Below are 115,343 nucleotides of genomic sequence, written 5' to 3'. Positions count from 1 at the left end.
CGCACGGTCCACCCGACCGACCTCGAGGTTTCGAGCGGGTGAAGCGACTGTGACAGCGAACGTCCGGGCGCGGTAGTTTGATGTGACTCTGAGAACTACTCACCAGTAGGGGTCCGATATGCCTGCTCCGAACGCTGCGACCTTCACGAGGCTCGCAGGACTCATCGCAATCGACGACGCCTCCTCGCGGCCCACGCGACCGGTCGTCGAGGCCTTCACCGGCCGCGAGATCGCGACCGTGCCCGTCGGCACCGCCGACGACGCGAAAGCCGCGATCGACCGCGCACGCACGGCTCAGGTTGCGTGGGCGCAGACGCCGGTCCAGGAGCGCGCCGAAATCTTCCACCGCTATCGCGACCTGCTGATCTCGAAGCGCGAGTCGCTCATGGACATGGCGCAGGCCGAGACCGGCAAGTCGAGGGCGTCGGCGCAGGAAGAAGTGCTCGACATCGCGATGACCGCGCGCTACTACGCGCGTACCGCCGCGAAACTACTGCGCCCACGCAGCGCCACGGGAATGCTTCCGGTCTTGACGAAGACCACGGTGCGGCACCACCCCAAGGGCGTCGTCGGTGTGATCGCGCCGTGGAACTATCCGATGACCCTCGCGATCTCCGACGCGATACCCGCGCTGCTTGCGGGTAACGCGGTGGTGCTCAAGCCCGACAGCCAGACCCCGTATTGCGCGCTTGCAGTCGTCGATCTGCTCTACGAGGCGGGATTGTCGCGGGATCTGTTGGCCGTTGTGCCCGGCCCCGGTTCGGTAGTGGGCACCGCGCTCGTCGAGAACTCCGACTATCTGATGTTCACGGGATCCTCACAGACGGGTCGTCTCCTCGCCGAGCAGGCCGGGCGACGTCTCATCGGGTTCTCCGCCGAGCTCGGCGGCAAGAACCCCATGATCGTGACTGAGGGCGCGAACCTGCGTGAAGTCACCGAGGCCGCGATGCGCGCGTGCTTCTCGAACTCCGGCCAGCTGTGTATTTCCATCGAGCGGATCTACGTCGAGAAATCGATCGCGCCCGAGTTCCTGCGAATGTTCGGTGATCGGGTGCGCAAGGTTGCGCTGGGAGCGAGCTACGACTTCGGTACCGAAATGGGATCGCTCATCAACGAAGACCAGGTCGAGACCGTGTCGGGGCACGTGAACGACGCCGTCGCCAAAGGTGCGACCGTCGTCGCAGGAGGTAAGCCGCGCCCCGATCTGGGTCCGCTGTTCTACGAACCGACGGTGCTGACCGATGTTCCCGACGACGCCGCGTGCTACGCCGACGAGACGTTCGGGCCGGTCGTGTCGGTGTATCCGGTAGACGACGTCGACGAAGCGATTCGTCGCGCGAACGACACCGAGTACGGACTCAATGCGTCGGTGTGGGCGCGCACCAAAGCCGAGGGTGAGGCGATCGCCGCGCGAATCCACGCCGGCACAGTCAACGTCGACGAAGGGTATGCGCCCGCGTGGGGCAGCACCGACGCCCCGATGGGCGGCATGGGGATCTCCGGTGTCGGCCGACGGCACGGGCCCGACGGTCTGCTCAAGTACACCGAGTCGCAGACCGTCGCGACCACGCGGGTTCTCAACCTCGACGGCCCCCGCGGGTTGCCGAAGAAGGTGTGGGCGAAGGTGCTGGCGCCGTTCGTGGCGGCGATGAAGTGGTTGCCGGGTCGGTGAGGCATCAGGGCTCCGCCACTGTCTTCCGTTCGATGGTGGTCGCGAGTGGTTTTTCGACGACGAAGAACAGGCACACCGCAGCGACGAGCGCGAGGGGCGCGATCGCGAGATAGATCGGTGTGAGTGCCTCGTTGTAGGACTCGATCACCGCCTGGTGCAGTGCGTCAGGCAGTGCGTGCACTATCCCGGGAGTGAGCGACTCCGCGTGGATCCCGGCGTCCGCTGCGTCCGGGATTCGTTCGGTGATCAGGGTGGCGACCCGGGTCGTGAACACGCTGCCGACGACCCCGACGCCGAGTGTCGCGCCGATCTGACGGAAGTAGTTGTTGCTCGCTGTCGCGGTCCCGACCTCTTCGATGGGAAAGGAGTTCTGCACGACGAGGACGAGCAACTGCATCGAGGTACCCAACCCCAAGCCGAGGACCGCGAGGAAGCAGCCGAGGAGCCAGAGCGGGCTGTCGACGGTGAGCAGCGACAGCAGGATCATTGCGACCGCAACGAGCACCGCACCGAGAATCGGCCAGTTCTTGTAGCGCCCGGTACGGGTCACGTAGCGGCCGATGAGCGTGGACGTGACGAACAGCGTGCCCATCATCGGAAGCATCATCAGACCTGCGGCGGTCGCACCCATGCCCGCGACCATCTGCAGGTAGGTGGGCATGTAAGCCGCCACGCCGAACAGCGAGACGCTGATGAGGAGCGCTGCGAGAGTGCACAGATTGAAGTTGCGATCGCGGAACAGGTGCAGGGGGATGACCGGTTCCGGGGATCGGGTCTCGATGAACACGAACAGCACCGCAGCGACGACGGTTCCCGCGATCATCGCGAGAATCGCCGGTGACGACCACGCGAACTGCGCGCCACCCAGGGTTGCGACGAGCACGAGAAGTGTGGTCGCAATGGACAACACAGCCATGCCTGCGACGTCGATCCGGGGGCGCTGCCGCGGTCGCTGGGGTAGCCGCAGGAAGAAGGCTGCGGCCAGAAGCGCGAGTACGCCGATCGGGATGTTGAGCCAGAACACCCATCGCCAACCGGGACCTTCGGTGAAGAACCCGCCCAGTAGCGGACCGCTGACCGACGACAGCGCGAAGACACTGCTCATGATGCCCATGTACTTGCCGCGTTCACGGGCGGGGATGACGTCGGCGATGGTTGCCTGCGAGAGGATCATCAACCCGCCACCGCCGATGCCCTGGATGGCGCGACCGCTGATGAGCCAGGTGATGTCGGGGGCCAGTGCGCTGACCACCGATCCGCCGATGAAGATCGAAATGGCGGTCATCAGAATCGGTTTGCGACCGAGGAGGTCGCCGAGTTTGCCGTAGATCGGCATCATGATCGTCGACGCGAGGATGTAGGCGGTGATCACCCACAGCATCAGGTCGGCGCCGTGGAGTTCGCCCACGATGGTGGGAAGAGCGGGATTGAGGACCGTCTGGCTCAGCGACGCCGAGAGCATCGCCAGCAGCAGACCTGCGAAGATGAACCCGACGCGGAGTTGGGGTGCAGCCGAGTCGGGTTCGGACTTCTCGGTGTCTGTCGTCACGGTCGTGTCACGCTTCGGAACTGCAAGCACTTTCGATGCAGTGTCGCGTCCGCGTCGCTTTCCTGCAGGTCTGCTCGCGTGAGGATCGGGCGCATGGCCGCGCGCATCACGGCTCCCGCGACAGTGACGATCATCTGTGCCGCCTCTTCGGCGGATTCGTCGGGGTGGGCCGTGCTCCATTCCTCCGACGCGACGAGTCGTTCGGTGACGAACTCGGCGACCAGTGCCTGCACATCGTCGATGTAGCGGAAGCGCCGGCGGGAGAGTTCGGGATGGCGCTCCATCAGATCCGCATATTCGGTCTGACTGATCTGTTTGTGGTTGGTCGTGCGGAAAACGGTGAGCAACAGAAATGCGACTTTCTCGATGAGGTCGTCGCCGGGTTCGATCACGAAGTCGTCGGCGACCGTGTCGTGGATGAAGGCGCCCCGCAGTCCGAGAACGGCATCTTCTTTCGATTTGAAGTAGTTGAAGAAGGTGCGTGGCGAGACGTAGGCGGCGTCGGCGATCGTTTCGATGGTGATGTCCGACAGGTGCTCGTGCTGGGCTGCCGCGTGTGCGGCAGCGAGGTGGATCGCCGTCCACGTGCGGGCGCGCTTGCGCTCGCGATGCGATACCTGGTCGGTTGCAGTCATGAATATTTACATTATGGCAATTACTTGGGGATGCAAACTGGACTCTCGAATTTCGGTAGTCATGAGGTTGTGGTGCCAGCAGTTCGGAAGTTCGCCGCGGTCGACGAGTGGCTGCGCACGCCGTTCCCCGCCACGAAGTGGGTGAGGCCGTCGGTCGCGACCGTGTCGATGTGATCGGGGAGTCGTCTCGCGAGCCGGCGGGCCAGCTTGCCCGGCCGGCTTCCGCGCATCCCGATGACGACGGTCGCTGCGTCGTAGCGATCGGCGATACCTGCCAAGACATGTACCGGATCGCCGTGGCATTCGACCGTGGCCCGCACCGGCATTCCCGCTGCGGACGCGGCATCCCGGCTGCATTCGAGGATCTCGTGGACTTCGTCGGCGTCGATGTCGGCGAGGAGGTACGCGGCTTCGTGGAGATCGTCGTATGCGCGCTGCGGTGCCCGCGACGGGGGAGGTATTCGTGATGCACAGGCCAGGACGAGGCCCGAGCGCACCTCGGCGAACTCGGACGCCGCGGCGATGGCCCGCAGCGATGCCGCTGACCCGTTGCATCCGACCAGGACAGGTCCACAATGCAGGGCCGTCCCGGGGTCGAACAGACGCCAGGTGACGCTGGAGAAGAACGTGTGGTGATGGTGGTTCATGGCGGTTGCCTCGTTTCGATGTGCCGTACCTGTCCGGTCGGCTCGGGCGTTGTCCGCGGTGTGGTCCCCGATTCCAGTGTCACATAAATTTTAGAAGTGTAGAAGTAATAAATTGAAGTCTGCTCTTCGGTAACTTCTGGCGCGCTAGCCTGGGCATGTGGCACGACGTAGCTATGACCAATTCTGCGGGCTGTCCCGCGCGCTCGATGTCGTGGGTGAGCGGTGGACTCTGCTGATCGTGCGAGAGCTCCTGTCGGGGCCCAAGCGCTACTCCGATCTTGCCGATGCGCTCACCGGTATCGGCACGAGTCTGCTGGCAACCCGGCTCAAACAACTCGAAGCCGATGGGGTCGTCCTGCGCCGGACACTCCCGCCGCCGGCTGCCTCCACGGTGTATCAACTCACCGCCGCCGGGGGAGAACTGGGCGAAGCGATGGCACCTCTTGCTCTGTGGGGGATGCGGCACTACATCGGCGAGGGACGTGCGCCCGAGGATTCCTTCCAAGCGGAGTGGATGGTGTTGCTGCTGACCCTGCTGATCGACAGATCGCGCTCGGCTGCGACCACGGCGACATACGAATTCCACCTGGACGACAGCGTCGCCCGGATGTCCATCCGTGACGGGGCGATCGCGGTGCACCCCGGCCCGGGCGACGAGCCGGCGGATGTCGTTGTCACTGCCGCCGCCTCGGCGATGGCCGACATCGCGAGCGGACACATCGGTGTGCTCGAGGCCGTCGGGAACGGTTCGGTCGCGGCCGACGGTGACGTGGCAGCGGTGCACGAGTTGTGGGCGTTGCTGCCGGCTCGATCGGGAGACCGGAGAGTGTGAGGTGCCCTGGCGCCGCGCGAGCGAATGTACGGCAAACTGACCAGACGGGGAAGGGGAGTCACGCCGACACGGACAGATCGACCGCGTCGGCGTAGAAACACACGTGCCCGGCGATGAGCTCCATCCCCGCCAGCGGCTCTTCGTACGACCACGCCACATTCTCGGCGGGCTGCTTCCCCGAGAACGACTCGCCGGTGAACGACCAGTACCGGGCCGTGCCCTTGTACGGACATCCCGTGCGCAGCACCGATTCGTCGAGCTGGGAGAAATCTACATCGGCAGGGGGGATGTAATAGCGCGTCGGCAAGCCTGTCTCGAACACCAGCACCGGCGTCCGGGTCTCGGCGACGACCGCGTCGCCCACCGTGACCCGGACGTGGCGTGAACTGGGGAGCGCATCGACGCGGTGATACGGGTTGCGCGGGTGGCTGAACACCTCGGCCTCCTCTTCGTACCAATGCTCGTTCTCATCGACGTAGACGGTGTCGCCCGGTTCCGGCTCGCCCTGCCGGAACCACGCGAACGCCAAGTGGTCGTCGAGGCCGTCGACATCGAGTTGGAACACCGGCGAATACGCACGTCGATCGTCGACGACGATGTCGTACCACTGCCACACATCCGGACGGCTGCGGCTCGGCGACAGCGACGCGGAAAGCAGATCGAAGCGCACGTCGTCGCGCGGGAACGCATAGAACGGCACGGGCTTCTTCGGCGCCCACACCAGCACGGCGCGCGTGCTGTCCACGACGGTTCGCCCGAACCACATCCCCCGGATCCTGCGCTCGCACGGTTCGTACAGATAATCGTCGGTTTCGAGGGTGGGCCGCGGCACTGCGACCTTGCGCGCTGACATACTCCGACCGTATCGCGCGTGAAACACGAACCGGACAGACCCTGCGACCCGGGTTGCAGAGGTGATCAGCGGGATACGCTGCGGGGCGATGATCGACGACCCGCTCGAACTCGTCCGGACCCTGGTGGGAGTCACCGTGCTCGCCGCCGTGGCCACCGCCTTCCTGTGGGCATTCGTCGGCGCGATCTTCGGCGGCCTGTCGCCCGTCGAGGCGGGCCGGTTCCAGGTGGTGGTGCTCGCGGCGATCATGGCGGCGGGAGCGGTCACCGCGGTGGTTCTCGCGATCGGCCTCGGACGCCTGCGGGTGCGCCCAGTGCCGCAGGCATGACATTGGTTACGTATCCCGGGGCTCAGGGCTACCTTCCCGACACCCTCGACATTCTCTCGCTCGAGACAGCAGCCCGGAGGTGCCGCGGGTGCGACCTGTTCAAGGCTGCCGAGCGGACGGTTTTCGGAGCCGGACCCATCGACGCGCGTCTGATGCTCGTCGGCGAGCAACCCGGCAACGAAGAGGATCTGCAGGGGGAGCCGTTCGTCGGACCCGCAGGCCGGTTGCTGGACAAGGCACTCGACGCCGCCGGTATCGATCGCGAAACCGTGTACGTCACCAATGCCGTCAAGCATTTCCGGTTCGATCGTGCCGCGGGCGGGAAGCGGCGTATCCACAAGAAACCGTCAGGGGGGCAGATCACGGCGTGCCGGCCGTGGCTGGTCGCAGAACTCGATGTGGTGCGGCCCGACGTTGTGGTGTGCCTCGGCGCGACAGCAGCCCACGCGCTGATCGGGAGACATTTCAAGCTCACCGAGCATCGCGGTGCGGTGTCGCGGCTCGACGACGAAGTGCGGGGCACCCTCGATCCGAGAGTGGTCGCCACGATCCATCCGTCGGCGGCGCTGCGCGCTCACGTGAACCGGGGTGATGCGTTCGCATCACTCGTGCGTGATCTGCAGCGTGCCGCCGGGTTGCTCTGACCCACATCCGTGGTTCGCCGTGGAGCCCAGCTGAGTGTTCCCGCGATCATCCTTGCTTCCCGCCCCCGCAATTGCGGCCGCGGGAAGCTGGAACGATCGCCGGAAGCTCACACACCACCCGCATTCCACGCTCGGCGTTGCCCGTCGAATATCACGGATTCAGATCTGCGCGTTGCTGCACTGAGTGTTTCCTACGCGGTCGTGGCGAGCGCCGCTGCCAACCCGAACGCCACCGACATCACCGCGACCTCGATCACAGCATTGCGCAGCGAGACATCGGCGGGGGCCCGGTGTGCCGCCGCGGCGGGCACCCAGATCCGCCGCCACAGCCACGCGAGCGCAAGCAACACCACGAGTACCAGCGACTTCGCGAGCACGAGGCGTCCGTAGCCGGTGTCGACGAAGGCCGCTACAGAGCCGAGTCGCACAGCCGCGTCGATCACACCGGTCACCCCGAGAACCACGACGCACTTCGTCGCGAGCGACGAATACCGTGGAAGCAGGCGGGCCCAGGCCCCACGTCCACGGGCCAGCAGAGCGAGCGCGGTGAGCACCCCCAGCCAGACTGCGGCCGCGAGGACGTGCGCGGCGTCCAGCAACGACCCGAACGGCTGTTGCGACATGTGCCCGGTGACGGGTCGTGCGACGAGGGCGAGGGCCGCCGCAACGAGCACCGGAGCCGTCGGCACCGGCGCCCCGCGGCGGGAGGCAAACGCTGCCACGGCGGTGAGTGCGGCGACACAGACCCATGCGGCTCCCGCGACCCGGCCCGCCCCGGCGGTACTCAGATACTCGGCGAAGTGCCCGGAGCCGAGCTGGGCCACGGGCACGTCGACGGTCGCGGCGGCTTCGAGCACCAGTTGAACGGTTTCGAGCAGCAGCCACGCCGCGCCGAGGACGGTGATCGCGCGCCATACGTCATCGGCGGACACATCGGGGCGTCGCTGATCGTGCGTCATCGCGGCGAGCACAGCGAGGCCGAGCACCGTCGACCCCACCCCCAGCGACAGCGCGCGTACCCATGCCGACAACTCCGGCGTGGCCAGCAGCATGCCCACCCCGACACCCGCGACGGCGCCGGCGGCGGCTCCGAGGAGCCACCGCCGGCGCCCGATCTGCACGACTGTCAGGCCTTCGGTTTGCGCAATGCGAACCACAACGCGGCGACGACGACGATCACACCGGCCACGACGAACCACCAGATGGCGGGGCCCCCGTCGTTGTCGACATCGGATGCCGGTGCGGCGTCGCCCGCCGCGGCCTCACCGGGGGTGCCGGTGCCCTCCTGGGTGAGGGTGAACGTGCGGGTCCCGCTGACGGGATGCCCGTCGGCCGAGGTCACGCGGTAGGCGATCGTGTAATCGCCGACCGGGCCGAGTCCGTCGATCTCGACGCTGATCGTCGGTCCGTCGACGATCGGGTCGCTCTTGGACCACAGATTGCCGTCGGGCCCGACGACGGTGAGCGCCGCGAACTGTGGTTGCAGTGCTTCGTTGAACGTCACGCTGACCTGCTCGGGGGCCTGCGCTATCTGTTCGCCCTCCTCGGGGTTGCTTCCGAGCGCGACCGAGTGCGCCGAGGCCGGGCCCGCGGCGAGTATCAGTGCGCCGAAGAGCGCGACGACGACGGTGCCGAGACGCTTCATGATGTGTTCCCCATTCATGCGCGCCGCCCCCGGATCACGGCGCCGAGGCCGAGCGCAGCGCCGAGCGCGCCGAGGACCAGGCCGATGCCGCCGAGCCACCGCGCCGTGTTGTCGGTGGTGCTGCCGGACTCGGCCGCCGTGTTGTCGGTGACGGTCTCGGTGCTCGCGCCGTGCCCGTGTGCGTCACCGCTGCTCGCGGCGAGTGTGAGGGTGGGCGCCGGCTTCTCCGGTTCCTCGTCGCCGGTCATGGCCTGATCCCATGCGACGACCTCACCGTCGCTGTAGATCTGCGTGGCCGGGAACGCGACGTCCGCTTCCTCCGGGAGCGGCCCGGCGGACAGCACGAACTGCTGGAACTGGCCGGGACCCACTTCGACGCCCGGGTCGGCGGTCCAGGTGACAGAGGTGGCGAGCTGAGTGTCGGGATTCTTCTCGACGGTCGATGTCCATCCGGGCACCGGTTCGGTGCGCGCAGACCGCAGGTCGGGCAATTCGACAGTGAGCGCCGTGGTGCCGGCGGTCTCGGATTCAGTGGGGACGCGGAACGTCAGGACGGAATATCCGCCCTGTTCGGCGCCCGGTGCGACGACGGTGACGTGCGCAGCGGCAAGGCCGGAACCGGCCAGGAGCAGCGCCGCGGCGGCACCGGAGCCGACGAGGGCCCGGGTGATGTTCTTCATGAAGATGTAGATGCTTTCTCGAAAGAGGGTCAGGAAACGGCGAACCGTACGGCCGGTGGACCTCGTCGAGAGATGCAGGAGGGGAAGGGGCGGAAAATGTACGGATCGGTGTCGATCCGCGGTAGGAGAACCGGGGGTGCGGCGATCGTGGGACGCCACGGCCGCACACACTGAATCACCGATGTACACGCTGCGTAGAGACGGTCGGCGATGCCGATGAGCAGTGCGCACCCGGCGACGGCGACACCATGCGCAGCCAACATCGTCGCAGAGAAATGCAGATGCCCGTCCGTCAGCAAGGACAGGACGAGATGTGTTCCGAGTTGCCCTGCGGCGAGCAGCACGGCGGGCGACAGGGTCGGCCGCTGCGCTCCCATGATTCCGACCCCGACGGCAACCGCCGTCAGCAACGCCACGGCCGGGTTCGTCGGTACCGAACCTCCTGCCGCGCCGTGCGCTGCAACGGCGAGCACCGCGGTCGAAACGCCCGCGGTGCCACCGAGCAGGGCCGGGCTCGTGGTCACCGGTGGGTCAGCGCACACCGAGGCGGGCCAGCAGGTCCGCCTCGATTCCGTCGAGTTCGTTGCTGATGGAGGTGTGCGCGGCTTTGCGGCGCGCAGCCGGCATCTGCTCGGCGGCGGACACCGCAGCGGTCAGGTCGGTGAGGCGACTGCGGATGGCGTCGACGAATCTCTTCGTCTCCGCGTCCTTCGGGTGCAGCTCCTCGGTCTTCGCGACCGACTGCTCGGCCGCGGCGATGCGAGCGCTGAGCCGCGCACCGTGACCGGTGAACTCGCCGAGCTGCTCGACACCGACACCGAGTTTCTGGGCGCGGCGGACGTCGAGCTGCCCGCGGAGAGCCGTCGCGGCCTGGTAGACCAGGGGTGCGAGCACGGGCACGAGCAGGCGCGCGACCCCGAGGTAACGCCGGACCTTCGCTGCGGTCAGCCCCTGGTTCTCAGCGGCCTTCTTCTGCGCCTTGAGTGTGGCGATCTGCTCTTTCTCGACCTTGGCCTGCGACTTCACGAGCTCCTTGTCGAGCTTGGCCTGCGACTTGGCAAGTTTCTTCGCGAGCTTGTCCTGGGACTTCGCTGTGCGCCGATCACTCTTGAACTGGTTCTTCGCGCCGAGCTTGGCCTCGAGCTTCGCCTTGTGCTTGAGAGCTCTTGCCTCTGCCTTGCGGGTGGCACGCCGCTTCCGCCGTGTGAACAACCCCATCGAACAGCACCCTCCATTCGGTACGACCGCAGCGCGCCCGCGCTCGTGGTCAGCCTAACGTGACGGTGCTGCTTCGAGGCGCCGCCCGTCGAGCGAATACCCTGGACTGTTGTGGAGAAGACCGGTGAGCAGCGACGCAGGCCCGTCTCGATCGAGGCGAGCGCGCTGACGCGGTGCCGTCACCGGGTATTTCTCGACGCCACGTTCCCCGAGGAGCTGTCCGCGGCGCCTAAGAACTCGGGCGCCACCCAACGCCAGGAAGCCGCCGCAGCGCACCGCGAGGCGATCCGGCAGCGGATGCTCGACGCCGACCCGCAGGGGTGGGTGCACATCACGGCGGAAGGCACCATGGCGCAGCGGGCCGACCGGACCCTCGACGCGTGCCGATCCGGCGCCGACCGCATCTGGGGCGCGGTCCTGCCCGTCGAACCCGACACCGGCCGCCGGGGCCGATCCGAAATCCTGCTCCGCGACACGCAGCGCGGCGGCTACATCCCGGTGATCGTCGTCAACCACAAGGTCACCGACCCGGGGCGGGGTGCCATCACCTCCGACCTGTTCGAGTGGGCACCGGCCGTCGACGAGAACCGCAAGGTGCGGGCGCACTCGGCCGACCAGATGCGCGTCGCCCATCTGTACCGGATGCTCGAACGACACGGGCTGGCCAGCCCTGCGCAGGTGGCCGGAGCGATCGGATACAACGCCGACTGCGTCCTCGTCCACGACTTGAGCGCTGTCCTCGACGACTATGACACGCGGCTCGCCGACCGCCTCGACATCGCGCGCGGGAATGTGCCGACCGTGCCGTCACAGATCGGAGAGTGCCGTACCTGCCCGTGGTGGGAACGCTGCCGTTCCGAGTTGACCGAACGGCGCGACGTGTCGCTGGTCGCGCCGGGGCAGCGCGCCGACGTGCTGCGCGAAGTCGGCGTCGCCACCATCGACGGGCTCGCCGGCTGGAGCGGTGGACAACCCGAGGCGTGGCCGCAGGGGCCGTTCGAGGACGCGATCGTAGTCGCGAAGGCATGGCTCGCCGGCGCGCCGCTGGTGCGCCGCTACCGGCAGGTCCATGTTGCGCGCGCCGATGTCGAGATCGATGTGGACATGGAGAGTTACCACGAGCACGGCGCCTACCTGTGGGGGACGCTGCTCAATACCGATGTGCAGTCGGTGTACCGGCCGTTCTCGACGTGGCAGCCGGTGCCCTCGACAGACGAGGCGCGCTCGTTCGGGGAGTTCTGGACGTGGTTGTCGGCGGAGCGTCGCGCGGCGGAGCGTCGTGGAAAGACCTTTGCTGCCTACTGCTATTCACGGGCGGCGGAGGACAAATGGTTGTTGTCGTCGGCCCGGCGCTTCCACGGCTATCCTGGAGTGCCGTCCGAGGCGGAGGTCAAGGAGTTCATCTCGTCGCCGCAGTGGGTGGACATCTATCAGGCGGTGACCGATCAGTTCGTGTGCCCGAACGGGAAGGGCCTCAAGAAGATCGCACCGCTGGCAGGGCATCGTTGGCGCGACGACGAGGCCGGCGGCGAGGCGTCGATGGCGTGGTATCGCGAGGCTGTCGGTTACGACGGCGGTGAGCCCGATCTGTCGCAGCGCACGCGACTGCTGGAGTACAACGAGGACGATGTGATAGCGACCAAGGCTCTTCGCGAATGGATGAGCAACAGTGCGGTTCAGGATATTCCGTACATCGCTGATCTCTGACTCCGGCGAGCCCGCGATTCCGGTACGGATCTCATTGGGTGATCAGTGCCTGCCGAATCGGAGAGTGGGTGTGACGCAGCCAGAGCGCCTGCAGCGGCACGACCGGATCCCCGTCCACTGCAAGAACGGTCGTCTGACCGTGGTGGTAGCGGCCGGGTTCGGCGGTGACGAATGCGAAACAGTCGGTGCCGATCACCGCGGTGGTGGGGGCGGTGCCCTGGATGTGGTTGATCACCACCTGCGGTTCGAATCCGGCACGACGGCACACGGACATGAGGAAGTCGGCGTAGAACGATGTGCCCGGCGGACCCCACAACATCAGTGGGTCCGAGGCGAGTTCGTCGAGTTCCACCCGTTCCCGGTCCGCGTACCGGTGGCTCGACGACACTGCCACGTACAGCGGCGTATAGGAGACCACCGCGGCGTCGACGTCGTCGGGTGTCGTCGCCCCGCGACGTAGCGCGATGTCGGCGGTGCCTGCGCGTAGAGCGGGAACGATTTCGTCGGGGAAGATGTGTCGCGCGGTCACCGGCGCATCGGGATACCGTCGTCGTACCGGCGCGATCAGATCGAACACCTCGTCCGACGAGATCGCGGGGGTGTGCGCGATGGTCAGATGATCGCGCGCACTGCGACCGGCGTCGCGGGTGGCGTGCACCAGCGAGTTGCTCGCGTTGAGCAGGGGGCGGGCACCGCCGATCAGTGCAGTGCCCGCCGCGGTCAAACTGATGCGTCTGCCGGATCGCTCGAACAGGGTCACACACAGATCTCGTTCGAGCGTTCGAATTGTGCTGCTCACTGCCTGCTGAGTGAGATGTAGCTCGGCTGCTGCCCGAGTGACGTTCTCGAAGGCAAGACCGCGATCGTCACGGGTGGAGCCAAGAACCTCGGCGGCCTCGTCAGCGAAACCCTTGCTGAGCAGGGCGCGAACGTCGTTGTGCACCATCACGGCGAGTCGTCGGCTCCCGACGCGATACGCACCTCGCGCGCCGTTGAGGCGGCCGGTGCGCGCGCACTCACCTTCTCCGGTGACCTGACGCGACTCGATACCGTGCGGTCGCTGTTCGATACAGCGATCGAGACGTTCGGTGGCGTGGATATCGCTGTCAACACAGTCGGGAAGGTGCTGCGCAAGCCGATCGTCGAGACCACCGAGGACGAGTACGACGCGATGTTCGACATCAACGCGAAGTTGGCGTTCTTCTTCATCCAGGAATCAGGGAAGCGGCTGCGTGATGGTGGCCGGATCATCACTGTGGTGACGTCGCTGCTCGCCGCGTTCACCGACGGTTACTCGACGTATGCGGGCGGTAAGAGCCCGGTCGAGCACTTCACCCGCGCCGGCGCCAAGGAATTCGCGGATCGGGGGATCTCGGTGAATGCAGTCGGACCCGGGCCGATGGACACGCCGTTCTTCTACCCGCAGGAATCGGACGAGCGGGTCGCCTTCCACAAATCGCAGGCACAGGGAAACAGGCTCACCTGCATCGAGGACATTGCACCGTTGATCGGTTTCCTCGCCGGCGCCGGTGGATGGGTCACCGGTCAGACGATCTTCGCGAACGGTGGGTACACCACACGGTGATTCACGCCGCAACCCCGAGTAGTCAGCGACCGTGAGCAGTAAGGGGGCATGAAGACTCTTCCCATGTGGCCGAAGGTCCTCGATACTCTCATCGAAAGTCCTTCTTCTGCCCTCGTCGGGGCGAGCCTTCTACCTGGCCCCAAGCGGTTTTTCCTGCACCAACTCGGCCTTCACCAGCACAAATTGGACTTTCGGCCGGGTGGCATCCGCTATCGCCGTGATGTAGAACGTATTTCGAGGCGCGTATTCGGCTGTGGCCGTTCACATATGCAACCGGATTCGAGAGGCTCCGCGCTGGTGCCGCACTCGCAGTTGTCAGGGGGATCGGACCACGTGGCCCGCTGGGCTTCGGAACGCCGCGCTCATCGTCGTCGGTATGGAGGTCGCGGTATGACGCAGGGCATCGTGAAGTGGTACAACAGCGCAAAGGGTTTCGGATTCATCACCCCGGACGACGGTACCGCCGAGATATTCGTGCACTATGCGGAGATCGCGGGCGACGGTTTCAAAACGCTGGAGGACAACCAGCGTGTCGAATACGAGATCGGCTTCGCGGTGTCGGGGCGACAAGCCCAGAATGTGCGGACAGTCTGACCGATTCGCTAACGGAAGCGCCGCGCAGCATCGGTCAATCGTGACAACGCCTCCACGACCGGCGTGCCGAACATCGGCGGATCGTTGTGTTCCAGACCGGGCAGTTCGACGAGTTCGACGAGGTTCCGCGCACTGTCTGCCACCGTGATGCTCTGCTGGGCCGGCACTATGCTGTCGGCGGTGCCGTAGACGACGGTGATGGGAACATCGAGGTGCGCGACGATGTCGGCCACCGGGAATCTGTCCTTCAGAACGACATTCGGCACGATCCGGTAGTGGTGACGCGCGATGCTTCCAAGGTCCGTGAACGGCGAGCGCAGAAGCATTCCGGATGGTGGCGCCTCGGCGGCCAGTGCAGTCACCACGGCGCAGCCCAGACTCTCTCCGAAGTACAGCACTCGATTCGGGTCTACATCCTCCCGGTCTCGCAGATACTGCAGTGCCGCGCGGGCGTCGCGGACTACACCGTCTTCGGAGGGACTACCCGGGTTGCCGCCGTATCCGCGGTAGTCGAACAACAGCGTCGAGAATCCTGCGGCGGCGAGATCGGCCGCGGTCTGCGCGCGCCCGAGCCGGTTGCCACCGTTACCTTGAGCGAGGAGAACCGTGAAGTCGGCGCCGGGCCCGGTCGGATTGCGGCCGGGGACGAACCAGGCTCCGAGTTCGAGACCGTCCGATGTCGTCAGGACGACGTCCTCGGCGCCCGGCAGTACCGTCGCGGCGGCGGGCGGGGTCGAGGTGTCGGGGAGGAAGATCAACCGTCGTTGCAGTGCCCACGCCGCGACTCCGGCGATCACGGCTATCAGTACGACGACGAGAGTGATCCGCACAGTCCTTGTGTATCCGATCGTGCGCGGTTTTGGTAGGGCCCACTACCGAAACCGCGCACGGGCAGCGAAGCTGCCTATCGCGGTGCCATGCGCAGCGCACCGTCCATCCTGATCGTTTCGCCGTTGAGGTAGTCGTGCTCGACGATCATCTGCGCGAGCTGCGCGTACTCGGCGGGGTGTGCGAGCCGCGACGGAAACGGCACGCCTGCTTCGAGGCCCTTGCGGTAGTCCTCGGTGACACCGGCGAGCATCGGTGTGTCGACGATGCCGGGGGCGATCGTGTTGACGCGGATGCCGAACTGCGCGAGATCGCGTGCCGCGGGCACCGTCATGCCGTGCACGCCACCCTTCGATGCCGAGTACGCGATCTGCCCGATCTGGCCTTCGAACGCGGCGACGGACGCGGTATTGATGATGACGCCACGCTGACCGGAGTCGTCGACGGTGTCGGTCTTGGCGATCGCATCGGCGGCCAGGCGCATCACGTTGAACGTGCCGAGCAGGTTCACCGTGATGACCGTGCGGAACAGTTCGAGATCATGTGGGCCGTTCTTCGACAGGATTCGCCCGGCCCAGCCCACGCCGGCGCAGTTGACGACGATGCGCAGCGGAACACCGGATTCGACGATGCGGGCGACGGCGGCCTGAACTTCGTCCCCGCTGGTCACATCAGTGGGAAGAAGGGTGACTCCTGCGGGCGCGTTGTCGGCGACGCGTTCGATGGACTGCTCTAGATCGAGCCCGAACACCGTGGCTCCAGCGTCGACGAGTCGCTGTGCGGTGGCGGCACCGAGACCCGATGCGGCACCGGTGACCAGCGCGGCAGATCCTTGAATTTCCACAGTCGTTCTCCTGTCTCAGGGGACACCCATGCACGTCGATCATGCCCCCGGCACGACGCCGACGCCACGGAGAGCGCCGGCCATGCCTACCCGGAGACCAAACGGAGCCGGCGAGCCAGGTCGGAGACGAATACCCGGTCGGGGTCGATGCGATCCCGCGCGGCCCGCCATTCCTCGAGCCGCGGATACATCCGGGCGATGCGCTCGGGGGTGGTACGTGAGTCCTTGGCGAAGTAGAGCCTGCCACCGAGATCGAGGACCCGCTCGTCGAGTTCGTCGCAGAACCTGCCGAGACCTGCCTTCATCGGGAAGTCGAGGCTGAGCATCAGGCCCGGATGCGGCCACGACAACGGCGCCGGATTGCCCTCACCCATGCGTTTGAACACGTTCAGGAACGATCTGTGACCGGACTCGGCAATCAATCGGACGATATCCGCGAGCTGCTGCTCGGCACCGAACGGTACCGAGAACTGGTACTGCATGAACCCATTCGAACCATAGGCCCGATTCCATTCTCCGAGCAGATCCAGCGGATGATAGAACTGCGTCAGATTCTGGATCGTTTCCCGGCCGCGGCGCGGGTACATACGATAGGCGGCCTCCGCGGCGACCCTCGTCGTGAACCGGTTGACCATGCCGCTCGGGAAGATGTCCGGGACGGTGAACAACTGCGGGGCGTTGAACCGCAGTGGGTCGCGGCGAAGTTTCGGTGGAAGCTGATCCAGGGTGGCCAGCGACCCGCGGGTGAATCCCGCTCGGCCCAGCTTCGCGCCGGTTGAGATCGTGTCGGGCACCGACATTGAGTAGTCGTAGCCGTCGTCGGAACCGCCGGTCAGCAGTTCCATCGTTTCGTCGAGGTCAGCCGTGCGGTCGTGATCGGCAATGAAATAAGCGGTCTCGGTGTGCTTCATCCGTACGCGTGCCCGCACGACGATGCCGGTCAGGCCCATTCCACCGACCGTGGCCCAGAACAGATCCCGGTCGGCACCTGAGGGCGACAGACTTCGAACGCTTCCGTCGGCGGTCATCAGGTCGAGGGATACGACGTGGTTGCCGAAACTGCCGTGTGAGTGATGGTTCTTGCCGTGAATGTCGGCACCGATCGCGCCGCCGATAGTGACCTGCCGGGTCCCTGGGAGCACCGGAACCCACAGCCCGTACGGAAGGACGGCGCGCATCAACGCGTCGAGGCTCACACCTGCGTCGAGATCGACAATCCCCGAGCCGGGGTCGATGTGGTGGATCCGGTGTAGCGCAGCCATGTCGACGACGAGGCCACCCGCATTCTGCGCGGGGTCGCCGTAGCTGCGTCCGAGTCCGCGTGCGATGACGCCGCGAGGACCGGCGTGTCGCACGGCCCGTGCAATTACCTCGAGATCGGGAGTGGAGAGCACGTCTGCTGGCGTCGCTGCACGCCTACCCCACCCGCTCAGCGAACGCCGTTCGGTCTTGAACTCGGTCGTCACAGTCACCTTGACACGATATCTGCGCGAGCCCACTGTGTCGGCACGGTCGGATGCCGTGCGGTGGGCGCTGGCTACACGGTTCGTGATCGATCGAGCAACTCGACGACATCGAGCGGTACCGGCGGGGTCATCGTCTGTGCCGGAAGGGCGTGCAGACCCTCGCCCGTGACCCACACGGTGCCGCCGCCGTCGACGGTGACGTCCGGTTGGGGACTGCGGATCGGTGTACTCGCGATCGGTTCCCGGGTCGAGACATCGAGACGGGTGAACAGCCAGTACTGATGATCGGCGGTGTACGTCGGCGGCCCCGGCAGCGGCCACCACCCTCGCCGGCCGGTCCCGTCCGGGGAATGATCGACGACCCACAGCACCGCGCCGATCTGTCCGCCGTACAGCACTCCGTCGGGCAGGGGGGCCGCGTCGACGATGGTGAGGTCGTCGAGCACGCGATAGGTAGTGGCGCCGTCGAAGAGCGTCGGCGGGGTGCCGGCCAGAAACGGCCGGTAGGACGTCACGGCGGTGCTCAGTGGCGGACCCGGGGTCGGGGTGCCGTGCAGATCGACCTGAACCAGGCGGGTCGCCCCCAGTGCGCCGGTGTTCGGATCGCGCTGGCGGAACAGCAACAGAAACCCGTCGTCGATGGTGCACATCGACTCGAGATCACCCCACTGCTCGGGGCTGTGCGACACCGGGTCCTGGCCCGGCCGGGCCGATACCAGTTCGGCCGCACCGCGGCTCGGTACCGCCACGGCGAGCAGGATCTCGCCGTGAGCGGCAGCGTCTCGTATCGACGTGTCGCTGATCTTGTCTACGGTGCCGTCCGGGTTGCAGTGGTAGATCCCGTCCCCGCCACTCACCCAGCACCCGTGCGCGTGTGCCTGGACGGACCGGGTGCGCTCGGCCGGTGGGTCGTCGAAGATCTTCCCGGGCAGCGTGTACTCGGTGACGTGCCGGTGAGAGTCGATGCGAACGACGAGCGGAAGCTCGCGGTCTGCCACCCACAGGTCGGCGCCGTGTGCAGACACCGCGGCGGGAACGAGACTCGGCCGCAGCGGAGGCGGCGGTACGTCGGCAAGATCCAGATCGACCAACACGCCCACCTCGTGAGTGCCTTCGAGCGTCGTGCCGGGCGCGGTGGTGCGTGCGGCATGGGCGAAGAACCTCGGTGCGGCGGTGACGTCACGGTAGTGGCGGGTACCGGGCACGGGCCGCCACGGCGAGCCCGGGATGTCCGGGGCTCGTCGGTACAGGTCGGAGGCCACCTGCACGCGGGTGACGCGACCACGGACCCTGCCTGTGGTCGCGTACGCGAGGTGGCCGGTCAGGACGCCGGTGACTTCGACCTGGCCGAGTACCGGACGGCGGGTGTACCAGGTGGCCGTCCACCCAGCGCCGCGTAACAGCACGGTCCACTCCCACCACTGCTCGTCGGTGCCGGGCCGCTGAAGGGACGGCGTGCCCGAGTGTCGAGGTTCGGCCACGGCTCGCAGCGTGACGATCGACGGATCGGTCGGATCTGCGGGGAGCTCACGGAATAGCAGCGGAAACTCGGCGACGGCCCCGATTTCCGGTGGCGGTGTCTCCCCGTCCTCGATCGACAGTACGGTCACCAACACCGGTAGGTGAGTGGGGAGCCGTGCTTTCTCGTGCTCGGTCACCGTGCCAGCATGCACGATGCCGTGCCGGTGGCACCGGTATTCCGAGCGACACGAAAGGCGAGCCGCCGCAGGGGTTCCTCCGGCGACCGAACAGGTGATCTAGGTTGAGTGCATGCCGACGACATGGCCTCAGGTGCGGGGACTGAGTTACAGCACGATGGGCCGGGCTGTGCGGGCCGATATCTACAACGGTGACGAGTATGTGGGGCGGGTCCGGTATCTGCCACCCGCTTCGTGGCGTATCGAGAACGCCGATGGCGAACCCACCTACATCGAGAACGACACCGACGAGTACCGCCGGTCCGAGGACGCGGTGATGGTGCACGTCGCCAAGTCTCCGAACCGGATGGTGATGAGAGCCGGAGCATTCCCATCGCTTCTGTTGCAGGCGTACACCCAATGGTTGCCGTCCGCCTCCCCAAGCAGACAGCCGCGGTTGGTGCCGTCGAGCGAACCTCGACGGGTCGAGGTCCACGACCGCGCCGGGTGGCAGGTCCAGTGCACGGACACCGAGTTCGGCGTGGACGTCACCTATGTGATCGACGCCGAACTCGGTGTTGCCCTGTCGTGGACGCAGGGCTCGCAATCGATGTACCTGACCGACCCGGTCCTCGACGAAGATTTCGATCCGGCGCTGTTCACCTGGACCGGCCCGGTGCGCGAGCTGGAAGACCAGACCGTGTCGCCGGCGCAACGCGAGCACGAGGCGAAAATGCGGGCACTCGAGCAGATGCCACGGCCTACGGTGGGTTGGCTGCCCCGCACCGTCGATGTTCGGCCGGTCGACGGTGATCCGCGTACCGGCGCGCTGGATCTGCAGGTCGCCGCCTCATTCAACTCGATTCTGTTGCGTCAATGGGTCACCGACGTCGGCGAACCCGAACTCGACTGGATGCGTGAACATTCTCGATCTGTCTACCGCCTGGAGGTCGGCTCGTGGACGTACGAGATCTGCAGTCACACCGACATCGATCCGGGCGACTGCGCACGCATCATCGACTCGATCACCCCGGTCGATCCGCCGGTGGCCACACCGGCGCAGATCCGCGACACCGTGGCCCGAGACGCGGCCGCGCAGGCCGACGCCGAACTCACCGAACTCCTGGGAACCGGTCGGCGTCTCGACGACTACCTCGACGACCAGTACGGGGTCTCCCTGCTGATCCGCACCGACTTCACCGACGCCGAGGCGTGGCGCGAGACCGTGAAGGCCGCCACCGCGCCGGGGGAGGGTGACGAATCGGATTTCGCGGCCGTACTGACCTGCATCGACAATTCCCAGTACGACGGCCTGACCATCGCGGCACTGCTCGATGCGATCGGGGAGCGGCCCGTGTACTACGTCTTCATCGCCGACACCATCACCGTCACCGATCCCGAGCATCCGATCCTTGCCGTCGACACCGGCCCCGAAGAGACCGGCCACGCGCGGGGCGATACGTTCCGCGTGATTCCCACGCGCATGTGGGAGGTCGAGTACAACCTGTCGATCTCCAATGTCGACTTCGAGGACTTCGCGCGCGATGTCGGTCCCGATGGGATCTACCGCGGATACTCCTGATCATCACAGGGGACCGATGCGAGTGCGACTCCGATCGCGGGACGGGGTACTCTTCCGCCGTTGCAGCACCGCTGCGCCGATCAGTGCCGCGACGACGCATGCGCCGGCACCGAGCAGCAGTCCGGCCCGACCACCCCACTGTTCGACGACCCACCCGGCGACGGGTCCGCCGATCGCGGTGGATCCGAGGAACGCAACCGCCCACAGCGCCATCACTCGTCCGCGCATCTGCGGTGCGGCGGCGAGTTGCAGTGAACTGTTCGCGCTCGAGGTGAACGTGACGCTCAGGGCACCCACGACCACCATGAGCGCGATCAGGATCGGCAGGGATGGTGCGGCAGCAGCGACGGCCATGGCCACACCGAATGCGAGGGCGGCAAACACGAGTGGCTTGATGCCGGTCCGGCCCCACGTGGCGACGACGAGACCGCCCACCACGGAACCGGCCCCCATCGCGGCGGTGAGGAAGCCGTATGCGCCGGCTCCGGCCTCGAAGGTGTGGTCGGCCAGTACCGGGAGCACCACCTGGAATTCGTAGGCGAGGCAGCCGATGAGCGCCATCATGGTCAGCGGTACCGCCAGATCGGGTGTGCTCCGTACGTAGGCGAAACCCTCGCGCAACTGGCCTCTGGCCCGCGCAGTCGGGCGAGACGGACGCAGCTTCGATACGTCGAGAGTGAGTAGTGAGGTCACGACCGCGACGAAACTTGCGGCGTTGAGCAGGAAGCAGATCCCGATACCGCCGGCGGCGATGACGAGGCCGGCGACCGCGGGGCCGATCATGCGTGACACGGACGCCAGGGTCGACTGTAGGCTCACGGCGTTGCGCAGGTCCTCGGGTCCGACCATCTCGAGCATGAACGACTGCCGCGCCGGATTCTCGAAACACTGGTTGAGTCCGAGCGCGAGTGCGAGGACGTACACGTGCCACAGTTGCACGAAATCGGTGATGACGAGCACCCCGAGGATCAGGGCAAGCAGGCCCATCGTGGACTGCAGCCCGATCATGAGTCTGCGTTTGTCGGAGCGGTCGGCGATGACCCCGCCGTACGGGCCGAGAAGCAACATCGGGACGGTCTGCAGGGCCAGCACGATCCCGATGGCGGTGGCGGATCCGGTCAGCTGGAGGACGAGCCACGACTGCGCGACGATCTGCATCCAGGTGCCGATGAGGGAGGTCGCCTGGCCTGCGATGTAGCGTCGGAAGTTGGGGCCGCGCAGGGCGGCGAATGTGTTTCCACGGATATCGGCGAGGACGGTCACCTGCGCGCCTCGCTTCTGCCGCAGCCCATGCTGTCGGCGAGGGCCTCGAGTGCCGGGAGTGCGTCGTGCAGTGCGTCGACGTGGTGTTCGCTCAGTTCGGTGAGGTGTTCGGTGAACAGTGCAGTGCGCCGGGTCCGGAGTTCTTCGGCGAGCGCCGCGCCGTCGCTGGTGATGTAGGCGACGACGACGCGTTTGTCGTCGGTGTCGGACGAACGCGACACGAGCCCCGCGTCGTCGAGTTTGCCGAGCATGCGCGAGCACATCGTGGGGTTCAGGCCTTCGAGATCGGCCAGTTCGCGTACTCCGACGGTTTTCCGCCGCGCGACCGTGCCGAGCAGGGATGCCTGCGACGGTGTCAGGCTGCCGTCTCCTGCCGGGCGGGAGGCGCGGCGTGCGATGCGGCCGAGTGCGATGCGGAGGCGATTCACCTCGTCGGGATCGAATGATTCTGTGCTCACCGGTTCCGCACCTCCCAAGTATTTGCCTATCGGCAAGCATATACCTGTCGGGGGGTGCAGGGTGTGTGCCCCGCGGGAGAAGTCACACGGACGCGTTGTGAACGGGTTCGGCGGTGCCCGCCTTGCGGGTGCGACGCGTGAACAGGAGCATCGCCAGCGCCGCCACCACGAGGGTGACACCCCCGGCGACGGGGCCGACCGCGGGCGCGTCGGGGGCGATGCCGGCTCCGAGCATCCACGCGCCGAATCCGAAGAACAGCGCCGAGGCCCCGAAGCGGATCGCGTTCTCCGGCAGGTGCCGTCCGAGGACGACGCCGGCGACGATGGCGAGGGCGTCGGCAGCGACCATGCCGACCGTCGACCCGATCCAGACGCCGATCCAGTCGTTGTCGGTCGCGAGGGTGATGGTCGCGAGCATCGTCTTGTCGCCGAGCTCTGCGAGGAAGAACGCGGAGGTGACGGCCAGAAACGCCGACCGCGTGACGCGGCCTGCCTTGGACTGCTCGTCGTCGTCGAGCGAATCGCCGCGCAGCGTCCACGCACCGAACAGCAGGAAAGCGACTCCACCGATGAGCGAGATGGCGACGGTGGGGATCGCGACACCGAGATAGTGGCCCACTGCGACCGAGACGAGGTGCACGGCGGTGGTGGCGAACAGGATGCCCGACAACACTACCCACCAGCGGTAGCGCAATGCGAACGTCATCGCCATCAACTGGGATTTGTCGCCGAGTTCGGCGATGAAGATGACTGCGAAACTCAGTACGACTGCAGACCACATGAGCGGCGTTTCCTCCTTCGTCTGTGGAGGAAACGGGCTTCCTCCGGACGCCGGACGCGTGGTGCGTCGGCGACCGAAGGTCTCGCCCACCGGAGGTCGTCCGGTTCGCCGTGCCGGGCCGATTGCGGCCAGTGTGTCGACAGGGCGATTGGGGGCTACTCCCCTTCGCTTTCCCGACACTAGCGTGCGAAAGCAGGCGATGTAAAGGTAATGCTAAGTTTAGTAGAACCGAACTCTCATTTACGGCATAGCGTCATGCGGCGAGCAGCATGGCCAGAACTGCGGTGTCGGGATCGCTACCGGGGTCGACGTTCACCTTACTGACCAGCGACGTCACAGTTCCATCCGCTTCGGCCTCCACCCATGCGGCGCGATGGTCGAGTCCGAGATACGGCAACCCGGGCAGGAGCAGGCACCCCGAGGCCGCGCCCGCATTCTCGGGCAGCGACGTCGTCGTCTCCGACGGCGGATGCAGCACGATCAGTGCCGGAGGCAGATGCTGCGCGAAGCATCCCGGCTCCACCGCTGTCTCGCCGAGCACCGGTCCGGCGGCGAGGACCAAGCCGACGGTGCCGGGTTGCGGATCGTCCGGCAGTTCCTCACGGACCCCGAACACCGTCGAGGTCGGCAGCAGACCCGGCAACGATGCCACCCGCACGGTCAGCGCGAGCAGGTGCGCCCACTCGCGGGTGGTCGACGGCCACCGTCCCGTCACCACGAACCCGCGCAGCGATCCACCGGAATGGAACGCGGCAATCCCCACTGGTTCCATCAAGGCGTCCCTCCGATTGTTCACAGGGCGATGAGGGAAGAATGCCCGCTTTTCCTGCTGGCACACAAGAGGAGTCGAGTGCCAGACACCTCTTCATGCAGCCGGCACAGCTACCCGCAGCCGAACGAGTGCACCGGTGCGTTCACGTGCCGCGATCTCGGGCTGCCAGTTCTCGGCGGTGCAGACGAACAGGTCGCGCCCGTCGTCACCGCCGAGCGTCACCGCGTACGGATTCGCGACGGGCACCCGTTCCGTGATCGATCCGGACTGCGTCACCCGGATCACCTCGTTGCCGAACGGCGACGCGACCCAGACCGCATCGTCACGGTCGATGGCGAGCCCGTCCGGGAAGACCGATCGATCGAACTCGATCAGCGTGCGACGGTCGGTGAGTGAGCCGTCGTCGCACACCGTGAAAGCGGTGAGACGACCCGGCATCGCGCGAGTCTCGGCGACGACGAGTGTGCGACCGTCCGCCGTCGCGACCATTCCGTTGGCGAACAGCAGGTCGTCGGCAACGGGACGTACGGTTCCGTCCGGCTCGACGAGCGTCAGCACCGCCGGGCGGACCGGGTCGGGTGGGGCGCTGCCGTCGCCGTAGTTGCCCACGTAGGCCCGACCGGCACCGTCGACGTACATGTCGTTGAGATGCCAGGTCGCGAGGCCCGACAGGTCTGCGTGTGGGGTGAGCGTGCCGTCGGGTTCGCGCCGCATCACCATGCGGGTGTGTCCGACGGCGATGAGCAGCCGCCCGTCGGGAAGGAACCCGAGCCCCGCCGGATGGCCATCGATGTGGGCGACGACCTCGGACGATCCGGTAGACGGATCGAGGCGATGCACGTCGTTCGCGTACACGTCGGAGAACCAGAGCCGCCCGTCGTGCCAGCGTGGGCATTCGGGAAAGGCCAGGCCGGTAGATACGGTGTCGAGCGGGGGAGGTGTCATGGGCGCTCACGCTAACGCCGAAGAGGGTCACCCTGCAGGGTGACCCTCCTACCGCACGGTGCCGGTGACTAGACGATCAGGCCGGCGGTCTGGGTGCGTGCGCGCTCGAAGCGAGCCTGCACGTCGGCCCAGTTGACGATGTTCCAGAACGCCTTGACGTAGTCGGCCTTCACGTTCTGGTACTGCAGGTAGAACGCGTGCTCCCACATGTCGAGCATGAGCAGCGGGGTCAGGCCGATGGAGATGTTGCCCTGCTGGTCGTAGAGCTGGACGATGATCAGGCGCTGGCCGATCGAATCCCACGCCAGGATCGACCAGCCGGAGCCCTGAATGGAGTTCGCGTTCGCGGAGAAATGCTCGCGGAACTTGTCGAACGAGCCGAACGCATCGTCGATCGCTGACCCGAGCTCACCCGTCGGCTTGTCGCCGCCCTCGGGAGAAAGGTTCTGCCAGAACACCGAGTGGTTGGTGTGGCCACCGAGGTGGAATGCGAGGTCCTTCTCGAGCTTGGTGGCCTGAGCCGCCATGGTGCCGTTCTCGCGGGCCTCGGCCAGCTTCTCGAGAGCGGTGTTGGCACCGGCGACGTAGGTCGCATGATGCTTGTCGTGGTGCAGCTCCATGATCTTCGCCGAGATGTGCGGCTCGAGCGCTGCGTAGTCGTAGGGCAGTTCCGGAAGCGTGTACTCAGCCACGAAGGGTCCCTTCTTTGCGGGCCTGGTGAGCCCGTTCGATTGTGTCCGTGCCTATATGGGTATCCACCCAAACCCATAACTACACGCTCCGCAACATTCGGGCTCGGGCGGGACGTCCTGCCCTACCGGCGACCCGCCGACGCCGGTATGCGCACGAACCCGAACGGCGGCGCCTCTACCTGCACCGACTCGCCCGATCGGGTGCGCGATTGGAATACCTGGTGAACGGGACTCTAACATTGGGAGGTGTCTCGGCCGCTGCTCGACGTTCCGACACGAGGAGCCGAGGCGCCCCGTGTCCAGCTGCCTGGGCTCGACCTGCTGAGGTTTCTCGCCGCGATCGCGGTTGTGTACTCGCACATCTGCTTCTATCTGATCGACGATCTGGGTACCGGGTGGTGGTTCATCGACGTCGTTCACGCGGTGCTGACCGAAGGCGCCGGCCTCAACATGCACCTGTCGTTCGTCGGTGTCTCGGCCTTCATGATGCTCACGGGGCTGCTCATCACCCGCTCCGCGATCCGACAGCCACGAGGACAGTTCCTGATCGCTCGCGCGGCGCGCCTCGTCCCGGCGTTCTGGGTGTGCATCCTCGCGGCGATCCTGCTGGTCCGCTTCGGTATCAACGGCATGTTCAGCGGCCACACCACCGTCACCGACGGCGAGGCAGCACTCAGCTTCTTCCTCGGTGCGTTCTTCCTGAAACCGCAGGTTGCAGTGCTCGGTGTGGCGTGGACGCTCGCCGTGCAGATCATGTTCTATCTGTTCTGCGTGAGCGGGCGGTCGCTGTTGCGTACCAAGCCCATCGTCATGCCGCTGCTGGGGGCAGCCCTGTGCATGCTCGTGATCATCTACAACCTGTACATACCGGAGCCGTACACCGTGCCGTTCCTGTCGAAGATCGCCGCGACGCTGCCCACCGTGTTTCTCGGGCAGCTCGCCTATCTTGCATGGGCCGGATTGATCTCCGTCCGCGGTCTGCTGGTGGCTCTGCTCGCCCAGGTCCAGGTGATCGTGCTCGCCACCGACATGCAGGTGTACTGGGCCGGCAGTCATTACCTGTGGACGATCACTGTGGTGTTCGCGGTCGTGGTGCTGCTGTCCCGGTACGACGGCAGGATCGGTCGCCTGCGGGTCGTGCACTGGGTCTCGACCCGCAGCTACGCGATCTACCTCGTGCACACTCTCGTCATGTACCGGATCTACGAGAACACCGTCGGATTCGTCGGCATGACAGGCGCCGTGATCTGCCTGCTCATCGGTGTCGCGCTGGCATCCGAGCTGGTGTATCGCGGTGTCGAAGTACCTGCGGCCCGTTGGATCAGCAACCGATGGCTCCACCCGAAGCGGCCCGAGGCTCCCGACGCTGTGGAAAAGGTCACGACGCGGACACGCGCGTAGCATCGGGTCATGTCCTGGTTCGACGACATCCTCGCCCACGCCGGCTCGAAGTCCCAGATGGTTGCAGCCGAAGAATCGCTGCCCGGACGGTCGGCGGCCATGCCGGTTCCCGAGACACACCACGTCAACGGTCATCGCATCGTCCCTCCCTTTCCTGAAGGCCTCGCGACCGCCGTGGTGGGCATGGGGTGCTTCTGGGGTGCCGAGAAGGAGTTCTGGCAGCTCGACGGCGTGTATTCGACCGCTGTCGGATACGCCGGCGGGTACACCCCCAACCCCACCTACGAGGAGGTGTGTTCCGGCCGCACCGGGCACACCGAGGCCGTGCTCGTCGTCTTCGATCCCGAGGTGATCGACTTCGAGGGGATCATGAAGCAGTTCTGGGAGAACCACGATCCCACCCAGGGCATGCGACAGGGCAACGACCACGGAACGCAGTACCGATCCGCCATCTACACGTTCGACGAATCGCAGATCGAGGTCGCCGAGGCCACCGCGGAATCCTTCGCGACGCGCCTCGCGGAGGCGGGATTCGGCAAGATCACCACAGAAATTGCGCCGCTCACCCAGTTCTACTATGCCGAGGACTATCACCAGCAGTATCTCGCGAAGAACCCCAACGGCTACTGTCCCGTGCACGCCACCGGTGTGAGCTGCCCCGCCGGGCTCGGCGCGTGAGTTGTACTGTGTGGCACCGCACAATGTGAGATGAAGTGGCGTTCCTTGAATCTCACCCGGTCGACGAGCACTCTGGAAAGTAGGAGTGTCGACCGGGGGAAGGGATCAGGGTGCCGAGATGACGTCCACAGCGGGGTACCTACGGCGAGTCCGTCGGAGTCTGCGCGGGTGTAGCCCCCTCGTCCGCCGCACCGATCGCGTCGAAGCTCGCCTCTTTTCGTTGCTCGTCGCCGCGATGCTCATCATGATCCCTGTCGCAGGGATCGTCATCGCGAACGTCCAGAGCACTCAGGTCGCCATGGCGCAGCAACAACTCGCCGAGCGCACGATGGTCACCGCCACCCTCGACGCCGATCCGGTGATGACCGACGCGGGCTGGGGTGAATTCTCCTACCTCGCACCGTCCACTGCTCCTGCCACCTGGGAGTTCCGCGGTATCGAACACCACGACGATGTGCAGATCACCGGTCCCGAGGTAGCAGGCGACGAAGTGCAGGTGTGGGTCGATCGCGCAGGTGCTCTCACGCTGAAGCCGATGAGCGTGTCTTCCGCCGAGTTCACCTCAGTGCTGGCTGGCGTCGGGATCTACATGTTTGCACTGGTGACCGCGTGCGGGCTGTTTGCTCTGGCGCATTGGGGTATCGAGCGTGCCCGCAGCCGCGAGTGGAGCAGGGAGATCGAAGCGTTCCTCGGCTCCACCAGCAGCCACTGACAGCGCTCCCGAAATCTACAGGGCCGCAACCGCCGGCATGACCTCCTGCGCGACGAGTTCCAGGTGCTCGAGGTCCGCCAGATCGAGCACCTGCAGGTAAATCCGCTGTGTTCCGATCTTCGCGTAGGCGCGGATCTTCTCCACGACCTCCTCGGGTGTTCCCGCCAGTCCGTTCTCACGAAGCTCGTCGACCTCGCGGCCGATGCGCGCGGCACGACGAGCGATCTCCGCGTCGTCTCGCCCGCAGCACAGCACGAGCGCATTCGACAGCGTCAGTTCGGCGGGATCGCGGTCCGCGTCGCGACATGCCTGACGCACCCGCTCGAAAAGGGTCGTCGATGCCTCCACTGAATTGAACGGAACGTTGAACTCGCTCGCATAGCGCGCCGCCAATGCCGGCGTCCGCTTCTTTCCGGCACCACCGATCACCACGGGGATCTTCCGCTGGTGCGGTTTCGGCAGGGCCGGTGAATCCACAATCCGGGTGTGGGTGCCTTCATACGAGAATTTCTCACCGACCGGGGTCTCCCACAGGCCGGTGATGATGGCGAGGGCATCCTCGAGGCGGTCGAATCGCTCGTTGAGCGGTGGGAACGGGATGCCGTAGGCGGAGTGCTCCTCCTCGAACCACCCGGCGCCGAGCCCGAACTCGACGCGACCGGAGCTCATTGCGTCGACCTGGGCGACCGAGATCGCGAGCGAGCCGGGATAGCGGAAAGTCGCCGATGTCACGAGGGTGCCGAGCCTGATCGTGGAAGTGTCGCGGGCAAGTCCGGCGAGCGTGATCCATGCGTCGGTAGGACCGGGGAGCCCGTCCGAATTCATCGCGAGATAGTGATCGGAGCGGAAGAATGCGCCGTAGCCGAGCCGCTCGGCAGTCTGCGCGACCGCGAGCAGATCGTCGTAGGTCGCTCCCTGCTGTGGTTCGGTGAAGATCCTGAGTTCCATTCCCCGATTGTTTCAGGAACCCGGTTGCGGCGAATTGTGAGCGGTCTCGAGCGAGGAATTCGACTGTCGGGGATACCTGGGGATGAACCTGTGGAAACTGTGGATAACTGCTGCGCGTGGGTGTTGTGGATTTTCAGCATGGTGAGTCGCGCGGCTGCATCGCATATCGACGCGTGCCACTATTGGAATCGTGAGTTCTTCCGATGTGCCCACCGTGTCGGTGGACGAGGTTCCCGAACCGGGCGCCGACTCGGTGCTCCTCGACGTACGAGAGGCCGACGAGTGGGCACTCGGGCATGCGCCCGGCGCACTGCACATAGCGTTGGCCGATCTTCCGTCGAACGTCGAGGAGATCGATCTCGACGCGGAGGTGTACGTGGTGTGCCGCCAGGGCGGTCGTTCGCTCGGCGCCGTCCAGTACCTCAACCGGATCGGATACGACGCCTACCAGGTCACCGGAGGAATGGTGGCGTGGCAGAAGGCAGACCGGCCGCTGGTCGGTGAGGGCGACGACCCGGCGAAGATCTACTGATGGCCGCATACCAGATCTGCGTTCGCTGCGAGACTCGCTGGCCGGTGACATACCAGGCGCGGCAGTGGTGCCCGTCGTGCCGCGGACTGCTGCTCTCACCCGTCGATACCCACGTTGCGGTCCCGCCGGATCGGCGGAACTTTCGCTGGGTCGTCCGGCCTCTGCAGCGCGACCCCGCGAAAGACACGCCGCCTCGTACCTCGCAGCCCGCGGCGACACCCGCGTACGACGAGATTCCACAGTGGGGACTGCTCGACCGGCCGCGACCGCACGAGGAAGAGCCGACCCGAGCCGAGACACTCGCAGGTCTGGCACCCACGTTGCTGGTCGGAACGGCGGCGGTGTTCGGGCTCGCGTCGGTTGCTGAACTGGCCCGATACCTGCTGCTGTTGGTCAACCGCACGCGGCTGATCGAACCGATCGTCCTGGCCCTGTCGGACTCGGCTGTGTGGGCCACCCAGATCGTCGGTCCGCTCGTCGCACTTGCAGCCGCGGTCGCGTCGGGGCTGCGCCTGATCGAGGTTCGGCGACGCGTGTTCGCCGAGCACGGCACCTCGGATCCCCGCTCGCCTGGTTCGGTGTTGTTCGGTGTGGTGGTGCCCGGCGTCAACCTTGTGCTGCCCGGTGTGTTCCTCACCGAGATCGCCCACGACAAACCGAGGATCCTGCTCGCCGTCCGGACGTGGTGGGTGCTGATCGTGTCGAACGCAGCGCTGTTCGTGTTCGTTCTGCTCTGGCGTCAGCGCGACACGCTCCAGGCCCGGGCCGACGCGGTGCTGTCGACCGCCGTCGTCGCTGCCCTCGCCGCGGTGGTCGCACTGGCGGCGCTGCGCGTCCTCCGCTTGTTCGACGGCGCCGACCTGCGGGGCAGGCCCCTCGAAATGCGTAGGTTCACCGCGGCAACCGGGCCGGCGTATGCGCCGATCGCCGAGATCGTGCCGGGGCACGCTGTGCAGGAGACCGTGCCGGGGCACGCTGTGCAGGAGGACGAGCAACGAGCTCGGGCGGTGACGCCATGACCGAGTTCGCCGTGCCGCGCGTCGTTGCGCACCGCGGGTCGTCCGCGGCCAAGGCGGAACATACCCTCGCTGCGTACGAACTCGCGCTCGAAGAAGGTGCAGACGGGCTCGAATGCGACGTACGGCTGACCCGCGACGGGCACCTCGTGTGCGTCCACGACCGCACGATCGACCGGACGTCGACGGGGACCGGTGTCGTGAGTGAGATGACGCTCGCCGAACTGTCCGAGTTCGACTACGGGCGACCGGGGGAACCCGCCGGTCTGCTCACCTTGCGCCAGCTCCTCGAACTGATGATGGACTTCACGAGTGTGCCGGTGAAGCTGTTCGTCGAAACCAAGCATCCGGTGCGATACGGCGCCCTCGTCGAGGCGAAGGTGCTCGCCGAACTGTCGCGGTTCGGGCTGGCGACGCCCCCGTCGGCGGATTTCTCCCGAGTTGTGGTGATGTCGTTCGCCGCGAGCGCCGTCTGGCGGATCCGGAGGCAGGCGCCGCTGCTGCCGACCGTATTGCTGGGGGAGACGTCGCGCTACCTCGGCGGCAGTGCAGCCACGACGGTCGGCGCCACCGCGATCGGCCCGTCCGTCGCGACGTTGCGCGAGCATCGTGATCTCGTCGACAAGGCCGCTCTTGCGGGCCGGGCCACGTACTGTTGGACCGTCGACGAGCCTGAAGACGTGGAGTTGTGCCGCGCTCTCGGCGTCGGCTGGGTGGCGACCAACCATCCCGGACGCACCAAGGCACAACTCGAGGTGGTGCCCGGCGTGTAGTTTTGCGCCGTGGCGAAGAAGAGCAAGAGAAACAGCGGACCCAAGCCCGGCAGCAATCGCGCCGCCAAGCTCGAGCAGCGCAGGCTCGAACGGGAAGCGGCGTCCGGCGCGTCGTCCCGACCGTTCGAGGGCCTCGCTCTCGAACTCGATCTCGTGGCATTGCGGGAGTTCGTGCCGTCTGCACTCGTCGACCTTCCGGTCGCGGGTGACGGACGCCGGGTGGTCGGCGCGACCATCCTCCCGGGCGGTGTCGCGGCACTGGCGCGGGAGGAAGGCGACGAGGTCGTCGGGTACGTCGGATTGCAGCTGGCGACGTTCGGCCCCGATCCGGCCGGTGAGCTCGGTGCGGCGGTCGAGTGGGCCCGCACCGCGGAGCCCGGGACGTCGTTGAAGGTGGCGGAGCCGACACCGGAGTCGGCGCGACTGCAGGATCTGCTCGTCGCCGACGAGCTTCCGCCGATCATCGTCCATCAGGATTTCCAGTGGTGGATCCCGGAAGGTGTCGAGGCCGCTCCCGATGTCGCGCAGACGCTGCAGCAGGCCAACGCTGCCGTGATGCCTTCGGCGCGTCTCGACGGTGCAGATCTCGTCGCGGCGTGGTGGGTCGACACCGGAGAGAAGGCGCACCTGCGCTGGATCCGGCCCGAAGACGAGGATGCGCTGATGACGGCACTGTCGCGCGTGCACGCTGCCGGTGGATTACACCTCGGTGAAGGGTCGCGATTCGCGGGTTCGTTCCGCACGCACGGTCTGCTGGTGCCCGTGTTCGACCTCGATCGTGAGAAGCATCCCGACGAATGGGTCGCTGCGACGCGCGAGTTCGGTGCTCGGCTCGATGCGGCGCTCGCCGACGAGTCGCCGCTCACCGTCGCGGAGCGCGGCTCACGCGACGGCCTGCGCAGCCGTCAGGTGACGTTGCGTTGATTCGGCTCCCCCGATGAGCGAATGGCGCACCCGATCGGTTCAACCGACAGAGTGCGCCATTCGCGCAGGAGACAGCGGGGCTGACTAGATGCTGCCGCCCGCAGCAAGCGGAGCGTTGTCGCTCGAACGCTCGCTCGAGTTGAGTTCTCGTGCGACGAAGTCCTCGAGATTGAACAGGTTCTCACCCGCACGATCGGCGACGGTCAGCAGCGTGGTCACCGTGGCGACCTCCTCGACCTGCTCCTGCAGGAACCACTGCATGAACTGCTCGCCGAGGTAGTCGCCTTCCTCGCGCGCAGTGCGGGCGAGTTCGACGATCTGCTCGGTGACGGCCTTCTCCTGCTCGAGGGCCAGAGCGATGGGCTCCCGGGCGCTCTCGAACAGCGACTGCACGGCGTCGACCCCGGTGAGGTCGACGGCGATGTCGCGGTCCAGGAAGTACTGGACGATCATCATGGCGTGATTGCGTTCTTCGACGGCCTGCGCGTAGAAATGCTTGGCAAGCTGCGGGAGATCCGCATTGTCGTAGAAGATTGCGGTGGCAATGTACTGGTGCGACGCATTGAATTCGTTGCGAATCTGATCGTGCAGCAGCGAATGGAATTTCGTTTTGCGAGTGTCGCCCATTGTTGTCATGTCGATGACGTTAGTGCAGGTCAGGGATTATTTCATCCAAGCTTTGGCTAGACTGATTTGTCGGAGCATTGGCTAAGCTGGGTCATTTCAGGATTGGCTTACACAAGATCATCAGGAAATTTCGGCGTGCTGGCGACGGAATTCTGTTCGCACCCGTCGTGGGAAGCCGGACCATATTCTTTGTCCGTCAGTCGAAATGGGTGTCCGGAAAATGGTCAGGGTGCGGGCGCGAGAAGATCTGCCGGGATCTGCTGGTCCTGTTCGAGTGCTCCGAAGAACTCGATCGCGCGCTCGCGATCCCACAGAAGTACATTGCCGACCCCGTAGACATCCTCGAATCCGCCGATGGGCACGGTGGCCGTCACTGTCTCGCCGCGCATTGCCCACGCGAGCCGGCCGAGGTCCCACAGGTGATCGCCTTCGTCGACCCGCACCGAGCCGGCCGCACCCGAGACGAGCGGCCACAGCCGGAACGGATTGAGGAAAGTGGTGGGGCTGGTCGCCTTGCTCAGCAGCGCCGACATGAACAGCCGCTGGTTGTTCATCCGGTCGAGGTCGGCGAGCGGGGTGGCGCGGGTACGCACGAATCCGAGCGACTGCGCGCCGTTCAGTTCTTGGCAGCCGGCCTCGAGCTGCAGGCCCGCAAGCGGATCGTCGATCGGATACGGGACGCAGATGTCGACACCGCCGACCGCATCGACGATCGACGCGAATCCGCTGAAGCCGATCTCGGTGTAGTGATCGATGTGGATTCCCGTCGCGCCCTCGACCGTCTGGACGAGCAGTTGTGGCCCACCGAGGGCGAACGAGGCGTTCAGCTTTTCCTGTCCGAAGCCGGGAACGGGGACATACGAGTCGCGAGGCAGGCTCACCATCGTGGTCGCGCCACCCCCGCTGGGGACGTGGACGAGCAGGATCGTGTCGGTGCGGTCGGGACCGACGTCGCCGCCGGTTGCGAGTTCCTGTTCCTGTTCGGGTGTCAGCCCGATCCTGCTGTCGGAGCCCACCAGCAGGAAATTGGTTCCGGGGGTGTCGCCGATGCGGCCCTCGTAGTCGGCGAGTGCATCGATCCGGTCGAGTTTGCCGTCGAAGTAGACGACACCGGCGACCGCAGCGACGAGAAGGACGGCGAGTAGCGCACCCACGCGGCGCAGAGTGCGCCGAGCGCCGCCGGGCCGTCTGCGACGCGGTTCGGGTTCGGCGACCGGAGGGGGCCGACGCCGCGGAGGAGCCGGCGGTGGTGCCGCCCTCGCGCGTCTCTTGTCGACGAACGGCTCGGGTTGCTGCCGCGGCTGGTGCTGCTGTTGCGGTGGTGGCTGCCGACGAGGTGGTTGCTGTGGCGGTGGCTGCCTGCGAGGCGGTGGCTGCCGGCGGGGAGGCGCGGGTGCGGCGCGCTGCTCGGACCCAGGTGCCTGCGACCACGCTCGTGGCGGCGCAGCCGGGTTGCGCCGGAGCACCTGATTGCCTTCCGGCGGGGGAGGCGCGGCGTGAGGCGGAACGGGCCGGCGCATCGGCGGTTGCCGGCGCGGCGGCGCCCCCTGAGGTGGGCGCGGCCGGTTCCGGGGATCGGGTTGGTCGCCGTTCACCCGGACAACTGTACGTTCACGACAACCAGGAGACGTGCCCCCGCAAGGCTTGGTACCCGATGAACGCGACGCAGTCGATCAACGCGTGGGCGATCACGAGGGGCCACAGTTTCGAGGTGCGCTGCCAGTACCGACCGAAAACCAGGCCCATGACGACGTTGCCGAATCCGCCGCCGAGCCCCTGGTAGAGGTGGTAGCTGCCGCGAAGTAGGGCCGACGCGAGCAACGATCCGTTCTCGGACCACCCGAGCTGCCGTAGCCGGGTGATCAGATATGCGACCACCAGTATTTCTTCGGCACCCGAGTTGGCGATGGCCCACAACACCTCGGTGGGCAGGCGCCACCAGTAGTCGGCGAGGATGCTCGGCGCCACGTTGAGATTGAGTCCGACGGCACGTGCCACGAGGTACAGCCCGAGACCGGGCAACCCGATGAGCGCGGCGAGCCCGGCACCGGGAAGCCAGTCGCGGCGCAGCAGTGGACGCGCGAAGCCGATGATCTTCGGTCCGTGGCCGCTGCGCCACAGGAGGTAGAGACCGAGTGCGGCCCACGCGAGCAGACGGACGACGCCGAGGAGTTGTCGCGCGAGGTCGATGAACTCCTGCGACGACCTCGGCGCATTCAGCGCGACGGTCTGATCGGACAGCGGTTCCGGTGCGAGGGCGGCTTCGAGCAGCGAGAGGATCGACGACAGGCCGCTGAGCCCGAAAGTGACGAGCAGGACGATCGCAATTTCGATCCAAAGCGCTCGGCGCTCGGAAGCGTCGAGCGGTGTGGCGGGATTCTGGCGCGGGGGAGTGAGCCAGGCACGGATCGTCGTCACGGGAGCGATTGTGCCCGAATGCCGGCGACAGGCGCGCGGCCCGATCAGTGGCCGGCGCGCATTCCGTTCATGAACGGGCATCCGACGAGCAGACGCAGTGCCTTGCCCAGGCCGTTCGGCTCGTCGACAGGTTCCTGGAAGGGTATGCGGACGTCGTGGTCGCCGTCGCCGGATTCGATGCGCAGGCGCAGTCCGTATCGGTCGAGGCCGAGGGGACGGATCCGGCCGGTGCGTGCAGACGGCGGGATCCGCCGTGAGATGCGGGCGAGGATGTCTGCGTGGTCCTGCTCGAGGTGCTCGAGCCATGCGGCCTCGTAGGTGGCGAAGGGGTCGGGGGCGGCGTCGAAGACGTCCGGGAGGTCGACGGATTCGGCTCCGGTGGTGTCGGCTGCAACCACGGAGGTGAGTCGGAGGACGAGTAGTTCGGAGTTGTGGCCGACATCGAGGAGTTCGGGGTGCGGAAGGATCTCGGCGACCTCGGCGGCGACCTGTCGCGGTTCGTCGACGGGGAACAGGTTCCCGCTGAGCCAGATCAGCGACCGGACAGGGTTGCGAAGGTTCAGGGGTGAGTGATCGGTCAGCTCGAGCATCGCGGGCAGGCCGGTGGCCCCGGACTGCCAGGTGAGTGCGACGGCTGCGGTCCCGGCCGGTACGACGATCGCAATGGTTCCGTCGTCCTGCAGGAAGTGGACGGTGGTCGGGAGTGGGTCGCAGCCGTCGATCGCGAGGAAGGTGGTGTCCGCGCGGATGAGGGCGGTGCGCACGCGTTCTGCCGTCGTCGGCGCCGGAATGTCGGTCGTGGTGGTCTGCATGCGGACCCTCCTTGTCATGTAGGTGAGGCAAACCTAAGTCATTGTGACGCTGGTCGCAAGGCGCACGAGAGTTAGCCTGGATGGCGTGTCGATCCCCCTGCCCCTCGGAATGCCGCCCTCGCGGGACGAACGTGGTCTGCTCGACGCGCTGATCACCCGTCGTCACAGCACGCTCGGGTCTGCGCTCACAGTGTCCGGGCCGGAATCGGCAGCACCGATCGTTCCCGCGCACGAGGTCACGGAGGCGCCCGGTCGCGACGTCGTCGTCGAACTCGATGCTTCCGCTGAAGCGCCGTCACCCGCAGGCTGGCGACCTGTTCGCTACCAGCTCGACTGCGCGCTCGCCGACCTCGACGACGTGCTCGCGTTCACCGCTCCGGCGCCGCTGGCCGTCTACGTGCATGTCGACGACCCGGCCCGCGCGGACGCAACCCTCGCCGACACGGCCCGCGCACTCACCGAAGCCGGGCACATCCCCGGGTTGCCGATCGGCCACGGGCCGGACGCCGTCGCGGATTTCCTCGCCGTGCTCGCGCACGCCGACACCGGCTTCGTTGCCCGCGGGGAAACAGCCTCCGACGTGCTTGCACTGCTCTCCGGCACGGCGGCAGCGCTGAGCGGATTCGACGTCCGCGACGCCCTCACGGCACCCGATGTCGATCGCCTGAGCCGATTGATCCCCGAGGCCGCCGATGCGTTGCGCCAAATCCTTCTCGCCGTCGAGGTCGATGACGTCGACGGAGTGATCGGCGGCCTCCGCTATGCGGTAGCGTCGTGAATTCGCTTGGGAGCCGTGCGCCAACGACAGGAGAATGCCCATGCGTACCTTTGTCCATCTGGTCTTGTTCGCTTGCGCCATCGCAGTTGCGGTCGGCGCGTTCTTCCCCGTTGTCGGCGAGATCGCGCCGGGCAATGTCGCGCTCGTCGACCTGCGCGACGGATTCCCGGCCGGATTCACCTTCGAGCAGGTGGAGAACCAGGCCGTTCAGTTCTCTGTGGCGATGACCGTCCTGCTTCTGGCGGCGGCGGTACTGCTGCTGGTCGCCGCGCTGGTGGGTACGCGCATCGTGGGGTGGCTGGGGGTGATCGTGGGGCTCGGCACCATCGCGGTGTTCGGGTGGCGGCTCAACGACAGCTTCGGCAGTATCGTGCGCGAGAGCTACGACAGTCTGCTCGCCGGTCGCTGGGGCTTGTATCTCGTGGCAGGTGGCCTGGTGCTTGCGCTGCTCGCGCTGCTGGTTCCGAAGGAGCGATCGGTTCAGGCGTCTTCACCGGCGTAACTTCGTGGTCGACCGCCAGATCCACGATGTGACCGTCGGCAGCGCTATCGGTCGGCTTCGGTAGTTACTTGCTCAGCCGACGGGCGATAGGTGAGGCGTCGCAGCAGAGCCTCGGCCGGGCCCGGGCTGCGTCGCTTTTCCAGGACGACGGCATAGCCGACGGTGACAAGCCACACCACTACAGCGAACCCTGCCATGCCCGCACTGCCGAATACGGCGCCCAGCCCCAGTCCCCACGCCGCGAGCAGGGGCGCACACAGCACCGACTGCGCCAGGTAGCAGGTCATCGACCGTTTGCCCACGGCGCTGACGGAAGACGCAACCGGCCCGAGCGGGCGGTCTGCCAGGCGCCCTCCGATCAGCCCGAACGCCGCGACGTATCCGAGCCCGCAGGCCAGACCGGTGAACATCTGCGGAGCGGCGAACGACGCCATTGCCGTCTCCAGCCCGCTGATCACCCCGGCATGAGCCAATGCGTGCACGAGCCCACCGCCCCAACCGAGTGTGATGCCTCCGATGGCAGTAGCCCACAGCAATCGTCGGTGGTCTTTCGGCCGCTCGAGGATCTGGCGGCGCGCGGCCCAGAACCCGAGCAGGATCGAGACGGGGACGACCATCCCGAGCAGTCCTTGGACGACCGTCACCTGCAATGGCCACATCGTCATCCGCGCCACGGCCGCGTCCCAGACGCTCTCGGTGGAGACACTGGTGTAGGCCAGTGCGACGTATCCCGGATCGAAACCGCTCGCAGTGGCCTTACCCGCAAGGACGGCGACGGCCTCGAGTGCCGACAAGGCCGCCAGGACGAAGACGATCGCCGTGCCGATTCCGGCCCAGGTCAGCAGGGTGCGGTCGGAGCGGCGCATGAATAGCCACACGAGGGCGAGGCCCGTCAGTCCGTAGGCGCCGAGGACGTCGCCGCCCCACAGCAATAGTGCATGTACCGCGCCGAACGCGATCAGCCACAGGTTGCGCCGCTGCACCAGGGACCGCGCTCGAGTTTCGGACAGTCCACGCTGGGATTGGCGTCGGAGAATCATCACCAGGCCGTACCCGAACAGGAACGCGAACATCGGATACACCCGCAGGTCGACGGTGGTGATCAACAGTCCCTGGACGAGGGTGTCGAGCGTCGTGCCGTCGGTGGGATGTGCGCCGAAGTCCGAACGCGCGTGGCCGAACAGGTAGTACGGGGTGTTCGCGAGGACGATCAACAGCAGCATGAAGCCTCGGGCCAAGTCCGGTCCGGGGATTCGCTCGGAAGCGGCGAGCGGTGTGGCTCCGGGCGGAGTGGTCTCGTGGACGGTCATGGCTTCTCCTCGGGCCGGTCGTAGGTCGATGTGGGAGCCGCGCTGATGGCGTGGGCGAACAGGTCCGCCAGTTCGGCAGCGTGAGCGTCGAGATCGTGATCGGGGTAGGTGCTCGAGTACGCGATCATCGCGTCGATCGCGGCCTGCACGGTGACGGCCATGACGCGGGGGTCGAAGGGGCGAAGTTCACCGGATGCCTGTCCGGTTCGGAACTCGGCCTCCAGGCCCTGGTAGAGGGGCTCGTTGAAGCTGTCCCCGTACTGCAGGTGTCCGCTCTCGTCTCGGAGGTTGTTGAGTACTTCGGCGAGTGCGCGAAGTTCGGCGGGGTGGGTGCGTACGTACTCGGCGACGGATCGGATGCGGGTGCCGATCCGTTCGACAGTCGTGCGACCGGGGATGACCCGCGGAGCGACGAATTCGGTGATCTGCTCGTAGACGTGTTCCACGAGTTGCTCCATCAGCTCCTGCTTGCCGGCGAAGTGATATGAGATGACTCCCTTGCTGATGCCGGCCCGCTCGGCGATGCGCGCGAGGGAGGTCTGCGCATAGCCGAACTCGGCGAACACTTCGACGGCACTGTCGATGATCTGCGCGCGTCGGATGCCTTCGATCAGGGAAGGGCGTTTCTGTCCGCTCGCACCACTTTCTGACCGCATGGCCAAATAATAGACGAATGGTCAGCAGGGGCAACCCTGAAATCACGGATTCGCGCATGCACCCGTCGACGCGATTCACTTCTCCGACGCATCCCGGCCACCGGCGGTGCGTAATCTGGAACCCGTGCCCCGTATCGCGTATTTCGGCCCGACCGGAACCTTCACCGAAATGGCCCTCGCTCGATTCGAGGACCTCGGTGTCTTCGACGAACCCGTCGAGCGTGTCGCTGCAGCCAGCCCCCCGGCCACGTTGCAGCTGCTCCGCGATGGCGAGGTGGACGCTGCGGTCGTTCCCATCGAGAGTTCCGTCGAAGGATCGGTGCCCCCGACGATGGACGCGCTCTCGATGGGGCCGCGCTTGCAGATCGTCGCGGAGATCGAGCTCGACATCGCGTTCACCGTTCTGGTGCGCTCGGGGATGACACGCGACAGAATCGCGACCATCGGCGCCTACCCCGTGGCGGCAGCCCAGGTTCGGCAATGGATCAGCGACACGTTGCCGGGCGCCACGGTCGTGACCGCATCCTCCAACGCGGGTGCCGCCGAGGACGTGGAGGCCGGCAAGGTCGACGCGGGTGTGTCGACCGCGCTCGCCGGTGACCGACTGGGCCTCGAGGTCTTGGCGGATGGTGTTGCGGACTTCGCCGGTGCCCGAACACGGTTCGTTCTCGTCACTCGTCCGGCACCGGTGCCGAAGCGGACCGGCCGCGACCGCACGTCGGTGATCCTGCAGCTCCCCAACGAGCCGGGATCGCTGGTGCGTGCGATGACGGAGTTCGCGACCCGCGGTATCGACCTGACCCGTATCGAGTCGCGACCGACGCGAAAGGAATACGGTACCTACTTCTTCCACCTGGACTGTGTGGGGCATATCGACGACGCACTCGTCGCGGAAGCACTCAAGGCACTTCACCGTTTCGCCCAGGTGCGGTTCCTCGGTTCGTGGGCGGCAGTGTCCGAACCAGGCGTCGCCCCGGTGTCGGACGAGGACGATGCACAGTGGCTGGAGCAGTTGCGGCGCGGAGAGGAAAACAGTTGAACGGGAGATTGATCCTGGCCCGGCACGGCCAGACGGTAGCGAATGTCGAGAAGCGGCTCGACACGAAGCTGCCCGGTGCGGAGTTGACGGAACTCGGTGTCACGCAGGCGAAGACGCTCGGAAAGAACCTCATCGAGCGGGTGCCGACGCTGCTCGTGTCCTCCGAGGCGATTCGTGCACGGCAGACCGCGCAGCATGCGCAGGACCCAGTGGGTCTGCAGGCGTCGGCGCGCGCGGGGCTGCACGAAGTGCAGGTCGGTGAACTCGAGGACCGCACCGACGAAGAGTCACACGCGATGTTCGTGAAGGTCTACCAGGCGTGGCATGACGGAGACCTGCGTGCGAGGGTCCCCGGCGGCGAGACCGCATTCGACGTACTCGACCGATTCGTGCCTGTGCTCGACGAGTTGCGCGCCGACTACCTCGAGGCGGGATCAGGCGACATCGTCGTGGTCAGCCACGGCGCCGCCATCCGTCTGGTCGCGTCGTACCTCGGAAAGGTGCCCGGCGGTTTCGCCAGTGGCAACCATCTGGCCAACACCGAGACCGTCGAACTCGAGCCGGTGCCCGGTGGCGGATGGGAGTGCGTGCGGTGGGCGGCTGTCCACGCACCCTTCCGCGACACCGCGCGCGCCGGGGCCGACGACCCGATGGGGTGACACCTTCCCGCGACCATTTCAGTCTCCCGCGGCCGCGATTGCGCGCGCGGGAAGCTGGCGGGCGCGCGGGAACACAGGCCGACGCGGCCTCAGGCCAGTAGCTCGGCGAAGAGTGCTCGTGCAGCTGCCGTCGCGGCGGCCTCGTCGCCCTCGATCACTGCGGTCACCAGTGCGGTGTGCTCGTGGTGGAATCCTCGTCCGGTCGTGTGGACGTGCCGATCGACAGTCTGCCGGATCGCCGGCAGCAGCGAATCGTAGAACTCGAGATACACGGCGTTGTGGCTGGCGGCGACGATCGCGCGATGGAGCGCGATGTCTGCTTCGACCGCGGTATCGGTGTCGGACTCGGCGAATCGTTGAGTGCGTTCGGTCAGCAGTTCCTCGAGGCGCGCGACATCGTCGGAGGTACGTCGTCGCGCCGCGAGAACGGCCGCGGTGACGTCGAGCGTCTGCCGCAGCTCCAGCACGTCGCGCTCGTGCGCGGTCGCGAAGTACTTGCCGAGGGTGCCGCCGATGACGGAGGTCGCGACGACGTAGGTGCCTGAACCCTGGCGGCGTTCGAGGAGCCCGGTGTGCACGAGTGCCTGTACGGCTTCGCGGACGGTGTTGCGGCTCGTTGCGGTGAGTTCACACAGTTCGGGCTCGGTGGGGATGCGGTCGCCCACGGCCCAGTGTCCGCTGCAGATCTCGGTGCGCAATTGCTCGGTGACCTGCGAGATCAAGCTCGTGCGCCGAACGGGTTGTCCCAAAGTCATCCTGTCATCCTATGATTTCTGGCGTGAGTCTTCTACGCGGCCGTCTTCTTGTCTTCTGTGCGATCGCGATGTCCGCACTCGTGCTCCGGCTTGCCGTCACTTCGTTCAGTCCGCTGGCATCGCAGATTCGCGACGAGATCGGATTCTCATCGACGGTCGTGGGTGTGTTCGGCATGGTGCCGACCGCCATGTTCGCCTTGTTCGGGATCGGCACCCCGTACCTGACTCGCCGGTGGGGGCTCGAACGGACCGCACTGGTCGCGATGCTCATGGCCGGTGTCGGCATGGCGGCGCGGGCGTTCGTCGACGAAACGTGGTCGCTGCTCGCGCTCTCCGCCCTGGCGCTCGGCGGGATGGGAATCGGCAATGTCGTAATTCCGCCGCTGGTGAAGCGGTATTTCTCCGATCGCCTGGCGTTGGTGAGTTCGGTGTACATCGTCGGCGTCCAGTTGGGGACCATCGCGCCGGCGTTCGCGGCGGTGCCCCTCGCCGACGCCTTCGGCTGGCGGATGTCGATCGGGGTCTGGGCGGTCTTCGGGTTCGCTGCGGCAGTGCCCTGGATCGTCATTCTTGCCCGTCGACGCGGGGCAGCCGCGGAAGAACAGACGGGAGCGACGCCTCAGGTACGCGGTCAGGTCTGGCGCTCGCCTGTGGGGTGGGGCATGGCCGGAATGTTCGGCATGACCTCGCTGGTCACCTACTCGATGTTCACGTGGATCCCCGACATCCTGAGCGACGCAGGTGCGAGCCCCGCGTTCGGTGGAGCGATGGTCGGATTGTTCTCACTGATGGGGCTCGTCGGCGCGTTCGGTGGCCCGACCATGTGCGCCCGGATGAACAACCCCTTCCCCGCGGTGCTCGCATGCGCGGCCTGCATGCTCGTCGGATTCGCGGGGCTGTGGCTCGCGCCGATGAGTGTGCCCGTCCTGTGGATCGTGCTCCTCGGCCTCGGGCCCAGTACCTTCCCGATGGCGCTGACGCTGATCAACCTCCGCACCCGTACCCAGGCCGGCTCCTCTGCGTTGTCGGGATTCACGCAGGGTGTGGGCTACGCCGTCGCATGCGCAGGGCCCCTCCTGTTCGGTGTCCTCCACGACGCCACATCGGGTTGGACGGCATCGTTCGCTCTTCTGATCGTCGCGGTCGTCGTGCTGGTCACCGGTGGCTACCAGGCCTGTAAGCCGCGTGCCCTCGAAGACAGCTGGCACACGGCGGACGTGCGCGAAAAAGACGCCGCTGCGCGGTAGGCCGCTGTCAGCGCGGCGCGGCCAGCCGGACGTGGGTGTTCGACGCTCCGTATCCGTCGTACCCTCCGCGGCGCTCGAGCAGTTCGACCTGGAACCCGCCGGGGACAGGCAGCGTGTAGGCGTGGAGCAGTTCGCCGGCGCCGACCCGGTCGTACAGCAGTCCGTGCTCGCGCAGCGTGTCCAGCAATCCGGGCTCGAGGATGAACCGCGCGTCGAGGTCGACGTAGTAGTTCTCCGGTGGTGTCAGGAACTCGACACCCCGCGACCGCGCGCGGCGGACTTCGGCGACGACGTCGGCCGTCGCGAACGCCAGTTGCGAAATACCGTGCTGTCGCGAAACGCCGTGCTGTCGCGAATCGGCCGCTCCGGTTTCGGAGACGTTGAGTGCGACACGGAGGTTTCCCTTACGGGCACGGAGCGCGCGGATCCGTAGCCGTCCATGCGGCTGGATGTATTCCTCGGGAGCTTCCGGCTCCAGTCCGAACAGGGTGCGGAAGAACGACAGCTCCTGGTTCAGCTCGTCGGCAGGGATGGTCATGTCGACGTGGTCGAGTCCGAGCCAGCCGTGCTCCTGCGCGGCATTGGTGGACGGAACGAAATCCGTGCGCCAGTCGTCGGCGTCTCCGGGCTCCGAACTGACGAACACGTGCAACCCGGACGGCGACGTGATGCCCGGCAGATCGGCCTCACCGGCGCCTCGAGTGCGGTCGACGGCGGGCCACAGCAGAGCCGCGGCGCGTTCCGCGACGTCGGACACCGGTGGTGCGACGAGACCCAGGGCGGTCGCGGCCGGACCGGGCGCCGGTTGCTCGTTGAGCACCACGTCGGCGCCGCCGTTACGCCACCGGACCACCGGCTTGCTGCGATGCCGCCCCGCGATGTGGAATCCCAGTCCCGTCAGCAGTTCGGCATAGGCGGAGCCGTCCGGTGCCGCCAACTCGACGAACGCGACATCGGTGCGCAGCGGTACGGGTGGAGCGACGGAGATCTTCTCGCGCACCGGTCCGGCCAGGCGTTCCCCGAGCTGATCTTCGAGGAAGACCAGAGACCGCATGGCGTCGCGCGCGGTCACGAACGGGTCGGCCTCGCGGACCACGTCGCTGAAGATTTCCAGCGACACCGGGCCGGTGTACCCGGATTCGAGTACCGCGGCAACGACACCTGCGACGTCGAGGGTGCCCTGACCCGGGAAGCATCGGAAATGTCTGCTCCATTCGAGCACGTTCATGTCCAGCACGGGTGCGTCCGCGACCTGCAGGAATCCGATCCGGTCGCCGGGGATGCCGGCGAGCGCGGTGCCGTCGTCGCCCCTTGCCAGCATGTGGAACGTGTCCACGGCCAAGGTGATCGCCGGCTGGTCGGCGCGTTCGACGACCGCCCATGCCTGGCCGACCCTATCGATGTGTCGTCCCCACGCCAGCGCTTCGAATGAGACGGTGACGCCGAAGGACTCGGCGAGCTCTCCGACGGCGTGGAGCTGCTCGGACGACAGATCGGCGTCGCCGACGGCGTCGGGCAGGGCGTTGGAGCAGGCGAGGAACACGGTGGCTCCGAGCTCCGTCATCACCTCCAGCTTGCGCCGCACACGGTGCAGCACCGTGGAGAATCGTTCGGGGTCAACGCCTTCGATGTCGCGTACCGGCTGGAACAGGTCGATCGACAGCCCCAGGTCGGCGCAGCGTCGGGCCACCTCGCGGGGCGTGAGCGGCGACGCGATGAGATCGTTGTCGAAGATCTCGATACCGTCGAAACCCGCGTCGGCGATGGCCTCGAGCTTGTCGTCGAGCACACCGGACAGCGAGACGGTCGCGATACCCTTCCGGATGCGACTGCCGTTCCGGATTCGACTGCTGGGCATCAGCGGGTCAGCTCCTCGAAGTGCCGCACCATCCGTTCGGCATCGGGCGTGCGGCCGGTGAAGTATTCGAACGCTCCGACCGCCTGGAATACCGCCATACCGCCGCCGGGTACGACACGGCACCCGCGCGAGCGCGCGAGCCGGATCAGTTCGGTCTCGAGCGGGAAGTAGACGACGTCGGAAACCCACATGTCCTCGCGGACGAGTTCGGCGGGCACGGGTAGTCCGGGATGCCCGGTCATTCCGGTCGGGGTCGCGTTGACGAGCCCTTGCGCATCGTGGAGGGCTCCGTCGAGATCGTCTGTTGCGGCGACGCGCTCGTCGCCGAAGCGTGCGGCCAGCCGGGTCGCGCAGTCTTTGGCCTTCTGCGTGTCGGTATCGATGATCGATACGTGTGCTGCGCCCTGATCCAGGAGGGCATAGCCCACCGCGGCCCCGGCGCCGCCTGCGCCGACGAGCACGGCAGTGTCGGTGACAGCGCCGGGAAGCCGACGGCGGAACGCGCGTCCCCAGCCCGACCAATCGGTGTTGAGGCCGAGGGTTCTGCCGTCGCGGACGACGACCGTATTGACTGCACCGAGGTCGCGGGCGTCGTCGGAGAGTTCGTCGAGGAGCGGGATCACACGCTGTTTGAACGGATGAGTGATGTTGAGTCCGTCGAATCCGAAATTCTGTGCCCAGGAGAGGAGTTCGGGAAGGTCATCGGCGCCGAACCTGATCTTTTCGGCGTCGAGTCGCCGGTAGGTCAGATTGAAGCCGGATTCGAGGCCTTCTCGCTCCTGCATGGCAGGGGTGAGCGACCCACTGATTCCGGCACCCACGAGACCGAGGACGAACGAGGTGCGATCGGTGTTACTGGTGGACACGGTGGATCTCCTGGTTGATGTCGAGCGAGGCGAGGCGACGGATGGCGAACTCGTAGCCGGCGGCGCCGCAGCCGGCAATGACGGCCTTCGCGACGGGCGCGACGTACGAGTGGTGTCGGAAGGGTTCGCGGGCATGGACATTGGTCAGGTGGACCTCGACGATCGGTGCGGCGACGGTGACCAGCGCATCGTGCAGGGCGAGCGAGGTGTGGGTGTACGCACCGGCGTTGACGACGAAACCGGAGGTGGTTTCGCGCACCTCGTGGACGAAGTCGATCAGATCGCCTTCGTGGTTGGACTGGCGGAAGTCGAGGTCGTAGCCGAGTTCGTCGGCGACCCGGACGCAGAGGCCTTCGATGTCGGCGAGGGTAGCGGTACCGTAGAGCGCCGGTTCGCGCGTGCCGAGCAGGTTGAGGTTGGGGCCGCCCAGCACGGTCAGGATGGGTCGGGCGGTCATCATGCGACTCCGGCCGGGATGCGGGTGGCAGCGTCAGTGCTGCGGACCTGCCCGAGGTCGCGAGTAAGCACCTTGTGGGTGGCCTTCGGACCGGACAGTACCGCGATCAGCGAGATCACGACGGCACCCAGAGCGAACAGGACCACGCGGTACCAGTTGTCGGCATTGCCGCCCATCAGAGCACCGGCGATGGCCGGGGTGAATCCGGCGAGCGCGAAGCCGAACTGGGTACCGATCGCCATGCCGGAGAGTCGGACGCTGGTGGGGAAGTACTCGGCGTAGGTCGCGGGCCAGCAGGCATTGGGCATGCTGTAGATGACGCCGGCCAGCAGGATGCCGGTGATCAACACGAAGGCAACGTTGCCGATGGAGATGGAGTACAGGAACGCGGTCGCCATGATCGCGGTGCCGATCAGGCCGGAAACGAAGACCGGCTTGCGCCCGACCCGGTCGGACAGTGACGCCCAGAGCGGGATCGTGCCCACCGCGATGACGTTTGCGATGATCGCGAGCCACAGCATGGTGGTCGAGCTGATACCGATGCCGTATTCGTCCGAGGTGGCAAAGCTGAGCGCGAAGACCTGGAAGACGGTGTTGACCATGGCGATGAACGACGCGAAGAAGACGCGCAGCACACCGCGCCAGTGATGGCGGAACAGCAGAGCCAGCGGAGCGGGCGGCACCTCGGCCTGCTTCTTCTCGGCGTGGAACTCGGGGGTCTCGTCGAGGGAGCGGCGGATGATGAACCCGATGACCAGGAGTGCCGCGCTGATCCAGAACGGGATGCGCCAGCCCCATGAGTGCAGCTGTTCGTCCGACAGCACCGCGATGACCGGCAGGAACACCAGTGGTGCGAGGACCTGTCCGCCCTGGGTGCCGCTGAGGGTCCAGCTGGTGAAGAACCCTCGACGATCATCTGGGGCGTGCTCGAACGACATCGAGTTGGCGCCCGCCTGCTCGCCGGCCGCGGAGAGGCCCTGCAGGAGTCTCAGCACCACCAGGAGCGCGGGTGCGACCAGGCCGATCTGATCGTAGGTCGGGAGGCAGCCGATGAGGAATGTGGAGACGCCCATCAGCAGGAGGGTGCCGATGAGGATCTGCTTGCGCCCGAATCGGTCGCCGATGTGGCCCATCAGGAACGATCCGAACGGACGTGCGACGTAGGCAACGCCGAAGGTCGCGAGGGAGGCGACGGTAGCGGCGGCCTGGTTGCCTTCGGGGAAGAAAATGGTGGGGAAGACGAGTGCGGCAGCTGTGCCGTAGATCGCGAGGTCGTAGTACTCGAGAGCACTGCCACTCCACGCCGCCACAGCCGCCTTGCGCGGCGTGCGCTGCACGGTGGTCGTTTCTGCCATGGGATAGCCCTTCGGGAATTGCTACATCAATTGTCGGTGAAATCGACGGTAAAGGTGGTGGCCATCACACGGCAATCGTTTGCCATTCTTTGCCATACTGATCTTATGACTCCCGAACCCCGGTCTGTGTCGCCGCGTAAACGAGCAACCATCACCGATGTCGCCCGTGCCGCAGGTGTGGCTGCGTCCACGGTCTCGCGCGCGTTCACCAACCCGGACCGGGTCAACATCGGCACTCGCGAGCACGTCCTGGGGGTCGCTGCCGAACTCGGCTACACCCCCAACCCGATGGCGCGCGCTCTCGAATCGGGCCGAACCAACACCTTCGCGCTGCTCGTCCCCGACATCACGAACCCCTACTTCGCCGGCGTGATCAACGGCGCCGAACAAGCGGCCACCGCCGCAGGGCGAACCCTCGTCCTCGGCAACACCAAAGAGAGTGCGACGACCGAGGAACAGGTGGTGCGACGGCTGGGCCCCGCCGTCGACGGCTTCGTCCTGGCCGCATCGCGCCTACCCGACGACGAATTGCGCAGGGCAGCCGAACTCAACGCCGTCACCCTCGTCAACCGGGCCACGCGCGGCGTCTCCTGCGTGGTCGCCGACTACGAGTCGGGTACCAGGCAGATCGTCGACCATCTGGCTTCGCTCGGACATCGATCGATACTGGTCCTGGGCGGTCCGCCGGAATCGTGGTCGGGTGCCCGTCGCTGGGCAGGATTGCAGGCGGCGGCGCAGGAACACGGCATGCAGGCGCGCAGGTTCGGTCCCTACGCGCCGACCCTGGGTGGCGGACCCGCGGCTGCCGACGCCGCCATCGCGGCCGGGGCCACCGCGGTGGTGTGTCACAACGACATGCTCGCTATCGGTGTGCTCCGCAGACTCGGGGAACGCGGCATCGCCGTGCCCGACCAGATGAGCGTGGTCGGATTCGACAACATGTTCGGCTCCGATCTGTGCACACCTGCCCTCACGACGCTGGCGGAACGAACCGAGGACGCCGGTGCGCGCGCGATCGAGATGCTGGGAAGGCAGGTGTACGAAGGTGTCGCCGAGTCCGCGTCGCTCGTGCTGCCGACCCATCTGGTGGTCCGGGGCTCGACAGGCCACGCCGCGTGAGGTGCCCGAGCCTGTCATGCCCCGCACGTCAGCACAGGTATCCTCGAGCGGTCCGGGTATAGCGATCGATAGGTTGGATGCGTTCATGGGGACTCCCACCGACGACACAGTCGCCGCGGAAGAGGAGGTCGGGCCGGACTGGCGGACCCTCGCGCCGATGGAGCTCACCCCGATCCTGTCGGCGAGTCTCGACGCGTTCTACGAAACCGGTTTCCACGGCACGTCGGTGCGCGAGATCGCGCGACGGGTCGGCGTCACGGTACCGGCGCTCTACTACCACCACGAGAACAAAGAGGGCCTGCTCATCGCGCTGCTCGAGTTGTCGACGAGCGAGGTGCTCTGGCGCTCGCACGCTGCCGACGCCGAGGGCGGCGCCGACCCGGTGCAGCGCCTGTCCAATGTCGTCGAAGCGATCGTGCTGCGGATGACGATGCGCGCGCGCCTCGCCGCACTCGAAAGTGAGGCGCGGTACCTGAGCCCCGACAACCGTCAGCGCTACCGCGCGGTGCGTAAGGGGATCGAGGAGATCGTGCGGACGATCGTCGAAGAGGGAACCGCGGCGCGAGCGTTCGACGTCGACGACCCCGCCGAGACCACCCGCGCCCTGCTCGGAATGTGTCAGTCGATTCCTCGCTGGTATCACGCCGAGGGAACGCTCAGCCCGCAGGAAGTCGCGAAGAAGTATGTGGTCATCGCGCTCAAGACAGTCGGAGCCCGGCCCGCTTCGTGACGGGGCTCCAGCCGTCCTGCGTGGTCAGTTCGCGCGGAAATTCGCGGGCCGCTTCTCCTGGAACGCAGAGACGCCTTCCTTGAAGTCCGGGCCGGCGAGCAACTTCATCTGCCCGTCCCACTCGCGGGTGAAGGCGTTGTCGAGCTCGGTGAGCGTCGCGTCGTTGATGGCCGTCTTGGTGTATGCGAACGCGGGGGCCGGGCCGTCCGCGAGTCGCTTTGCGAGTTCCTCGACCCTGCTGTCGAATTCGTCGTCGGGGTAGGTGTCGGCGATGAGCCCTGCTGCGAGTGCCTCGGGGGCGGGGAGCCGTTCGGCGAGCAGCGCCAATTTCAGTGCGCGGGCGCGCCCGACCGACGCGGCGACGAGGGCAGTGGCGCCCCCATCGGGCATCAGGCCGATCTTGGTGAACGCGAGGAGAAAATAGGTGGACTCCTTCGCGACGGTGAGATCGCACGACAGTGCCAGTGACACACCGATTCCTGCTGCTGCACCGTTCACTGCACCGATGACGGGCCGGGGGAACGCGCGGAGTAGCGCGGCGACCCGGTTCCCGGCATCGAGAGTCTCACTGCTCGGCGGTGCAGAGAGGTCGCGGCCGGCGATGTCGGCACCCGAGCAGAACGCCCGGCCGGTGCCGGTGAGAATGGCGACGCGGATGGAGTCGTCGTCCGTGTACTTCTCGAAGGCATCGCCGATGGCGGTGAGCGTGATCGCCTGCACGGCGTTCATGCGGGCCGGCCGGTTGATCGTCACACGCAGGACGCCGTCGTCGACCTCGACGTCGACACCGGGCAGATCGTTGGTCGGGTTCTCGGTCATGTGTCGTCCTTCGGATTCAGGGTTGAAGTGAGAGCGCGACTTTGCCTGCCGCAGAGCGGGTTGCGAGTGATCGCAAGGCCTCGGCGGCATCGGTCAGGGGATATACGGTGGGTTCGGGGACCCGCAGCGCGCCCGACTGCAGCAAGGGCCCGAGCGTCTTCCACTGCTGCGCGGGGTAGTCGGGAAGCATGCGGATGTGTTCGCCCCAACCCGCGCCGACCACCGAGATGTTCTTGAGCAGAAGACGATTGACCTTCACAGTGGGAATATCGCCGCCGGTGAAACCGAGTACCACGGCGCGACCACCCGGTGCGAGGCTGCGGAGGCTGTCGGTGAACCGGTCGCCACCGACGGGGTCGAGGACGATGTCGACGCCGCGTCCGCCGGTGAGTTCGAGGGCCTTGTCCTTGAATCCGTCCACACGGATGACGTGGGTCGCTCCGTTGGCCTCGGCGACGTCGGCCTTCGCGTCGGTGCTCACGACGGCAATCGTCTCGAGACCCAGGGCCGCGGCGACATTGAGCGCGGCGACGCCGACGCCACCAGCGGCGCCGTGCACCAGCACGGTCTCGCCGGTGCGGTAGCGGGCGCGTTCGTCGAGGGCGAAGTGAGCGGTCAGGTAGTTCAGTGGCATGCCGGCCGCGGCCGTGAGCGACACGTGGTCCGGGAGTGCGAACACCGACCGCGGATCGACGGCGACCGTCTGTTGCCACGCGCCGCCGTGCGCGAGTACGGCGACCCGTTGGCCGGGGGCGAACCCGCTGCCTTCGGGGGCGGAGCGGACGATCCCGGCGCCTTCGGCCCCGAGGACGCAGGGGAGTGGACGCACCACCTGGTAGCCCGCGCTGGTCTGGAGGAGATCGGGGTACGAGACACCGGCCGCATGCAGGTCGACGACGACATCACCGGGACCGGGTGTGGGTTCCGGGATCTCGACCGACTGCACACCGTCAGGTCCGGTGTTCTCGGTCAGATGTGCAGCATGCATGGGTTCTCCCGCCGTGTCGTCGAATCCGAGTTCCGCGCTCCTGGCAATCATTACCAGACGAAACTGATCGGGCGCTAGATAGCGTCAGTCCTTGACCGAGCGATCGTTCCGTGATACTCCTTTAGCGATCGATAAGTCAGATTTGGATCCGAAGGGGCACGCATGGCCGACGACACGACCGCTACCGAACCCGCGGCACTGTACGAACAGCGCGGTGGGGTCGCGATCATCACCCTCAACCGGCCAAAGGCCCTCAACGCGGTCAACGGCGCGTTGTCGACGGCAGTCGGCACGCTGCTCGAACAGGCAGCCACCGACGACGACGTCCGCGTCATCGTGATCACCGGCTCCGGGCGTGCGTTCTGCGCGGGTGCAGACCTCAAGGCCCTCGCGGCAGGGGAGAGCACCTCTGCGGAGGGGCACCCCGAATGGGGCTTCGCCGGCTACGCACAGCACTGGATCGACAAGCCCACGATCGCGGCCGTCAACGGATTCGCGCTCGGTGGCGGAACCGAACTCGTCCTCGCCAGCGATCTCGCCGTGGTCGACGAGGAAGCCAAGCTCGGACTGCCCGAGGTCAAGCGGGGCCTGTTCGCCGCGGCCGGTGGAGTGATCCGCCTGCAGCAGCAGATCCCCCGCAAGATCGCTCTCGAGCTCGCACTCACCGGCGAGCCCATCTCCGCCGTGCAGGGTAAGGAACTGGGTCTGGTCAACCGGGTCGCTCCCGCCGGCACGGCCCTCGACGTCGCACTCGATATCGCCGAGACCATCGCCGCCAACGCGCCGCTGTCGGTCCGCGAATCGAAGGCGATGATCCATCGCACCGCGAACCTCCCCGACTGGGGAGACGCGGCGTGGAACGCCAACGCCGAAGCTCTGAAGGTCGTCTTCAGCAGCGAAGACGCCACCGAAGGCCCCACCGCGTTCGCCCAGAAGCGGCAGCCCGTGTGGAAGGGCCGCTGACCGAACCCTCGACACCTCAGGAGCAATCATGACCAACGCAGTCATCGTCGATGTCGTCCGCACCGCGGTCGGCAAAGGCAAGCCCGGCGGCGCATTGTCGGGTACCCATCCCGTCGAACTGCTCGCGCACGTGTTGCGCTCGCTCGTCGAACGCAACGGCATCGACCCCGCCCAGGTCGACGACGTCATCGGCGGATGTGTCAACCAGGCCTCCGAACAGGCTCTCAACATCTCCCGCACCGCGCTGCTCGCGGCAGGTTTCCCCGAATCGGTGCCCGCCACCACCATCGACCGACAGTGCGGTTCGAGCCAGCAGGCCGCCCATTTCGCGGCGCAGGGTGTCATCGCCGGGGCTTACGACATGGTCATCGCGTGCGGCGTCGAATCCATGAGCCGCATCCCGATGGGCACCTCGTCGATGGGCAAGGACACCCACGGCCCGAGTATCCGCGCCCGCTACCCGGAGGGTCTGGTCAACCAGGGCATCTCCGCCGAACTGATCTCGGCGAAGTGGAAGTTCGACCGCGAGGCACTCGACGCGTTCTCCGCGCAGTCGCATCAGCGCGCCGCGGCTGCCATCGCTGCCGGCCACTTCGACAAGGAGATCGTCCCGATCGAGGTCACCGACGCGGCAGGCGGGCAGGCGGTGCACACGGCGGACGAGACCGTGCGTGCCGCCACCACCGCAGAAGGACTCGCCGGTCTGAAGCCCTCGTTCTACACCGAGGAATACGCTGCCCGCTTCCCCGAGGCGCAGTGGATCATCACCCCCGGCAACTCGTCGCCGCTGACCGACGGTGCCTCCGCGGCGCTGATCATGAGCGAGGAGCTCGCGAGCAAGCTCGGCCTCACCCCGCGTGCCCGTTTCCACTCGTTCTCCGTCGCCGGCGACGACCCGGTCTTCATGCTCACCGCGCCGATTCCGGCCACCAAGAAGGTTCTCGCGAAGGCGGGCCTGAGCATCGACGACATCGACGCATACGAGGTCAACGAGGCGTTCGCTCCTGTGCCGCTCGCATGGGCGCACGAGTTCGGCGCCGACCCGGCCAAGCTCAACCCGTGGGGCGGCGCCATCGCGCTCGGCCATGCGCTCGGCTCGTCGGGTACCCGCCTGCTGAGCACGCTCGTCAACCACCTCGAAGCAACCGGTGGCCGCTACGGTCTGCAGACGATGTGTGAGGGCGCAGGCATGGCCAATGCCACCATCATCGAACGTATCTGACACACAACACCATTCGGAAGGATATTCAATGATCGTCAATGACAGCGTTGCCGTCGTCACCGGAGGCGCCTCGGGTCTCGGCCTCGCCACCACCAAGGCGCTGATCGCAGACGGTGCCACCGTCGTCATCATCGACCTCCCCTCTTCCAACGGTGAAGCCGTCGCCAAGGAACTCGGCGACCGTGCACGCTTCGCGCCGGCCGACGTCACCGACGAGGCAGCCGTCGTCGCGGCTCTCGACCTCGCCGAGTCTCTCGGGCCACTGCGTGTCGCGGTGAACTGCGCCGGCATCGGCAACGCAGTCAAGACCGTCAGCAAGAAGGGTGCGTTCCCGCTCGATGGCTTCAAGAAGGTCATCGACGTCAACCTGATCGGCACGTTCAACGTGATCCGCCTGGCGGCCGAGCGCATCTCCAAGACCGAGCCCGTCGACGGCGAGCGCGGCGTCATCATCAACACCGCCTCCGTCGCCGCGTTCGACGGCCAGATCGGTCAGGCGGCGTACTCCGCGTCCAAGGGTGGCGTCGTCGGCATGACCCTGCCGATCGCCCGCGATCTCGCGTCGCTGCTCATCCGTGTCGTGACCATCGCTCCGGGCCTGTTCAAGACCCCGCTGCTGGGTTCGCTACCGGAAGAGGCACAGGCATCGCTCGGTCAGCAGGTTCCGCACCCCGCGCGGCTCGGTGATCCCGCCGAGTACGGTGCGCTGGCCGCGCACATCGTGTCGAACCCGATGCTCAACGGCGAGGTCATCCGCCTCGACGGTGCCATCCGTATGGCACCGCGCTAGGCACCGCAGCACGCACACGCGAGAGGAGGGGGACGATGACCGCGCAGCCCGAGACGCGCTTCACGGAGTGGCGGGTTTTTGAACCGTTGCGGCTCGACCCCATCCTCGAGAACGCGTTGGAAGCCTTCAGCGAGAACGGCTTCCACGGCACCACTGTGCGCGATCTCGCCCGTCGGGTCGGCGTGACAGTACCTGCGCTCTATTACCACTTCGAGAACAAGGAAGCCGTTCTCGTCACCCTGCTCGACGCCGCCGTCCTCGACCTCATCGACCGTGTCCTGGCCGCGGTCGCGGACGGCGGCGCCGACCCGGTCGCCAGATTCTCCAACGCCGTCGAAGCGATCGTGCTCAACATGACGTTCCGCGCCATGCGGTCCGGGTTGGATTCCGAACTGCGGCACGTCTCCGTCGAGAACCGCCGCACCTATGCTGCGACACGGAAACGCCTCGAACTCATCATGCTCGACCTCGTCCGTGAGGGCGCTGAGGCGGGGGTCTTCGATGTCGACGATGCGGAGGAGACCGTTCGGGCGATGCTCGGCATGCTCCAGTCCATCGCCCGCTGGTACCAACTCGACGGACCGCTCACCCCGGCGCAGGTCGCCGACCGTTACATCGTGATCGCCCTGCGCATCGTGGGCTTCCACGCCACCACCTGAACGTCTCACTGCCCTGAATATCTCACTGCGAGGAGATCTTTCGTGCTGACCACAGCCTTCACCGACACCTTCGGAGTTCGTCACCCCATCGTGCAGGGCGGAATGCAGTGGGTCGGCCGCGCCGAACTGGTCGCCGCTGTCGCAAATGCCGGCGCGCTCGGCATGATCACCGCACTCACCCAGCCCACACCCGAAGACCTCGCGAAGGAGATCGCTCGTACCCGCGAGCTCACCGACCAGCCGTTCGGCGTCAATCTCACGATCCTGCCGTCGATCACGCCGCCGCCGTACGACGAGTACCGCCGCGTCATCATCGATTCGGGGATCAAGATCGTCGAAACGGCGGGTTCCAATCCCGCGCCGCACCTGCCCGACTTCCACGCCGCTGGGGTCAAGGTGCTGCACAAGTGCACCAGTGTCCGGCACGCCGTCAAGGCACAGGACGCCGGAGTCGACGGAATCAGCATCGACGGATTCGAATGCGCCGGACATCCCGGTGAGGACGACATTCCGGGCCTCGTGCTCATCGCCGCCGCAGCAGAACGGATCACCATCCCGATGATCGCTTCGGGTGGCTTCGGTGACGGCCGCGGCCTCGTCGCCGCACTCGCGCTCGGCGCCGACGGCATCAACATGGGCACCCGCTTCATGTGCACCGTCGAATCGCCCATCCACCAGAAGATCAAGGAAGCGATCGTCGAGGCGAAGGAAACCGACACCGAGTTGATCTTCCGTCCGCTGCGCAACACCGCGCGCGTGGCGAGCAACAGCGTCAGCCGCGAGGTGGTGGAGATCTTGGGCCGTGGTGGGCAGTTTCCCGATGTGCAGGAGTTGGTCGCGGGTGCGCGTGGTCGTCTCGTGTACGAGAACGGCGACCCGGAAGCCGGTATCTGGACTGTCGGCACCGTTCAAGGCATCATCCACGACATCCCCACGGCGGGTGAGCTCGTCGAGCGCATCGTCGCCGACGCGGAAGCCCTGATCGCCGAGCGCCTTGCGGGTCTGATCGACCGCGTGAGCGCCTGACACAGGCCAGTTCGAGGAGAATTCATGAAGCGAACCCACTTCGAGAGTGATCACGAGGCATACCGGGAGACGGTGCGAGAGTTCTATGCCCGCGAGGTCGAACCGAACTACGAACGCTGGGAAGAAGAACGGCTCATCGACCGGTCCGTGTACCTGGCGGCCGGCAAGACCGGGATCCTGGGCCTCGGAGTCCCCGAGGAATTCGGCGGATCCGGTGTCACCGACTACCGGTTCCGGCAGATCGTCCAGGAGGAGACGGCCCGCACGAACACCACGTCGTTCGGTGCGACTCTCGCGCTGCAGGACGACATCGTCATCCCGTACCTGCTGCATCTGGGCACAGAGGAGCAGAAGGCCCGCTGGCTGCCACGTATGGCAGCGGGCGAGATCATCGGCGCCATCGCGATGACCGAACCGGGTGCCGGCTCCGACCTTCAGGGCGTCAAGACCACGGCGGTGCGCGACGGCGACGACTGGATCATCAACGGGCAGAAGACCTTCATCACCAACGGTATTCACTCGGACCTGGTGATCGTGGTGTGCCGGACCGATCCGAGTGCCGGGTCGAAGGGGTTCTCGCTCATCGTGGTCGAGCGCGACACCCCCGGCTTCAGCCGCGGACGCAAACTCCACAAGGTCGGTCTCGCCGCGCAGGACACCGCCGAGTTGGTGTTCGAGGATGCTCGCGTACCCGCCGAAAACCTGCTCGGCACCGAAGGGCGCGGCTTCATCCATCTCATGGAGAACTTGCCGCTCGAGCGGATCGGCATTGCCGTCAGCGCCATCGCGTCGGCGCGTGCGGCCTACGAGTGGACCAAGCAGTACGTGTTCGAGCGCAAGGCGTTCGGAAAGCCGATCGGCGATCTGCAGAACACCCGATTCGTGCTTGCCGAGATGCTCACGGAGATCGAGGTGACCGAGTCGCACGTCGACCGGTGTGTTCTCGCGCTCAACGCCGGTGAACTCACCGCGGTCGATGCGTCGAAGGCCAAGTGGTGGGCCAGCGAACTGCAGAAACGTGTCGTGGACCGGGGTGTGCAGCTGCACGGCGGCTACGGCTTCATGATGGAGTACGCGATCGGCCGCGCCTACGTGGACGCCCGGATCCAGACCATCTACGGCGGCACCACCGAGGTCATGAAGGAGATCATCGGCCGGGACATCGCCGCCGAGTTCCGGTGACGAGTCCACCCGGTCGGGCTACCTGAGCGTCGTTCCTGTGGTGATCAACCGATCGGTGGATGTCGGTGGCGTCTGCGCAAATCTAGCGTCACACGCATGGACAACACGACCGGACTTCGCACCGAGATCGCCGGGCGCGGACGATTTCTCGCTCCGGATTTCGCCCGTGGACTGATGCTGGCGCTGATCGCCGTCGCGAATGTGCAGATATACCTGCACGGCCGCCCATATGGCTTGCGCCAACACATCATCACAGACAACGTCGTCGATCAGATCGTCACCGGAGTGCTGGGCGCGACGGTCGAGTTCCGTGCCTACCCGCTGTTCGCGGCCCTGTTCGGGTACGGAATCGTGGAGATGATCCGTCGCCGGCGAGCCCGTGGTGTGGCCGAGGGCGAGATTCGTCGGGCGTTGCGACGCCGATCCGTCGGCCTGATCCTGTTCGGTGCGGTGCATGCCGTGCTCGCGTTCTCCGGGGACATCCTCGGTTGGTACGGGTTGCTCGCGCTGCTGCTGGTGCCACTGCTCCGTCTGAGCGACCGCGCGCTCCTCGTGCTTGCGTTCTCGTGGCTCGCCGTGGCGGGGACGGTGCAAGCGGTGATCTTCGCCGATGCGACGCCGAGCGCCGAGCGCAGCTTCTTCTGGTCGTACGGCGTGCCGGATATGCTGCAGGCCGCGGGGCTGAGGGTGCTCGAATGGGTGATGGGACCGTTCGGGATGGCGGCGGTCGTCACGGCGATGCTGGTCGGCATCTGGGCCGGGCGGCACCGGGTCATGGAACTCCCGGAACGTCATCGTCGTTTGTTGATGTGGACGGCCTGGGTCGGGATCGGTGTGGGTATCGCCGGGGGAATCGGCCCCGGACTCGTCGGCGCACAGGTGTGGATGCCGGGAACTCCGGCGCTCGTCGCGCTGTCCTGGGTGCACGTGGTGACCGGAGTGTTCTGCGGGCTGGGTTACGCGGCGGTCGTCGCCCTGGTCGCGGCCCGGTTGGCGGCTTCTGGCCGCGATCGTCATCGGAGTGTGCGGGCCTTGCAGTCGGCCGGGCAGAAGTCGTTGTCGTGCTATCTGGCGCAGTCGGTGGTGTTCGCGGCGTTGCTGCCGGCAGCGACCGTCGGGCTGGGCGACCGGATCGGCCCCACCTGTGCCGTAGCTCTGGCCCTGCTGACCTGGGCGGCAACCGTGATCGCAGCCGCTGTGTGGTCCGATCGCATCGGACCGGCGGAAGCCGTGCTGAAGCGGTTCATCCGTGGCCGGGCCGCATCGACGGGTGTGAGAATCGGGGCATGACGGTGGAGGCAGGGGAATCGCGGCACATCAGCCGGACCGACTGGATCTGGCTGGTGTTGCCGTACGCCCTGCTCCTGGTGGTTCCCGCGTACGCCGGACCGGCAGGGGAGATCGACGCGGCGGACGCGCTCCGGGTGCTGGTCGCCAGTCTGGTGCTGGCCGGATGGCACACCTACTGGACGGTCGCTCACCGCCATTGGCTCGAACGCGCGGTGGCGCCGATGGCGGTGTATTACGTCGGCTTGGTGGCGCTGTGTACCGTCTTGCTCCAGGTATCCGCCAGCTACCTGGCCTTGTATCTGGCCACCTACGGTATGGCGTTCGTGGCGCTTCCGGGCGTCTGGGCGTACGCCGGTTTGGTGGTGGCTACGGCGGTCCCCGCGGGGTTCGCCATGGCAGGCGGTGAGACGCCGAACCCGGCGATCACCGTCGGGGGTATGGCGCTGGCCGCGGCCATCGGATGGAGCATCCGAAGGCTGGAGGCGGAGACGGTGGCGCGCAGGGCCGCGCTGTCGGAGCTCGCCCGCGCGCATGACGGCCTGGAACGGGCGCTGGCCGAGAACCTCGAGCTGCAGGACCGGCTGGTCGCCGGGGCGCGTGAGTCCGGAGTGCTCGCCGAACGTTCGCGGATCGCCGCCGAGATCCACGACACGCTCGCGGCCGCCTTGGCGGGAATTGTCAGCCAGCTCGAAGCCGCTGACGCACAAGCATCCAGGGACGATCCGATGCGTGCACGAGTTCGGGTCGGCATGGAGCTTGCCCGGGACGGGTTGCGGGAGGCGCGTCGATCGATTGCGGCGTTGCGGCCGACGGTGCTCGACAATCGCGGGCTGCCCGCCGCGCTGACCGCCCTCGCCGAGGAGAACGAGCGAACCGGGGGAATCCGTACCCGGGTGCACGTCGTCGGTGCACCACTTCCGCTGGCGGACGTGGTAGAGGACACGCTGGTCCGGATTGCCCGGGAGTCGCTCACCAATGTCCGACGGCACGCGAGCGCTGAAGAAGTGCACTTGACCCTTACGTACCTCGGTGATTCGGTGGCCCTCGACGTCGCCGACAACGGTTCCGGGTTCGAACCGGAGTCGCAGGAAACGCGCGGGCACGGTGTTGCGCTCATGGTCGAACGAGCAGCGGTGCAGGGTGGAAAGCTGGATCTGCAGTCGGTGCCGGGTGGCGGAACCACTGTCACAGCAACGGTTCCCATCGGAGACGCAGTGGAGGGAGGCCCCGGTGCGTGAGCCGATCCGGGTACTGCTGGTCGACGACCACCCAGTGGTGCGCGACGGTTTGCGGGGCCAATTGCAGATCGCCGACGACATCGTCGTCGCTGCCGAGGCAGGCTCGGGCGAAGAGGCCTCGGCAATGCTGCGGCGCCATCCGGTGGATGTCGTGGTGACGGACCTGCGGATGCCCGGCGGCGACGGGATCGACCTCATCGCCCGGATACGCACCGAGTATCCGCACGTCGAGGTGCTTGTCCTGACGACCTACGACGGCCGGGTCGATGTGGTGTCGGCCCTGACTGCGGGGGCCCGCAGTTACCTGCTCAAGGACTCCGAACGCAGCCGGTTGTTCGAGGCGATCCGCGCGACCGCGGCCGGCCGGCGCATATTGTCTCCGTCGGTGCAACAGCAGTGGCATGCAGGCTCCGGAACGGACTCCGTGCTCAGTGGCCGCGAACACGACGTGCTTGCGCTCGTGGCGGAGGGGTACACCAACGCGCAGATCGGTGCTGCGCTGTTCGTGGGTGAGGCGACTGTCAAGACTCATCTTCAGCACGTCTACAGCAAGTTGGGTGTACGCGACCGTGCCGCGGCAGTGGCGACCGCGCATCGTCGACGGCTGTTGTGAACCGAGGTCGACCGTATTCTTTCGCCGAGACGCCCAGGATCGACCGCCGTCGTTTGTTCGGCCAGCCCACGCGTCAGTCGCCCATTGATTTCGACCTCGGGGCGGAAACTGGCGGGCCGTGCCGCAGTCTATTGCGTTGCGCCGAGCAATCGGGGAATGTGGGTACGAAAATTACATTCTACGAAAGGGAGAACATGGCACTCACCGCCCTGCTGGAGCTCGAATTCAAGGCCGACTCGCTCGACCAGGCGAAGAAGGTCATGACGCGAGTCCTCGACGAGACCCGGGCGTTCGACGGCTGCGTCGGCATCGAGATCCTCGTGGACCAGAAGAACGAGGCACGGTGGGTCGTCGTCGAGAAGTGGCAGTCGCGCGAGCACGACACCGCGTACCGGAAGTTCCGTGCGGGTGACGGCGCGATCACCGATCTCGGGCCGCTGCTCGCCGGCGCACCCAAGCTGACCCAATACAGCGCCCTCTGAGCATCGAATACGCTCTGAGCATCGAAAGTCAACTGCGTGGGCATCCGACTACTCGTGCATACAGGAGACTCGAGGCATGCCCTTCCGCTACGACGAGATCACACCCCTACGCAGGCGGTGGTTTCGGCAACTGCCGATTCTGAACCGGATCGCGTTCGTCCTGCCGGTGCTCGCCGGCTGTGTCGCTCTGATCGTTCTCGTCGGCGCAGCCGCGCCGATCGGCAGCTACATCGCGGTCGTCGTCGCACTTGCAGGGGTCATGGTTTCACAGCGGTACCCGTGGGCCGGGCTACTCCTGATCCTTGCGGGAGTGGTCGTCGACGCGGTCTTCTGGAACCCGCTGGTGATCTGGACCATGGCGGTGTTCACGGTGTTCGGAATGGCGCTGCGCGGCGCATCCGTGCTCGCGGCGGGCATCCTCGCCGGTGTGGTTGCCTTCGGTGCCTCCGTCTATGCCGCGGATGCCGACTGGTTCGAGCCGGCGGCGGTCGCGGGGTTCTGTGCTTCGGTCACTGCGGCGGCAGTAGGCAACGCAATCCGCAACCGAGACAGGTACTGGACGGAGCAGGAGGAGCGTGCCCGCGATGCCATCGCAGCCCGAGAAGGCGAAACGCAGCGCCGTGTCGCGGAGGAACGCATTCGGATCGCTCGGGACCTTCATGACATCGTGGGTCACGAAGTCGCGGTGATCAGCATCAACCTCGGTGTGGCCGAGGTGAATCTCCCGCCTGGATCGGACCAGTCCCGGAAGGCGATCGAAGCGGCTCGGGCGGGGGTACACGCTGTGTTGAGTGAGACGCAGAGCATCTTGAATGTTCTTCGCGAGCGGGCCGACGATGGTTCCGACAGCAACGGTGTTCCCGGCGTCGGGCAGTTGCCTGCGCTGGTCGAGTCGTTCCGGTCGATCGGCGTGGAAGTGGATGCCCGGTTCGAGATGAACTCGGTGGATCTTGATCCGGCGGCGGATGTCGCGGTGTATCGAGTGCTGCAGGAGGCATTGACCAATGCACAGCGGCACGGCTCCGGCGACGCCCGGGTACGGATCTCCTCCACCGAGGCGGAGATACTGATCGAGGTGAGTAACGAGGTGCGCACGGTCGCGTCTCCGAATGAGGAGGGCGGTGGTCTCGGCTTGATCGGAATGCGTGAACGAGTCACGTCCGTCGGCGGGTCTCTCGAGGTGATCGATGCCGACGGCGTTTTCACCGTGCGGGCACGTGTGCCGGCAACGGGGGTGTGAGACCGATGATCCGGGTGCTGATCGTGGACGACCAGGACGTGATCCGTGTGGGTTTGCGGACGATACTCGAGTCGGTGCAAGAGATCGACGTTGTGGGCGAGGTTGCGGACGGCGGCGCCGCCGTCGAGGTCGTGCGGTCGACTGCCGTCGATGTGGTCTTGATGGACATCCGGATGCCCGGTGTCGATGGAGTGGAGGCAACTCGCCGCATTCGGACGTTCGCATCGTCGGATACCGTCAAGATCGTCGTCCTGACCACGTTCGATCAGGATGCCACGGTGTTGTCCGCACTGGAGGCGGGTGCGAACGGATTTCTCAGCAAGGCAGTGGGGCCCGCCGAATTGATCGCGGGTATCGAGGATGTGGCGGCCGGTGGTGGCGTCCTGTCGTCCAGGGCAGCGGCATCGGTGATCGAGACTCTCGTCGACAGACCTCGGCGGGTGATCGACCCCGAGCTGGCGGATCTGTTCGGAACATTGACACCGCGGGAGCACGACGTGGTGATCGAGGCGGCGATGGGGAAGAGCAATGCGGAGATCGCATCCGCGATGTTCGTTTCGCCCTATACCGTGAAGACGCACGCGAACCGGGCCATGACGAAGGTCGGCGCCCGGGATCGCGCCCAGCTGATCGCGTTCGCCTACCAATGCGGACTCGTCACCTGACACCGTCGCGCGTACTTCATCCGCAGTACACCGAGCGATTCGATCGAACGACGACACGCGTGTCTCATCCCTGAACACTGGAGAAGTCCTCAGCGCGCGAACAACCTGCGCGCCAACATCTCTGATAGTTCAGGAGAAAACATGCCACTCGTACTGGCGTGGATCGGGCGCTTCAGCGCCCGCCACCGACTGCTCGTCATCTTCGCGTGGCTTCTCGCTTTGTTCGCCTTGACCGGTGTTCTGGCCGGAGCAGGCTCGTCCGACGAGGACGCTGCGGCGTCGATGCCGGATACACGCGCCGCATCCGCGATGGCGGTCGTGTCCGAGAAGTTCCCGGAATCCGGTACTTCCAGCGCCGGACCTGACACCCTGCAATTGGTGCTCCAGGAGGTGGACGGATCGCCGGTGACCGATCCGCGAGTGCTCGGTGACATCGACACAGTCCTCGACTCGGCTGCCGGCGTAGCAGGTGTCTCCTCGGTCAGCGACCCGTTCGACGCGCAGGACCGCTATATCTCGACCGACGGAACAACCGTGGTCTCGACCGTGACTTTCGATCCGATGACCGAAGATCAGTTGGTTGCAGCCTACGACGGAATGCTGGCGGTGGCGGACAGTGCACCGAGCACGCTCACCGTCGAGGTGGGCGGTCAGTTGTTCGAACCACCCGTATCGGTCGGCGGCGCCGGCGAGGTCGCCGGGGTCCTGGTCGCCTTCGTGGTGCTCTTCCTGACCTTCGGTTCTCTGCTTGCGGCCGGCGCGAACATGCTTGTCGCACTCAGCGGGGTTGCAGTCGGGTCGGTCGGCATTCTCGCCTACGGCGCGATCAGCCCGATCGAACCTACCACCATCACGTTGGCCACGATGCTCGGCTTGGCGGTCGGCATCGACTACAGCCTGTTCATCTTGACGCGATTCCGCACCGAACTGCGCGCCGGGCACGATGTGGACTCGGCCGTCGCCCGGGCCGTCGGGACCGCCGGAACAGCCGTCGTCTTCGCCGGGCTGACCGTGATCATCGCGCTGGCGGGATTGAGTGTGGTGGGAATCGGCTTCATCACCGACATGGGTATGGCCGGAGCCTTCGGTGTCCTGGTCGCGGTGCTGATGGCGATGACTCTGCTGCCGGTGTTGATGAAGACGCTCGGCACACGAGCGCTGCCCCGCAAACACCGCACCGCGGTGTGGCCCCCAGCGCTACCGGGCAAGAGCGGCCGGCAGTCGCGCATCGACAGGATGTACAGCGCATGGGTCGGTTTCCTGGTGCGCCGTCCGCTCCTCTCGATCATCGCCGGTGTCGGGATTCTTCTCGTCGTCGCTGCTCCCATGCTGGGAATGAAGACGGCGCAGAGCGTACCCGGCGGGTTGGATTCGGCGTCCACGCAGCGGCACGCCTACGACCTGATCGTCGACGAATTCGGCGGCGTGCAGAGCCCGTTGCTGGTCGTCGCCGAAGGAGCGGCAGTGTCGGCCGATCTGCAGACCGTGCAGACGACTCTCGCGGTGCTCGACGGGGTGCAGAGCGTCGACATGGGTGCGATGAGCGCTGATGGAAAGACTGCACTGTTCAATGTCGTACCCATCGGCGGTCCGATCGACGACAGCACCAAAGACCTTGTGCACGACATTCGTGAGCAGGCCGATGCGACTCCCGGTGTTCATCTGGAGGTGACCGGCGAGACGGCGATGGGTGTCGACTCTGATGCCCAGTTGCATCAGGCGTTGATCAAGTACCTCATCGTGATCGTGGCACTCTCGTTCGTGTTGTTGATCGTCATGTTCCGATCGTTGCTCGTTCCGCTCGTGGCGACAGTCGGCTTCCTGCTGTCGGTGGGCGCCGCATTCGGTGGCAGTGTCGCGGTGTTCCAGTGGGGATGGCTCGACTCGATTATCCCTGCACCACAAGGGGATCCGATGCTGAGCATCCTTCCGATCATTCTGGTCGGCGTGCTGTTCGGGTTGGCTATGGACTACCAGGTGTTTCTGGTGTCGCGGATCCAGGAAATGCATTCGCGGGGTATGTCTCCGAGCGCTGCGGTCGTGTCCGGTTTCAGAACCTCGGCGCCGGTGCTCGTCTCGGCTGCAGCGATCATGGTGTTCGTGTTCGCGGGATTCGCCACCAGCACGATGGCGGTAGCGGCATCGATCGCATTCGGGCTGGTGGTCGGGGTCCTCGCCGATGCCTTCATCGTACGGTTGATCCTCATGCCGGCAGTACTTGCGCTGCTGGGTGAGAGCGCATGGTGGGTGCCGAAATGGCTCGACCGGATCATCCCCGATCTCGACGTCGAAGGTCACGCACTCGACCGGGACGCCGACGATCGGATCAAGGATGCTCCGGAAGGAACCGTGTTGGTGATGCGCTGACCTACGCGGCCGGGCTGGTTCCGGCGATGCGGCCAGGAAGAAACTATCGGGCCGCATCGCCGGGATGTTTCTAGAGCGACAGACGGCGGCGGGACTCGGCGTATTCCGTGGTCAGTCGCGCAACCACGTCGGCCGCAGAACCGATGGATTTGATCGCGCCCACGCCCTGGCCGGCACCCCACACGTCGCGCCACGCCTTGGTGCTGTCGTCCGAGCCGAAGCTCATCGCTGACGGATCCGATTCGGCGAGGTGATCCGGGTCGAGGCCCGCGGCCTCGATGCTGCCGCGCAGGTAGTTGCCGTGCACGCCCGTGAACAGGTTCGAGTAGACGATATCCGAAGCGGTGGAGTCCACGAGCATCTGCTTGTAGCCGTCCACGGCGTTCGCTTCGTCGGTGGCGATGAACACCGACCCGGCGTACGCGAGGTCGGCCCCGGCCGCCTGCGCCGCGAGGATCGCGTTGCCGTGTGCGATGGAACCCGACAGCAGAAGGGGGCCGTCGAACCAGGCGCGAATCTCCTGGAGCAGGGCGAACGGCGACTGGATACCGGCGTGCCCGCCCGCACCTGCGGCGACCGCGATCAGCCCGTCTGCGCCCTTCTCGATCGCTTTCCGCGCGAAGCGATTGTCGATGACGTCGTGTAACACGATGCCGCCGTACGAGTGCACGGCGTCGTAGACGTCGGTGCGCGCACCGAGCGAAGTGATGACGATCGGCACCTCGAATTCGACGACGGTCGCGAGATCCTGTTCGAGGCGGTCGTTGGATCGGTGCACGATCAGATTCACCGCATACGGAGCCGACGGTGCATCCGGATTGTTCGCGTCGTGTTTGGCGAGCTCCTCGGTGATCCGGATGAGCCACTCGCGCAGCTGCGACTGGGGTCGCGCGTTCAACGACGGAAACGACCCGACGATGCCCGCGGTGCACTGTGCGATGACCAGATCTGGGTTGGAGACGATGAACATCGGTGACGCCACGAGCGGCAGGCGCAGCCGGTCTTGCAGAACGGGTGGCAGACTCACAAGCTCTCCCTCACAGGTTCGGGCCCCAAATGTGCTGAGCGTAGAACCATCGGGTGACAGACCGGAAATCGTGGTGCTCCGACGCCGGCCTCCGCGCGACCCGCGCCGGAAGTTAAGGTGAACGTCGGGGTGCCGTGTTCTGTGCACGTCACTGATACGTCGAGCGTGGAGGTAATCGAGCATGTTGGAACTGATCGGCATGATCATCGTGGTCGGGTGCGTAGCCGTCGTCACTGTCTGCTGCCTGCTGCTGCTCGTCACATCGACCATCGCCCCGCACTTCCTCCTGGCTTCGGACAAGAAGAACGCCGAGGTCGAGCGGAACACGCCCGCCCGCGTCTGACCGCCCGCCGGAAGGCCTGGCCTCCTAGAAGCGTGAGCGCCTACCCCCAGCCCAGCTGGTGGAGGCGCTCCTCTTCGATTCCGAAGTAGTGCGCGATTTCGTGCACGACCGTCACCGCAACTTCGTGCACCACGTCGTCATCGGTGCTGCAGATATCGAGAATCGCGTCGCGGTAGATCGTGATCGTGTCGGGTAGCGAACCGGCGTAATGGCTGTCGCGTTCGGTCAGCGCGATCCCCTGGTAGAGGCCCAGCAGGTCCGGCTCGTCCTCGTGCCGCGGCTCGACAAGCACCACCACGTTGTCGATCGCCCGTGTGAGTGGCGCGGGAATCTCGTCGAGCGCATCCGAGACGAGTCCCTCGAAACGCTCGTCGCTCATCTCCACCATCGGTCAGGACCCCGGCAGGGGAGCAGCCCCGGGGAGCGGGGTGGGAAGCGACCGGCCCTCAGGTTGTGCCGGCGGCGGTACGGGTGGCTGGCCGTCGATGAGGATGTCTCCCGTCGCGCTGCCCGTGATCGACGCGAACCCGCCACCCTCGACCTGTTTACCGACCGAGCAATTGACCTTGCGACTGCCTGCCAGCCAGCTGTCGAAGTTCACGTTGTCCCAGAACAGCGTCAGTGTCTTGTTCCGCAAGCCCTCCGGGTCGCCCAGGTACTCGTTCACCCGCTCCGTGCAGGTCTGCTCGAGGTAGGCGTCCTGGTCTTCGACGCTCGGCAGTCCACCGGGGAAGTTCTCGGACAGGTCCACTGTCGCGACCACTTCGAAGGCATGCGGCTTCGAGCATTCGACGGGATCGGCCGGGACCCCGTTGTTGATGCCGATGCACAGGCCGACGTCCCACGCGCGGGACTGGTCCTGGCCGGCGACCCTGCCCTCGATCGGCAGCAGGTTGCCGGTGGTCGACGAGAACTGCAGTCCGCAACGCAGCGTGCGTTCCCCGGCAGCCCAACCGGCCTCGCCGGGGTTGATCAGTCCGACGCTGAACTTGCCGTGCGGATCGAAGCGACCACCCAGGTAGTCCATCGCCGCGGGCGCGCACTGCTCGTCGCGGAGCTCCGTGAACCGCATGACCGACGGGAAACGTGACCCCGGTCCCCACTCGGCGCCGGGGAACACGCTCAGGTCGATGTCTTGGACCACCTCGAACAGGTGCGTCTGTTCGCAGTCCACCTGCGCGAGGTCGCTCGCATCGAGCTCCGTCCAGCTCAGGCAGTCTCCGCTGGTGGAGGTACCGAACGCGTCACCGGCGACGGCTCCGGTCGACGGTGACGCACCGTTGGTATTTCCGTCGGTGGTCTCGGCGCCCTCGAAGCCCGCGACGACGAACGTTGCGATCGCAGCGAGGATCGCACCCGCAGCTACGAACACCAACGCACGCCGAGTCAGCTTTGCTGACGGCGGACGCCGTACCGGCTTCTTCTTCTTGTCTTCGGCCATCACCTCCCATCATGCCCTGGCGCGGTCCGTCCGGGTAACGTCGGTTCATGGCCGACGACCGGATCGATCCGCGCATCCAGGAGATCGCGCAGCGTTGCTTCGACGCCGCGCGCGCAGGCGACAGCGAGACCTTGGCGACATACATCGAGGCCGGTGTGCCCGCGAACCTGACGAACGGAGCCGGCGACACCCTCGTCATGCTCGCCTCCTACCGTGGAAACGCTGCTGCCGTGCGTGTCCTCATCGACCACGGCGCGGACGTGAACCGTGCGAACGACCGCGGCCAGACCCCACTCGCGGGCGCAGTCTTCAAAGGCGAAGAAGAGATCGTGCGGATGCTCACGGAGGCGGGCGCAGACCCACTGGGCGGGCACCCCACCGCGGTGGACGCGGCGCAGATGTTCGGGCGCGAGGACTACCTGAAGCTCTGGCAAAGGTAGGCTTCACCTTCGTGATCGACCTCAAATTCCTCCGCGAGAATCCCGACACCGTTCGCGCCTCGCAGCGCACCCGAGGCGAGGACCCCGGCCTCGTCGATGCACTGCTCGATGCGGATGCCTCCCGTCGCACCGCGGTACTGGCGGGCGACAACGCCCGCGCCGAGCAGAAGGCGCTCGGGAAGAAGGTCGGCAAGGCGTCCCCGGAGGAGCGGCCCGCGTTACTCGACGGTGCGAAGGAACTCGCGGCCGAGGTCAAGCAACTCGAGGCAGAGCAGAACGTAGCGCAGGAGGCACTGGAGCGGGCGCACATGGCGATCTCCAACGTCGTCCAGGAGGGTGCTCCGGCCGGTGGTGAGGACGATTTCGTCACCCTCGAGACGATCGGTGAGCTGCCCACGTTCGATTTCGAGCCGAAAGACCACCTCACTCTGGGTGAGTCGCTGGGGCTGATCGACATGGAACGTGGCGCCAAGGTCTCCGGCGCGCGCTTCTACTTCCTCACCGGCTACGGCGCCCTGCTGCAACTCGGTCTGCTCCAGCTCGCTGCGCAGAAGGCCACCGCCAACGGCTTCACCATGATGATCCCGCCCGTACTGGTGCGCCCCGAGATCATGCGTGGCACCGGTTTCCTCGGGCAGCACGCCGACGAGGTGTACCACCTCGAGGACGACGATCTGTATCTGGTCGGCACGTCCGAGGTGCCGCTCGCGGGCTACCACTCGGGCGAGATCCTCGATCTGTCGGGCGGCCCGAAGCGGTATGCGGGGTGGTCGTCGTGTTTCCGTCGTGAGGCCGGCAGTTACGGCAAGGACACCCGCGGCATTATCCGGGTGCACCAGTTCGACAAGGTCGAGATGTTCGTCTATTGCAGGCCCGAAGAGGCGGCCGAGGAGCATCAGCGGCTGCTGGCGTGGGAGCGCGAGATGCTCGCCGCGATCGACGTGCCGTACCGCGTGATCGACGTCGCCGGCGGCGACCTCGGTTCTTCGGCTGCCCGTAAGTTCGACTGTGAGGCGTGGGTGCCCACTCAGGAGCGGTACCGCGAACTCACGTCGACGTCGAACTGCACCACCTTCCAGGCCCGCCGTCTCGGCGTCCGGTATCGCGACGAGAACGGTAAGCCGCAGACCGCCGCGACCCTCAACGGCACCCTGGCCACCACCCGCTGGCTCGTCGCGATCCTCGAGAACCACCAGCAGGCCGACGGTTCGGTGAAGGTGCCTGCCGCGCTGGTTCCGTTCGTCGGGCGTGAGGTGCTCGGGCCGGTGGGCTGAGATCCGGTCAGAGCGGTGGGTCTGCTCAGCTCAGCAGAGCGGTGGGTCTGCCAGCTCAGCTCAGGACGAGGCAACTCGTCGAGCCGGTCGCCAACAGTTTCCCCCGATCGTCACGCGCTTCACCGCGTGCGATCGCAGTACGGCGACCGGTGTGTTCGCAGAATCCCTGCACTCGTACCACGTGGCCCGGTTGCACTGCGCGCAGATAACGCACCTGCAGATCGAGCGTCGTGTAGCCGACGCCCGCGTCGAGCGTGCTCGACACTGCGAACCCCATTGCCGTGTCGAACAAGGTGGCAAGCACCCCGCCGTGCACGCTGCCGACAGCGTTGGCGTGGAACTCCTGTACCTCCAGCGTCACCTCGACGAACCCTTCCCGAGCGTCGGTCACGGTGAATCCCAGCGTTCGGGACGTGGGGTGGTGGGGGATGCTGCCGTCCATCAGTCCGCGCAGGAAGTCGAGCCCTTGCATGTCGCGGTTGGCGGCCGATGTCGGCGCCGGATCTTCCCACGTGTAGCTGCGGTGCCGGATCTGTTCGTTGTCCTCGCTCACACTCGACGACGGTATCGGACAGGCGTGACCTTGGTGTCACATGCGAGCTGACACATGTGAGCTGACACATGCGAGTTGCGGTGTCATGCTGGACCCATGCGCCGACGATGTTGACTCAGCCGCTCGACCTCACTATCCGTCCGGGCGGTCGCCTATGCGGCCACCCGAGAACTGGTGCCGCTCTACGGCCTCTATGCACTCCTGTTCGAAGACCACGGACTGAGCACCGGCAGTATTTCGTCGCTGTTCCTGCTGTGGTCGGTTGTCGCGTTCGTGTCGGAGGTTCCGTCGGGTGCGTGGGCGGATACGGTGTCGCGGCGCGGTCTGCTGCTCATAAGTGGTGTTCTGTTCACCGCGACGTTCACGATCTGGATGATCTGGCCCTCCGTCTGGGGGTTCGCGGCAGGGTTCGTGCTGTGGGGTGTGAGTGAATCCCTGAAATCGGGCACGTTCGAGGCGCTCCTCTACGACGAACTCGCGGCGTGCGGGCCCGAACCCGACAGGCCCGAACACAGATACGCCGCCGTGATCGGATACGCGAACGCCGGCGAGATGGTGTGCGTGTTCGTCGCGATCCTGTCGGCGTCGCCGCTGTTCGGGCTCGGCGGCTATGCGCTGGTCGGATGGTTGTCTGTTGCGATCACCATCGCGAACATGCTGTTGGTCCTGACGTTGCCGGGTGCACCCCCGGTGATGAAGACAGACGAGCACGGCGGCACCGGCGGCCCGGTGCTCGCCCGCTACATTGCGGCGCTGCACGACGGTACGAGCGAAGTACGCACCGACAAGGTGATTCGCCGCGCGGTGGTCCTCGCTGCTGCCCTGCTCGCGTGTCTTGCATTCGACGAATACTTCGGCCTGCTCGCACGGGAGGGCGGCGCCACCAACGAGCAGGTGCCCGTCCTGGTTGCGCTGACGGTGGTCGGTCAGGTGATCGGTGCCGCGGCCGCAGGCAGGACCGCCGCGATGAGCGGCCGGGTGATGAGTGCGGTGGTGTGTGCGGGGGCACTGTTGCTCGGGGCAGGTGCCGTCGTGGGTGGTGTCGGCGGGTTCATCGCGATCGGGTTCGGGTACGGGGCGCTGCACAACGCCGCGATCGTCGCGGAGGCTCGTCTGCAGGACACGATGTCGGGTCGCGCCCGCGCGACGGTGACCTCGGTGGTGGGTCTGACGAGCGAAGTGATGTCGGTCGCTGTTTTCGCGTGGTTCGCGGTGGGCTCGGCGTGGATTCCGCTGTCCGTACTCGTGGTGGCAACGGTGTTGCCGCTGATCGTGGTAGGTATCACTGCCATCCGGTGGCTACCGACCGGGGCTCCTCAGCAGCCTCTTAGCCGGAGGCTCTAGCCTCGACGCACATGCGTGCACGTCTGCTCACCATGATCACCGCTGTGTCCGGGTTGGCCCTCGTGGGCGCCGGCTCGACCTTCGCCTACCTCGATTCACCCGACGCCACCGTGACCGTCGCGGATCAGGAAACGGGGGGTGCCGGCGTGGACGATGCCCGCAGCACGTTGCAGCAGGCGAGTCTTCCCCTCTCGATTCTGGACGGTGGAGTGGGCCAGCTCACGGACGGCAGCCGGCAGCTCGACGACGGCGCACAGCAGCTCGCGGACGGACTCGGGCAGGCCCGGGACGGGGGGCAGCAGCTCGCGGACGGACTCGACCAGCTTCAGGGCGGTGTGGGTCTGCTCGGCGACGGCGCCTCCCAGATCAACGGGGGTGTCGATGAGGTGGTCACCCGTCTTACCGGATTCGGTGAGATGCAGGGCGGCGTCACTACACAGCTGACGACTGTCGCCGACACCCTCGACCGGTCTGGCGACCCCGTGTCGCGATCGGCGTCGGGAAAGATCCGGGAGCTGGTCGACATGCTGAACACTCAGGGGCTCGGGCCCGACACCATGGACCAGCTCGAGATGCTGCGCGCCGGTGCGCAGCAGCTCGCCTACGAACTGACCGACCCGAACGCACAGTTCGTGGCCGGGATGGCCCAGGCCGCGGGCGGGTCGCAACAGCTGCTCGAGGGCCTGATCCTGCTCGACGACGGCGGTCGGCAACTGACAGACGGTACCGGCCAGCTCGTCGCGGGCGTCGGACCGGTCAGCAACGTCGTCGAGAGCATCTCGGGCAACGTGCGGGAGGCGACGGAGGCCCTGCCGAAGGGCGGCGCCACGCAGGCCGCCGAACCTACCGTGCAGACCGGGGACCGCTCGTGGTGGCCGTTCGCGATGATCGCCGTCGGCGCAGTGCTGTTGGCCGTTCCCGTGTTCGCCCCGCGCCCCACGGTCACGCCGGTTCGGACCGACACAGCTGTGTGACCGGTAGTGGCTGTGTAACCAGTGCTTACTGCGTGATCAGCAGTTCGGTGATCAGCACAGGCAGGCGCTCGCGCCAGTGCACCCAGTCGTGACCACCCGCGAATGTCCCCGAACGAATCGGGTGCCCGGCCGCAGCCAGTCGATCGGCGGCGGCGGCGACCTCGTCGAGCATCATCCACTCGAGTGCACCCACCTCACTGAGGATGGGCACGTCGCCGCCCTTGTCGGCATCCGCGAGTGTCGGCACATCGCGACCCTGCTCGTCGTGCCACCACATCGACGGTGACAAGCACGCTGCGCCGCGCACGGCGTCGGGCCGGGTCAAGGCGAAGAACAGCGCCGCGAGCCCGCCGTACGAGCAGCCGCCCACCGTCACGGGCTCGCCCGCGTATGCGAGGAGGTCGTCGCGGAAGCGCGAGTTGGCCGTCAGGTCGGACGCCCGCACGTTGCGTTCCTGACCGTCGGCGCTCACGTGGTCGACGACGAGTACCCGTGCGGGGGCGATCTCGGGATTGTCGAACGCGGCGAGCACCCGGTGACGGCGGATCTCGTCGCCGTCGAACACCACGACGGTGCCGCGACCCGGCACGGGCGGGACATAGGTACCGATGCGACGCGGGATGCCGTCGAGCTCCACCGTCTCTGTCGTGAGGATGCCTTCCGGGAGTGCGCCCGTCCGGAGGCGCTGTGGTTCGGCGTCGGGGGCAGTGCCTTCGAACGATCCGATGGCATTGCGGCGGAACTCGATCCACCACTGACGCTGGTCCACGTCGCCTTCCGGAACCGTGAGCGGTGCGTTCGACGGAATGAACGTGTAGGCGCCGCGCCAACCGGCCGGAACCCGCACGGACAGGAACCACACCCGTGAGTCCGTGTCGCGGTGCATGCTTCCGGCGGCAATCCGGCTCCGGTCGGTGACGCAATTGACGTCGAGGAACACGGCGGTCGTCGAGGGCGGCAGTGCGACGTCCCCCACGGCGAACGTCGCGATCCAGTCGTTGCCGTCGGAGGTGAAGACCACCGTTCCGTCACCCTGCGCCGCGTCCCGGACGGCAGTCGGCGTGGGGACGGAACGATCGGGGGCCGGTCGGCGCTTCCTCGGTGAGGGTGCGGGAACGGTGGTGTGTTCGGGCAAATCTCAGCCCTCTCCTCGGATCGCGGCCGCGATCTTGTCGGGCAGCTCCTGGCCGAGCCATGCCATGCTCAGCAGGCTGGTCGAGCGGAAACCACGCCATTCTTCGTCGGTCGGCTGGTAGTGGTGGCCGCCCTCGACCACATTCAGCGCGGTGAACACCGGCATCGCATAGTACGTGTCGTGCAGACCGGTGTCGGGGAAGTAACCGATGAGCACATCCGCTTCGAGGAGGCGGAGGTTTTCGGGGCTGAGCTGGTTGTCCTTGCCTTCTTCGACGTACTTCTCGGTTTCCGGTGCGGGGACGAGGCCGAGGCTGCCGAGCAGCTGGCTCGTGGCGGAGTCCGGCCCGGTGAGCAGACCCGCTTGATCGGCCGAGTGCAGCAGCGACACGACGTAGGTGGCGCCGTTCAATTCGGGATTGCGTCCGGCAGCGGCCTCGAGTTCGGATTCGATGGTCTCGATCTGGGCGTCGATGTCCTCGCGGGTGCCGAACAGTTCGGCGGCACGCTGCGACTGCTCGGCCCACGTGTCGGCCTGCTCGGCTTCGGCGCGCGCCAGGGTGGGAGCGATGGCGGCGAGTTGCTCGTACACGGTGTCGGTGAGCTCGATGCCGGTCGCGAGGATCAGATCGGGTGCGTAGGACGCGACTTCCTCGACGGGAACCTCGGTACCGAAGTCGAGCAGCGGCGGGATCTCGCCGCCGAGTTCCTCGATCGTTTCCTCGGTCCACGGCATGACCGGCTTGACCACCGACTGCGCCATCGCGACCGGAACGACACCCGAGGCGAGGGCTGCGTCGTTGTCGGAGACCGACAGCGTGACCACCCGCTCGGGTGCGTCCTCGACGGTGGTTGTGCCCGGCAACGTTGTGTCCGATGACGTTGTGTCCGACGAGCATGCTGCGACGAGCAGCAGTGGAACCGCGGCGAGTGAGACGACAATCCGACCGAATCTCATGGCAGACCTCCTTGACGACCAGCGAAATGGAGGTAAGCCTAACCTGAGCAGATCGGGTATGGTTCCGGTGGTCGGAACTACCGGAACCACACGACGACGTCAGAGCTTGCTGCTGCGAAGTTCGTGCCCCTTCGACGTCTTGCAGCGGCCCGACTCGAGATCCCACTGCCAGCCGTGGAGATTGCAAGTGAGGGTGGTGCCGTCGACCACACCGAACTTCGACAGGTCGGCCTTCAGATGCGGGCAGCGGCGCTGAATCTCGTAGCCGCCCAGCTCGATCGATGCTGTGTCGTCGTGCGCCTCGGCAAACCAGCCGTCCGCGTAGGCGATTCGTTCGTCTGTCAGGCACTTGAAGAACGTGTACAAGAATTCGTTGTACCCGCCGATCCGCCACGCGGTGAAGCGGGTGGACAGAAAGATCGTGTTGACCCAATCGGGTTCGTCGTCGCGCAGCACCGTCCGCACCAGCTCCGGTGCGATGCGGAATCCGTAGCGGTACTTGCCTTCTCCTGCGATGGGCTCACGCACGACACGCTTCGGGAAATCCAGCACCACTGTCTCGGCGTCGTCGCCCGAACCCATGACCAGGCCAACGGGATAACCGATTCCGTCGCAGATCAGGTCGGACTGCGCCATGATCGGCTCGAACTTCGCCTTCAGCGCGGGCAGCAACGGTTCGCCGTCGGCAGGCGCCCACGTGGCCTTCTCCGCCGCGATGACCGGTGCGAATCGCTGCGCCATGTCCTCGATGTAGGCGGCCTTGTCGGTGAAGATCGCGTCGACCTGCTCGTCCGTGATCGGGTGCGTGAGGGTCATCTTGACATTGCCGGTGAGATCCACGGTCGACCCCGGGATCATGAGCAGGCCACCGTCGCGTCCGTGGATGCGTAGCTGCTCGAGGAAGACGTGCTGGTCGGGGAAGATGTTTCCCTCGTCGCCGTGGTCGTCGTTGAGGTCGCGCAGATCGTCGTCGAGGAACACCGGAGGCCCGGCCGACGGCACGATCCAGGTTGCCCCGACCTGCTCGATGTAACTGCGGCAGCGGTCCATGCCGCGCTGGCGTTTCTGCTTACCGAAGTTGGCCTTGGTCTTCTTCGGGATGTCGTAGACCATCGGGTACCAGATGGCGCCCGAGTACTGCAGCAGGTGGATGTCGATGTGGCCGAACGCCTCGTGCATCGGGTCCATGTCGATCGGGCGCGCGTCGTTCATGTTGAACACGGTCGTCGTGCCGTCGGAGACGACCAGACCGGAGTCGCCGATCGGTCCGTCTGCAGGGGCCCGCATCGCGATGATCATGATGTCGAGAGCACCCTCGGCGTTGCTCACGGTGTGCTTCACGGAGTCGGTGGTCTCGAAGAACTTCGTGAAGCCCAGCGCCTCGAGCTCACGCTTGAGATCCGGCACCGGGTAGTCCGGCAGCAGCACCGTCGCGTCCTTGCTGACGTGCTTGCTCAGCGTGCCCGGATCGAAGTGATCCTTGTGCAGGTGCGACACGTACAGATAGTCGACGTCGCCGAGTGCGTCCCAGTCGAGTCCGGTGTTGTCGGGAAACGGTACCCACGACGCGAAGTACGCGGGGTTGACCCAGGGGTCGCACAGGATGGACCCGGCCTCGGTCCGAATATGAAACCCTGCGTGTCCGACGCTGGTGATCTGCACTTCGTTGCCTCCTGACGTGCTGACCGACGTGACCACCAGGGTAGGCGGAGCCGATCAGTCCACTGCGCCCAGGCAGTATCCGTTCGACGCGATTGTGACGTAGACAACCAGGTCACGAGCTGTTCCTGCCTCGACGACCGGGATCGTCACACTGCCGTAGACGTCGTCGACAGGTGAGAAGGTCGCCGATTCCGCGTCGAAGGTCGTCACGTCGTCGAGGGCATCAGGATCGGCCGACAACGGCGGCACGCCCGCATTGCCGGTGCCCCACGGATCCCAGATTCCCATCCCGGGGCAGATCAGGGGGTAGTCCTCTTCGGTGTCGGCCGGATCCACCGGGTCGCCCGTGGCGCGTCCGAGGAAGCGCTCGACCGCGTAGACGGCGTCCGGTCCGGTGTAGATGTCGCCGCCGGTCGGGTGGACGTAGGGGCAGGCGTAGCCGGAGGTGATCTCACTGCGCAGTACCGATACGTCCGTGCCGTTCGCGGACCACGTCACCGCGTACTGGCCGTCGAGTCCCGGTTCTTGTACGGCTGCGGTGATGGCGTCGACGTCGGCGTACATCTCGTCTGCGCGGTCGGGCGCGATCGTCCAGCATGTTGCGGTCACGTCGTTGCCGGCTGTCAGGTCGTTCGTCCACGCCTGTAGCGCTGCGACCGCCGCGGCGTTGCCGGGAACATCGCCGACCTGCGTCGTGGGTGTTGTTGTCGTCGCCGCGGTCGAAGCTGGATCAGTGGTGACGTCCGCCGTGGTCACCGTCGGTTCCGGGGTCTCGGTGGGGATGCCGGACTGTCCGTCGCCGGCGCATCCCGTCGCGGTCAGGACGATCACGATGGCTGCGCCCGCGAGCATGAATGGGCGGGACTTTCGGGTGGTGGTGCTCATGACTCTCGCCCCTGACGATGATCGCGGTCGGTCTGCTGCCGTGGACCCGGCTACGCTAACCGACGTGGAACCCTTCTACCGGACCATCATCGGCGTGGCACGCACACTGTTCGCAGCGCAGGGCCTGAAATTCACGATCTCCGGGGCGGAACACATCCCGGCGACCGGGGGTGCGGTCATCGCGATGAACCACACGGGCTACATGGACTTCACCTACGCGGGCATTCCCGCGCGCGAAACCAAACGGTACATCCGGTTCATGGCGAAGAAGGAAGTCTTCGACAACAAGATCTCCGGGCCGATGATGCGCGCCATGAAGCACATCCCCGTCGACCGCGGCGATGCCGGCGACTCGTATCGGCTTGCGGTCGCGGCGCTTCGCAGGGGCGATCTCGTCGGTGTGTTCCCCGAGGAGACGATCAGCCGCAGTTTCGAACTCAAGGACTTCCGGTCCGGCGCAGCCCGGATGGCACTCGAGGCCGGTGTGCCCGTCGTCCCGATGGTGCTGTGGGGGTCGCAGCGAGTGTGGACCAAAGGACACCCGAAGCGGCTCGGCCGGACGAAAACCCCCATCACCATCATCGTCGGAGCGCCGATCGCACCGTTCGAGCCGGCCGCCGAGATGACCGCGCAGCTGCACACCACCATGGAGCAGATGCTGCAGGAAGCACAGAAGGGCTATCGCCACGAGCCGGGCGCCTACTGGGTGCCGAAGCGGCTCGGTGGTTCTGCACCGACGCCCGAGGAAGCGAACGCCGACGATGCGCGTGTCGCCGCCGAACGTCGGGCCAGGAAAGAGGCCGAACGCGCCGGGCGCGAGGACGGTGACGGTGGTGGGGACGTGGCCGGAAACGGGCCTTCGGCACAATAGCGGAGTGAGCCCTCAACGTCCGAGTCTCGTCGCGACCGATGTCGACGGCACCCTGATCGACGATTCGGAGCGGATTTCCGACCGCACCCGCAGTGCCGTGCACGCGGTGATCGATTCCGGAACCCCGTTCGTCCTCGCGACAGGTCGCCCGCCGCGGTGGATCGCGCCGGTGGTCGAGCAGCTCCGATACACGCCGCTGGCGGTATGCGCCAACGGTGCGGTTCTCTACGACAGCGCCACCGACCGAGTGCTCAGCGCCGCGGTGCTCGGCACGGATGAACTGGCGTGGCTCGCCGACCTCGCAGCGACTGTCCTGCCGGGAAGTGGTCTTGCGGCCGAACGGGTCGGGGCCAGCGCGCACGACGCCGCGACCCCCCAGTTCGTGAGTTCGCCGGGTTACGAGCATGCGTGGCTCAACCCGGACAACACCGAGCTCGCCGAACACGACGTGATCGCCGCGCCGGCCATCAAGCTGCTGATCCGGCAGTCGGGTGCCAGCAGCGCCGAGATGGCGAAGGTACTCCTGCCGGAACTCCACGGTCTCGTCGACCTGACGTACTCGACCGACAACGGTCTCGTCGAGATCTCCGCGGCTGGGGTCACGAAAGCGTCGGGACTGCAGGAGGCCGCTCGGCATCTCGGGGTGACGGCCGATCGTCTCGTCGCGTTCGGCGACATGCCCAACGACATTCCGATGCTGACGATGGCGCGTCACGGTGTTGCGATGGAGAACGCGCACCCCGAGGCCAAAACGGTGGCAGACGAAGTCACTGCCACCAACGTCGAGGACGGGGTCGCCCGCATCCTCGAACGTTGGTGGCAGTGACTCGTATCCGCCGGTGACCGAAGGTCAGCCTGCCGGCACCGGCTCAGGTGCCGGCGCGGCTTCCGGTGCCGGTGCGGGTTCCGGTGCGGCCGCAGCGGCCGCAGGTTCCTGCATCGACTCCTCGTAGGCGTCGTTGTAAGTGCGGAGCACCTTTGTGACGACGCCGGTGACCTCGTTGAAGATCAGCGAACCGAACTCGAAGTCCGACCGCCAACCGTCCGGCACCCGGTACTCGTTGCTGGTGGGCAACCCCAGCTCACCAGCGTCGAGCCCGGACTTCTGCCACGCCTTGTAGATCTCACCGAGCACCGTCCACACACCGCCGTTGGGCGAGGTGTAGATGGCACCGTTGACGAACTGGGCGCTCTCGAATCCCCCCTTCGCGGGAAGGATCGATGTCATGGCCGTACCCAGACGTCCGGTCTCGCCGCCTTCGGCGATCCACTTCTGGGCCAGCGGGTGATTGTCGGCGAGACGGATCAGTTCCTGCACGAGGTTCTGGACGTTCTCGGCCGATCCGGTCGCTGGTGTCCCGGCGCTGGTATCGGGCACGGCATCCCGCGCGGACGGAGGATTGTCCGTCGCGAGATCGGTGCTCGGGCTCGTACCCGCCGCGGCCTCCGCGGCGATATTGCGGATCTTGTCCATCTGGGCGTATCCGCCGTCGCCGGGGCAACTGGTGCTGCCGACGTCGCGGTGCGCGAAGATGATCGGCAGGTCGACGGCCGCGCCCCGCGGGTAGGGGGTGAACGAGGTGCCCTCGGAGTACATCGTGGTGCGACCCTTGGGATCGAGTCCGGCCTTCGCGAGCCGCCAGCCGAGGAACTGGCCCACGGCGTTGACGGTGGCGTCGGGTGGGGTGGCCGAAGAGAAGTCGCCCATCATGGCGATACCCATCGTGTTCTCGTTGAAGCCGCCGGCGTGGGCGCCCTGCACGTTGCGGTCGAGACCGCCGGCGCGCCCCTCGAAGACCTGGCCGTACTTGTCGACGAGCACGTTGTACCCCACGTCGCACCAGCCGAGCGTCTGTGAGTGGTACGCGTAGATTGCGCGCACGATCTCGGCGGATTCGGCCTTGGAATAGTCGTTGCTGCCCGCGGTGTGGTGCACGGTGGCACCGCCCAGCGAGTCGTCGTAGGTGGGTTCTTCGCACCGGATCGATTCGTCGGCGCCCCATTGCGAGCGGCTGATCACCTTGAGACCGGAGTCGCCCACCGGGCCTGCGATGTCTTCGAGGGTGGCATCGGCGGGGCTGGTGCCCGGATCGATGAGCACCGCGCTGACGCTGTCGGCGAGTGCCTGTGCCGGGTCTTGGCCATGCAGTGGACGTGATGACGACGCGGGCTCGTAACCGAGCTCGGGTGCTCCCTCTGCGGGTGCCTCGGCAGGGGCCGGCGCTTCGGAAGGGACCGGCGCCTCAGCGGGCGCGGGAGCTTCGGGTGCTGCCGGCGCAGGCATTTCTTCCGGTGGTGCTTCGGCGCCGGCGAGGTTCGGCTCCGGACCCGGTCGCGGGGTCAGCAGCACCTGCACGGCCTTGGTCGCGCCGACGAAGATCGGCTCGGTGCCCCTGCGCGTGTCGTCGGCGGTGTCGTTGCGGGAGGTTTCGAGAGGCTCGGTCGCAGACCACTGGCCCCACGTGCCGTCGTCGTTCTGTGCGCGGATCATCGCGTCGGTGTCGGCGATGTCGCTCGCGGTGAGGGCGACGAGGCTGAACGGTGTGTCGTGGGTGAGTTCCTTGACCACGGCGCCCACGTGCCCGATCGGCCCGCCGTTCGGGTCGGGTGCCGTCGTGATCTCCGGGAGGCCCTGGACGATTTCCTTGAGGCTCATGTCGGGCAGGTTGAGTCCGGTCAGTTCCTCGACCGGGATCACGAGGTCGGGTACCGACGCGAGGACGATCTCGGCGATCGTGGGGGCAACCGCTTCGACGGAATCGCTGGTCTGACGGATCTCGGTCTGGTCACTGATGAAGCCGGACACCGCGAAAGGTGTTGCGACGGCCAGGGCGGCGACGGCACCCAGGACGATCGACGGCTTCGGGCGGCGATGCGGCACTGTTTGCTACTCCCTGTTGGTGTGCGCGGTTTCGGACGGTCGGTATCACTGGTGGAATCCAACATCTTCGAGCCCGTTCCGCGCCGGAACGGACGGCTGATGAAGGCAACTTGTGATGCCATTGTTGCTGTTGTGACATTTGTTGCGATACCTCGCCACTCTTGTCACACTAGACACAGCAAACCATAACCCTCAACCTGAGCTTGAGCATCGGTCTCGGGATGTCCGATCCGTGAGAGCGGGCGATGGCGTGGACGACCATCCACGTGATCAGCGGAAATGCGAGAACAAGGGAGCGCACGGCATGGCACGACAGTCGATTCGTCGCAGAGGAAAAATTCGTAGACGGCGTGTCGTCCTCGGTCGGCCGTTGCGTAACGGATGGCGCCCGGCCGCGACCCGTGCCGCTGCGATAGGAATCGCGCCCGCCCTGCTCGCCGGGGCTGTCGTCGGCGCTCTCGTGAGCAGCGGATCGGACGGCTCCGAGGTCCGGCAGGCCGTCTCCGCCGACACTCCCTTCACCTTCAGCGGTCAAGGCCACGGTCACGGACGTGGCATGGGCCAGTGGGGTGCCTACGGGTACGCGCAGGACGGCTGGACTGCCGAGCGCATCGTCGGCCACTACTACGGCGGCACCACGTTGGGCACCGTCGAGGATTCCATGATCGCTGTGCGCCTGACGGGTCTCGACGATCACAGTCTCGACGTCTACTCCGACACCGGGCTCACCGTCGCGGGCCGGCAGGTCGGCCCCGGCGAGGCGGCCCACCTCACCCCGAATCCCGACGGCGGCGCGAATGTCGTGGTCACCGCCGGATGCAGTGGGGACGTGCTGTGGCAGGGCGCCACGGACATGCCGTGGGTGGACCCTGTCGATCTCGGTGAGGATCGACCCAAGGAAGAGCACCTCAAGCTCTGCTCGGGCGACACCACCTACCGCGGCGCGATCGGTGTGACGCTCGAAGGTGACGCCGCACGCACCGTCAACCGCCTGAACGTCGAGGACTACCTGCGCAGCGTCGTTCCGGCCGAAGCCCTGCCCGGCTGGGCCGACTCCGGCGGAGCCGAAGCGCTGCGTGCGCAGGCCATCGCGGCCCGCTCGTACGCGCTCGCGGAGAAGCGCAGTGAGCAGTGGCAGACCTGCGACACGATGAACTGCCAGGTGTACGGCGGCTCGGGCACGGAGGATCCTCGCACCGATGACGCCATCCGCACCACCCGAGGGATGGTGCTGATGAAGGACGGCGCGGTCATTCGCAGCGAGTTCTCGGCCTCGACCGGTGGATACAGCGCAGGCGGCACCTTCCCGCCCGTCGAGGACCTCGGCGACAAGGTCGCGCCCAACCGGCAGTGGGCCAAGACGATCACCGCAGGCGAGATCGGTACCGCATTCGGCGTCGGTGAACTCCAGAACATCGAGGTCATCGCCCGCAACAACCTCGGTGATGCGGGGGGTCGTGCTACTCAGGTGCGGGTGATCGGCTCCGATCGGACCATCGAGACCTCGGGCGCTGAAGCGCGCGCCAAGCTCGGACTGCGATCCGACTGGTTCACCGTGCAGGAAGGCGCCGAAGCGGTGGTGCCGCAGCCCACACCGGCGCCGGAGATCGACACCGAAGTGGGGGGCTTGCGGTTCGAGACCGGTGACAGCTCGGAGATCCAGTCGAAGTACCTCGAACTCGGCGGGGTCGAAGGCCTCCTCGGTTCGCCCGTCGGGCCCGAACTGATGCTGCCGGACGAGCGTGGCAAGTTCCGGATCTACACGGGTGGCGCGATCGTGTGGACCCCCGATCTCGGTGCCCAGGTCATCGAGGCGAGCTTCCTGAAGAACTGGTTCCCGAGCACCGGAAGTGCCGAATAGCCAAGATGGCCACCAGTTTCCGCCGCTGATCGTCCAGCCTCGCCGTCTGTGCGTGCTCACCGCCCGACCGTCCGGGTCGCGGAGTAGTTGACATTGACGCAACGTCAAGATGCACGCTGGTCATCGAGCAGGGCGGAAGGACGGACATGCGGCGAGAATGGTCGATCCAGGAGCTTTCCCGTGCCGCCGGCGTCACCAGCCGCACCCTGCGGCACTACGACGACGTCGGGCTGCTCCCGCCGAGCCGTACAGGGTCGAACGGGATGCGGTTCTACCACTCGGGTGCCCTGGTCCGGCTGCAGCGGATCCTCCTGCTGCGTGATCTCGGTCTGGGGCTCCCGGCGATCCGCGAGGTCCTCGACGACCGTCGCGACACCGCGGGTGCACTGCGCACCCACCTCGAACTGCTCGAACACGAGCGAAACCGACTAGAACGCCGGATTCGGGCGGTTCGCACCACTCTGGAGAAAACAGAGAAAGGAGACGATCTCATGGCGAACGAAGTATTCGACGGGTTCGATCACACGCAGTACCGCGACGAAGTGACCGAACGCTGGGGCGAACAGGCGTACGAGACCGGCGACCGCTGGTGGCGCGGAATGAGCGAGCGCGAACGCGGCGACTGGAAGTCGCACGTCGACCGGCTCAGTGCAGACTGGGCGGCCGCGGCGCAGGCAGGTCTCGACCCGCACGGAGAACAGGCACAGGAACTCGCCCGCCGCCACGTCGACTGGTTGACGTCCGTTCCGGGCACGCCCGCTCACGGCACCGACGAGTCCACCCTGCGTGGCTACGTGCTCGGCCTCGCCGACATGTACGTCGACGACGCCAGGTTCGCAGCGAACTACGGCGGCACCGCCGGCGCCGAGTTCGTGCGCGCCTCCCTGCAGCATTACCTCTGATCACCCGGCCCTTTCGGGACCCGCCGACGGACCGAAAGGGCACCGGGGTGACAAGGTCGTTACCCTGGTTCTCCGTGACTGCTGCATCAGCGCCCCAGCCCTCTCCCGGTGAGTACGACCTGATCGTCGTCGGCTCCGGATTCTTCGGACTGACGATTGCCGAGCGCGCGGCCACGCAGCTCGGGAAGCGGGTCCTCGTGGTCGAACGCCGCCACCATCTCGGTGGCAACGCGTACTCCGAACCCGAACCCGAGACCGGGATCGAGGTCCACAAGTACGGGGCCCACCTGTTCCACACGTCGAACCAGCGGGTGTGGGACTACGTCACCCGGTTCACCGAGTTCACCGGCTATCAGCATCGTGTGTTCGCGAAGCACAACGGCCAGGCGTACCAGTTCCCCATGGGCCTCGGTCTGATCTCCCAGTTCTTCGGGCGCTACTACACCCCTGACGAAGCGCGGGCCCTGATCAAGGAGCAGTCCGCGGAAATCTCGACAGCAGACGCACAGAACCTCGAGGAGAAGGCGATCTCCCTGATCGGCCGTCCCCTGTACGAGGCGTTCATCCGCGACTACACCGCCAAGCAGTGGCAGACGGATCCCAAGGAACTGCCCGCCGGCAACATCACCCGCCTACCCGTGCGCTACACATTCGACAACCGCTACTTCAACGACACCTACGAGGGTCTGCCCGTCGACGGCTACACCGCCTGGCTCGAGAACATGGCGAAGGACGACAAGATCGAGGTGCGGTTGAACACCGATTGGTTCGAGGTGCGCGACGAGCTGCGCGCAGCGAGCCCCGATGCCCCCGTCGTCTACACCGGTCCGCTCGACCGCTACTTCGACTACTCCGAAGGCAAGCTCGGCTGGCGCACCCTGGACTTCGAGACCGAGGTCCTGCCCACCGGCGATTTCCAGGGCACCCCGGTCATGAACTACAACGACGCCGACGTGCCCTTCACCCGCATTCACGAGTTCCGGCACTTCCACCCCGAACGCGACACGTACCCGGCGGACAAAACCGTCATCATGCGCGAGTTCTCGCGTGCCGCCGGTGACGACGACGAGCCGTACTACCCGATCAACACGCCGGAGGATCGCGAGAAACTCACCGCCTACCGCGACCGCGCCAAACGGGAAGCCGCGGAGAACCACGTGCTGTTCGGCGGACGTCTCGGCACGTATCAATACCTGGACATGCACATGGCCATCGCGAGTGCGCTGAGCATGTTCGACAACACGGTCGCGCCGCACTTCGAATCCGGCGCGCCGATTGCGGGGGACGCCTCATGAGTCACTCCACCGCGGCCGTCGCGACCGCATCCGACGCGCAGGAAGGCGGGTCGCTCGGCAAGGCATTGCTCCAGCGGATCATCCTGCCGCGACCGGGCGAGCCCCTCGACGTGCGGACCCTGTACCTCGAGGAATCGTCCACCAATGCGCGTCGTGCGCATGCGTCGAGCCGGACCGAGCTGAGCATCGGCGCTGAGTCCGAGGTGTCGCTGTGTACTTACTTCAACGCGTTCCCCGCGAGCTACTGGCGCCGCTGGAGCACGTTGCACTCGGTGGTGCTGCGACTCGAACTCACCGGTCACGGCCGCATCGACATCTACCGGAGCAAGGCCGATTCGAGCCGCATCCACGTGCAGGGCCGTGAATTCCAGGGCACCGGCGTGACCCTCGAACTCGAGACCGATCTCGGCCCGTTCGAGGACGGTGGATGGATCTGGTTCGACGTCACCACCGACACCGACGTCACCGTTCACGCCGCCGGCTGGTTCGCGCCCGTCGAGGCACCAGGCACGGCGTCCGTCGCGGTGGGTATCCCCACCTTCAACCGCCCGGCCGACTGTGTCGCGGCGCTCCGCGCGCTCGCGTCGGATCCGCTGGTCATGGATGTCATCGACGCGATGATCATCCCCGACCAGGGCACCCGCAAGGTCCGCGACCAGGACGGATTCGACGACGCCGCCGCGCCGTTCGGCGACCGCCTCGTCCTCCACGACCAGGCCAATCTCGGCGGTTCCGGTGGCTACAGCCGCATCATGTACGAGGCGCTGAAGACTACCTCTGCCCCGTACATCCTGTTCATGGACGACGACATCGAGATCGAACCCGACTCGATCTTGCGCGCGCTCGCATTCTCGCGGTTCGCCAAGTCCCCGACCCTCGTCGGCGGGCAGATGCTCAACCTGCAGGAACGCAGCCACCTCCACACGATGGGCGAGGTCGTCGACCGGTCGGTCTTCATGTGGTCGGCCGCGCCGAACGTCGAGTACGACCACGATTTCTCCGCGAATCCGCTGCGCGACCGCGAGAACTCGAAACTGCTCCATCGCCGCATCGACGTCGACTTCAACGGCTGGTGGATGTGCATGATCCCGCGCGTCGTCGCGGAGGAGATCGGGCAACCGCTGCCGCTGTTCATCAAGTGGGACGACGCCGAATACGGGCTGCGTGCCCGCGCTGCCGGATACTCCACGGTGACGATGCCCGGTGCCGCGATCTGGCACATGGCGTGGAGCGACAAGGATGACGCCATCGACTGGCAGGCGTACTTCCACCTGCGCAACCGCCTCGTCGTCGCGGCCCTGCACATGCCAGGAGACGGCAAGGGCATGGTCCTCGACACGATCAAGGCCACCATCAAGCACCTCGTGTGCCTCGAGTACTCGACCGTCGCGATCCAGAACAAGGCCATCGAAGACTTCCTCGCCGGCCCCGAGCAGTTGTTCGAGCTGCTCCCGAAGGCACTCGGCGACGTGCACGCGCTGCGGAAGAACTTCTCCGACGCGCGGGTGCTGCCGTCGTCGACCGAACTGCCGTTGCCGTCGGGCGCAGAAGTCGGGGCCGTCGGGCAGCCCGAAGGAAAACTTGCGAAGATCTCGCGACTCGCGAAGGGGGTGCTGCACAGCGTGCGCCCCGAGAACCCCGAGCATCACACCCGCCCGCAGCTCAACGTGCCGACGATCGATGCTCGCTGGTTCCTGCTCTCGCAGGTCGACGGTGTGACGGTCACCACCGCAGATGGCAGGGGTGTCGTCTACCGTAAGCGCGACCGCGCGCAGGCACAGGCCCTGCTGACCGAGGCGCTGCGGTTGCGGCGTGAACTCGCACAGCGCTTCCCGGAACTGAAGAGGCGTTACCGGGATGCGGTTCCCGCCCTGACCAGCAAAGAGGAGTGGGAACGTGCCTTCGGCATCGACGGATAGCAGCACTGTTCCGCCCGAGGTGCGGATTCTGCAGACGGTGCAGGGCACCGTGGGCAGCCTGCCCGGAGCGACCTCGATCGCGCGCGGTATGTCGCACTTCGGTGAGCATGCGCTCGGCTGGATGGCGATCGGCGCCGTGGGCGCTGTCGTGGATCCGAAGCGCCGCACCCGGTGGGCAGGGGTCGCGGTCGGAGCGGTCGGAGCGCACGCCGCATCGATCGTCATCAAGCGCGTCGTCCGGCGTAAGCGCCCGGACCATCCATCGGTGCAGGTCAATGTGTCGACGCCGAGTCGGCTGAGTTTCCCGTCGTCGCATGCGACGTCCACCACGGCAGCGGCCGTGCTGCTGGCGCGCACGACCGGGCTACCCTTTCCGGCGATGCTCGTGCCGCCGATGCTGCTGTCGCGTCTCGTTCTCGGTGTGCACTATCCGACGGATGTCCTTGCCGGGGCGGCGCTCGGGGCAGCGTCTGCTGCCGTGGTGGCGCGGGCAGAGAAGAAGTTTGGAGAGCGATGAGCGAGGAACCGACCGCCGTGACGGAGGCACCCAAGAGCCTTCCGGCGGCCATCGTCAAGGCAGTGCGCCCACGTCAGTGGGTGAAGAACGTCCTGGTGCTCGCGGCGCCGATGGCGGCGGGGTCCGTCACGGAATCCTCCGTGCTGCTGCCGGTGGCACTTGCGTTCGTGGTGTTCTGCATGGCGGCATCCGGGATCTACCTCATCAACGACGCGATGGACGTCGAGGCAGACCGCGAACATCCGACGAAGCGGTTCCGGCCGATCGCGGCGGGTGTGCTGCCGCTGCAGCTCGCGTACGTGCTCGCCGCCGTGCTGCTCGTCGCCTCGATCGCCCTGTCGTTCCTTGCGAACTGGCAGCTCGCGGTGGTGATGGCCGTCTACATCGCCATCCAGCTCGCCTACTGCTTCGGTCTCAAACATCAGGCCGTGCTCGACATCTGCATCGTGTCGTCGGGCTTCCTGATCCGCGCGATCGCCGGTGGTGTGGCCGCCGAGATTCCACTGTCGCAGTGGTTCCTGCTGATCATGGCGTTCGGGTCACTGTTCATGGCTGCCGGTAAGCGCTACGCCGAGCTGCGGCTCGCGACACGGACCGGTGCGAAGATCCGCAAGTCACTCGAGTACTACACCGAGACCTATCTGCGCTTCGTGTGGACACTCGCGGCCACGGCCGTGGTGATCTGCTACGGGCTCTGGGCATTCGAACAGGACACCGTCGCCGGCTCCAACTGGTACGCGATCTCGATGATCCCGTTCGTGGTCGCGATCCTGCGCTATGCGGTCGATGTCGACGGCGGCGACGCCGGTGAACCCGAGGAGATCGCCCTGGGCGATCGCGTGCTGCAGTTCCTCGCGGTGGCGTGGATTGTGGTGGTCGGCGGTGCTGTCTACCTCTTCTGACGTCGTGGACGGCGTCGACGATGAGAAAGCGGGTAGGTCGGGCACCGATCGATCCGCTCGTTCGAGGCACCTCGCGACGGGGGTGTTCGCCGGTGGTGTCGTGATTGCGGCACTGCTGATGTTCTGGGGCGCGTGGGAGCGTCGCTGGATCGCCGATGACGGACTGATCGTGCTGCGCACGGTCCGTAACCTGATGGCCGGGAACGGTCCGGTGTTCAACAGCGGCGAGCGGGTCGAGGCCAACACCTCCACCCTGTGGACATACCTCGTCTACGCGGCAGGAGAGCTCAGCGGAGTTCGACTCGAGTACGTGGTGCTCACGATCGCGCTGCTGTTGTCGACCGGCGCGATCGTGCTGGCCATGCTCGCCGCGGCGCGCATGTACCGGTGGCGCCTGAGAGGTACCACCGGCACGGTTCTGCTGTTGCCCGCGGGCGTGCTCGTCTACATCGCCGTGCCGCCCGCGCGCGACTTTGCGACATCCGGACTCGAGACGTGCCTGGTGATCTGCTGGATCGCGCTGCTGTGGCTGCTGCTTGTGCGGTGGGCGACACCCGACCCGAAGCACAAGGGTCTGCCCGGGACCACGCAGATCCTCATCACCGCCCTCGTGGCGGGTCTCGGCCCGCTCGTACGCCCCGAACTCGCCATTCTCGCGGCGGGGGCGCTGGCCATGCTGTTCTTCGCGCAGGGGCTGACGTGGCGGGTGCGGGTAGCGATGGTCGCGGTGGCCGGGCTGGTGCCCGTGATGTATCAGATCTGGCGGATGGGCTACTACGGTCTGCCCTACCCGAACACCGCTGTGTCCAAGGATGCGGGCGGAGCGAAGTGGTCCCAGGGGTTCGAGTACCTCGGCAACCTCGTGAGTCCGTATCTGCTGTGGTTGCCGGTCCTGTTCCTGGCGGTCGTTGCCGGGGTGGTGTTGTGGACGACTCGGACCCCGGCCACGGGAACTGCCGTATCGCCGGATACGGGAACAGGCCTGCGGGCGTGGGCGCTCCGGGGGCAGCGAACGCTGCGCACTCCGACGACGGTGGTGTTATTCGCGCTCGGCGCCGGCCTGCTGCTGATGCTCTATTCGATGCGGGTCGGCGGCGACTTCATGCACGGTCGTGTGCTGTTGCCACCGCTGTTCTGCTTCCTGCTTCCCGTGGCCGTCGTGCCCCTGCGAGTGCCCGGCCGGTCGATGATCGGCAACAACAGGGCCACCCGCATGGCGGGCGGTATGGGGCTGCTGTGGCTGGGGGCGGTGGTGTGGGCGTTCTTCGCCGCCAACACCACGGGTATGCCCGAAGGTGCAGTGGTGGGTCGCTCCGGGATCGTCGACGAGCGCGCCTTCTATGCGCTCAACACCGGCCATGCGCATCCGATACTCGCGACCGACTACCTCGACTACCCGCGGATGCGCGCGATGGTCGAGGCGATCGACAACACGCCGGACGGCGGATTGTTGCTGTCGACCCCCTCGTACGACGTGTGGGACGTCGTGCCACCGCCACTGCCGATTCCGCCGGGTGGTGCCGGGCATACGGTGTACTTCCTGAACCTCGGTATGACGAGCATGAACGTCGGCCTCGATGTTCGGGTGGTGGATCAGATGGGTCTCGCCTATCCGCTCGCCGCGCACACCGAACGACTCGAAGACGGCCGGATCGGGCACGACAAGATCCTGTATCCGGACTGGGTGATCGCCGACTCGGGGATGGTCGACGTGCATCCGTGGATGCCCGCGTATCTCGATGAGGACTGGGTCGCCATGGCGCAGGTCGCGTTGACGTGTCCGGAAACACAGGAACTTCTCGCGTCGTCGAGTGCGGACCTCACCTGGCCCCTGTTCAAGCGAAATCTGCGCAACGCGTTCGACTATGCCGGGTACCGCATCGAGCGAGTGCCGAAGTATGAGATTCAACGCTGCGATCTGGAAATGCCGGCACCGCGACGCTAGGATCTCGCCGGTTTTCCGTGGAATGTCGCATTCATCCGGTTGAGCTGGGTGAATGCGGCCTCCTGCGTCGGGTGGCTGTTCGGGGACCCGGCGGGTGGTCGTCGCGAGGGTCTCGTTAAGATCACGCCGGATAACGGAGATGTAACGTTCGGGCCCCGATGATCCGACGAAGTAGTCAAGGCAAGCTCAAGACCTTGGGAATCGGGGTTTGTCAGAGATCACGCTGTCCTTTACAGTCTTGACCGCAGTGTGACTTGAAGGCGACCTTCACCTGGTCGCCGCCGCCGAGAAACTCGTCGGGGGACGCAGACGCGGACGCCGCAGATCGAGAAAGTGAGCATTGTTCATGCGTTTTGTCCCTAGGTTGTCGCAGGGCCTTCGAGGGCGCCTACTCGGCACCGCCGCCGCAGCGCTCGTCCTTCCGGTAGCTGCAGGTCTTGTGGGTACGACGGCGGCGCTGGCCGCACCGGCTCAGGCCGCGCCGGTTTCGCACCGTGCGCCCGCCGGAGGCTTCGAAGAGGTCTTCGTCGATTCCGACATGGGCCCGATCAAGGTTCAGATCCAGTGGGCCGCACGCGGTGGCGACGCCGCCCTCTACATGCTCGACGGACTGCGTGCCCGCGACGACGCGAACGCATGGAGCTTCGAGACCAATGCGCTGCAGCAGTTCTCCCAGGACAACGTCAGCCTGATCATGCCGGTCGGTGGCCAGGCGAGCTTCTACACCGACTGGTACGCGCCGAGCAACTTCAACGGCCAGGACGTCACCTACAAGTGGGAGACGTTCCTGACCGAGCAGCTGCCGGACTACCTCGAAACCCGCGGTGTCTCGCGCAGCAACAACGGCATCCTGGGTCTGTCGATGGGCGGTTCCGCTGCACTGACCCTGGCCGCGTACCACCGCGACCAGTTCCAGTTCGCGTCGTCGATGTCGGGTTACCTGAACCTGTCGGCTCCCGGTATGCGTGAGGCCATCCGTATCGCGATGCTCGACGCCGGTCGCTTCAACGTCGACTCGATGTGGGGCCCGCCGTGGAACGAGGCATGGCTGCGCAACGACCCGTTCGTATTCGCGCCCAAGCTCGACGGCCTGTCCATGTACATCTCGGCGGCCAGCGGCCTGCCCGGTGAGCACGACAACCCGCAGGGACTCGTCGGTTTCTACAACACGGCCAACGCCATGGGCCTCGAGGCACTCGCCCTCGTGCAGACCCGGGCATTCCAGGTGAAGCTCGCGGCTCTGGGTATCCCGGCCACCTTCGACTTCCCGGCGCGCGGCACCCACGCGTGGAAGTACTGGGAGGACGAGCTGTGGAAGGCGCGTCCGCAGATCCTCGACGCACTCAACGCGCACTGATCCGACTGCCTGCCAAGGCACACTGTTCCGCCGTCGCCGCCCGGTTGCTCCTCACGGAGCGATCGGGCGGTGTCGTGCGTTCGGTAACAATTTCCTCACCCGTCACAGCGCGGCTCCCTCACATCACGTCGCTCGACGTGTAGAAACAGGATTTGGGCGTGGCCGATCCGATCGGCGGGCGGCTCCCGGGATACCGACTCTGCAATACCGCAATGCAGGAAGTGAGCGATGTCGATGCGAACTGTGCATGGTGGCCATCGGGGGAGGCCGAACGAGGACAAGACCGGCTCGACGACGAAGCGACGCCTGCTCGGGCTCATCGCTGCGGCGGTCGTGGCGCCGGTCGGGGCAGGGTTGACGACCGTCGCGGTGGCGACGGCACAGCCGGCGGCCGCCGAGTCCGGGCCGGCAGCGACACAGGACTCCGCCGGCGCGACCGTGCGTAAGGTCGATTGGCTCACCGACCGCCGGGTCGCGCTCTGGATCGATTCGCCTTCGATGGGCACTCCGATCCAGGTGCAGCTTCTGCTTGCCCGGGATTGGAATCTCACCCCCGACGCTCGATTCCCGTCGGTGTTCATGCTCGACGGGCTCCGCGCTCGCGACGACGAGAACGGCTGGACGATCGAGACGGACGCCGAGCAGTTCTTCGCCGACAAGAACGTCAACGTGGTGCTTCCCGTCGGAGGCCAGTCGAGCTTCTATGCGGACTGGCTCGACCAGAACAACGGCCAGAACTACAAGTGGGAGACTTTCCTGACGAAGGAGCTCCCACCCATTCTCGAGAAGGACTGGCGCACCACCGACAAGCGCGGTGTGGTCGGTCTCTCGATGGGTGGCACCGCCGCAATGTTCCTTGCGGCCCGCAACGAGGGCTTCTTCCAGTTCGCAGGGTCCCTGTCGGGCATTCTCACCACCACCACGCTCGGTATGCCCGAGGCCATCCGCTACGCCATGCAGGACGCCGGCGGATTCGACGTCGACGCGATGTGGGGCGAGCCCGGCAGCGAGGGCTGGGAATCTCACGACCCGTATCTGCTCGCCGAGAAGCTGCGCGGTGTGAGCATGTACGTGTCGAGTGGTAGCGGCAGTACCGGTCCGTACGATCAGCCGACCGCCGTCCCCGGCGTGAGCACTAACTACGCGGGTATGGGCCTCGAGATCCTGTCGCGCCTGACTTCGCAGGCATTCGCGACAAAGCTGAACAAGCTCGGGATCCCCGCACAGATCGTGTACCGGCCGTCGGGGACGCACTCGTGGCCCTACTGGGAGTTCGAACTGCATCAGCTGTGGCCGCAGCTCGCCAACACACTCGGTGTCGAGATCCAGAAGCCCGAGTGTGCCCCGCTCGGAGCGTTCGGTGACGTTGCGGGTGCGAATCCGTGGCTCGGCGACTGCCTGACGCGGGAGTATCCCGTCGCGGATGGTTCCGTGCAGGACTTCCGCCACGGCCGGGTGTTCTCGTCCGGCGATACTGCCGTGCCTGTCGCGGGAGCCATCGGCGGGAAGTACCAGAGCGCGGGTGGTCCCGCGGGCCGGCTCGGCTACCCGACCACGGAGGAACGCGGAACCGCCGACGGCCGCGGCCGCTTCAACCACTTCCAGCACGGCGCCATCTACTGGACCCCCGAGCACGGGGCACGCACGGTGCAGGGCGCGATTTTCGAGGAATGGAAGGAGCAGGGCTGGGAAGCGGGACCGCTCGGATACCCGGTGCTCGACGAGGTCGGTACTCCGGATCAGCGCGGCAGCGTTCAGGCATTCGACATCGGCGCGATGTACTGGACGGAAGCGACCGGCGCCAATGCCGTGCTGGGAAAGATTCTGGCCAAGTACGGCGAGCTCGGCTACGAGACCGGTGTGCTCGGCTATCCGACGTCGAGCGAACACGTGATCACCGGCGACGGGCGCTTCTCCGAATTCGAGCACGGAAACCTCTACTGGACCGATCAGACGGGTGCGTGGCCGGTGCGTGGCCGCGTGTTCGAGGCGTGGGTGGCAGAGGGCGCCGAGAACGGCCGGCTCGGCTACCCGATCGGTGACGAGATGCCGATCGACGGTGGAATCGAGCAGAAGTTCGCGCACGGGTCGGTCACCGTCGTCGACGACGTCCCCACGGTGCACCCGTGATTTCGCACGACAGGTGACCCGGTAGCTCACACGGTGCCGGTCGGAGCAGGCGCTCCGACCGGCACCGCCTTCGCTCTGTAGCCTGGACCGAGCCCAGTTCAGATCGACTCGACTTCCGGATGTGAGGACACCCCAGATGCCTGCACGGACCCGCTCTCGCTCGACCCGCGTCCTCGGAGCGATCGCCGCAGCCCTGACTTCCGCGGCTGTCCTTGCCGCGTGCGGCAGCGACGATTCGACTGCCACGAACACCCCGACAACCACGACTGCGACCACGTCTGCAGAGGCGACCACTTCGGAGTCGGCGGACGACACCAGCACTCCCGATGAGTCCGCCACCGAGGACACCGGCGCCGGCACTGCCCCGACAAGCCCGGGCGAGGCGGCGACCGCGCCGCCGCCGGAATCGCAGCCCGCCCCGAGCGAGAGCGGGGAGGCCTTCGTTGCCGCGCTGCGTGAGGAGGGCATCGAGCCGTCCGACGAGGCGAGCGCGGTAGCGATCGCCGAGTACGTCTGCGGTGCCGAGGCCCAAGGTGGGAATCCCGACGAGATCAAGACGATGGTGACCGCCCTCGTGGGCAGCGGATCCGTCGCGGCCGGTGAAGAGATCACCGAAGAAGAGGCGTCGGCAACCGCCGATACCTACATCTCGGTCGCCCACGACACGTACTGCAGCTGACGAGCATTGCAGGTAGAGGGAGAAACAGTTGATGGCCGGAACGAAGCGGCGGCGGGGACGCAAGATCGTCGTACTCGGGGCGCTGCTGCTTCTGGTCCTGGTGCTGGCTCTCTGGTACATGTTGGCGGGGCGTTTGGATGTTCCCGGGCCCGTCACACCGCCCGGACCGGAGGAACCGCAGTCGCAGCCTGCGTCGTGTCCTGACGTCCAGGTGGTTGCGGTACCGGGTACGTGGGAGTCCGCGGTCGGCGACGACCCGTACAACCCGACGGCCAATCCGGCGTCGCTGATGTTGAACGTGACGCGACCACTGCAGGAACAGTTCGACCCGCAGCGCGCCGACGTCTACACGGTTCCGTACGTCGCGCAGTTCTCCAATCCGGTCGCGCTCCCACCGGACGGTCAGCAGTCGTACAACAACAGCCGTAGTGCCGGTACCGCCGCGATGAACGATTTCCTCGCGGGGCGGTCCGCGGAGTGCCCGCTGACCACCTACGTCCTCACCGGGTTCTCGCAGGGTGCTGTGATCACCGGTGACGTCGCGGCGCAGATCGGTGCGGGCAACGGACCGGTGGCCGCGGATCGGGTACTCGGTGTCGCGTTGATCGCCGACGGCCGTCGCGACGGGGTAGCCGGCATCGACATCGGTCCTCCGGTCGCGGGGGTCGGCGCCGAACTCTCGCTCGGTGGTCTGAGACTTCCCGGAATCACGATGACCGGCGAGCGTCCCGGTGGATTCGGTGTGCTGGACGACCGCACCTTCCAGATCTGCGCACCGTCCGACAGCATCTGCGATGCACCGCCGGATGCGCTCAACCCGACCAATTGGATGACCGCTGCACCGCGGATTCTCGAGTACGTCAACAATCCGATCCACGCCATGTACAACACGTTCGTAGTGGACGAATCGGGCACCACTGCGACGCAGTGGGTCACCGGATGGGCGGCAGAGAGGATCGAGTCCGCACCGTATCCTCCCGAAGAGTGACGAATCTCGGTTACCGGCAGGTAGTGTCCGGGCTCACGTATCGGTACAATCGACCGATGGCCGCCTACGGGCCCGCCCGCGAGCGATGATCGCGGGCAGGGGGGAGACGGCGGGCAGTTCTACCGTAGTGACCGAAGGGGTTGGATGTGTGCCGTGACCGGCTGAGGCATGGGGGAACGGTGGGCCGTTCGGAATGATCCTCGTCACGAAATGTCGTGCGGTGGAGGTGATCAGCATCGACCGACCCATGCCCCCGGAGGGGATGTTCGGGCGATGTGTCCCGCCCACGCATCGGGGGCACCAGCGACGAACCCGTGTATCGCGCAACTGCCGTGTCCGAACAGATCGCCGAACGAGACGGCGTTTCGCGGATCGCCGACCGGGTGTCGTATCTTTGATGCTTCCCATCTCGGACGGAGGGGGTCGCGCCACAAGATCCGCTGCTCGCGGGGGAGCGAGCCGAGCCGATCTGTAACATATTCGTGATCTCGGATCGATGGACAGTACTGGCGGGTTGATCGCCGGAGGCTGTCCGTGCTGTGCCAGCACGACGATCCGGTAGCGCGGACAACGTAAATGGGGCGCAACCATGTCGAGTGGTTGTGGGATCGCTTCGACAGGGAGAAGGAATTGAGCGTCGGGTTCGAAGAGTTCATCGATGAGAACGGGCAGATCGAACTGCCGGAGGGCAGTACGTTGCTCGATCATCTCGAGCAGCACACTGCCTCGAACGGTGACGAGCTGGCCTACCGGTACATCGATTACTCGCGTAACCGTGACGGTGACGTGGACGAGCTCACCTGGGCACAGTTCGGCGTGCGGCTCCGTGCGATCGCCGCACGGCTGCAGCAGGTCACCAATCCCGGCGACCGCGTTGCGATCCTCGCGCCCCAGGGTCTCGACTACGTGGTGTCGTTCTTCGCGGCGATCTACGCCGGTGTGATCGCAGTGCCGCTCTTCGATCCTGATGAGCCCGGCCACACCGACCGCCTGCACGCCGTCCTCGGCGACTGCACGCCCAGCGCGATCCTCACCGCCACCTCGTCCGCCGCGGGCGTGCGCCAGTTCTTCCGGCCGCTCCCCGCTGCGCAACGACCCCGTGTGATCGCCGTCGATGCCATCCCCGACACCGTCGCCGATTCCTGGACGCGTCCCGAGGCCGCCAGCGGCGACATTGCATACCTTCAATACACGTCCGGTTCGACGCGCGTGCCCGCCGGTGTGGAGATCACCCACCGGTCCGTGCTCACCAACGTGATCCAGATGGCCGACTCGATGGAGCTCAACGAGAACTCGCGGGGTGTCACCTGGCTGCCCCTGTTCCACGACATGGGGCTGCTCACCGTCATCCTTCCGGCGATCGGCGGCAAATACATCACGATCATGAGCCCCCGCGCATTCGTGCAGCGGCCCGGCAGGTGGATCCGTGAACTCGCTGCCGTATCCGACGGAGCGGGGACCTTCGCGGCGGCGCCGAACTTCGCGTTCGAGCACGCCGCTGCGCGCGGCGTACCCAAGGACGGAGAGCCGCTCGACCTGAGCAACGTGATCGGTCTGATCAACGGCAGCGAGCCGGTGACGACGGCGTCCATGCGCAAGTTCAACGAAGCGTTCGAGCCCTTCGGGCTCCCGAAGACCGCGATCAAGCCGTCGTACGGCATGGCCGAGGCCACGCTGTTCGTCTCGTCGACCAGGAACTCCGAGGAAGCCAAGGTCCTCTACGTGGACCGGACCGAGCTCAACGCCGGTCGGGTCGTCCTCGTCGATCGCGACGCGCCGGGCGCCATCCCGCAGGTGTCGTGCGGCCACGTCGCCCGCAGCCAGTGGGCTGCGATCGTCGACGCCGAGACCGGCGCGGAGGCTCCGGAAGGTCATGTCGGCGAGATCTGGCTGCACGGCGACAACATCGGAATCGGCTATTGGGGCCGAAAGGACGAAACCGCCGAGACCTTCCACAACAAGATCACGAAGCGGGTCGGCCCGGGAAGTCACGCCGAAGGGACACCCGAGGACGCCCACTGGATGCGCACCGGTGACTACGGCGTCTACGTCGACGGCGAGCTGTACATCACGGGGCGTGTCAAAGACCTCGTGATCGTCGACGGCCGTAACCACTACCCGCAAGACCTCGAATTCTCCGCTCAGGAAGCGAGCACGGCGCTGCGTCCGGGCTTCGTCGCTGCGTTCGCGGTGCCGGCGAACCAGCTGCCCACGGTCGTGTTCGACAACGCGGCGTCCGGTCTGCAGTTCGACGCCGACGACTCGTCCGAGCAGCTCGTCGTCGTCGCCGAGCGCGCCCCGGGCGCCGGTAAGGCCGACCCGCAGCCGATCGCCGACGCCGTGCGCGCCGCGATCTCCGCGCGACACGGTGTGACCGCCCGCGATGTGCTTCTCGTCCCGGCCGGATCCATTCCTCGCACGTCGAGTGGGAAGATTGCGCGGCGGGCATGCAAGGCCGCCTACATCGAGGGAACGCTGCGTGGTGGGTACCAGCAGCAGGCGTTCCCCGACAGCGTGTAAGAAATTGTCCTCTGTCCGGGTAGCGTGGTGGGTTGATGGCTGACATTGAAATGACCGTCGCGCAGCTGCGCGAATGGCTGCGGAACTGGATTGCCGACGCAACCGGCCAGCCGGCCTCCCAGATCTCGGACGATCGTCCGATGGAGGAGTTCGGGCTGGCGTCGCGAGACGCTGTCGCACTCAGCGGCGACATCGAGGATCTCCTCGGTGTCACGCTGACCGCGACCGTCGCCTACCAGCACCCGACCATCGCGTCGTTGGCGACCCGCATCATCGAGGGCGAGCCGGAGGTGCCGGAGGGCGCCGACGATTCCTTCTACGTCACCGGTGGTGCACTCGGTTCGAAGGACGTCGCGATCGTCGGCATGTCGACGCGACTGCCCGGACATATCGACACGCCGGCCCAGATGTGGGATCTGCTCGCTGCCGGACGCGACGGCATCACAGACCTGCCCGAGGGCCGCTGGTCGGAGTACGACGGCGATCCGCTCGTCTCCGAGGCCATCGCGAACGCGAACACCCGCGGTGGCTACCTCGACGACGTCAAGGGTTTCGACGCCGAGTTCTTCGCGATGTCGCCGCGCGAGGTCAAGATGGTCGACCCGCAGCAGCGTCTCGCGCTGGAGCTGACGTGGGAGGCCCTCGAACATGCCCACATCCCGGCGAGCGCCCTCAAGGGCGGCTCGGTCGGTGTGTTCATCGGCTCGTCCTCGAACGACTACATGCTCATCGCGGCGTCCGATCCGACGGTCGCCGACCCGTACGCGATCACCGGCACGTCCACGTCGATCGTCGCTAATCGTGTCTCGTACTTCTTCGACTTCCACGGTCCGTCGATCAGCATCGACACGGCGTGCTCGTCGTCGCTCGTCGCCGTGCACCAGGCGGTACGAGCCTTGCGCGGTGGCGAAGCGAATGTCGCGCTCGCCGGTGGCGTCAACATGCTGCTCGCTCCCGCGGGAACACTCGGTTTCGACGAAACCGGCATGCTCACCGCTGACGGCAAGATCAAAGCGTTCTCGGCCGACGCCAACGGCATCGTCCGGGCGGAAGGTGGTGGCCTCGTCGTCCTCAAGCGACTCGAGGACGCCGAACGCGACGGCGACAATATCCTCGCGGTGATCGCGGGATCGGCTGTCAATCAGGACGGACGCTCCAACGGCCTGGCCGCACCCAACCCCGAGGCTCAGGTCGATGTGCTGCGCCGCGCCTACCGCGACGCACAGATTCTTCCGTCGGGTGTCGACTACATCGAGGCACACGGCACCGGCACGGTGCTCGGTGATCCGATCGAGGCCGACGCCCTCGGCCGTGTCGTGGGTCGCGGCCGCGATGCAGACAGTCCGGCGCTGCTCGGTTCCGCGAAGACGAACTTCGGACACCTCGAGGCAGCGGCGGGTGCCGCGGGCCTGATCAAGGTCGTTCTCGCGATGCAGGAGAACGCGCTCCCGGCCACGCTCAACTTCACCGCACCCAACCCGTACATCGCATTCGACAAGGCCAATCTGCGGGTGATCCCGGAGGGCGCCGAGTGGCCGCGCTACTCCGGTCGCGCTGTCGCGGGCATCTCCGGATTCGGTTTCGGCGGCACCAACGCGCATGTCGTGGTGCACGAGTACACCGGGCCGGAAGGCCAGAGCGACTCCGAGGCCGAGGTCGAGGTTCTGCCCGACAGCGCCGAGGCCGCGGAGCATGCCGCGCCATCCGAGCCTGCCGTGATCTCCGAGCCCGCACGCGAGTTGCCCGTCGTCCTCGCGGTATCCGCACCGATGCCGTCGCGTCGTCGCCGTGCCGCGACGGATCTCGCCGACTGGCTCGAGACCGAGACGGGGAGCACCACCGAGCTGGCCGACGTGGCCCGCACGCTGTCGCGTCGCAACCACGGCCGATCCCGCGCCGTGGTCATCGCTGCCGACCGCGCCGAGGCGATCGCGGGGTTGCGTGCCGTCGCTGCTGGTAAGCCTGCAGCGAATGTCTTCACCGCTGACGGTCCGGCTGCGACCGGCCCGGTGTGGGTGCTGTCCGGCTTCGGTGCGCAGCACCGCAAGATGGCCAAGCAGCTGTATCTCGAGAACCCGGTGTTCGCCGCCGCGGTCGACGAGGTCGACGAGTTCATCGTCGACGAGTCGGGCTACTCCATGACGGAGAAGTTCCTCGACGACGCGCAGGACTACGACGTCGAGACCGCGCAGGTCGGCATCTTCACCATCCAGGTCGGACTCGCCGCGGTGCTGCGGCACCACGGCGCCGAGCCCGCAGCGATCGTCGGCCATTCGATGGGTGAGGCCGCAGGCGCGTACATCTCGGGCGGTCTGTCTCTCGAGGAGGCCGTGCGCGTGATCTGTGCCCGGTCGCGCCTGATGGGCGAGGCCGAGGGCCAGCTCGAGGGCGACGACATCCGCCTGATGGCACTGGTCGAGTACAGCTCCGACGAGATCACCTCGGTTCTTCCCGACTTCCCGCAGCTCGAGGTGTGCGTCTACGCGGCGCCCACCCACACCGTGATCGGTGGACCGCAGGAGCAGGTCAATGCCATCGTCGCGCGCGCCGAGGCGGAGGAGAAGTTCGCTCGGGTACTGCAGACCAAGGGCGCGAGCCACACGTCGCAGGTCGATCCGATCCTGGGTGAGCTCGCCGCCGAACTCGCGGGCATGGAGCCGCAGCGCCTGAAGGTGGACGTGTACTCGTCCGTCGACCAGGAAGTGCTCTACCGCGCAGGGCACGAGGGCATCCATCCGGTCGAGTACTGGACGAAGGGCATGCGCCACAGCGTGTACTTCACCCAGGCGATCCGGAAGGCGCTCACCGACGGGTACACGACGTTCGTCGAGCTCAACGCGAATCCTGCGACGTTGATGTCGGTGGCCGCCACCGCATTCGATGCCGGTGTGCAGGACGGCGTGTTCATCCAGACGCTCAAGCGCAAGGAAGACGAGTCGCTGGGCGTGCTCACCGCCGTCGCGCAGCTCTACGTCCACGGACATCCGGTGGATCTGCGGTCGCTGCTTCCCGAGGGCGACTACGCCGACATTCCGCGCACCGCGTTTCTGCGCAAGCCGTACTGGGTCGATGCCCGCATCGGTGGCAGTGGCGGCCACGGCCGGGTTCCCGGCGCGCATGTCGCGCTGCCCGACGGTCGCCATGTGTGGGAGGTGCAGGCGGGGGCAGTCACCGATCCTGCGGAGCTCGTCACCACCGCTGCGTCGCAGGTGCTCGCCGATGTCACCCTCAGCGCATCCATACGGCACGCCGAGCTGCCCGCTGCAGCCACGGTGACCACCACCTTGACCCTGCACCCCGGCGGTGCCTCGGTGCAGGTGCACGCCCGTACCGAGAGCGGTTTCACCCTGGTGCACGAGGGAGTCGTCGCGTCCGGCGAGGCTCTGCCCACTCCGGTGATCGCCACCCCGCCCCGCCGGTCCGACGACGTCGAGGAACTGCCCGAGGTGGTCGAAACCTTCGGCAACAAGTGGGATCCCGAAGGATCGCAAACGCTCGAGGAGCGACTGACGCTGATCGTCGCCGAGTCCATGGGGTACGCACCCGAGGATCTTCCCGCCGAGATTCCGCTCATGGAGCTGGGCCTCGACTCGCTGATGGCAGTGCGCATCAAGAATCGCGTCGAGTACGAGTTCGACATCCCGCAGCTACAGCTGGCGGCTGTCAAGGACGCGTCCCTGCGCGATGTCGCGAAGTACCTGCACTATGCCGTGGAGAATCGCGAAGAGGTTGCCCAGATCGCCGCGCAACAGGCCGCCGAGAAGGAAGCCGAACGCGCGGAAACGGATTCATCGCTGGAGTCGGTCGAGGATACGACCGTCGTCGGCGAAGCCGAGCAGATCCTGGTCGATACTCCTGCCGAACCTGCACCGTCCGGACCGGACGTTCCCCCTCGCGACGCCGCGGAACGCCTGACCTTCGCATCGTGGGCCGTGGTCACCGGGAAGTCCGCCAAGGGCATCTTCAACACGCTGCCCGCTCTCGACGCCGCCGCGGCGGAGCGCCTCGCCGCCAGGCTCACCGAGCGGTCCGGCGGGGAGATCACCGTCGACGACGTGCGCACGGCCTCGACGATCGAGCAGCTCTCGGAGGCAGTCCGGCAGTACCTCGAATCCTCCGACAAGATCGACGGACTCGTCCGCGCTTTGCGGCCCCGTCCCGAGGGATCGTCTGCCGTGCCGGTGTTCGTGTTCCATCCCGCCGGTGGCTCGACGGTCGCGTACGAGCCGCTGCTCAAGCGCCTGCCCGTCGACACCCCGATGTACGGCTTCGAACGCACCGAGGGCCCGATCGACGAGCGCGCGAAAGTCTACCTGCCGCTCATCAAGGACATCCAGGGCGACGGTCCATACGTGCTGTACGGCTGGTCGCTGGGCGGGGTGCTCGCCTACGCGGTGGGCCGATTGCTGCGCGCCGAAGGCAAAGATGTGCGGATCGTCGGTCTGCTCGACGCGGTCATGCCCGGCGAACAGATCGAGGACACCCCCGACGAGATCCGGAAGCGCTGGCAGCGGTACTCGGCCTTCGCGAAGAAGACCTACGGCATCGACGCACCGCTCCCGTACGACCTGCTCGCCGAGGCGGGCAGCGACGAGGAGCAGATCAAGATCCTGATGGGTCTGCTCGAGATGAGCGGCGCCGAGATCCCCGGGGGCATCATCGAGCACCAGCGCACGTCGTGGCTCGACAACCGGGCGATCGAGACCGCGAAGCTCGAACGCTACGACGGCGATGTCGTGCTGTACATGGCCGACAAATATCAGGACGATGCAATCGACCTCGAGCCGGCGTACGCCACCCGGCAGCCCGACGGCGGGTGGGGCGATGTGGTCGCGAACCTGGAGATCGTCCACGTCGGTGGCGATCACATCCAGATCGTCGACGAGCCGTACATCGCGAAGGTGGGGGCCGATCTGACCCGCAAGTTGGCCGACATCGAGGCCTCGAGGAGCTGAACGAGTAGTGACCACCACGGCAGAAAAGCTGGCCGAGCTGCGCGCAAAACTGGAGATCGCGAACGAACCCGCAGGGGAAGCGGCGGTCGCCAAGCGTGCCAAGAAGGGCATTCCCAGTGCTCGGGAGCGCATCGACATGCTCCTCGACAAAGGCACGTTCGTCGAGATCGGCGCGCTGATGAAGACGCCGGGGAACCCGAACGCGTTCTACGGCGATGCGGTCGTCGTCGGACACGGACTGGTCGACGGCCGTCCGGTCGCGGTGTTCTCGCACGACCAGACCGTTCTGGGTGGCAGCGTCGGCGAGATGTTCGGCCGCAAGGTGTCTGCGGTTCTGGAATACGCATTGAAGATCGGCTGCCCGGTTGTCGGTATCAACGACTCCGGCGGAGCCCGGGTCCAGGACGCAGTGACCTCGCTCGCCTGGTACGGCGAGATCGGCAAGCGGACCGAACCGCTGTCCGGGCTGGTCCCGCAGATCTCGGTCATCGTCGGTAAGTGCGCCGGCGGTGCGGTGTACGCACCGATCAACACCGACGTCGTCGTGGCGACCGAAGAGGCGTACATGTTCGTCACCGGCCCCGATGTCATCAAGGCGGTCACGGGTGAAGACGTCAGCCTCGAGGAACTCGGAAGCGCCCGTAAACAGGCCGAATACGGCAACGTGCACCATGTCGCGCCTGATGAGAAGGCAGCGTTCGACTGGGTGCGCCAGTACCTGAGCTACATGCCGTCGAATGCGCAGGAGAAGGCGCCCGTGATCAACCCGGGTCTCGAGCCCGAGATCACGCCCGACGACATAGAACTCGACTCGTTCATGCCCGATGCCGACAACTCGGGCTACGAAATGCACGACATCCTGCTCAAGATCTTCGACGACGGCGATTTCTTCGAGGTCCGCTCGCAGACCGCTCCGAACATCATCACCGGCTACGCGCGCGTCGACGGTCGCCCCGTCGGTGTGGTCGCGAACCAGCCGCTGTACCTGTCGGGTGCGCTCGACGCGGCCGCCGCCGACAAGGCCGCGCACTTCGTGCGGGTGTGCGACGCCTACGACATTCCGCTCGTGTTCGTCGTCGACACGCCGGGCTTCCTACCGGGTGTCGACCAGGAGAAGATCGGCGTCATCAAGCGTGGCGGACGGTTCCTGTTCGCGTACGTGGAGGCGTCGGTACCGAAGGTGACCGTTGTGGTGCGCAAGTCGTACGGCGGCGGTTACGCAGTGATGGGCTCGAAGCAACTCGGCGCCGACATCAACTTCGCGTGGCCGACCGCACGCATCGCCGTGATGGGCGCGGAGTCCGCGGTTGCGGTGATCGGGCGCAAGCAGATCGCCGAGGCCGGCGAGAACGCTCCGGTGGTGCGTCAGCAACTCATCAACTTCTACAACGAGCATGTCGCGACGCCGTACATCGCGGCCGAACGCGGCTACATCGATGCGGTGATCGAGCCGAAGGCCACGCGTCTCGAGATCCGGAAGGCGCTGACCCTCCTCCGTGACAAGAAGGTGTTCAAGAACCCGCGCAAGCATCACCTGCTTCCACTCTGAGTGCGTGAGCGACATGTCCCACCGCCTGCATTCGAGACTGCGCCGGTGGGACTTTCGCAATGCCGAAGATTCTTGGGACGCCGGTGTGCCGCGAAATCCAGTGATCAGGCGGTGTGAAGGGCACCCCGGATGTAGCCGAGGATGTGCTCGACCTCCGCGGCCGCATCGAAGTCCGTCGTGTCCTTCCACAGCAGATGTTCCATCTGCGCCAGCAACAGGATCGTCGTTGTGATCGAATCACGCTCCGGGTCGGTGGATCCCAGATCGGCGATCGGCCCCGCGAGAATGCGGGCGAGGGTGAGCTCGAGCTCCTCCCGCACCTTCGGAGCATGGCTCCGCCCACCTCCGCCGACGACGTTGCGTGTCGCGGCGGCGATCTCGGGGTCGACGCCCTGCTTCAGGATCAGGGCCGCGCCCGCGCGCAACGCCGCTTCCGGCGTCTCGGCGGAGTTGACCTTCCTGCGCAGATGGTTGACGAGACGGTGTCCACCCTCTTCCACCACGGCATCGACGAAGTCGCCCTTGCTGCGAAAATACCGGTAGAACGCATCGTTGGACAGTCCCGCGGCAGCCACGATGTCGGCGACGCGTGCGGGCGATCCCGCGGTCAGCAGATCCCGGCCGGCTTTGATCAGGCGGTCGACGTCCCGGCTCGCTGCCGCCTGTCGCGGAGTGAGGCTGCGCTGGACGGCTTCGGTGGCGCGGGCCGACATGGAGCTGGTGCCGGAGATGTCTTCGATGGTCACCTGGTCATTCTAGAGAGTCGGAACCGAATTCTGCGCACCCTCCTGTTTATGGCCGAACGTCACCCTGAGTCACTTGGGATGTATGAAGGTGACGTTCGGTTAATCGGACTGGGGGTCGAGGGCGCCGGGAGGCGTGTTCCACGGCTGCCCGAAGATCTGCGAGAACTATCGCGGGTGAGTTTCGGATCTGAGTGGGCAGGTGCTCGACCACGATGATCCCGTGCCGCTGCATACGGGCTCGGCGCTGCATCGTCTTTTCGTGGTCGGCCGGACTGAAATGGTGCGCGAGTGAATCGATCTCCCACGCCACGGCGACGCCGTCGATCCATCCGTCGGGGCGGGCGATCCAGGTGCCGTCCTCGGTGACAACATCCACGTTGTGCATCATCGCTGGTAAGCCACTGGTCGCGTACAGTTTCTGTGCCCACACTTCGGCGACAGAATGCGCGTCGTCGGAGAGTTCGCGTAGGACCAATCGCGGCACGGCAGTCCCTCGGCGGCTCCCCTCGGCCAGTTCCTGCGTGAGGTCGTCGACAGTGACGTCGCCGCGTTGCAGAGCCGACGTCAGCAGAGCCCGGCATCGGTCCGTTCGCGACATACGGCGAGCGGCATCGAGCAGGCATCGAGCTACAGGTGCGACGCGCAGTTTTCCTTTGCCCACGGGATCAGGGAGACGAGAGGATCGCTCGACATCGACGAACGAGAATTTCCGTCGGTGTTGTTCATGAGGGATGAGGAGAAGAACATCACTCATAGTGGCGGAATGCTGGTAGCCGTGAAGTGCCAATCCGGCATGCCCCGAGAGCACTGCATCGGCGCCTCCATAGAGTTGCGCTGCCGTGTGCCGGTCGGTCGTGCTGAGCCGACCGTTGTGTAAGCCGATGACGCCTGGCAGGATCCGCTGCCACGGACCGCCATTGCGGCAGCGTCCAGAGATTGTCCCAGACGCGACACCGAAGTCGAGTAGCGTCGCGGTCCGGATGATCCCGTTGACGCTCAGTGCGTGCAGTGCTGAGGGGTCGTCGCCCCAGGCTCCCCGTTTCATGGCGAACATGATGCCGACCACAAGGGACAGAACAGGGTCGTTGCGCGCGTCAGTGGACGAACCTGTGGATGAAATGCCCTCCTGTGGATAACCCGGTGTGCCAGCGGAGTTTGGCCGAACGTCACCTTTGGTCACTTGGAGTGTATGAAGGTGACGTTCGGTCAATCGGGGGCGGGCGCCCTAGCGGTCGTAGACCCTCAGGGTGCCGGGGTTCCACAGGCCCGAGCGCGTGGCCTGGTCGGTCGCGACGTCGGCGGGTTCGGCATCGGGGTAGTACCGCACGTACCGTTCGAGCGACCCCCAGTCGCGAGCCCAGTCCCCGTCGAGATATGTCGGGATCTGTTCGGGACGCGCGAGCACCTCGGTGAAGCCGAGCGGTCCACCGAATTCGGCGGCCTGCCAGGTGTCGGTGGACGACACGGCCAGCGGACGGTCGGGAAGGATGCGATAGTTCGGCATCTCCGCGACGCCGTAGCGGTGGTCGAACGGCCGCTGGCATGGGAACTGCAGGCCGACGGCCCAGTCCAGCAACACCGGCTGTTCGGAGCCGATCACCGAATTGAGCGTGTCGAGCTGCGGTACACGCGGTGGCGTGAATGCGAGCCACTGGTCGCCGGTGAGGTTGGGGTCGTTCGCGACGACCCGGACGACGTCGGCATCCTCGGGCAGGTCGGCGATCGGGACCCGCAGATTCCGCCACGACGGCGCCGGTCCGATATCGCGGGGAAGGTAATTGCCCTTCACCTCGAAGGTCCCGTCGGGGTTGCTGGTGCCGTACTCGAGTAGCAGTGACTGCCCGTAGGTCAGTGCGCCGGTGTCGTCGTACGACCAGATGCGACCGGCCGCGGAGATGACGATGAGCGGAGCGGTGTCGCTGCGTTCGGGCAGCCGGTACCAGCTCGACGTGAGCATCGCGGGTTCCTGGACGCCGTCCTGGTAGCTGCCGAGGACCGGTGTCACAGCCGGGTCGAGCCCGAACGGCAACCTCACGGTACTGCCGTTGATCGTCTCGGCGCCCGAGCCGCCGGTGGTACCGCCGCCGGCACCCGTCTCGAACGTCGGGCCGATGCTCTGCGTGTCGGTGTTGCCCTGCCCGGGTTTGACTTCGACGTAGTCGGCCGTCAGGTCATCCGGAACTCCGTTGGGAGAGAATCCGACGGGTCCGCTGCCCGCGAGCGCATCGCCGTCGGCAGGTGGGTCGGCGAGGTCGATGACCGGTTCGAGTCGTCCTGAGTTGGGGTCGATCTCGACGAGTACGTCGTTGGCGAGACCGCACGACGACCCGGTCAGTGCGTCGATGTTCGAGCGGGCCAGCGAGTACGCCGGATATTGCGACACGGCGCCCTTGACCAGCGACAGCACCTCGAACAGCACCATCGCTGCCGCGACGACGGTCAGCGGCGCGGCGGCGAACGCGCGGATCCGGCGACCCTTCGCCGACGTGGGTTTCTCCGGGGGCGGTGCATATCCTTCGCGCAGGTACTGCCAGGCGACGAGGACGAGGGCCAATCCGAACAGGACGAGGAACAGGGTGCTTGCCTCGTTGCCCGACAATGACACCGTCTTGTCGAACCACGGCACCCCGTAACTCGACACGTACCACCAGCCGTTGATGCCCGCGAAAGAGACGGCGAGAACGAACAGCAGTCCGGCGAGGAAGATCGTGCGGTTGCGCCGCGATCGCAGCGCCTGCGCCGACACGACTACGGCGGTCAACGCGGCCAGGGACCCGGCGATACCCGCGTACGCCCCGAAGTGATGGGTCCACTTCGTGGGGTTGAACATCATGAAGAAGATGGTTCCGAACACGATGCCGATCAGGCGCCACGACGGGCTCACCGCGATACCGGGGATGCGACGACGGCGCAGCAGCACGAGCAGCGTCGTGAACAAGCACAGGATCATGACGAGGAACGCGAAGCGGCGCGGCAGCGACCCGTCGACGGTCTGCACCATCAGGTAGTAGTAGCGGAGGAAGTCGTTCCACCACTCCTCGTTGGGGCCGATGAGGCTGCGCACACGGGTGGCTTCGAGCACCGCGGACAAGGTCTGGTCGGAGAACACGACGACGAGTACGAGGAAGCCGGCGGCACCGATCGGGGCGAGCAGCGGCAGTGTGCCGACCTCGCGGTGCTTGCGGATGATGATGCGTGTCAGCGGCCGGATACCGGCGATCAACGCGGCCACGCACATCAGGCCGGTCGGGGCGGCCGCGAGCGTGAAGGCACCGATGATCACGGCGGTCGCGGCAGGAAGCAGGCGACCGGTGGCGATGGCGCGCTCGATCGAGCACCAGGTGAGCAGGGCGCCCACGGCGACGATCGGCTCGGGACGCAGCCCGTTGTTGTAGGGCAGCCAGAACGCGAGGAATACGAGCCCACCGGTCCACAATGCAATCTGGTTGTGCCGCACCGCCCGCCCGAGGCGCGGTACGACCTCGCGGCTGATCACCAGCCAGCACAGGATCCCGGCGATCAACGCGGGCAGGCGCATGAAGGGGCTCGCCGTCGAGATCTTTGCGAACGCGGCCAGCACATCGTAGTACCAGCCGAACGGCGCTTCGGGGACACCGAACCAGCGGAAGTAGTTGGCCATGTACCCGGCGTGATCCGATACCCGGGCCATGGTGAGCAGGTAGCCGTCGTCGGAGGTGTTGGCACCGAAGAAATGCCACCCGATCAGCGTTCCCACCACGACGACGTCGATACCGCTGAACTTCCACCAGCGGGCCGGGAAGAACCGTCGGTGCCCACGGCCGTCGGTGCCGTCGAGTTTCGCGAGCGCCCCCAGCGCGAGCGCCGTCGACAGCACCGCGAGGAGCATCGCGAGAGATTTCACGAGTGTCGGCGACGAGGAGAACCGGGAGTCGACATCTATCTGGACTTCGAGACCGGGCACATCGGTGCTCAGGTCGCTGAACACCCCGACGACCAGTGGCCGCAGGTCGCCGGTCAATTCACCGGCGCGCGGATTGCCGTCGTCGTCGGTGAGGCCGACGAACTCGGCGGTGGTGCGTTCGACGTCGGAGAAGATGCGGATCTCGGTGCAGGCACCGGAGATGACATCGGCGCGCGGGGCGGTCGCGACCACCACGTTGCGGTCGAGGACGTCGACGTTCTGCTGCCCGACCCGGACGAACATCGCATTGAGGGCGGCATCCTGCCCGCGAACGGGCGCGGTCGCGAGGACCATGCCGCCGCTGTCGGGCAGTTCCGCGATCGCGGCGCACGGCACCGTCGCCGTCAGCTGCAGGGGTACCTGCGACATGAGCGGCGCCTCGACGTCCGTCATCGATCCGTTCTGCGGCCACGACACTGTGGCTTCGGTGACCTTGACAGGCAGGAACGGTGTCGCGAGTGCGAGCACCACCCCGATGATTCCGGCGACGACTGCGATGAGTCGCGCGGTGCGGTACTGCGCGCGCAGATCCTCACCGACCGGCCGCGTGGCGGTCATTGCCGGGGAAGAGTCGTTCGTCGTGTCGTCGGGCACGGATGTCGATGGTATCGGGCCGTGACCTGTGCGGTCACTCGCCCTCATTCGAGCAGATCGGGCACCCCATCACGGATTGCTCCCGGACTCCACAGACCGGAGCGGGTGATCTCGTCGACGTCGATGGTCGCGATTCCGGCGTCCGGGTCGATCCGTCGATACCGCTCCAGCGACCCCCAGTCGCGGTCCCAGTCGTGGTTCAGATAGGTCGGCACGGTCTCGGCAGTGAGCAGCAGCGGGATCCAACCGAGGGGGCCACCGCCGATGGAATCCTGCCATCCGTTGGTGGCATCGGCACCCACCCGGTCGGGGAGGATGCGGTACTCGGGGACCTCGGCGACGCCGTAGTGGTGCCCGAACGGGCGCTGGCACGGGAATGCGAGCCCGACCGACCAGTCGAGGAGCCCGGGGGCGTCGGAGCCGACGACGTTCTGCAGGGTGTCGAGCTGCGGCATCCGCGGCGGTGTCACCGCGACCCACTGGTCTGGAGACAGGTCGCCGTCGTCGACGACGAGCCGCACCGCGTCGGCCTCCGCGGGAATCGCCTCGCTCGGCACACGGAGATTGCGCCACGACGGGGCCGGTCCGATGTCGATCGGCGCGACCCGCCCGATCGCGTCGACATCCTCACCTGCGGTGACACCGAACTCGAAGAGCACCTCCTGGCCCGGACTGATGACACCGTCCGGGTCGACGTAGTGCACGCGACCCGCAGCGGTGACGACGAGCAGTGGTCTGTCGTCGGTGCGTTCGGGCAGCGCATACCACCCCGATTCGAGTTCGGCTGCGTGCTGAGAGCCGCTCCGGTAGCTGCCGAGCACCGGGGTCGTCGCGGGGTCGAGCCCGAATGGAAGCCGCACGGTGCTGTCATTGATCCCGGCGTCACCGCGACTTCCACCGCCGGTGCCGGCCGTCGTCGAGGTGGTGGTGCCGCCCTCGTCGGCGTCGAGGGTGTTCGCTCCGCCCTGGGTGGAGGTCTCCGCGTCCGCGGTCAGGTCCATCGCGACGCCGTCGGGAGTGAATCCGTCGGCGCGTCCGGCGCCGAGGGCGTCGGCGACAGGATCATTCAGCGGAGCGAGCATGGTGGCGTTCGGATCGGTTTCGACGAGAACATGATCGGCGAGTCCGCATCCGTCGCCTGTGAAGGCGGCGACGTTCGATCGCGCGATCGAATAGGCCGGGTACTGCGACACGGCGCCCTTGACGAGGGAGAGCACCTCGAAGAGCACGACGCCGGCAGCAACGACGGTCAGCGGCGCCGAGGCGAGCACGCGAGCCCGCCCGTTACGCGGGGGCTTCTGCCCCGCTGACTCCCGCCGTGTGAACGGCTCGCGCAGGTGGAACCAGGCTGCCACGGCCAGCGCCAGAACGGTCAGGGCGAGCAGTGCAGTCGAGAATTCGTACCCGGCGATGGACGGCGGCTTGTCCCACCACGGGACACCGTAGCTGGAGACATACCACCAGCCGTTCGAGCCGGTGAACGACATCGTGAGCACGAACAGCACACCGGCGGTGAACAGGGCGCGGTTGCGGGCCGAGCGGATCCCGGCGGCACCCACCCCCACCGCGGCGAGAGCGGCGACGGCCGCGGCCAGACCCGCGTACACACCGAAGTGGTGGGTCCACTTCGTGGGTGTGAGCATCATCAGAAACAACGACGCGAAGACGATACCGAGGATGCGCCTCGACGGGCCGATCGCGGTACCGGGGATGCGGCCCTTCCGGAGGACGAGCATCACGCACACCACGAGGCACAGCAGCATGACGAACACGCCGAAGCGGCGAGCCAGTGACCCGTCCGGGGCCACGGTGAGCAGCGCGTCCCAACGCAGCCGCTCATCGAACCACGGCACATTCGGTCCGACCGCAGACCGTACTCGTGTGGCCTCGAGCACCGACGCGAGCGTCTGATCGGCGAACACGGCGATCATGACGACCGCACCCGACGCGAGGACCGGGGCGAGCTGCGGAAGCAGACCGACGAGCGGGCGTCGTGCGACGACCAGTTTCGTGAGCGGGCGAATGCCGGCGATCAGTGCGGCCACACAGATCAGCCCGGTGGGGCCGGCGGCAAGTGAGAACGCGGCGATGAGCACCCCGATCGCGGCGGGCAACATACGGCCGGTCGCAATGGCACGTTCGATCGAGCACCACGTGAGCAACGCCCCGACCGCAATGATCGGTTCGGGACGCAGACCGTTGTTGTAGGGCAGCCAGAACGCGAGGAAAACCAGACCGGCGGTCCACAATGCGACCGGGTTGTGCCGCACGGCCACACCGAGGCGCGGAATCACCTCGCGACTGATGATCATCCAGCACACGATCGCCGCGATGAGTGTGGGCAACCGCATCCACATGCTGGCGGTCGACACCTCCGACATCACGACCAGCACGTCGTAGAACCAGCCGAACGGTGCCTCCGGGACGCCGAACCAGCGGAAGTAGTTCGCCATGTACCCCGCGTCGGTGGACACGCGGGCCATGTTGAGGATGTAGCCGTCGTCGGAGGTGTTTGCCCCGATCACGTGCCACAGCAGCAGGATCCCGACCACGACGGCGTCGGCGAGGGTGAATCGCCACCAGTGCGATGGCAGGAATCTGCGTGCTGTGCGGCGATCCACCCCGTCGATGCGATGCAGCGCAACCAGTGACGACAGCGTCGCCAGGGCGCACAGAACCATCGCGACGAACTTGATCACCGTAGGCGTGGAGGTGAACCGCGAATCGAGATCGGCCTGCACGGACAGGCGCTCGGTGCCGGTGGTGAGTGGACCGGCGGATCCGTCGAGATCGGAGAAGACGCCCACCATCTGGGGGCGGACATCGCCGTCGATGGTGACATCGACGGCAGGTTCGGCGCCGACGACCTCTGCTGCGGTCCGCTCGGAATTCGACGCCACGGTCACGGCGGTGCATGGCCCGTCGACCGGGGTGGAGACGAGCACCGTATTCCGCAGCACCGCCTCGACGGTGCCCGGCGCGCCGTCCTCACCGGGGACAGCGCGGATCACAAGCGCGTCGGCGGTGGCATCCGGTGCGCCCGGCGGCACCGTGGATACGAGCGTGCCGCCGTCCTCACCGAGCATCTCCGCGGACGCACACGGAACGCTCACCCGCAAAGTGAGTGGTGTGTACGTCACGAGCGGCGCTTCGACACTGGCGAGGCTGTCGTTCTGCGGCCACTGCAGGGATGCGGCTTCCTGCTCGACCGGCAGAAACGGAATGCACATCGCCAGAGCGAACCCGAGCAGACCCGTGACGACCGCGATGAGTCGCGCGGGACGGACGCTCGCGGTCACCGAGGAAGCGGGCGTAGCGGGCGTAGCGGTCGAATGGGAATCGTCTGGCACAGGGGTCGATGCTAGGCGAGTCGTGCACTGTTCTGCTCGACCTGATCCGGAGACCGCCGCATCCCCGTTAGCATCGGTCGATATGGAGATCTCGTCGGCGATCGGCAGTCGCCTCCGCCAAGCGGGGATCTCCGATGTCCGGGACGACACCACCACCCGCGCGATGTATTCGTCCGACGCCTCGCTCTACCGGGTTCCGCCGCAGGTCGTGGTCCTGCCGCGCAGCGTCGACGAGGTCGCCGCGACCCTCGACGTGTGCCGCAGCGAAGGCGTGCCCCTCACGTCGCGCGGCGCAGGCACGTCGCTCGCGGGCAACGCCGTCGGAACCGGGGTCGTGCTCGACTTCTCCCGGCACATGGGGCGTGTGCTCGAGATCGACCCGCAGCAGCGCACCGCGCGGGTGCAACCCGGTGTCGTCCAAGCTGCCGTGCAGCGTGCCGCGGCGCCCCACGGGCTTCGATTCGGTCCCGACCCGTCGACCCACAACCGCTGCACGATCGGCGGGATGATCGGCAACAATGCGTGCGGCGCGCGTGCCCTCGGCTACGGCCGCACCTCCGACAACGTGATCGGCATCGAGGTCCTCACCGGCACTGGGCATCCGCTCTCGCTCCCCGGCCGCACCTCGATGCTCGAGCCGCTTCGCGATCTCGTCGACGCGAATCTCGCGACGATCCGCACCGAATTCGGCCGGTTCGGGCGGCAGGTCTCCGGCTACGGACTCGAGCATCTTCTTCCCGAGAATCGCTTCGACGTGCGCAGACTGTTCGTCGGAAGCGAAGGAACCCTCGGCGTGCTCACGGAGGCGACCGTGCAGCTGGTGACGGATTCCCCGGTGCGCACCATGGTGGTCCTCGGCTACCCCGACATCGTCGACGCCGGCAATGCGGCTCACACGCTGCTCCGTTTCCGCCCCACGGCGTGTGAGGGTCTCGATTCGCGCATCGTCGATATCGTCCGCGCCCGTCGGGGGCCGGGGGCGGTCCCACCGCTTCCGAGTGGTGCAGCGTGGCTGTTCGTCGAACTCGTCGGCGACGACTACGGAGAGGTCCGCGACCGTGCCGTGTCGATGGTCGACGTCTCCGGTGCGATCGACGCCCTGCACGTCGATGATCAGGCGCGTGCCGCGGCCCTGTGGCGGATCCGGGAAGACGGCTCCGGGTTGTCCGCACGCAGCCCTCGGGGCCTGCCCGCGCACGCCGGATGGGAAGACGCCGCGGTCCCCCCGGAGCGCACCGGCGACTACCTGCGCGATTTCGAGCAGCTCACCGACAGCTACGGCATCACCGGCTACCCGTACGGGCACTTCGCCGACGGCTGCATCCACATCCGTCTCGACATCCCGCTCGAAATGCCCGGATTGTTTCGAGAATTCCTTTTTGCCGCAGGAAAATTGGTGGCGTCATACGGCGGATCGATGTCGGGGGAGCACGGCGACGGACGAGCCCGCAGCGAACTGCTGCCACTGATGTACTCCACCGAAGCGCTGCGCCTGTTCGGGGCAGTCAAGTCGGTGTTCGACCCCGAAAACCTGCTCAACCCGGGCGTACTCGTCGATCCGCGTCCCGTCGACGCCGACCTGCGGGTCACGGCCGCACCCGCACTCCGCACCGATCTCGCATTCCGGTACCGCGACGACGACGGCAACTTCACCCAGGCCGTGCACCGGTGCACCGGCGTCGGGAAGTGTCGCGCCGACACCACCGCCGTCGGCGGGGTGATGTGCCCGTCGTATCTCGCCACCCGCGAGGAGAAGGATTCGACACGCGGCCGGGCCCGGGCCCTGCAGGAGATGCTCAACGGGTCGCTCGTCGCAGACAGGTGGTCGTCA

105 protein-coding genes and 1 pseudogene (2 of these 106 only partly in view) are annotated in these 115,343 nt (G+C 66.5%); 59 read left to right on the top strand and 47 right to left on the bottom strand.

Annotated elements, in window-relative coordinates:
* A protein-coding gene (locus ACZI8W_RS19920) for an MFS transporter (protein WP_463370228.1) crosses the window boundary here: on the top strand, window positions 1-53 show its end. It extends 1,273 nt beyond the left edge of the window; only the last 53 of its 1,326 coding nucleotides appear in the window; its start codon lies beyond the left edge, outside the window; it ends in the stop codon at window positions 51-53.
* 65 nt (window positions 54-118) lie between these two features.
* Entirely contained in the window at window positions 119-1,672 is a 1,554-nt protein-coding gene (locus ACZI8W_RS19915; protein ID WP_463370227.1) for a succinic semialdehyde dehydrogenase, read from the top strand.
* 4 nt (window positions 1,673-1,676) lie between these two features.
* Here the strand turns inward: ACZI8W_RS19915 and ACZI8W_RS19910 are convergent, their stop codons facing one another.
* From ACZI8W_RS19910 to ACZI8W_RS19900, 3 genes are read right to left on the bottom strand one after another with little or no spacing between them, the layout of a single operon-like run.
* A complete protein-coding gene (locus ACZI8W_RS19910) occupies window positions 1,677-3,221 on the bottom strand; it encodes an MDR family MFS transporter (RefSeq protein WP_463370226.1) in 1,545 nt (514 codons plus the stop codon).
* Complete coding sequence (locus tag ACZI8W_RS19905; RefSeq protein ID WP_463370225.1) at window positions 3,218-3,856, bottom strand: TetR/AcrR family transcriptional regulator; 639 nt, start codon at window positions 3,854-3,856, stop codon at window positions 3,218-3,220. The genes ACZI8W_RS19910 and ACZI8W_RS19905 overlap by 4 nt, the downstream gene beginning before the upstream one ends.
* A 59-nt stretch (window positions 3,857-3,915) precedes the next feature.
* A complete protein-coding gene (locus ACZI8W_RS19900; RefSeq protein ID WP_463370224.1) occupies window positions 3,916-4,503 on the bottom strand; it encodes a universal stress protein in 588 nt (195 codons plus the stop codon).
* 157 nt (window positions 4,504-4,660) lie between these two features.
* On the opposite strand from ACZI8W_RS19900, the gene ACZI8W_RS19895 reads away from it, so the two are divergent.
* Complete coding sequence (locus ACZI8W_RS19895; RefSeq protein ID WP_463370223.1) at window positions 4,661-5,335, top strand: winged helix-turn-helix transcriptional regulator; 675 nt, start codon at window positions 4,661-4,663, stop codon at window positions 5,333-5,335.
* A gap of 58 nt (window positions 5,336-5,393) precedes the next feature.
* Here ACZI8W_RS19895 and ACZI8W_RS19890 read toward each other — a convergent pair whose 3' ends face one another.
* Window positions 5,394-6,188, bottom strand: coding sequence for a DUF427 domain-containing protein (locus ACZI8W_RS19890; protein ID WP_463370222.1), 795 nt, complete (start codon window positions 6,186-6,188; stop codon window positions 5,394-5,396).
* A gap of 169 nt (window positions 6,189-6,357) precedes the next feature.
* Here ACZI8W_RS19890 and ACZI8W_RS19885 point away from each other — a divergent pair.
* Both ACZI8W_RS19885 and ACZI8W_RS19880 read left to right on the top strand, forming a co-directional pair.
* Window positions 6,358-6,516, top strand: a pseudogene (locus tag ACZI8W_RS19885) (ABC transporter permease); the annotation flags it as partial.
* The gene (locus ACZI8W_RS19880) at window positions 6,513-7,160 is read left to right on the top strand and encodes a UdgX family uracil-DNA binding protein (protein ID WP_463370221.1); all 648 of its coding nucleotides are present in this window, start codon (window positions 6,513-6,515) and stop codon (window positions 7,158-7,160) included. The pseudogene ACZI8W_RS19885 and the gene ACZI8W_RS19880, both read left to right, overlap by 4 nt.
* A gap of 191 nt (window positions 7,161-7,351) precedes the next feature.
* Here ACZI8W_RS19880 and ACZI8W_RS19875 read toward each other — a convergent pair whose 3' ends face one another.
* The 5 genes from ACZI8W_RS19875 to ACZI8W_RS19855 are packed head-to-tail and all read right to left on the bottom strand — an operon-like array spanning window position 7,352 to window position 10,703.
* Window positions 7,352-8,281 carry a CopD family protein gene (locus ACZI8W_RS19875; RefSeq protein ID WP_463370220.1) on the bottom strand — a complete coding sequence of 310 codons (930 nt, stop codon included), beginning with the start codon at window positions 8,279-8,281 and terminating at the stop codon, window positions 7,352-7,354.
* A gap of 5 nt (window positions 8,282-8,286) precedes the next feature.
* Window positions 8,287-8,805, bottom strand: coding sequence for a copper resistance CopC family protein (locus tag ACZI8W_RS19870; protein WP_463370219.1), 519 nt, complete (start codon window positions 8,803-8,805; stop codon window positions 8,287-8,289).
* Between the two features lie 14 nt (window positions 8,806-8,819).
* Window positions 8,820-9,485 carry a YcnI family protein gene (locus ACZI8W_RS19865; protein WP_463370218.1) on the bottom strand — a complete coding sequence of 222 codons (666 nt, stop codon included), beginning with the start codon at window positions 9,483-9,485 and terminating at the stop codon, window positions 8,820-8,822.
* 29 nt (window positions 9,486-9,514) lie between these two features.
* Entirely contained in the window at window positions 9,515-10,009 is a 495-nt protein-coding gene (locus ACZI8W_RS19860; RefSeq protein ID WP_463370217.1) for a hypothetical protein, read from the bottom strand.
* Window positions 10,010-10,016: 7 nt separating this feature from the next.
* Window positions 10,017-10,703 carry a DUF6474 family protein gene (locus ACZI8W_RS19855; protein WP_463370216.1) on the bottom strand — a complete coding sequence of 229 codons (687 nt, stop codon included), beginning with the start codon at window positions 10,701-10,703 and terminating at the stop codon, window positions 10,017-10,019.
* Window positions 10,704-10,814: 111 nt separating this feature from the next.
* On the opposite strand from ACZI8W_RS19855, the gene ACZI8W_RS19850 reads away from it, so the two are divergent.
* Entirely contained in the window at window positions 10,815-12,410 is a 1,596-nt protein-coding gene (locus tag ACZI8W_RS19850; RefSeq protein WP_463370215.1) for a TM0106 family RecB-like putative nuclease, read from the top strand.
* A gap of 31 nt (window positions 12,411-12,441) precedes the next feature.
* On the opposite strand, the gene ACZI8W_RS19845 is transcribed toward ACZI8W_RS19850, so the two are convergent.
* Window positions 12,442-13,356 (bottom strand): LysR family transcriptional regulator, encoded by a 915-nt coding sequence (locus ACZI8W_RS19845; protein WP_463370214.1) that lies wholly within the window; start codon window positions 13,354-13,356, stop codon window positions 12,442-12,444.
* Between ACZI8W_RS19845 and ACZI8W_RS19840 the strand changes: the two genes are divergently transcribed.
* On the top strand, window positions 13,273-13,995 hold the full coding sequence (locus ACZI8W_RS19840) for an SDR family oxidoreductase (RefSeq protein WP_463370245.1): 723 nt from the start codon (window positions 13,273-13,275) through the stop codon (window positions 13,993-13,995). The genes ACZI8W_RS19845 and ACZI8W_RS19840 overlap by 84 nt on opposite strands.
* A 390-nt stretch (window positions 13,996-14,385) precedes the next feature.
* On the top strand, window positions 14,386-14,589 hold the full coding sequence (locus ACZI8W_RS19835; RefSeq protein ID WP_463370213.1) for a cold-shock protein: 204 nt from the start codon (window positions 14,386-14,388) through the stop codon (window positions 14,587-14,589).
* Between the two features lie 8 nt (window positions 14,590-14,597).
* Here ACZI8W_RS19835 and ACZI8W_RS19830 read toward each other — a convergent pair whose 3' ends face one another.
* The 4 genes from ACZI8W_RS19830 to ACZI8W_RS19815 all read right to left on the bottom strand — a co-directional run bounded on the left by ACZI8W_RS19830 (window position 14,598) and on the right by ACZI8W_RS19815 (window position 19,385).
* Window positions 14,598-15,419, bottom strand: a complete 822-nt coding sequence (locus ACZI8W_RS19830; RefSeq protein ID WP_463370212.1) for an alpha/beta hydrolase — start codon at window positions 15,417-15,419, stop codon at window positions 14,598-14,600.
* A 74-nt stretch (window positions 15,420-15,493) separates the two neighbouring features.
* Window positions 15,494-16,261, bottom strand: coding sequence for an SDR family NAD(P)-dependent oxidoreductase (locus tag ACZI8W_RS19825; RefSeq protein WP_463370211.1), 768 nt, complete (start codon window positions 16,259-16,261; stop codon window positions 15,494-15,496).
* Window positions 16,262-16,347: 86 nt separating this feature from the next.
* A complete protein-coding gene (locus ACZI8W_RS19820; protein WP_463370210.1) occupies window positions 16,348-17,733 on the bottom strand; it encodes a decaprenylphosphoryl-beta-D-ribose oxidase in 1,386 nt (461 codons plus the stop codon).
* A gap of 65 nt (window positions 17,734-17,798) precedes the next feature.
* Window positions 17,799-19,385: a hypothetical protein gene (locus tag ACZI8W_RS19815; RefSeq protein WP_463370209.1), complete on the bottom strand. Its 1,587-nt coding sequence runs from the start codon at window positions 19,383-19,385 to the stop codon at window positions 17,799-17,801.
* Between the two features lie 112 nt (window positions 19,386-19,497).
* On the opposite strand from ACZI8W_RS19815, the gene ACZI8W_RS19810 reads away from it, so the two are divergent.
* Window positions 19,498-20,946, top strand: a complete 1,449-nt coding sequence (locus ACZI8W_RS19810; RefSeq protein WP_463370208.1) for a DUF6924 domain-containing protein — start codon at window positions 19,498-19,500, stop codon at window positions 20,944-20,946.
* Window positions 20,947-20,949: 3 nt separating this feature from the next.
* Here ACZI8W_RS19810 and ACZI8W_RS19805 read toward each other — a convergent pair whose 3' ends face one another.
* From ACZI8W_RS19805 to ACZI8W_RS19780, 6 genes are all read right to left on the bottom strand, one after another.
* The gene (locus ACZI8W_RS19805) at window positions 20,950-22,209 is read right to left on the bottom strand and encodes an MFS transporter (protein WP_463370207.1); all 1,260 of its coding nucleotides are present in this window, start codon (window positions 22,207-22,209) and stop codon (window positions 20,950-20,952) included.
* Complete coding sequence (locus ACZI8W_RS19800) at window positions 22,206-22,622, bottom strand: MarR family winged helix-turn-helix transcriptional regulator (protein WP_463370244.1); 417 nt, start codon at window positions 22,620-22,622, stop codon at window positions 22,206-22,208. Before ACZI8W_RS19800 ends, ACZI8W_RS19805 begins: the two co-directional genes overlap by 4 nt.
* A 127-nt stretch (window positions 22,623-22,749) precedes the next feature.
* Entirely contained in the window at window positions 22,750-23,448 is a 699-nt protein-coding gene (locus ACZI8W_RS19795; RefSeq protein ID WP_463370206.1) for a TMEM165/GDT1 family protein, read from the bottom strand.
* Between the two features lie 253 nt (window positions 23,449-23,701).
* Complete coding sequence (locus tag ACZI8W_RS19790) at window positions 23,702-24,220, bottom strand: peptidase (RefSeq protein WP_463370205.1); 519 nt, start codon at window positions 24,218-24,220, stop codon at window positions 23,702-23,704.
* A gap of 93 nt (window positions 24,221-24,313) precedes the next feature.
* Window positions 24,314-25,165 (bottom strand): SMP-30/gluconolactonase/LRE family protein, encoded by an 852-nt coding sequence (locus ACZI8W_RS19785; protein ID WP_463370204.1) that lies wholly within the window; start codon window positions 25,163-25,165, stop codon window positions 24,314-24,316.
* Between the two features lie 68 nt (window positions 25,166-25,233).
* Window positions 25,234-25,857, bottom strand: coding sequence for a superoxide dismutase (locus ACZI8W_RS19780; RefSeq protein ID WP_463370203.1), 624 nt, complete (start codon window positions 25,855-25,857; stop codon window positions 25,234-25,236).
* Window positions 25,858-26,103: 246 nt separating this feature from the next.
* Here ACZI8W_RS19780 and ACZI8W_RS19775 point away from each other — a divergent pair, with 246 nt between their 5' ends.
* The 3 genes from ACZI8W_RS19775 (at window position 26,104) to ACZI8W_RS19765 (ending at window position 28,648) form a co-directional block, all read left to right on the top strand.
* Entirely contained in the window at window positions 26,104-27,258 is a 1,155-nt protein-coding gene (locus tag ACZI8W_RS19775) for an acyltransferase family protein (protein ID WP_463370202.1), read from the top strand.
* A gap of 9 nt (window positions 27,259-27,267) precedes the next feature.
* Window positions 27,268-27,936 (top strand): peptide-methionine (S)-S-oxide reductase MsrA, encoded by a 669-nt coding sequence (msrA, locus tag ACZI8W_RS19770; protein ID WP_463370201.1) that lies wholly within the window; start codon window positions 27,268-27,270, stop codon window positions 27,934-27,936.
* A gap of 118 nt (window positions 27,937-28,054) precedes the next feature.
* The gene (locus ACZI8W_RS19765; protein WP_463370200.1) at window positions 28,055-28,648 is read left to right on the top strand and encodes an Rv1733c family protein; all 594 of its coding nucleotides are present in this window, start codon (window positions 28,055-28,057) and stop codon (window positions 28,646-28,648) included.
* Between the two features lie 15 nt (window positions 28,649-28,663).
* Here ACZI8W_RS19765 and ACZI8W_RS19760 read toward each other — a convergent pair whose 3' ends face one another.
* Complete coding sequence (locus ACZI8W_RS19760) at window positions 28,664-29,596, bottom strand: LLM class F420-dependent oxidoreductase (protein WP_463370199.1); 933 nt, start codon at window positions 29,594-29,596, stop codon at window positions 28,664-28,666.
* A 190-nt stretch (window positions 29,597-29,786) separates the two neighbouring features.
* On the opposite strand from ACZI8W_RS19760, the gene ACZI8W_RS19755 reads away from it, so the two are divergent.
* Genes ACZI8W_RS19755 through ACZI8W_RS19740 form a run of 4 tightly spaced genes read left to right on the top strand, consistent with a single transcriptional unit; the run spans window position 29,787 to window position 32,841 of the window.
* Window positions 29,787-30,128 carry a rhodanese-like domain-containing protein gene (locus ACZI8W_RS19755; protein WP_463370198.1) on the top strand — a complete coding sequence of 114 codons (342 nt, stop codon included), beginning with the start codon at window positions 29,787-29,789 and terminating at the stop codon, window positions 30,126-30,128.
* Window positions 30,128-31,147, top strand: coding sequence for a DUF4328 domain-containing protein (locus ACZI8W_RS19750; protein WP_463370197.1), 1,020 nt, complete (start codon window positions 30,128-30,130; stop codon window positions 31,145-31,147). Before ACZI8W_RS19755 ends, ACZI8W_RS19750 begins: the two co-directional genes overlap by 1 nt.
* Window positions 31,144-31,917 carry a glycerophosphodiester phosphodiesterase family protein gene (locus tag ACZI8W_RS19745; protein ID WP_463370196.1) on the top strand — a complete coding sequence of 258 codons (774 nt, stop codon included), beginning with the start codon at window positions 31,144-31,146 and terminating at the stop codon, window positions 31,915-31,917. Before ACZI8W_RS19750 ends, ACZI8W_RS19745 begins: the two co-directional genes overlap by 4 nt.
* A 9-nt stretch (window positions 31,918-31,926) precedes the next feature.
* Window positions 31,927-32,841, top strand: a complete 915-nt coding sequence (locus ACZI8W_RS19740) for a DUF5926 family protein (RefSeq protein WP_463370195.1) — start codon at window positions 31,927-31,929, stop codon at window positions 32,839-32,841.
* Between the two features lie 84 nt (window positions 32,842-32,925).
* Here ACZI8W_RS19740 and ACZI8W_RS19735 read toward each other — a convergent pair whose 3' ends face one another.
* The 4 genes from ACZI8W_RS19735 to ACZI8W_RS19720 all read right to left on the bottom strand — a co-directional run bounded on the left by ACZI8W_RS19735 (window position 32,926) and on the right by ACZI8W_RS19720 (window position 36,698).
* The gene (locus ACZI8W_RS19735) at window positions 32,926-33,468 is read right to left on the bottom strand and encodes a ferritin (protein ID WP_463370243.1); all 543 of its coding nucleotides are present in this window, start codon (window positions 33,466-33,468) and stop codon (window positions 32,926-32,928) included.
* Between the two features lie 224 nt (window positions 33,469-33,692).
* Entirely contained in the window at window positions 33,693-34,988 is a 1,296-nt protein-coding gene (locus ACZI8W_RS19730) for an LCP family protein (protein WP_463370242.1), read from the bottom strand.
* Window positions 34,989-35,079: 91 nt separating this feature from the next.
* Complete coding sequence (locus ACZI8W_RS19725; RefSeq protein ID WP_463370194.1) at window positions 35,080-35,886, bottom strand: CPBP family intramembrane glutamic endopeptidase; 807 nt, start codon at window positions 35,884-35,886, stop codon at window positions 35,080-35,082.
* Between the two features lie 44 nt (window positions 35,887-35,930).
* Window positions 35,931-36,698, bottom strand: coding sequence for a DUF2470 domain-containing protein (locus tag ACZI8W_RS19720; RefSeq protein WP_463370193.1), 768 nt, complete (start codon window positions 36,696-36,698; stop codon window positions 35,931-35,933).
* A gap of 109 nt (window positions 36,699-36,807) precedes the next feature.
* Between ACZI8W_RS19720 and ACZI8W_RS19715 the strand changes: the two genes are divergently transcribed.
* On the top strand, window positions 36,808-37,476 hold the full coding sequence (locus ACZI8W_RS19715; protein ID WP_463370241.1) for a hypothetical protein: 669 nt from the start codon (window positions 36,808-36,810) through the stop codon (window positions 37,474-37,476).
* Window positions 37,477-37,516: 40 nt separating this feature from the next.
* Entirely contained in the window at window positions 37,517-37,978 is a 462-nt protein-coding gene (locus ACZI8W_RS19710; protein ID WP_463370192.1) for a hypothetical protein, read from the top strand.
* Between the two features lie 44 nt (window positions 37,979-38,022).
* Here ACZI8W_RS19710 and ACZI8W_RS19705 read toward each other — a convergent pair whose 3' ends face one another.
* On the bottom strand, window positions 38,023-39,288 hold the full coding sequence (locus tag ACZI8W_RS19705; RefSeq protein WP_463370191.1) for a DUF418 domain-containing protein: 1,266 nt from the start codon (window positions 39,286-39,288) through the stop codon (window positions 38,023-38,025).
* Window positions 39,285-39,944, bottom strand: a complete 660-nt coding sequence (locus ACZI8W_RS19700; protein ID WP_463370190.1) for a TetR/AcrR family transcriptional regulator — start codon at window positions 39,942-39,944, stop codon at window positions 39,285-39,287. Before ACZI8W_RS19700 ends, ACZI8W_RS19705 begins: the two co-directional genes overlap by 4 nt.
* A 124-nt stretch (window positions 39,945-40,068) precedes the next feature.
* On the opposite strand from ACZI8W_RS19700, the gene pheA reads away from it, so the two are divergent.
* Window positions 40,069-40,983 carry a prephenate dehydratase gene (gene pheA, locus ACZI8W_RS19695; RefSeq protein ID WP_463370189.1) on the top strand — a complete coding sequence of 305 codons (915 nt, stop codon included), beginning with the start codon at window positions 40,069-40,071 and terminating at the stop codon, window positions 40,981-40,983.
* Window positions 40,980-41,642: a histidine phosphatase family protein gene (locus ACZI8W_RS19690; protein WP_463370188.1), complete on the top strand. Its 663-nt coding sequence runs from the start codon at window positions 40,980-40,982 to the stop codon at window positions 41,640-41,642. Before pheA ends, ACZI8W_RS19690 begins: the two co-directional genes overlap by 4 nt.
* A gap of 89 nt (window positions 41,643-41,731) precedes the next feature.
* Here ACZI8W_RS19690 and ACZI8W_RS19685 read toward each other — a convergent pair whose 3' ends face one another.
* The gene (locus ACZI8W_RS19685) at window positions 41,732-42,397 is read right to left on the bottom strand and encodes a FadR/GntR family transcriptional regulator (RefSeq protein WP_463370187.1); all 666 of its coding nucleotides are present in this window, start codon (window positions 42,395-42,397) and stop codon (window positions 41,732-41,734) included.
* An 11-nt stretch (window positions 42,398-42,408) separates the two neighbouring features.
* Between ACZI8W_RS19685 and ACZI8W_RS19680 the strand changes: the two genes are divergently transcribed.
* Window positions 42,409-43,644, top strand: a complete 1,236-nt coding sequence (locus tag ACZI8W_RS19680; protein WP_463370186.1) for a CynX/NimT family MFS transporter — start codon at window positions 42,409-42,411, stop codon at window positions 43,642-43,644.
* Window positions 43,645-43,651: 7 nt separating this feature from the next.
* On the opposite strand, the gene ACZI8W_RS19675 is transcribed toward ACZI8W_RS19680, so the two are convergent.
* From ACZI8W_RS19675 to ACZI8W_RS19660, 4 genes are read right to left on the bottom strand one after another with little or no spacing between them, the layout of a single operon-like run.
* The gene (locus ACZI8W_RS19675; RefSeq protein WP_463370185.1) at window positions 43,652-45,502 is read right to left on the bottom strand and encodes a sugar phosphate isomerase/epimerase and 4-hydroxyphenylpyruvate domain-containing protein; all 1,851 of its coding nucleotides are present in this window, start codon (window positions 45,500-45,502) and stop codon (window positions 43,652-43,654) included.
* Complete coding sequence (locus ACZI8W_RS19670) at window positions 45,502-46,368, bottom strand: shikimate dehydrogenase (RefSeq protein ID WP_463370184.1); 867 nt, start codon at window positions 46,366-46,368, stop codon at window positions 45,502-45,504. The genes ACZI8W_RS19675 and ACZI8W_RS19670 overlap by 1 nt, the downstream gene beginning before the upstream one ends.
* A complete protein-coding gene (gene aroQ, locus ACZI8W_RS19665) occupies window positions 46,355-46,825 on the bottom strand; it encodes a type II 3-dehydroquinate dehydratase (protein WP_463370183.1) in 471 nt (156 codons plus the stop codon). Before aroQ ends, ACZI8W_RS19670 begins: the two co-directional genes overlap by 14 nt.
* Window positions 46,825-48,180, bottom strand: coding sequence for an MFS transporter (locus tag ACZI8W_RS19660; protein ID WP_463370182.1), 1,356 nt, complete (start codon window positions 48,178-48,180; stop codon window positions 46,825-46,827). Before ACZI8W_RS19660 ends, aroQ begins: the two co-directional genes overlap by 1 nt.
* A 105-nt stretch (window positions 48,181-48,285) precedes the next feature.
* On the opposite strand from ACZI8W_RS19660, the gene ACZI8W_RS19655 reads away from it, so the two are divergent.
* Together ACZI8W_RS19655 and ACZI8W_RS19650 are read left to right on the top strand one after the other, a co-directional pair.
* Window positions 48,286-49,299 (top strand): LacI family DNA-binding transcriptional regulator, encoded by a 1,014-nt coding sequence (locus tag ACZI8W_RS19655; protein WP_463370181.1) that lies wholly within the window; start codon window positions 48,286-48,288, stop codon window positions 49,297-49,299.
* An 85-nt stretch (window positions 49,300-49,384) separates the two neighbouring features.
* Window positions 49,385-50,029 (top strand): TetR/AcrR family transcriptional regulator, encoded by a 645-nt coding sequence (locus ACZI8W_RS19650; protein ID WP_463370180.1) that lies wholly within the window; start codon window positions 49,385-49,387, stop codon window positions 50,027-50,029.
* A gap of 24 nt (window positions 50,030-50,053) precedes the next feature.
* Here ACZI8W_RS19650 and ACZI8W_RS19645 read toward each other — a convergent pair whose 3' ends face one another.
* Both ACZI8W_RS19645 and ACZI8W_RS19640 read right to left on the bottom strand, forming a co-directional pair.
* On the bottom strand, window positions 50,054-50,848 hold the full coding sequence (locus ACZI8W_RS19645; protein ID WP_463370179.1) for an enoyl-CoA hydratase: 795 nt from the start codon (window positions 50,846-50,848) through the stop codon (window positions 50,054-50,056).
* Between the two features lie 16 nt (window positions 50,849-50,864).
* The gene (locus tag ACZI8W_RS19640; protein WP_463370240.1) at window positions 50,865-51,836 is read right to left on the bottom strand and encodes an NADPH:quinone oxidoreductase family protein; all 972 of its coding nucleotides are present in this window, start codon (window positions 51,834-51,836) and stop codon (window positions 50,865-50,867) included.
* Window positions 51,837-51,998: 162 nt separating this feature from the next.
* Here ACZI8W_RS19640 and ACZI8W_RS19635 point away from each other — a divergent pair, with 162 nt between their 5' ends.
* The 13 genes from ACZI8W_RS19635 to ACZI8W_RS19575 all read left to right on the top strand — a co-directional run bounded on the left by ACZI8W_RS19635 (window position 51,999) and on the right by ACZI8W_RS19575 (window position 65,573).
* Complete coding sequence (locus ACZI8W_RS19635; protein WP_463370178.1) at window positions 51,999-52,799, top strand: crotonase/enoyl-CoA hydratase family protein; 801 nt, start codon at window positions 51,999-52,001, stop codon at window positions 52,797-52,799.
* Between the two features lie 28 nt (window positions 52,800-52,827).
* Window positions 52,828-54,021, top strand: coding sequence for a thiolase family protein (locus ACZI8W_RS19630; protein ID WP_463370177.1), 1,194 nt, complete (start codon window positions 52,828-52,830; stop codon window positions 54,019-54,021).
* A gap of 28 nt (window positions 54,022-54,049) precedes the next feature.
* Window positions 54,050-54,811 carry a 3-hydroxyacyl-CoA dehydrogenase gene (locus ACZI8W_RS19625; RefSeq protein ID WP_054717099.1) on the top strand — a complete coding sequence of 254 codons (762 nt, stop codon included), beginning with the start codon at window positions 54,050-54,052 and terminating at the stop codon, window positions 54,809-54,811.
* 35 nt (window positions 54,812-54,846) lie between these two features.
* The gene (locus ACZI8W_RS19620) at window positions 54,847-55,470 is read left to right on the top strand and encodes a TetR/AcrR family transcriptional regulator (protein ID WP_463370176.1); all 624 of its coding nucleotides are present in this window, start codon (window positions 54,847-54,849) and stop codon (window positions 55,468-55,470) included.
* Window positions 55,471-55,512: 42 nt separating this feature from the next.
* Entirely contained in the window at window positions 55,513-56,496 is a 984-nt protein-coding gene (locus ACZI8W_RS19615; RefSeq protein WP_463370175.1) for an NAD(P)H-dependent flavin oxidoreductase, read from the top strand.
* A gap of 24 nt (window positions 56,497-56,520) precedes the next feature.
* Window positions 56,521-57,678 carry an acyl-CoA dehydrogenase family protein gene (locus tag ACZI8W_RS19610; protein ID WP_463370174.1) on the top strand — a complete coding sequence of 386 codons (1,158 nt, stop codon included), beginning with the start codon at window positions 56,521-56,523 and terminating at the stop codon, window positions 57,676-57,678.
* Window positions 57,679-57,774: 96 nt separating this feature from the next.
* Window positions 57,775-58,968, top strand: a complete 1,194-nt coding sequence (locus ACZI8W_RS19605) for a DUF418 domain-containing protein (protein WP_463370173.1) — start codon at window positions 57,775-57,777, stop codon at window positions 58,966-58,968.
* Window positions 58,965-60,206 (top strand): sensor histidine kinase, encoded by a 1,242-nt coding sequence (locus tag ACZI8W_RS19600; RefSeq protein WP_463370172.1) that lies wholly within the window; start codon window positions 58,965-58,967, stop codon window positions 60,204-60,206. The genes ACZI8W_RS19605 and ACZI8W_RS19600 overlap by 4 nt, the downstream gene beginning before the upstream one ends.
* On the top strand, window positions 60,199-60,819 hold the full coding sequence (locus tag ACZI8W_RS19595; RefSeq protein ID WP_463370171.1) for a response regulator: 621 nt from the start codon (window positions 60,199-60,201) through the stop codon (window positions 60,817-60,819). Before ACZI8W_RS19600 ends, ACZI8W_RS19595 begins: the two co-directional genes overlap by 8 nt.
* A gap of 194 nt (window positions 60,820-61,013) precedes the next feature.
* A complete protein-coding gene (locus ACZI8W_RS19590) occupies window positions 61,014-61,301 on the top strand; it encodes a putative quinol monooxygenase (RefSeq protein ID WP_463370170.1) in 288 nt (95 codons plus the stop codon).
* A 76-nt stretch (window positions 61,302-61,377) separates the two neighbouring features.
* Window positions 61,378-62,541 (top strand): sensor histidine kinase, encoded by a 1,164-nt coding sequence (locus tag ACZI8W_RS19585; protein WP_463370169.1) that lies wholly within the window; start codon window positions 61,378-61,380, stop codon window positions 62,539-62,541.
* A gap of 5 nt (window positions 62,542-62,546) precedes the next feature.
* The gene (locus ACZI8W_RS19580) at window positions 62,547-63,206 is read left to right on the top strand and encodes a response regulator transcription factor (RefSeq protein WP_463370168.1); all 660 of its coding nucleotides are present in this window, start codon (window positions 62,547-62,549) and stop codon (window positions 63,204-63,206) included.
* 141 nt (window positions 63,207-63,347) lie between these two features.
* Window positions 63,348-65,573, top strand: a complete 2,226-nt coding sequence (locus tag ACZI8W_RS19575) for an MMPL family transporter (protein ID WP_463370167.1) — start codon at window positions 63,348-63,350, stop codon at window positions 65,571-65,573.
* A 70-nt stretch (window positions 65,574-65,643) separates the two neighbouring features.
* Here the strand turns inward: ACZI8W_RS19575 and ACZI8W_RS19570 are convergent, their stop codons facing one another.
* Entirely contained in the window at window positions 65,644-66,600 is a 957-nt protein-coding gene (locus tag ACZI8W_RS19570) for an NAD(P)H-dependent flavin oxidoreductase (protein WP_463370166.1), read from the bottom strand.
* 181 nt (window positions 66,601-66,781) lie between these two features.
* On the opposite strand from ACZI8W_RS19570, the gene ACZI8W_RS19565 reads away from it, so the two are divergent.
* The gene (locus ACZI8W_RS19565; protein WP_463370165.1) at window positions 66,782-66,943 is read left to right on the top strand and encodes a hypothetical protein; all 162 of its coding nucleotides are present in this window, start codon (window positions 66,782-66,784) and stop codon (window positions 66,941-66,943) included.
* A gap of 40 nt (window positions 66,944-66,983) precedes the next feature.
* Here ACZI8W_RS19565 and ACZI8W_RS19560 read toward each other — a convergent pair whose 3' ends face one another.
* The gene (locus tag ACZI8W_RS19560) at window positions 66,984-67,322 is read right to left on the bottom strand and encodes a metallopeptidase family protein (protein ID WP_463370164.1); all 339 of its coding nucleotides are present in this window, start codon (window positions 67,320-67,322) and stop codon (window positions 66,984-66,986) included.
* Window positions 67,323-67,334: 12 nt separating this feature from the next.
* Entirely contained in the window at window positions 67,335-68,384 is a 1,050-nt protein-coding gene (locus ACZI8W_RS19555) for a septum formation family protein (RefSeq protein WP_463370163.1), read from the bottom strand.
* Between the two features lie 47 nt (window positions 68,385-68,431).
* Here ACZI8W_RS19555 and ACZI8W_RS19550 point away from each other — a divergent pair, with 47 nt between their 5' ends.
* Together ACZI8W_RS19550 and serS are read left to right on the top strand one after the other, a co-directional pair.
* Complete coding sequence (locus tag ACZI8W_RS19550) at window positions 68,432-68,824, top strand: ankyrin repeat domain-containing protein (protein ID WP_463370162.1); 393 nt, start codon at window positions 68,432-68,434, stop codon at window positions 68,822-68,824.
* 11 nt (window positions 68,825-68,835) lie between these two features.
* Window positions 68,836-70,098 (top strand): serine--tRNA ligase, encoded by a 1,263-nt coding sequence (gene serS, locus ACZI8W_RS19545; RefSeq protein ID WP_463370161.1) that lies wholly within the window; start codon window positions 68,836-68,838, stop codon window positions 70,096-70,098.
* A 55-nt stretch (window positions 70,099-70,153) separates the two neighbouring features.
* Here serS and ACZI8W_RS19540 read toward each other — a convergent pair whose 3' ends face one another.
* On the bottom strand, window positions 70,154-70,651 hold the full coding sequence (locus ACZI8W_RS19540) for a PaaI family thioesterase (RefSeq protein WP_463370160.1): 498 nt from the start codon (window positions 70,649-70,651) through the stop codon (window positions 70,154-70,156).
* A gap of 174 nt (window positions 70,652-70,825) precedes the next feature.
* Between ACZI8W_RS19540 and ACZI8W_RS19535 the strand changes: the two genes are divergently transcribed.
* Window positions 70,826-71,995, top strand: coding sequence for an MFS transporter (locus ACZI8W_RS19535; RefSeq protein WP_463370159.1), 1,170 nt, complete (start codon window positions 70,826-70,828; stop codon window positions 71,993-71,995).
* A gap of 11 nt (window positions 71,996-72,006) precedes the next feature.
* Window positions 72,007-72,969, top strand: a complete 963-nt coding sequence (locus ACZI8W_RS19530) for a hypothetical protein (protein ID WP_463370158.1) — start codon at window positions 72,007-72,009, stop codon at window positions 72,967-72,969.
* A gap of 25 nt (window positions 72,970-72,994) precedes the next feature.
* Here ACZI8W_RS19530 and ACZI8W_RS19525 read toward each other — a convergent pair whose 3' ends face one another.
* The 4 genes from ACZI8W_RS19525 to ACZI8W_RS19510 all read right to left on the bottom strand — a co-directional run bounded on the left by ACZI8W_RS19525 (window position 72,995) and on the right by ACZI8W_RS19510 (window position 77,608).
* Window positions 72,995-74,104 (bottom strand): alpha/beta hydrolase-fold protein, encoded by a 1,110-nt coding sequence (locus tag ACZI8W_RS19525; protein ID WP_463370157.1) that lies wholly within the window; start codon window positions 74,102-74,104, stop codon window positions 72,995-72,997.
* Window positions 74,105-74,107: 3 nt separating this feature from the next.
* Window positions 74,108-75,061 (bottom strand): ABC transporter substrate-binding protein, encoded by a 954-nt coding sequence (locus ACZI8W_RS19520; RefSeq protein ID WP_463370156.1) that lies wholly within the window; start codon window positions 75,059-75,061, stop codon window positions 74,108-74,110.
* Window positions 75,062-75,160: 99 nt separating this feature from the next.
* The gene (locus ACZI8W_RS19515) at window positions 75,161-76,723 is read right to left on the bottom strand and encodes a Rieske 2Fe-2S domain-containing protein (RefSeq protein WP_463370155.1); all 1,563 of its coding nucleotides are present in this window, start codon (window positions 76,721-76,723) and stop codon (window positions 75,161-75,163) included.
* 54 nt (window positions 76,724-76,777) lie between these two features.
* Entirely contained in the window at window positions 76,778-77,608 is an 831-nt protein-coding gene (locus tag ACZI8W_RS19510) for a hypothetical protein (protein WP_463370154.1), read from the bottom strand.
* A 64-nt stretch (window positions 77,609-77,672) separates the two neighbouring features.
* On the opposite strand from ACZI8W_RS19510, the gene ACZI8W_RS19505 reads away from it, so the two are divergent.
* Window positions 77,673-78,479: a lysophospholipid acyltransferase family protein gene (locus ACZI8W_RS19505; protein WP_463370153.1), complete on the top strand. Its 807-nt coding sequence runs from the start codon at window positions 77,673-77,675 to the stop codon at window positions 78,477-78,479.
* 4 nt (window positions 78,480-78,483) lie between these two features.
* Window positions 78,484-79,305 (top strand): HAD family hydrolase, encoded by an 822-nt coding sequence (locus tag ACZI8W_RS19500; RefSeq protein WP_463370152.1) that lies wholly within the window; start codon window positions 78,484-78,486, stop codon window positions 79,303-79,305.
* A gap of 24 nt (window positions 79,306-79,329) precedes the next feature.
* Here ACZI8W_RS19500 and ACZI8W_RS19495 read toward each other — a convergent pair whose 3' ends face one another.
* A complete protein-coding gene (locus tag ACZI8W_RS19495) occupies window positions 79,330-81,360 on the bottom strand; it encodes an N-acetylmuramoyl-L-alanine amidase (RefSeq protein WP_463370151.1) in 2,031 nt (676 codons plus the stop codon).
* A 304-nt stretch (window positions 81,361-81,664) separates the two neighbouring features.
* Between ACZI8W_RS19495 and ACZI8W_RS19490 the strand changes: the two genes are divergently transcribed.
* From ACZI8W_RS19490 to ACZI8W_RS19420, 15 genes are all read left to right on the top strand, one after another.
* Window positions 81,665-83,221: a SpoIID/LytB domain-containing protein gene (locus ACZI8W_RS19490; protein ID WP_463370150.1), complete on the top strand. Its 1,557-nt coding sequence runs from the start codon at window positions 81,665-81,667 to the stop codon at window positions 83,219-83,221.
* A gap of 146 nt (window positions 83,222-83,367) precedes the next feature.
* Window positions 83,368-84,123: a MerR family transcriptional regulator gene (locus tag ACZI8W_RS19485; RefSeq protein ID WP_463370149.1), complete on the top strand. Its 756-nt coding sequence runs from the start codon at window positions 83,368-83,370 to the stop codon at window positions 84,121-84,123.
* A 74-nt stretch (window positions 84,124-84,197) separates the two neighbouring features.
* Window positions 84,198-85,418, top strand: coding sequence for a UDP-galactopyranose mutase (glf, locus tag ACZI8W_RS19480; protein WP_463370148.1), 1,221 nt, complete (start codon window positions 84,198-84,200; stop codon window positions 85,416-85,418).
* On the top strand, window positions 85,415-87,337 hold the full coding sequence (locus ACZI8W_RS19475; RefSeq protein ID WP_463370147.1) for a glycosyltransferase: 1,923 nt from the start codon (window positions 85,415-85,417) through the stop codon (window positions 87,335-87,337). Before glf ends, ACZI8W_RS19475 begins: the two co-directional genes overlap by 4 nt.
* Before the next feature lie 19 nt (window positions 87,338-87,356).
* Window positions 87,357-87,854: a phosphatase PAP2 family protein gene (locus ACZI8W_RS19470; protein WP_463370239.1), complete on the top strand. Its 498-nt coding sequence runs from the start codon at window positions 87,357-87,359 to the stop codon at window positions 87,852-87,854.
* Window positions 87,851-88,756, top strand: a complete 906-nt coding sequence (locus tag ACZI8W_RS19465) for a decaprenyl-phosphate phosphoribosyltransferase (RefSeq protein WP_463370146.1) — start codon at window positions 87,851-87,853, stop codon at window positions 88,754-88,756. The genes ACZI8W_RS19470 and ACZI8W_RS19465 overlap by 4 nt, the downstream gene beginning before the upstream one ends.
* Window positions 88,737-90,701: an arabinofuranosyltransferase AftB family protein gene (gene zomB / locus ACZI8W_RS19460; RefSeq protein ID WP_463370145.1), complete on the top strand. Its 1,965-nt coding sequence runs from the start codon at window positions 88,737-88,739 to the stop codon at window positions 90,699-90,701. Before ACZI8W_RS19465 ends, zomB begins: the two co-directional genes overlap by 20 nt.
* 346 nt (window positions 90,702-91,047) lie before the next feature.
* The gene (locus ACZI8W_RS19455) at window positions 91,048-92,058 is read left to right on the top strand and encodes an alpha/beta hydrolase (RefSeq protein ID WP_463370144.1); all 1,011 of its coding nucleotides are present in this window, start codon (window positions 91,048-91,050) and stop codon (window positions 92,056-92,058) included.
* Window positions 92,059-92,292: 234 nt separating this feature from the next.
* Window positions 92,293-94,188: an alpha/beta hydrolase-fold protein gene (locus ACZI8W_RS19450; protein ID WP_463370238.1), complete on the top strand. Its 1,896-nt coding sequence runs from the start codon at window positions 92,293-92,295 to the stop codon at window positions 94,186-94,188.
* 136 nt (window positions 94,189-94,324) lie between these two features.
* Window positions 94,325-94,867: a DUF732 domain-containing protein gene (locus ACZI8W_RS19445; protein ID WP_463370143.1), complete on the top strand. Its 543-nt coding sequence runs from the start codon at window positions 94,325-94,327 to the stop codon at window positions 94,865-94,867.
* A 31-nt stretch (window positions 94,868-94,898) separates the two neighbouring features.
* Window positions 94,899-95,855, top strand: a complete 957-nt coding sequence (locus ACZI8W_RS19440) for a cutinase family protein (protein ID WP_463370142.1) — start codon at window positions 94,899-94,901, stop codon at window positions 95,853-95,855.
* A gap of 275 nt (window positions 95,856-96,130) precedes the next feature.
* The gene (locus ACZI8W_RS19435) at window positions 96,131-96,253 is read left to right on the top strand and encodes a hypothetical protein (RefSeq protein WP_463370141.1); all 123 of its coding nucleotides are present in this window, start codon (window positions 96,131-96,133) and stop codon (window positions 96,251-96,253) included.
* Window positions 96,254-96,485: 232 nt separating this feature from the next.
* Window positions 96,486-98,375 carry a long-chain-fatty-acid--AMP ligase FadD32 gene (fadD32, locus tag ACZI8W_RS19430; protein WP_463370237.1) on the top strand — a complete coding sequence of 630 codons (1,890 nt, stop codon included), beginning with the start codon at window positions 96,486-96,488 and terminating at the stop codon, window positions 98,373-98,375.
* A gap of 50 nt (window positions 98,376-98,425) precedes the next feature.
* A complete protein-coding gene (gene pks13 / locus ACZI8W_RS19425; protein WP_463370236.1) occupies window positions 98,426-103,330 on the top strand; it encodes a polyketide synthase Pks13 in 4,905 nt (1,634 codons plus the stop codon).
* A gap of 7 nt (window positions 103,331-103,337) precedes the next feature.
* Window positions 103,338-104,879, top strand: a complete 1,542-nt coding sequence (locus ACZI8W_RS19420; RefSeq protein WP_463370140.1) for an acyl-CoA carboxylase subunit beta — start codon at window positions 103,338-103,340, stop codon at window positions 104,877-104,879.
* A gap of 104 nt (window positions 104,880-104,983) precedes the next feature.
* Here ACZI8W_RS19420 and ACZI8W_RS19415 read toward each other — a convergent pair whose 3' ends face one another.
* The 4 genes from ACZI8W_RS19415 to ACZI8W_RS19400 all read right to left on the bottom strand — a co-directional run bounded on the left by ACZI8W_RS19415 (window position 104,984) and on the right by ACZI8W_RS19400 (window position 113,512).
* The gene (locus ACZI8W_RS19415) at window positions 104,984-105,625 is read right to left on the bottom strand and encodes a TetR/AcrR family transcriptional regulator (protein ID WP_463370139.1); all 642 of its coding nucleotides are present in this window, start codon (window positions 105,623-105,625) and stop codon (window positions 104,984-104,986) included.
* Window positions 105,626-105,671: 46 nt separating this feature from the next.
* Window positions 105,672-106,670 (bottom strand): hypothetical protein, encoded by a 999-nt coding sequence (locus tag ACZI8W_RS19410; RefSeq protein WP_463370138.1) that lies wholly within the window; start codon window positions 106,668-106,670, stop codon window positions 105,672-105,674.
* A 180-nt stretch (window positions 106,671-106,850) separates the two neighbouring features.
* Entirely contained in the window at window positions 106,851-110,126 is a 3,276-nt protein-coding gene (locus ACZI8W_RS19405; RefSeq protein WP_463370235.1) for an arabinosyltransferase domain-containing protein, read from the bottom strand.
* An 80-nt stretch (window positions 110,127-110,206) separates the two neighbouring features.
* The gene (locus tag ACZI8W_RS19400; protein ID WP_463370137.1) at window positions 110,207-113,512 is read right to left on the bottom strand and encodes an arabinosyltransferase domain-containing protein; all 3,306 of its coding nucleotides are present in this window, start codon (window positions 113,510-113,512) and stop codon (window positions 110,207-110,209) included.
* Window positions 113,513-113,594: 82 nt separating this feature from the next.
* On the opposite strand from ACZI8W_RS19400, the gene ACZI8W_RS19395 reads away from it, so the two are divergent.
* Window positions 113,595-115,343, top strand: the 5' portion of a protein-coding gene (locus tag ACZI8W_RS19395) for an FAD-binding and (Fe-S)-binding domain-containing protein (protein ID WP_463370136.1). It continues 1,029 nt past the right edge of the window; the window shows 1,749 of its 2,778 coding nt (coding positions 1-1,749); it begins with the start codon at window positions 113,595-113,597; its stop codon lies off the right edge, out of view.

It is taken from the genome of Rhodococcus ruitaii, assembly GCF_055230935.1.
The sequence above is the reverse complement of the archived record's forward strand: the minus strand, read 5'-3'. Positions and strand labels throughout refer to the sequence as shown.

Excerpts from the sequence above, each read along its gene's own strand:
- ACZI8W_RS19560 (WP_463370164.1), bottom strand. The coding sequence starts at position 67,322 with ATGAGCGACGAGCGTTTCGAGGGACTCGTCTCGGATGCGCTCGACGAG.
- ACZI8W_RS19715 (WP_463370241.1), top strand. The coding sequence starts at position 36,808 with ATGCCGCCCTCGCGGGACGAACGTGGTCTGCTCGACGCGCTGATCACC.
- ACZI8W_RS19465 (WP_463370146.1), top strand. The coding sequence starts at position 87,851 with ATGAGCGAGGAACCGACCGCCGTGACGGAGGCACCCAAGAGCCTTCCG.
- ACZI8W_RS19915 (WP_463370227.1), top strand. The coding sequence starts at position 119 with ATGCCTGCTCCGAACGCTGCGACCTTCACGAGGCTCGCAGGACTCATC.
- ACZI8W_RS19760 (WP_463370199.1), bottom strand. The coding sequence starts at position 29,596 with ATGGAACTCAGGATCTTCACCGAACCACAGCAGGGAGCGACCTACGAC.
- ACZI8W_RS19735 (WP_463370243.1), bottom strand. The coding sequence starts at position 33,468 with ATGGGCGACACTCGCAAAACGAAATTCCATTCGCTGCTGCACGATCAG.
- ACZI8W_RS19865 (WP_463370218.1), bottom strand. The coding sequence starts at position 9,485 with ATGAAGAACATCACCCGGGCCCTCGTCGGCTCCGGTGCCGCCGCGGCG.
- ACZI8W_RS19450 (WP_463370238.1), top strand. The coding sequence starts at position 92,293 with ATGCGAACTGTGCATGGTGGCCATCGGGGGAGGCCGAACGAGGACAAG.
- ACZI8W_RS19475 (WP_463370147.1), top strand. The coding sequence starts at position 85,415 with ATGAGTCACTCCACCGCGGCCGTCGCGACCGCATCCGACGCGCAGGAA.
- ACZI8W_RS19675 (WP_463370185.1), bottom strand. The coding sequence starts at position 45,502 with ATGCCCAGCAGTCGAATCCGGAACGGCAGTCGCATCCGGAAGGGTATC.
- ACZI8W_RS19635 (WP_463370178.1), top strand. The coding sequence starts at position 51,999 with ATGGCCGACGACACGACCGCTACCGAACCCGCGGCACTGTACGAACAG.
- ACZI8W_RS19680 (WP_463370186.1), top strand. The coding sequence starts at position 42,409 with ATGATTTCTGGCGTGAGTCTTCTACGCGGCCGTCTTCTTGTCTTCTGT.
- ACZI8W_RS19640 (WP_463370240.1), bottom strand. The coding sequence starts at position 51,836 with ATGCATGCTGCACATCTGACCGAGAACACCGGACCTGACGGTGTGCAG.
- ACZI8W_RS19585 (WP_463370169.1), top strand. The coding sequence starts at position 61,378 with ATGCCCTTCCGCTACGACGAGATCACACCCCTACGCAGGCGGTGGTTT.
- ACZI8W_RS19485 (WP_463370149.1), top strand. The coding sequence starts at position 83,368 with ATGCGGCGAGAATGGTCGATCCAGGAGCTTTCCCGTGCCGCCGGCGTC.
- ACZI8W_RS19650 (WP_463370180.1), top strand. The coding sequence starts at position 49,385 with ATGGGGACTCCCACCGACGACACAGTCGCCGCGGAAGAGGAGGTCGGG.
- pks13 (WP_463370236.1), top strand. The coding sequence starts at position 98,426 with ATGACCGTCGCGCAGCTGCGCGAATGGCTGCGGAACTGGATTGCCGAC.
- ACZI8W_RS19600 (WP_463370172.1), top strand. The coding sequence starts at position 58,965 with ATGACGGTGGAGGCAGGGGAATCGCGGCACATCAGCCGGACCGACTGG.
- msrA (WP_463370201.1), top strand. The coding sequence starts at position 27,268 with ATGTCCTGGTTCGACGACATCCTCGCCCACGCCGGCTCGAAGTCCCAG.
- ACZI8W_RS19605 (WP_463370173.1), top strand. The coding sequence starts at position 57,775 with ATGGACAACACGACCGGACTTCGCACCGAGATCGCCGGGCGCGGACGA.
- ACZI8W_RS19890 (WP_463370222.1), bottom strand. The coding sequence starts at position 6,188 with ATGTCAGCGCGCAAGGTCGCAGTGCCGCGGCCCACCCTCGAAACCGAC.
- ACZI8W_RS19730 (WP_463370242.1), bottom strand. The coding sequence starts at position 34,988 with ATGCGCCGGCCCGTTCCGCCTCACGCCGCGCCTCCCCCGCCGGAAGGC.
- ACZI8W_RS19765 (WP_463370200.1), top strand. The coding sequence starts at position 28,055 with ATGACGTCCACAGCGGGGTACCTACGGCGAGTCCGTCGGAGTCTGCGC.
- ACZI8W_RS19710 (WP_463370192.1), top strand. The coding sequence starts at position 37,517 with ATGCGTACCTTTGTCCATCTGGTCTTGTTCGCTTGCGCCATCGCAGTT.
- ACZI8W_RS19530 (WP_463370158.1), top strand. The coding sequence starts at position 72,007 with ATGCGTGCACGTCTGCTCACCATGATCACCGCTGTGTCCGGGTTGGCC.
- ACZI8W_RS19630 (WP_463370177.1), top strand. The coding sequence starts at position 52,828 with ATGACCAACGCAGTCATCGTCGATGTCGTCCGCACCGCGGTCGGCAAA.
- ACZI8W_RS19455 (WP_463370144.1), top strand. The coding sequence starts at position 91,048 with ATGCGTTTTGTCCCTAGGTTGTCGCAGGGCCTTCGAGGGCGCCTACTC.
- ACZI8W_RS19510 (WP_463370154.1), bottom strand. The coding sequence starts at position 77,608 with ATGAGCACCACCACCCGAAAGTCCCGCCCATTCATGCTCGCGGGCGCA.
- ACZI8W_RS19490 (WP_463370150.1), top strand. The coding sequence starts at position 81,665 with ATGGCACGACAGTCGATTCGTCGCAGAGGAAAAATTCGTAGACGGCGT.
- ACZI8W_RS19845 (WP_463370214.1), bottom strand. The coding sequence starts at position 13,356 with ATGGTGCACAACGACGTTCGCGCCCTGCTCAGCAAGGGTTTCGCTGAC.
- ACZI8W_RS19870 (WP_463370219.1), bottom strand. The coding sequence starts at position 8,805 with ATGAAGCGTCTCGGCACCGTCGTCGTCGCGCTCTTCGGCGCACTGATA.
- ACZI8W_RS19590 (WP_463370170.1), top strand. The coding sequence starts at position 61,014 with ATGGCACTCACCGCCCTGCTGGAGCTCGAATTCAAGGCCGACTCGCTC.
- ACZI8W_RS19835 (WP_463370213.1), top strand. The coding sequence starts at position 14,386 with ATGACGCAGGGCATCGTGAAGTGGTACAACAGCGCAAAGGGTTTCGGA.
- ACZI8W_RS19905 (WP_463370225.1), bottom strand. The coding sequence starts at position 3,856 with ATGACTGCAACCGACCAGGTATCGCATCGCGAGCGCAAGCGCGCCCGC.
- ACZI8W_RS19810 (WP_463370208.1), top strand. The coding sequence starts at position 19,498 with ATGCCGACGACATGGCCTCAGGTGCGGGGACTGAGTTACAGCACGATG.
- ACZI8W_RS19645 (WP_463370179.1), bottom strand. The coding sequence starts at position 50,848 with ATGACCGAGAACCCGACCAACGATCTGCCCGGTGTCGACGTCGAGGTC.
- ACZI8W_RS19685 (WP_463370187.1), bottom strand. The coding sequence starts at position 42,397 with ATGACTTTGGGACAACCCGTTCGGCGCACGAGCTTGATCTCGCAGGTC.
- ACZI8W_RS19520 (WP_463370156.1), bottom strand. The coding sequence starts at position 75,061 with ATGAGATTCGGTCGGATTGTCGTCTCACTCGCCGCGGTTCCACTGCTG.
- ACZI8W_RS19610 (WP_463370174.1), top strand. The coding sequence starts at position 56,521 with ATGAAGCGAACCCACTTCGAGAGTGATCACGAGGCATACCGGGAGACG.
- ACZI8W_RS19580 (WP_463370168.1), top strand. The coding sequence starts at position 62,547 with ATGATCCGGGTGCTGATCGTGGACGACCAGGACGTGATCCGTGTGGGT.
- ACZI8W_RS19620 (WP_463370176.1), top strand. The coding sequence starts at position 54,847 with ATGACCGCGCAGCCCGAGACGCGCTTCACGGAGTGGCGGGTTTTTGAA.
- ACZI8W_RS19790 (WP_463370205.1), bottom strand. The coding sequence starts at position 24,220 with ATGGAACCAGTGGGGATTGCCGCGTTCCATTCCGGTGGATCGCTGCGC.
- ACZI8W_RS19405 (WP_463370235.1), bottom strand. The coding sequence starts at position 110,126 with ATGACCGCCACGCGGCCGGTCGGTGAGGATCTGCGCGCGCAGTACCGC.
- ACZI8W_RS19795 (WP_463370206.1), bottom strand. The coding sequence starts at position 23,448 with ATGTGGTCTGCAGTCGTACTGAGTTTCGCAGTCATCTTCATCGCCGAA.
- ACZI8W_RS19445 (WP_463370143.1), top strand. The coding sequence starts at position 94,325 with ATGCCTGCACGGACCCGCTCTCGCTCGACCCGCGTCCTCGGAGCGATC.
- ACZI8W_RS19750 (WP_463370197.1), top strand. The coding sequence starts at position 30,128 with ATGGCCGCATACCAGATCTGCGTTCGCTGCGAGACTCGCTGGCCGGTG.
- ACZI8W_RS19655 (WP_463370181.1), top strand. The coding sequence starts at position 48,286 with ATGACTCCCGAACCCCGGTCTGTGTCGCCGCGTAAACGAGCAACCATC.
- ACZI8W_RS19720 (WP_463370193.1), bottom strand. The coding sequence starts at position 36,698 with ATGCAGACCACCACGACCGACATTCCGGCGCCGACGACGGCAGAACGC.
- ACZI8W_RS19705 (WP_463370191.1), bottom strand. The coding sequence starts at position 39,288 with ATGACCGTCCACGAGACCACTCCGCCCGGAGCCACACCGCTCGCCGCT.
- aroQ (WP_463370183.1), bottom strand. The coding sequence starts at position 46,825 with ATGACCGCCCGACCCATCCTGACCGTGCTGGGCGGCCCCAACCTCAAC.
- ACZI8W_RS19785 (WP_463370204.1), bottom strand. The coding sequence starts at position 25,165 with ATGACACCTCCCCCGCTCGACACCGTATCTACCGGCCTGGCCTTTCCC.
- ACZI8W_RS19855 (WP_463370216.1), bottom strand. The coding sequence starts at position 10,703 with ATGGGGTTGTTCACACGGCGGAAGCGGCGTGCCACCCGCAAGGCAGAG.
- ACZI8W_RS19575 (WP_463370167.1), top strand. The coding sequence starts at position 63,348 with ATGCCACTCGTACTGGCGTGGATCGGGCGCTTCAGCGCCCGCCACCGA.
- ACZI8W_RS19550 (WP_463370162.1), top strand. The coding sequence starts at position 68,432 with ATGGCCGACGACCGGATCGATCCGCGCATCCAGGAGATCGCGCAGCGT.
- ACZI8W_RS19700 (WP_463370190.1), bottom strand. The coding sequence starts at position 39,944 with ATGCGGTCAGAAAGTGGTGCGAGCGGACAGAAACGCCCTTCCCTGATC.
- ACZI8W_RS19440 (WP_463370142.1), top strand. The coding sequence starts at position 94,899 with ATGGCCGGAACGAAGCGGCGGCGGGGACGCAAGATCGTCGTACTCGGG.
- ACZI8W_RS19555 (WP_463370163.1), bottom strand. The coding sequence starts at position 68,384 with ATGGCCGAAGACAAGAAGAAGAAGCCGGTACGGCGTCCGCCGTCAGCA.
- ACZI8W_RS19660 (WP_463370182.1), bottom strand. The coding sequence starts at position 48,180 with ATGGCAGAAACGACCACCGTGCAGCGCACGCCGCGCAAGGCGGCTGTG.
- ACZI8W_RS19880 (WP_463370221.1), top strand. The coding sequence starts at position 6,513 with ATGACATTGGTTACGTATCCCGGGGCTCAGGGCTACCTTCCCGACACC.
- ACZI8W_RS19410 (WP_463370138.1), bottom strand. The coding sequence starts at position 106,670 with ATGAAACGGGGAGCCTGGGGCGACGACCCCTCAGCACTGCACGCACTG.
- ACZI8W_RS19565 (WP_463370165.1), top strand. The coding sequence starts at position 66,782 with ATGTTGGAACTGATCGGCATGATCATCGTGGTCGGGTGCGTAGCCGTC.
- ACZI8W_RS19625 (WP_054717099.1), top strand. The coding sequence starts at position 54,050 with ATGATCGTCAATGACAGCGTTGCCGTCGTCACCGGAGGCGCCTCGGGT.
- ACZI8W_RS19745 (WP_463370196.1), top strand. The coding sequence starts at position 31,144 with ATGACCGAGTTCGCCGTGCCGCGCGTCGTTGCGCACCGCGGGTCGTCC.
- ACZI8W_RS19900 (WP_463370224.1), bottom strand. The coding sequence starts at position 4,503 with ATGAACCACCATCACCACACGTTCTTCTCCAGCGTCACCTGGCGTCTG.